Below are 115,343 nucleotides of genomic sequence, written 5' to 3'. Positions count from 1 at the left end.
TGTACGGCCACGCGGCCGGCGATCGGGTGTTGCAGGCGATCTGTCAGCGCATTCGCCAACGCTTGCGGCGCACCGATGTGTTCTGTCGCCTGGGAGGCGAGGAGTTCATGGTGTTGTGTCCGGACACCGACGGGCAGCATGCCCATACGTTGGCCGTCGAGCTATGGCAGAGCTTGCGCAATACGCCTATCGAGGGCCTGGGCACGGTGACTGCCAGCTTTGGTATCGCCAGTTGGCGTTCCGGGGAGGGGGCTGATGCCTTGCTATTGCGCGCTGACTCGGGGGTTTATGCGGCGAAGCAGGCCGGGCGGGATCGGGTTGAGATGGAACTGGTGTAGACCGGTTCAGGTTTGTGTGGCGAGGAAGCTTGCTCCCGCTGGGGCGCGAAGCGGCCCGGAAGGCGATGATCGAGTTGGGTCAGATGTATCTGATTTGTTGATTTTGCGGCTGCTGCGCAACCGAGCCGGGAGCAAGCTCCCTCGCCACAGTTGCGCAGTGTTTAAGTTAAAGCGCCGACTCGGCCGTTGCCAGTTTCGGCTGGCGGTACAGGTCCAGCAGCACCTGATCGAGCACCGTATGCGCACCAAAAGGTGCCGGATCGTTGAGGATCGCAACCACTGCCCAAGTGTTGCCATTGTCGTCGCGGCTGTAACCGGCGATAGCGCGCACGGTGTTCAGGGTGCCGGTCTTGACGTGTGCTTCACCCCGCATCGCGGTGGTCTTGAGGCGTTTGCGCATGGTGCCGTCCATGCCGCTGATCGGCAGCGAGCTGACGAACTCGGCCGAGTACGGGCTTCTCCAGGCAGCCTGCAGCATGCTCGCCATTTCACGGGCGCTGACCCGTTCGGCACGCGACAGGCCCGAGCCGTTCTCCATCACCAGGTGCGGCGCGGTGATGCCTTTCTTCGCCAGCCATTGACGCACTACGCGTTGTGCGGCTTTTGCATCGTCAGCATCGGCGTCGGTGCGGTATTTCGCGCCCAGGCTGAGGAACAGCTGCTGAGCCATGGTGTTGTTACTGTATTTGTTGATATCGCGGATGATTTCCGCCAGGTCCGGCGAGAACGCCCGCGCCAGTACCTTGGCATCCTTTGGTACGGCGGCCAGACGATCCTTGCCCTGGATGCTGCCACCCAGTTCCTGCCAGATTGCCCGTACGGCGCCGGCGGTGTAGGTCGCATGATCGAGCAGCGAAAGGTACGTCTGCGAGCTGCAGCCGTCGGCCAACTGGCCTGCAACGGTCACGCTCACGCTGCCGTCGGCCTGGGTTACCGGGTTGTAGCGCACGCCCCCGGAACACTGTTTGCCGCTAAGCGCTTTGACCTGGTTGTCGATGCGAATACTGGCGATCGGTGGTTCGACCGACACCAGCACCTTGCCCGAGTCGTTGCGAGCTACGAAGCGCAAGGCCTTGAGGTTGACCATCAGCGCGTCGGGCTTGACCAGGAACGGCTTGTTCTCGTCTTTACCATCGTCATTGAATTCGGGAAGTTGCGGCTGGACGAAGAAGCTGCGATCCAGCACCAGGTCACCGGTAACTTGCTGCACGCCATTGGCTCGCAGGTCACGCATCAGCAGCCAGAGTTTTTCCATGTTCAGCTTTGGGTCGCCGCCACCCTTGAGGTACAGGTTGCCGTGCAGGATGCCGCCATTGAGGGTGCCGTCGGTGTAGAACTCGGTTTTCCACTGGTGGTTCGGGCCAAGCATTTCCAGCGCGGCGTAGGTAGTGACCAGTTTCATGGTCGAGGCCGGATTGACTGAAACGTCAGCGTTGAAAACGGTCGGTGTGCCTGGGCCGTTGAGTGGAATCATCACCAGCGATAGGGCGTTGTCCTGCAGCTTGCTGGCTTTGAGTGCTTTTTCAACGCTGGGTGGCAGGGTGGTGTTGACCGGGGCAGCGGAAACAGGGAAGGCCAGCGGTACAAGCAGGCTGGCGAGAAGCAATGGACGCAAAGATTTGATCATCTGAAATAAAACCCTACTGCCGAGGGGGAAAAAGATGAGGGCATGAGAATAAATTCCCTCGGTGGTCGCGAAAGTGTCGGCATTATGCCCCAAGGAGTAGCGGCTTGTGCCGTATCCAAAGGGCCGAATCCGCTATTTTTTTACCGGCGGTAGGCGCAAGCCGCCAGAGAATCGGGCAAACCACGGCTTAAACTGCTAAAGTGCCGCCCGTTATTACTTTTGAGGATTGTTCCAATGGCGACTAACCGTTCCCAGCGTCTGCGCAAAAAACTCTGCGTCGATGAATTTCAAGAGCTGGGTTTCGAACTGAACCTGGATTTCAAAGAAGATCTGGCTGATGAGGCTGTTGACGCTTTCCTCGACGCGTTTCTGAAAGAAGCCATGGAAGCTAACGGCCTCGGCTACGTTGGCGGCGACGACTACGGTCTGGTTTGCCTGCAAAAACGTGGCTCGGTCAGCGCTGAACAACGCGCCGCCGTTGAAGCCTGGCTGAAAGCCCGCACCGAGCTGACCAGCGTAGAAGTCAGCCCGTTGCTGGACGTTTGGTACCCGGAAAAGCCGATCAATCCGGTAGCCTGATGTTCTGAACCAGCGACCCGTTCGGGTCGCTGGTTTGCTGTCCCCGTACAGCGTTTCGTTTTTCCCCTTTATTGAATGATGCCTTGGGGCTGATTCCCGGGATTTTGTGTGCCTGCCAGATCGCTATCGCGGGCAAGCCTTGCTCCTACAGATGTATGCGGATAGTCGGCTCGGCTCTGAACCTGTAGGAGCAAGGCTTGCCCGCGATGCTTTTAAGGGGCATTGCGCCAATTCAGAATCATTAACGTAATCACCCCCGCCACAATTCCCCAAAATGCCGAGCCAATGGAAAACAGCGTCAGCCCCGACGCAGTGACCATAAAGGTGATCAATGCCGCTTCACGTTCCTTCACTTGCGCCATAGCGATGCTTAAGCCGTTGATGATTGAGCCGAATAGCGCCAGCGCGGCAATCGACAGCACCAGCTCTTTTGGCAAGGCGGCGAACAGCGCTGCGAGCGTTGCGCCAAAGACCCCGGCAATCCCGTAGAAAATCCCGCACCAGACGGCCGCGGTGTAACGCTTGTTGCGATCTTCATGGGCATGTGGCCCGGTGCAGATGGCGGCACTGATCGCTGCCAGGTTGATCCCGTGGGAGCCAAATGGCGCCAGCAACAGTGAGGCGATGCCGGTGGTGGTGATCAGCGGCGAGGCCGGCACGTTGTAGCCATCTGCGCGTAACACGGCGATGCCGGGCATGTTCTGCGAGGTCATGGCCACCACGAACAATGGAATGCCGATGCTGATGGTCGCCGCGAGGGAGAAGTGCGGGGTGGTCCAGACCGGGGTGGCCACTTCCAGATGAAAACCGCTGAAATCCAGCAGGCCCATGACGCCGGACAATGCAGTGCCGATCAGCAACGCCGCCAGCACCGCATAACGCGGCGACAGGCGCTTGACCACCAGGTAGGTGAAAAACATCCCCAATACCAGGCCCGTGCGGTGCTGGGCGGCGACGAAAATTTCGCTACCGATCTTGAACAGAATCCCCGCCAGCAACGCCGCCGCCAGTGACGCGGGAATGCGTTTGACCAGACGTTCGAAGCTGCCGGTCATGCCGCAAAGAGTGACGAGCACGGCGCAAGTGATGTAGGCGCCAATCGCCTCGCCGTAGGTCACGCCCGATAAGCTGGTGATCAGCAGCGCCGCGCCGGGCGTCGACCAGGCGATGGTGATCGGTGTGCGATAACGCAAGGACAAACTGATCGAGCACACGGCCATTCCAATCGAAATCGCCCAGATCCACGATGAAATTTGCCCGCTGGTCAGGCCCGCCGCCTGGCCGGCCTGGAACATCAGCACCAGTGAGCTGGTGTAGCCGGTCATCATGGCAATAAAACCGGCGACGATGGCCGAAGGTGAAGTGTCGGCCAATGGGCGAAGTTGCGCGTGAGTGGCGTCGGTCATGGCGCAGTGTTCCTTGTTCTTGATATACGAATAAAGTCCGCTGCCACCCGTGTGGCGAGGGAGCTTGCTCCCGCTCGGCCGCGTAGCGGTCGTAATGTGCTAGCGAGGTCATCTGAATAAACGAGTCGGCAGGTTTCAGGACTGCTGCGCAGTCCAACGGGAGCAAGCTCCCTCGCCACGGGCCAGGTGTTCAAGCCTAAACTTAAACGTGGCAGCTCGTTGCAATACAGCCGGGGGCGTATATGGCCGTACAGTCGTGTTGCCACCAGCGGTTGTGTACAATGTGCTGTGTTTTTTACGCAATACTTGCCAGCGACCCTCTGTGACGTATTACAGTCACAGTCAATTCGCCGCAGTTCTCCCGACTCGAGTGCCCATGAACGAACAGTTGCAGCCCCTCAAGAAACAACCGCGAGCAGGCAAAGCCGGCCGCAGCGGAACCCAGGACGATATCGTCTATGCGCATATCTTCGAGGCCATCCTCGAACAGCGCCTGGCGCCCGGTACAAAGTTGAGCGAAGAGGCGCTGGGAGAAATTTTCGGGGTCAGTCGCACCATCATTCGCCGCGCGCTGTCGCGTCTGGCCCACGAAGGCGTGGTGCTGTTGCGTCCCAACCGGGGTGCCGTGGTTGCCAGCCCGAGTGTCGAAGAGGCCCGTCAGGTATTCATGGCGCGGCGTCTGGTCGAGAAGGCGATCACTGAACTGGCAGTCGTACACGCGACGGCCGAACAGATTGCCGAGCTGCGGCAAATGGTCAACGACGAGCGCGATAGCTTCTCCCGTGGCGACCGCGGTGCCGGTATCCGGCTGTCTGGCGAGTTCCACCTGAAGCTGGCCGAGGCGGCGAAGAACGCCCCGCTGATCAGCTTCCAGCGCAGCCTGGTGTCGCAGACTTCGTTGATCATCGCCCAGTATGAAAGCGGTAACCGCTCGCACTGTTCCTACGATGAACACACTCAGCTGATCGACGCCATCGAGGCCCGCGACGTCGACCTGGCGGTGAACCTGATGATGCATCACATGGACCACATCGACAGCAAGCTCAATCTCGACGAAGAAAGCGCCTCGGACGATTTGCATGCGGTGTTCTCGCACCTGTTGCAGACCAAGAAGCCAGGGCGGCCGACCGCCAAACTCTGATAGATCGCGGCGCTCCCATCGCGAGCAAGCTTTGCTCCTACGGGTATGTGATCGTGAGACTGCAACAATCCTCGTAGGAGCAAAGCTTGCTCGCGATGGCGGTCTGACAGACGTAAAAAAATCCCCCGCAACCTGATGGCTGCGGGGGATTTTTCGTTTCAGAAGGGCTTAACGCTGGTGAACTAGATTCCCTGCCGCGTAAGTTTGCAGAACAGTTCGGTCATCCCCCAATGTCATCAGCACAAACAGCGTCTCGGCGATGCTCTTGGCCTGTTTCAGGCGATAGCCGAGCAGCGGCGTGGCGTTGTAGTCCAGCACCAGGAAGTCGGCGTCGGTGCCCGGTTGCAGGGTGCCGATCTTGTCTTCCAGGCGCAGTGCACGGGCACCGCCGAGGGTTGCCAGGTACAGCGATTTGAACGGGCTCAGGCGTGCGCCTTGCAGCTGCATGACTTTGTAGGCTTCGTTCAGGGTTTGCAGCAGTGAGAAACTGGTGCCGCCACCGATGTCAGTGCCCAGGCCGACGTTCAGATTGTGCTTCTCGGCCATCGGCAGGTTGAACAGACCACTGCCGAGAAAGAAGTTCGAGGTCGGGCAGAAGGCTATCGCCGAACCGGTTTCGGCCAGGCGTGCGCATTCGTCATCGCACAGGTGCACGCCGTGCGCGAATACCGAGCGTTCGCCGAGCAATTTGTAGTGGTCGTAGACGTCCAGGTAGCCCTTGCGATCGGGGAACAGTTCCTTGACCCATTCGACTTCCTGCAGGTTTTCACTGATGTGGGTCTGCATGTACAGGTCGGGGTATTCGCTGAGCAACTGGCCGGCCAGGGTCAGTTGTTCCGGGGTGCTGGTCGGTGCGAAACGTGGCGTCACTGCGTAGTGCAATCGACCCTTGCCGTGCCAGCGCTCGATCAGCGCCTTGCTGTCGACGTAGCTGGATTCGGCGGTGTCGGTCAGGTAGTCCGGCGCATTGCGGTCCATCATCACCTTGCCGGCGATCATCCGCAGGTCGAGCTTTTCGGCAGCTTCAAAGAACGAGTCCACCGATTGTGGGTGCACGCTGCCGAACACCAGCGCGGTGGTGGTGCCGTTGCACAGCAGTTCCTTGATGAAGATACCGGCGACTTCTTCGGCGTGGGCCTTGTCAGCGAATTGGCTTTCGCACGGGAAGGTGTAGGTGTTCAGCCAGTCCAGCAGCTGTTCGCCGTAAGCACCGACCATGCCGGTTTGCGGCAGGTGAATGTGCGTATCGATGAAGCCCGGCGTGATCAGCGCATCCTGGTAATGGCTGACTTGAATGTCGGCGGGCAGGCTGGCGAGCAGTTCGCAGGCAGGGCCGACGGCGCTGATCTGGCCGTTTTCGGTCACCAGCAAGCCATCTTCGAAATACTCGTAGGAGGCTTCGATACCCACCACGGCAGGGTCGGCGATGCTGTGCAGAATAGCGGCGCGGTAGGCTTTGCGAGTCAAAGGCATTGTCGTTCTCGGTTCGTGGCTTTTTTAGTTCGAGGCGTGGCTGCGGCGCGAGGCGGGCAGCAGTTTGGCAATAGGTTCGGCTTTCGCGCCGTGCTGGCCGAAATTCGCGTTATAGGTGGCGATGATCTCGCCGGCGATGGAGATGGCGATTTCCACCGGCAACTTGCCTTTGACCTCGCCGAGGCCCATCGGGCAGCGCATGCGTTGCAGCACGGCGTTGTCGAAACCGCGCTCGCGCAGGCGGTGTTCGAATTTCACCCGTTTGGTCTTCGAGCCGATCAGGCCGAAGTAGGCAAAGTCGTTGCGCTTGAGGATTGCCGCGGTGAGCTCCAGGTCGAGCTGGTGATTGTGGGTCATGACGATGCAGTAACTGCCAACGGGCAGGTCGTCAATTTCGTCCACCGGTTCTTCGGCGACGATTTTACGCACGCCGTGGGGGACCTGTTCGGGGAACTCGGCTTCCCGCGAATCGATCCAGCGCACGCGGCAGGGCAGGCTGGCCAGCAACGGCACCAGCGCCCGACCGACGTGGCCGGCACCAAATACGGCGATCTGTGCCTGTACCTGGCCCATGGGCTCGAACAGCAACACCGTGACGCCGCCGCAGCATTGACCGAGGCTGGCGCCGAGGGTGAAACGCTCCAGATGGGTGTCCTGTTTGCCGCTGGCAAGCATTTCCCGGGCGACCTGCATCGCCTTGTATTCCAGGTGCCCGCCACCGATGGTGTCGAACGCCTGCGTGGCGCTGACGACCATTTTCGAACCGGCATTGCGCGGCGTCGAGCCGAGCTCCTCAATGATGGTCACCAACACACAGGGTTCACCCTGGTTTTGCAGGTCGGCGAGGGCGTCGATCCAGTTGTACATGTTCACCTCAACATTTCTGTTGTCTGTTCGGGCCTCATCGCGAGCAAGCTTTGCTCCTACGGAATGGCGGCGGTTCACGATGATGCGATCGACGCAAAACTTGTAGGAGCAAGGCTTGCCCGCGAAGGCCGCGCCTCGGTTTTAGAGCGAAGCCAGCTCGGTCTCGGCTTTCGCGGCTTTCACCGCCTTCAACTGGCGCATCTGCTCACAGCCCCACAACACCCGCTCCGGTGTGGCCGGTGCGTCGATTTTCGGTTGATGTCGGTAATCGCCCAGGCTCGCCACTGCATCCTTGATTGCGCACCAGACGGAAATCCCCAGCATGAACGGCGGTTCGCCCACGGCTTTGGAATGGAACACCGTGTCTTCCGGGTTCTTGCGGTTTTCCACCAGCTTGACCCGCAAATCCAGCGGCATGTCGGCGACCGCCGGGATCTTGTAGCTGGCCGGGCCGTTGGTCATCAGTTTGCCTTTGGCATTCCAGACCAGCTCTTCCATGGTCAGCCAGCCCATGCCCTGGATGAAACCACCCTCGACCTGGCCCATGTCGATAGCCGGGTTCAACGAGGCGCCGACGTCATGCAGGATGTCGGTGCGGAGCATTTTGTATTCGCCGGTCAGGGTGTCGACGATCACCTCGGCGCAGGCTGCGCCAAACGCGTAGTAGTAGAACGGCCGGCCGCGAGCCTGGCTACGGTCATAGTAGATTTTCGGGGTCTTGTAGAAACCGGTGCTGGACAGCGACACCTGGGCGAAATACGCCTGCTGGATCAGTTCTTCGAAGGTCAGGATCTGATCGCGAACCCGCACATGGCCGTTGTGAAACTCTACGTCTTCTTCGCTGACCGCATACTTGCGCGCGGCAAATTCCACCAGGCGTTGCTTGATGATTTCAGCGGCGTTTTGCGCAGCCTTGCCGTTCAGGTCGGCACCGCTGGACGCGGCGGTCGGCGAGGTGTTCGGCACCTTGTCGGTGTTGGTCGCGGTGATCTGCACACGGTCGATTTCAACCTGGAACACCTCGGCCACGACTTGCGCGACTTTGACGTTCAAGCCCTGGCCCATTTCGGTGCCGCCGTGGTTCAGGTGGATGCTGCCGTCGGTGTAGACGTGAATCAATGCACCGGCCTGGTTGAGGAAGCTGGCGGTGAAGGAAATACCGAATTTCACCGGGGTCAACGCCAGGCCTTTTTTCAGGATCGGGCTGTTAGCGTTGTAGCGGCGGATCGCTTCGCGGCGTTCGGCGTACTGGCTGCTTTCTTCCAGCTCGGCGGTGATTTCCTCGAGCATGTTGTGCTCGACGGTCTGGTAGTAATGGGTGACGTTACGCTCGGTCTTGCCGTAGTAGTTGGCCTTGCGCACGTCCAGCGGATCGAGGCCCAGATGACGGGCGATAGCGTCCATCACTTCTTCGATGGCGACCATTCCTTGCGGGCCGCCAAAGCCGCGATAGGCGGTGTTCGACGCGGTGTTGGTCTTGCAGCGGTGACCGTTGATGGTTGCGTCGCCCAGGTAGTACGAGTTGTCCGAGTGGAACATCGCCCGGTCGACGATCGACGCCGACAGGTCCGGTGAACACCCGCAGTTACCGGCCAGTTCCAGCTGGATGCCGTGCAGGCGTCCGCTGTCGTCGAAGCCGACATCGTATTCAATGTAGAACGGGTGACGTTTGCCGGTCATCAGCATGTCTTCGACTCGTGGCAGACGCATTTTGGTCGGCTGCCCGGTCAGGTGCGCAATTACCGCGCAGAGACAGGCGGGGCTGGCGGCCTGGGTTTCCTTGCCGCCAAAGCCGCCGCCCATGCGGCGCATGTCGACGACGATTTTGTTCATCGAGACGTCGAGCACTTCCGCCACCAGTTTCTGCACTTCGGTGGGGTTCTGGGTCGAGCAGTAGACGATCATGCCGCCGTCTTCGGTCGGCATCACCGAAGAGATCTGGGTTTCCAGATAGAAGTGTTCCTGGCCGCCGATGTGCAGTGTGCCTTGGATGCGGTGCTCGGCAGTCGCCAGCGCAGTGGCTGAGTCGCCGCGTTTGTGAGTGTGGCTATCCAATACGAAGTGGCGTTTGCGCAAGGCTTCGACCACGTCGAGTACCGGCTCCAGATCTTCGTATTCGATGATCGCGGCCATGGCCGCCTTGCGTGCGGTTTCCAGGTCTTTCGCGGCCACCGCGAGCACCGGCTGACCGACGAATTGTACGTCGTCGATGGCCAGCAATGGGTCGCCCGGCAACAATGGACCGATGTCTTTCAGGCCCGGCACGTCCTCGTGGGTAATGGTGATGCGCACGCCTTCAAAGGCGTAGCAGGGCTTAGTGTCGATGCTGATGATTTTCGCGTGGGCACGATCCGAGAGTCGCGCGTAAACGTGCAACTGATTCGGAAATTCCAGCCGGTCGTCGATGTACTGCGCTTCACCGGACACGTGTTTGTCGGCGCTGTCGTGCTTGACGCTGCGGCCGACACCGGTGGTCAGGTCCTTGGCAAACAGTTCGGCCAGTTCGGCTTGGGTTTTCTCGACTTTGTGATGGTTAGACATAAGCGGTCACCCGAGTCTCGATGTGCGGTGTTTGCAGTTCGATGAAGTATTTACGCAGCAGGTTCTGCGCGCTGAGCAGGCGGTATTCCTTGCTCGCACGGAAGTCCGTGAGCGGTGTGAAGTCTTGCGCAAGGGCGGCGCAGGCACGTTCCACCGTTGTGTTGTTCCATGGCGCGCCGAGCAGCGCGGCTTCGCAGCTTTTCGCGCGTTTCGGTGTCGCGGCCATGCCGCCGAATGCGACGCGAGCATCGGCAACCACGCCGTTTTCGATGCGCAGGTTGAACGCCGCGCAGACCGCGGAAATGTCATCGTCCAGACGCTTGGAGACCTTGTAGGCGCGGAACAGTTGTTCCGCGCTGGCACGCGGCACGATGATCTTTTCGATGAACTCGCTTTCCTGGCGCGCAGTGACCCGGTAATCGATGAAATAGTCTTCCAGCGCCAGCGTGCGGCGGGTTTCGCCTTTGCACAAAACAATCTGTGCGCCCAGGGCGATCAGCAGCGGAGGTGAGTCACCAATCGGCGAGGCGTTGCCGATGTTGCCGCCGAGGGTGCCCTGATTGCGGATTTGCAAGGAGGCGAAACGTTGCAGCAATTCGCCGAAGTCCGGGTACTCGGCCTCGAGGGCGTCGTAGCAGTCGGAGAGGGCGGTGGCGGCGCCGATTTCCAGGCGATCGTCAAAGCGCTCGATGCGCTTCATTTCTGCGACATTGCCGACGTAGATCATCACCGGCAGCGTGCGGTGGAACTGGGTCACTTCCAGCGCCAGGTCGGTACCGCCGGCCAACAGTTTGGCTTGCGGATAAGCGTCATAGAGGTCGGCCAGATCGGCGACGGTCAGTGGCACCAGGCAGCGTTTATCGCCGCTGTTCAGTTCACCGGTGTCGGTCGGAGCAATGGCTTTCAGGCGAGCGATGGTTTCGGCTTCGCGAGCATCGAACTGGTCGGGCTGTTTGGCGCTGCACACTTGTTCGGCGGCGGCGAGGATCGGCCGGTAGCCGGTGCAGCGGCAGAGGTTGCCGGCGAGGGCTTCGTGAGCTTTGTGGGAATCGGCGTGATCGCTGTTTTTCTGCAGCGCGAACAATGACATGACAAAGCCCGGTGTGCAGAAGCCGCACTGTGAGCCATGGCACTCGACCATGGCTTTTTGCACGCTGTGCAGCTTGCCTTGGTGTTTGAGGTCTTCGACGCTGATCAGCTGTTTGCCGTGCAGCGACGAAACAAACGTCAGGCACGAGTTGAGGCTGCGATAGCGAATGTGTTCGCGGCCGTTGTCATCGGTCTGCAATTCACCGACCACCACCGTACACGCGCCACAGTCACCGCTGGCGCAACCTTCTTTGGTGCCGGGTTTGCCCAAATGTTCGCGCAGATAGTTGAGCACGGTCAGGTTTGGGTCCAGGGCGTGCTCGCTACGGAGTTCCTGGTTAAGTAAAAACTGGATCACGGAAGGCCTCGCAGACTCATTATTGTTGTTAACCGACGAACCTGAATTTATCAGGTCTGACTTTTCGGTCAATGATTTTCTGACTTAAGGGTCAGGAAATACGCTTTTGCCGATCAACAGTGGCTTATTTCATTATTGACCCTCTCGGGATACCTCGCTTTTTGCTTGAATCGTGCCAAATTCCGCTGGCTTGGCCCTGCGCCATCACCCCGCAAGTGCGCTACACTGCGCCGCTTGTACAGATCGAAGAGTTTGAAGGAAAACCATGACGTTCAAGGCGCCGGACAGCCTCGCCGAGCAAATTGCTCACCACCTCGCCGAACGCATCATTCGCGGCGACCTCAAGCCCGGAGAGCGCATCCAGGAACAGAAGGTCACGTTGGCCCTCAATGTCAGCCGCGGCTCGGTTCGCGAAGCCTTGCTGATTCTCGAGCGCCGGCACCTGATCGCCATCTTGCCGCGTCGTGGTGCTCATGTGACCGAACTCACCGCACACAAGGTGCAGAGCCTGTGCACGCTGATGAGCGAGCTGTACATCCTGCTCGGTAATTCGGTGGCCAGTGGCTGGCAGGTTCAGGCCGACATGGCGCCGTTCCTGCACATCCAGCAGCGCCTGAGCGCCAGTTACGAGCGTCAGGACATCCGCGCCTTTGTCGAAGACAGCTTCAGCGTGATGCGCGCGGCGTACCCATTCGCCAATAACCCGTACTTGCAGGAAACCGTCGAGAACTTGCAACCGGCCATGAGCCGTGCGTATTTTCTCGCCCTGGAACAGCGCAAGGCCGAGATGAGCGAGTTCCTCGAACTGTTCGAACGCTTGCTCGCGGCCGTGCTGGCGCGTGATCTGCCAGAGATTCGCGTCGTGCTCTCGGCTTATGCCCGGCGCAGTTGCGATCTGGTGCTGTCTGCCTTGCCGGTTGCCTGAGCGTGCGGCTCAAGTGCATCAAACTGGCGGGGTTCAAATCCTTCGTCGACCCGACCACGGTGAACTTCCCCAGTAACATGGCGGCGGTGGTCGGGCCCAACGGTTGCGGCAAGTCGAACATCATCGACGCCGTACGCTGGGTGATGGGCGAGAGCTCGGCCAAGAACTTGCGCGGCGAGTCGATGACCGACGTCATCTTCAACGGCTCTACCAGTCGCAAACCGGTGAGCCAGGCAAGCATCGAACTGGTGTTCGACAACTCCGACGGCACGTTGATCGGTGAATACGCGGCTTACGCGGAGATTTCCATTCGTCGCAAAGTCACCCGCGACAGCCAGACCACGTATTACCTCAACGGCACCAAATGCCGTCGCCGCGATATCACCGACATTTTTCTCGGTACCGGCCTGGGCCCGCGCAGCTACTCGATCATCGAACAGGGGATGATCTCCAAGCTGATCGAGTCCAAGCCCGAAGACCTGCGCAACTTCATCGAAGAGGCGGCGGGGATCTCCAAGTACAAGGAGCGCCGGCGCGAGACCGAAAACCGCATCCGTCGCACCCACGAAAACCTCGCGCGCCTGACCGACCTGCGTGATGAGCTGGAACGTCAGCTCGAACGCTTGCATCGTCAGGCCCAGGCGGCCGAGAAGTATCAGGAATACAAAGCCGAAGAGCGTCAGCTCAAGGCACAACTGTCGGCGCTACGCTGGCAGGAATTGAACGAACAGGTTGGTCAGCGCGAAGCAATCATTGGCAACCAGGAAATCAGTTTCGAAGCCCTGGTCGCTGAACAGCGCAATGCCGATGCGAGCATCGAGCGGCTGCGCGACGGTCATCACGACCTGTCTGAGCGCTTCAATCTGGTGCAGGGACGTTTCTATTCGGTCGGCGGCGACATCGCCCGGGTCGAGCAAAGCATCCAGCACGGCCAGCAGCGTTTGCGTCAGTTGCAGGATGACCTCAAGGAAGCCGAGCGTTCGCGCCTGGAAACCGAGTCGCACCTGGGTCATGACCGCACCTTGTTGGCGACTCTCGGCGAAGAGCTGGATATGCTCACGCCTGAGCAGGAAGTCACCAGCGCCGCCGCTGAAGAGGCCGCCGCCGCGCTGGAAGAATCCGAAACCACCATGCACGGCTGGCAGGAGCAGTGGGACAGTTTCAACCTGCGCTCGGCCGAGCCACGGCGTCAGGCCGAAGTCCAGCAGTCGCGCATCCAGCAGCTGGAAACCAGCATGGAACGCCTGGCCGAGCGCCAACGTCGCTTGGCCGAAGAGCGCGACCTGTTGTCGGCAGCCCCGGAAGACGCGGCGATTCTCGATCTGAGTGAACAACTCGCCGCCAGTGAAGCGACCCTCGAAGATTTGCAAGCCAGTGAAGAGGCGCAGGTCGAGCGGCTTGAGCAGTTGCGTCAGGAACTGCAACTGGCCCTGCAAAATCAGCAGCAGGCGCAGGGCGACTTGCAACGGCTCAACGGGCGCCTGGCCTCGCTGGAGGCGTTGCAGCAAGCGGCGCTCGATCCGGGTACCGGCGCCGCCGAGTGGTTGCGTGAACAGCATCTGGCCGAACGTCCGCGTCTGGCTGAAGGCTTGAAGGTTGAAGCGGGTTGGGAGCTGGCGGTGGAAACCGTGCTCGGTGCCGACCTGCAAGCCGTGCTGGTCGATGACTTCGCGGGCTTCGATCTGTCCGGTTTTGCCCAGGGCGATCTGCGCTTGCTCAGCCCGGCCAGCGATGGAGTACGGATCCCCGGCAGCCTGCTCGACAAGGTTGAGGCGCAGATCGATCTGTCGCCGTGGCTGGGGCAGGTCAAACCGGTGGACAGTCTTGAACAGGCGCTGTCGCTGCGTGGTCAATTGTCGGTCGGCGAAAGCCTGATCAGCCGTGATGGCTACTGGGTTGGGCGGCACTTTTTGCGGGTGCGCCGCGCCAGTGAGGCCGAGAGCGGCATGTTGGCGCGCGGGCAGGAAATCCAGCGTCTGGGGCTTGAGCGCGAAGAACGTGAAGCCACCGTCGAGACGCTGGAAACCACTTTGCAAAACCTGCGCGCCCAGCAGCGTCAGCAAGAGAATGGCCGCGAACACCTGCGCCGTTTGCTGCAGGACGAAGCGCGCCAGCAAGGCGAATTGAAAGCTCAACTGTCGGCCGGTAAAGCCAAGGCCGAGCAGCTGACATTACGCCGTACGCGGCTCGACGAAGAGCTCGGTGAATTGGCGGAGCAGCGTGCGCTGGAGCATGAACAGATTGGCGAGTCGCGCCTGCAATTGCAGGAAGCCCTCGACAGCATGGCGATCGACACCGAACAGCGCGAATTGCTGCTGGCTCAGCGCGACAGCTTGCGCGAACGCCTGGATCGGGTGCGGCAGGAGGCCCGTCAGCATAAAGACCATGCGCACCAATTGGCGGTGCGTCTGGGCTCGCTCAAGGCGCAACACGATTCAACCCGTCAGGCGCTGGAACGGCTGGAATTGCAGTCCGAGCGCCTGACTGAAAAGCGCGAGCAGCTCAGCCTTAATCTGGAGGAGGGCGAAGCGCCGCTGGAAGAGTTGCGGCTCAAGCTTGAAGAGTTGCTCGACAAGCGCATGAGCGTCGACGAAGAACTCAGAACCGCACAGATCGCCCTGGAAGATGCCGACCGCGAATTGCGTGATGCCGAGAAACGCCGCAGCCAGGCCGAGCAGCAATCGCAGCTGATCCGTGGTCAACTTGAACAGCAGCGCATGGAATGGCAGGCCCTGACCGTGCGCCGCAAGACCTTGCAGGATCAATTGCTCGAAGACGGCTATGACCTGCAGGGGGTGCTCGCCACCCTGGTGGCTGAAGCGAACGAAAAAGACGCTGAAGAAGAGCTCGAGCGCATTGCTGCGCGAATTCAGCGACTGGGCGCGATCAACCTCGCGGCTATCGACGAGTACCAGCAGCAGTCCGAGCGCAAGCGTTATCTGGATGCTCAGGACGCTGACCTGGTGGAAGCGCTCGACACCCTGGAAAACGTCATTCGCAAGATCGACAAGGAAACCCGCAATCGCTTCAAAGATACCTTTGATCAGATTAACGGTGGATTGCAGGCTCTTTTTCCAAAAGTTTTCGGTGGAGGCAACGCTTATTTGGAACTGACGGGCGAAGATCTACTCGATACAGGGGTGACGATCATGGCGCGTCCGCCCGGGAAGAAGAACAGCACCATCCATTTACTGTCAGGCGGTGAAAAAGCCCTGACGGCATTGGCACTGGTTTTTGCGATCTTCAAGCTGAACCCGGCGCCGTTTTGCATGCTCGACGAAGTTGACGCACCGCTGGATGACGCTAACGTTGGACGCTATGCCCGATTGGTGAAAGAGATGTCACAAACGGTGCAGTTCATCTATATCACCCACAACAAGATCGCCATGGAAATGGCCGACCAATTGATGGGGGTCACGATGCACGAGCCTGGTTGTTCGCGTCTGGTAGCCGTGGATGTCGAGGAGGCGATGGCGATGGTGGACGCCTGAGTCATGGCGCGTAGGCCAGATATTTGCGGGAATCAGGGATTTTTACCCACAGAGAATGCTGGCTAATCGACATAATGGCTGAAGCCATTGTGACTGACGGTGTAAAGTTATCTTTGGTCGTGCTAGTTTAATGTCAATTTTTCGTATGCGTGGGCAAAACGCCATTCAGAACATAGAGTTGGCGCCACGTTTTAAAGCGGTTTACAGCTTGTAAACCCCTTATTTTTCAGCATTTTTTATAGAGGCACGGGATTACATGGAAATCGGTCTGCGCGAGTGGCTGATCGTCATCGGCATTATTGTCATTGCCGGTATTCTTTTTGATGGCTGGCGGCGCATGCGCGGCGGCAAGGGCAAGCTGAAGTTTCGCCTGGACCGAAGCCTGTCCAACCTGCCGGACGAGGACAGTGGTGCCGAACTGCTGGGCCCGCCACGCGTGCTGGATACCCATAAAGAACCGCAACTCGACGAGCATGACTTGCCGTCGGTGAGCATGCCTGCCCGTGAGCCGCGTGAATCGGGCTCCAAGCGCGGCAAGCGGGGTGGCGAGCCATCCCAGGGCGACCTGAATTTGAATCTGGACCTGGATGGCGGCCCGAGCTTCAGCAGCCGTGATGATTTCCCGGACGAAACCAAATCGTCGAGCGCAGCAGTCAATAAAGAACAGCCGCAGGCAGAAGAAGTCCTGGTCATCAGCGTGATCTGCCGTGACCCGGGCGGATTTAAAGGCCCGGCCCTGTTGCAGAACATCCTGGAAAGCGGTCTGCGCTTTGGCGAGATGGATATCTTCCATCGTCACGAAAGCATGGCCGGCAACGGCGAAGTGCTGTTCTCCATGGCCAACGCGGTCAAGCCTGGCGTGTTCGATCTGGACGATATCGATCTGTTCAGCACCCCGGCTGTCAGCTTCTTCCTCGGCTTGCCAGGCCCTCGCCACCCGAAACAGGCCTTCGACGTGATGGTCGCCGCTGCCCGCAAACTGTCTCAGGAGCTCAATGGCGAACTGAAGGACGATCAGCGCAGCGTACTGACCGCTCAGACCATCGAGCACTACCGTCAACGTATCGTCGAGTTCGAGCGTCGCGCCCTGACCCAGAAGCGCTGATATCGAATGGTCAAGCTCTCTATGACTAGAGAGCTTCTTGTGGCGAGGGAGCTTGCTCCCGCTGGGCTGCGAAGCGGCCCCATTCTGGTTTACGACGGCTTCGCCGCCGAGTGGGAGCAAGCTCCCTCGCCACAGAATCTGCGTCTTTACGCTATCGTATTTTGAAGATTGAGCAGCCTCGGCTGCTCTTTTGCTTTATGAGAGAGCACCCATGACCGCCGTTGAAAAACGCATTCAAGAGCTGCGCGCTGAGCTGGATCAGCACAATTACCGTTACTACGTTCTCGACGAGCCGAGCATTCCGGACGCCGAATACGATCGGCTGTTCCATGAACTCAAGGCGTTGGAAACGGCAAATCCCGAGCTGGTCACTGTCGACTCGCCGACCCAGCGGGTTGGCGGTGCGGCGCTTGCAGCATTCACTCAAGTGCGGCACGAAGTGCCGATGCTCAGCCTCGGTAACGCCTTCGAAGAAAACGACATGCGCGAGTTCGATCGCCGGGTCACCGAAGGTCTGGATTTGCCGGCCGGCGATTTGTTTGGCGCTGGCGCCGAGGTGGAGTACAGCTGCGAACCGAAGCTCGATGGCCTGGCAGTCAGCTTGCTGTATCAGGACGGCATGCTGGTGCGTGGTGCTACTCGCGGCGACGGCACCACCGGTGAAGACATCAGCGTCAACGTGCGCACGGTGCGCAACATTCCGCTCAAGCTGCAGGGCAGCGGCTGGCCGTCGACCCTGGAAGTGCGCGGCGAAGTGTATATGTCCAAGGCTGGTTTCGATCGCCTGAACGCCGCGCAACTGGAAGCCGGCGGCAAAACCTTCGCCAACCCGCGCAACGCCGCGGCAGGCAGCTTGCGTCAGCTGGATTCGAAGATTACCGCCAGTCGCCCACTGGAGTTTTGCTGCTACGGTCTCGGCCAGGTCTCGGCCGAGATTGCCGACACGCACATCGGCAATCTGCAACAACTCAAGCTATGGGGCTTGCCGGTCAGTCACGAGTTGAAACTGGCCAAGGGTATTGGTGAATGCCTGGATTACTACCGCGATATCGGCGAGCGCCGTAATGCGCTGCCTTATGAAATCGATGGCGTGGTGTTCAAGGTCAACAGCCTCGCCTCGCAGCGTGAGCTGGGCTTTCGTGCTCGCGAGCCGCGCTGGGCAATTGCCCACAAGTTTCCGGCGATGGAAGAGCTCACCGAGTTGCTCGACGTGGAGTTCCAGGTCGGCCGAACCGGTGCGGTCACTCCGGTTGCACGCTTGAAGCCAGTGAAAGTGGCGGGTGTGACCGTGTCCAACGCGACATTGCACAACATGGACGAAGTCGCGCGTCTGGGCTTGATGATCGGCGATACGGTGATCATTCGCCGCGCCGGTGACGTGATCCCGCAAGTGGTGCAAGTGGTTACCGAGCGTCGCCCGGAAAATGCCCGTCCCGTGCAGATTCCCAAGTGCTGCCCGGTCTGTGGTTCGCATGTCGAGCGCACGCAGTTGGTCAAGCGCAGCAAGGGTCGCGAAACGCTCAGCGAAGGGGCGGTATATCGTTGTGTCGGGCGTCTGGCCTGTGGGGCCCAGCTCAAACAGGCGATCATCCATTTCGTTTCGCGCCGGGCCATGGACATCGAGGGGCTGGGCGAGAAGAGCGTCGAGCAGTTGGTGGATGAAGGTCTGGTCAGTTCGCCGGCGGATTTGTACGCCTTGAGCTTCGAACAGATCGTCGACCTGGAAGGTTTCGCCGAGCTGTCGAGCAAGAACTTGCTCAGCGCGATTGCCGACAGTAAGAAACCGGGGTTGGCGCGCTTCATCTACGCCCTCGGAATTCCGGATGTCGGCGAAGAGACGGCCAAGGTCCTGGCGCGCTCGCTGGCATCGCTTGCGCGGATTCAGCAGGCATTGCCACAAGTGCTGACGTACTTGCCGGATGTCGGGCTGGAAGTCGCCTACGAGATTCACAGCTTCTTCGAAGACGCGCACAACCGGAAGGTGATCGAAGAACTGCTCAAGCATGGCCTGGAGATTCAGGATCAGGGCGAATTGGGCGCCGAGTTTGCCGCCAGTACCACGCTGGGCGGGATGATCGACAAGCTGAACATTCCCTCGGTCGGACCGGGCGGGGCGCAGAAGTTGGCTGACAAGTTCGGTTCGCTGGAAGCGATCATCAGCGCCGACTGGCTGGACATGCGCCAGGCGCTGCCGGAGAAGCAGGCCAACGCCGTTCGGGAATTCTTCGCCATCGAGCAGAACCGTCGGTTGGCGCTGGATGCCGAACAGCAGTTGCGCGACTTTGGCATGCACTGGCAAAGCGAGAAAAAAGTCGTCGAAGGCTTGCCGCTGGCAGGCCAGACCTGGGTGCTCACCGGCTCTCTGGAGCTGATGAGCCGTGACGTCGCCAAGGACAAGCTCGAAAGCCTCGGCGCCAAGGTGGCGGGCTCGGTGTCGGCCAAGACTTACTGTGTAGTGGCGGGGCCTGGCGCCGGCTCCAAATTGGTCAAGGCCAATGAGCTGGGGTTGAAGGTGCTGGACGAAGAAGCGTTCGTGGCGTTTTTGGCCGGGCACGGCATTACTGCCTGAAGTCGGCAAGGTCGCAGCCTTCGGCAGTTCCTGCGGGGCGATGTATGCATGTAGGAGCTGCCGTAGGCCGCGACCTTTTCAAGACCAACGCATGTCCTTGAACCGGTTCATATTTTTTAATCTGCGCGAACGGTTGTAACTTCGTCTCAGATAGGTACAATGGCGCGGCTCGCCGTCAGGTGAGCGTCGTTATGGTGACCCCATCGGTCCCCCCGCAACGATTACCCGTGAACCTGGTCAGATCCGGAAGGAAGCAGCCACAGCGGGAACATTGTGTGCCGGGGTGTGGCTGGTGGGGTCGCCACCTTAACGCCAAGCCTTCATTCGCAAGGTTTGTGATCCTCAAAAAATCCAGAATTTTTATCTCATTGATCTTTCCTGATCGATGTCTCGTTTCGTCTGAAGCAACCTCGCCGTCATTCCGAAAGCGCAAACACCCGCAGCCGATGCCCGTCTGGATCGAGCGCCACGAAGGTGTAGCCGAAATCCAGTTCAATCGGCTCTTGGGCGATGCGCAGCCCTTGTGCGGTCCATGCGGTGTACAGCGTGTCGACCGTCTCTTTGTCGGCCACCGAGAATCCCAGTTCGCCGCCACCACCCGCCGCTTCGGCTGCAGGTTCCACGGTGTGCCTGGACCACAGCCCAAGTTTTACACCCGAATCGAGAATGAACAGTGCAAAGGTCGGTTGTAGTTCAATCGGTGGTTTGTCGAGCAGGCGGCTATAGAAGTTGGCGCTGGTGGCGGGGCTGTCGACGTACAGCAGCAGGTAATGTTGGGCGTTCATGGCGACTCCGATGTCGTTGGCGTTGATGGCTCAAGCCTAAACGGTCGGTCTGTCAGTTTCTGTCAGTAGTCGATAGCAAAAGAGCAGGCAGGTGTATCAATCCAATACACGTGCCTGCTCTTTTTTGTTTCTGGCTCTAAGGCTTGGACAAGGCCTGGTCTACCGCCGCGATCAGCTTTCCCAGATCCTTCGGGGTGGCTTTGTGTATGACACCGAACAAATACGCTCGCTGTTCGTCTTCGTCGCCAAGATCGGCAAAAAACGCTTTGAGCTTCACTCCCAGCACATCGGCAAGCATGAACAGGGCTTCCACGCTGGGGGTATAGGTGCCGGTTTCGAAGCGGCTGATGGTTTTGGGGTCAAAACCGGTTTTTTCACCGAGTTCAGCCTGAGTAAGCCCCGCCACCTTGCGATAGCGCCTTATGGCTGGACCCAAACTTGAAATTTGCATCGCTCAATTCCCATTTAGAATCAAGAACTTAATGATAGATTTTTGCATTAGACAACTGCATGATCCATCACCTTGCTTTGCAAAATGTGATGTATTTCGTAGAATCCCCGTTTCGTACAGGCATTTGGTGACCTGGCTTCATAAGTCCAGGCAATGTGAGACGGCCAGCATTGCGTTACCTCGCAGGGTGTGCAGAGACGCCGCCGACGACGCGAAATGCCGTTTCAATATTACCAGAGTCGGTGTTTTTCGCGTGCCTGTACGAGGCCTCTGAGCCTAGTTGATCTTCGTTTGTTCGGGGGCCATCAAATGCTGTTCATGGAGTTTTAACGTGCATCTGAATTTGCCGGCCCGCTCTTTTACAAGGATGTTGCCCTGGCAGCATCACGCGCTGCGACCCTCTGCGCAGTGCCGCATCCTTCAAAACATCTCTTCCGGGCGTTGTGCGCTGGTCGAGCGGTACAACCGCTAGCCACAGTGAGCCGGACTCATGGATGAGAAGTACCGCAGGGCCGTAGATGCAGCCGCCATTTTTTCCGAGACAGACCTGGCGGGGCGCATTACTTACGTCAACGATTTGTTTTGCGCAGTGTCTGGCTACAGTCGCGAGGAGTTGTTGGGGGCCAATCACCGCATCCTCAATTCAGGTCTGCATCCTGACGATTTCTTCACAACGATGTGGCGCACGGTTGCCCTGGGCAAAGTCTGGAAGGGCGAAATCTGCAATCGGTCCAAAGACGGTAGCCTGAATTGGGTCGACAGCACCATGGTGCCGGTGCTGGATGAGTCGACCGGACGGGTTCATCGGTATCTGTCGATTTGCTTCGATATCAGTGAAAAGCGGCAGTTGCTGCACTCACTGCAATGGCGGGTCGGCCATGATGTCCTGACCGGCCTGCCCAATCGGGCGTATCTCTCCGACTTGCTCGAGCAGGCCCTGGATTATTCCCGCATCGAGAAGGTGCCGTTGGCGGTGTGCATGCTCGACCTCGACGGCTTCAAGGCGGTCAATGACGGCTATGGTCACGCCAGCGGCGACTTGTTGCTGGTCGAGGTGGCCAAGCGTCTGCGCACCATCGTTCGCGGCGAGGATGTGGTGGCGCGGCTGGCCGGGGACGAGTTCGTGCTGATCTTGCGGTTTGTACGCGATATGCCGGAATTGCGCGCGGCGCTGCATCGCGTGCTCGAGGCGATCTCTGCGCCGTACTCGATTCTGGGCAAGGACATCAATGTGTTTGCCAGCATCGGTGTCACGTTGTTCCCGGTCGATAGCGAAGATGCGGAAACCCTGCTGCGCCATGCCGATCAGGCAATGTACGTGGCCAAGCAGAGCGGGCGTAACCGTTTCCACCTGTTTGATGTGGTGCGTGACCAAGAGGTCAAGGCCACTCACCAGACGGTTGCGCGGGTGCGTCAGGCTTTGCTCAACGATGAGCTGCGCCTGCATTTTCAGCCCAAGGTCAATATGCGCTGCGGTGCGGTGGTTGGTTTCGAAGCGTTGCTGCGCTGGGAGCACCCGCAGGATGGCCTGGTGCCGCCCAGGGAGTTTCTGCCGTTTGTCGAGGAGACGGACCTGATCGTCGATATTGGCGAGTGGGTGATGGAGCAGGTTCTGGCGCAGTTGTCGCGATGGCAAAAGAACGGTCAACGCTGGCCGGTCAGCGTCAACATCGCTGCCCGGCATTTTCAGCGGGCGGACTTTTTTGATCGGCTCAAGACCGTGCTTGCACGGCACGCCTGGGTCGCGCCCCAGTTGCTTGACCTGGAGATTGTCGAGTCGGTGGCGATCGAGAATATTCAGCACGTCAGCACCTGTCTGCAGGCCTGTCAGGCGTTGGGCGTGAGGTTTTCACTGGGGGATTTTGGCACGGGTTATTCGTCGCTGAGTTACCTCAAGCGCCTGCACACGCAAACCATCAAGATCGATAAGTCATTTGTGCGCGACATACTGCATGATCGCGATGATCTGGCGTTGACCACCGCAGTCATTGGTCTTGCCCGGGCGTTTGGGCGAGAGGTGATCGCCGAGGGCCTGGAAAGCATCGAGCATGGCGAGTTGCTGTTGCGCCTGGGCTGTGAGGTAGCGCAGGGCTATTTCATTGCGCGGCCGATGCCGGCCAGCGAGGTGCCGGGCTGGGTCGAGGCCTTCGTCGCACCAACCCGGTGGCAGACACTGGACCAGGCGGTCTGAGGCTTACTGGTCGGCCAGGGTCGGTTCGTTGGTTCCGGTGTAGAGCCTGATGATGTCGTCGACTTCCCCAGACATTTTCATCTTGAGCAGCGTTTGCAGAATCAACTGGACCGGCAGTCTTGGGTCGTTACGCACGTAGCAGCCGACGTTTTGCTCCTGCAACACCGCGACTGCCCGCAATGGCCGGTCGGGCAACAGTTGCAGGTTGACCCAGTCCAGGGCCCATTGATTGCTGACGGCGTAGTGATTACGGCCGGCCGCCAGTTTTTTCAGCACGAGTTCCTGGTTGCGTGCGTCGTCGCGCTTGAGTTGGCCGTTATCGAAGAGTGGTTGCAGGGTCGGGTAGCTGTAACCGAGTACGGTGCCGATCGGCTGCACAGGAAGGCTGGCAGGGATGACCGAGGCAGGAGAGCCTTGCGTGCTGACCAGCACGTCGCGTTGAAACCACAACGGAACGCTCCAGAGATAGTCTGCGGACTGATTTGGTAGCCAGGACTGCGCCGCGTAGCAGCGGATGTCGATTTCCCCATGCTCCATGGCGCTCTGCACACGTGCGCGGGCCAGCACGTGAAACTCGGCCGGCAGTCCCAGTTGTGTGGCCAGGCTGAGCATCACGTCGTACAGAATGCCCTGGGTCGGTCGGCCATGATCGATTTGCACCATGGGCATTGCCCAGCTGTCGGTGATCGCAAAGCGCAAGGGGGCAGGCGCACCAGTAGCGCTAACGCTGATCAACAGCAAAGCCCCCAAGGCTGAACGCATAAATTCTCCAGCAAAAAGACCGGCAGGAGCCGATTAAAACGGATCCAAATACCAGCTTAGCCAGATTAGCCGAGCACACCGGATGCAATTTTGGCCTTGCTCCGCTAGCATTACCCGCTTCCGCTTCCCAGATGCGACGGTTTTCGATGAGTTATCAGGTTCTTGCACGTAAATGGCGTCCGCGCTCGTTCCGCGAAATGGTCGGCCAGACCCATGTGCTCAAGGCTCTGATCAATGCCTTGGACAGCCAGCGGCTGCACCACGCCTATCTTTTTACCGGCACCCGCGGTGTGGGCAAGACCACCATCGCGCGGATCATTGCCAAATGTCTGAACTGTGAGACAGGTATCACTTCGACGCCGTGTGGCGAGTGCTCGGTGTGCCGCGAAATCGATGAAGGGCGCTTTGTCGACCTGATCGAGATCGACGCCGCGAGCCGGACCAAGGTCGAGGACACCCGTGAGCTACTCGATAACGTGCAGTACGCGCCGAGCCGTGGGCGCTTCAAGGTCTACCTGATCGACGAAGTGCACATGCTCTCCAGCCATTCCTTCAATGCGCTGTTGAAAACCCTCGAAGAGCCGCCGCCCTACGTCAAGTTCATCCTGGCGACCACCGACCCGCAGAAACTTCCCGCAACGATTCTGTCGCGGTGCCTGCAATTCTCGCTGAAAAACATGACGCCGGAGCGCGTGGTCGAGCATTTGACCCATGTGCTGAGCGTCGAGAATGTGCCGTTCGAAGACGATGCGCTGTGGCTGTTGGGCCGCGCTGCCGACGGTTCGATGCGCGATGCGATGAGCCTCACCGACCAGGCCATCGCCTTCGGTGAAGGCAAGGTCATGGCGGCCGACGTGCGGGCGATGCTCGGTACGCTTGATCATGGTCAGGTCTACGATGTCCTGCACGCGCTGCTCGATGGCGACGCCAAGGCGTTGCTCGAAGCGGTGCGGCATCTGGCAGAGCAGGGCCCGGACTGGAATGGCGTGCTGTCGGAAATTCTTAACGTGCTGCACCGCGTCGCGATTGCCCAGGCCTTGCCTGAAGGCGTCGATAACGGTCATGGCGACCGCGACCGGGTGTTGGCGCTGGCTCAGGCCTTGCCAGCCGAAGACGTGCAGTTCTATTACCAGATGGGCTTGATTGGTCGCCGCGATTTGCCGCTGGCGCCGGACCCGCGCGGCGGATTCGAAATGGTCTTGCTGCGAATGCTCGCGTTCCGCCCGGCAGACACTGCAGACGCGCCGAGGCAGCCGCTAAAGCCAGTGGGGATCAGCCAGGCCACAGTTGATTCCGCAAACTCAGTGGCTGGCGCACCGCGTGTTGCGCCGGTAATCGCGCCCGCACCCGTTACCGCTGCGCCTGCCGCGGCGCCGCTTCAACCGGTTGCCGAGGTGGTTGCACCAGCGCCGGCACCTGAGCCTGTTGCTCCGGTGGTCGTGCCTGCGCCGATGGTCGAAGCGGTGGCTGAACCCGTGGCCATTGTCGAAGAAGTCGTCGACTTGCCCTGGAACGATCCGGTAGAGCCTGAGATCGTCCAGCAACCGGCTGTCGAGCCGGTGCTGGAGACGACTGCCGAGCAGCCTGACCTGACGCCAATGCCGACGCCGACTCCGGACAGCGTTGTACCCGATGCGCCGGAATGGGCCGCCGCGCCGATTCCCGAGCCGTCGGTGGCTGATATCGACGCCGCCACGCCGGGAATGGACCTGGATGACGAGCCGCCGCTGGACGAGGACTACATCGAGCCGGACATGGATTCGGCCTATAGTTACCTCGATGAGCTGGCCAGTGAGCACGCCGCAGAACCCGCGCCGGCCCCCGAACCTGAACCGGCTGCGATGCCGGCCACAGGGTTGGCATTGCAATGGCTGGAGCTGTTCCCGAAATTACCGATTTCCGGCATGACCGGCAGCATCGCCGCCAACTGCACACTGATCGCCGTCGATGGCGACCACTGGTTGCTGCACCTGGACCCGGCCCACAGCGCGCTGTTCAACGCAACACAACAACGCCGGCTGAACGATGCGCTGAACCAATATCACCAGCGCACCCTGACGGTGAGCATCGAGCTGATCAAGCCTGAGCAGGAAACCCCGGCCCAGGCGGCTTCGCGTCGACGTGCCGACCGCCAGCGCGAGGCTGAGGACTCGATCCACGGCGATCCGTTCATCCAGCAAATGATGCAACAGTTCGGCGCGGTGATCCGTAACGATACTATTGAACCTGTCGAGGCTCTGGTCAGCCAGGGCTAATAACTGAAGGTGTTCGGCCCACTGGGCCGGGCGCTGTTTTGATCCAAGTACTTTTGAGGTGATTCCCATGATGAAAGGTGGCATGGCCGGCCTGATGAAGCAGGCGCAGCAGATGCAGGAAAAAATGGCCAAGATGCAGGAAGAGCTGGCCAACGCCGAAGTCACCGGTAAAGCCGGTGGCGATATGGTCACCGTGGTGATGACCGGTCGTCACGACGTCAAGCGCGTGACCATCGATCCAAGCCTGGTCGAAGGTCTGAGCGAGGACGACAAGGAGATGCTGGAGGCCGTGTTCGCCGCCGCCGTCAACGACGCCGTCCGCAAGATCGAAGCCAACAGCCAGGACAAAATGTCCGGCATGACCGCAGGCATGCAACTGCCGCCGGGCATGAAACTGCCATTCTGATTCGCTGACGCGTCGGATGGTCTACAAAAATGCCAGGCATCGCGCCTGGCATTTTTGTTTCTGTGACACAAAGTTCGTTTTTGTGGCGAGGGGGCTTGTCGGAACGCTGCACCGCCCCGTTCGGCTGCGAAGCAGCCGTAATTCAGGCAATCGTGTTCTTTCAGGAGCGTAGCATTGTCTGGATTGCGACCGCTTCGCGCTCGAACGGGGGCAAGCCACCTCGCCACAGTGAAAGCAAAATCATTGCTGCAGATGAGCATTTGACGCTGGCCAGAGGCGCGGGTATAAACCGCGTCTTGTTGATATGTCGGACGTTTCCCCCATGAGCTTCAGCCCTTTGATTCGCCAACTGATCGACGCCTTGCGCACCTTGCCCGGTGTCGGTCAGAAAACCGCCCAGCGTATGGCGTTGCAACTGCTCGAGCGTGATCGCAGCGGCGGCTCGCGGCTGGCGCTGGCCCTGAGCCAGGCCATGGAAGGGGTCGGCCATTGCCGGCTGTGCCGCACACTGACCGAAGACGATCTGTGCCCGCAATGCGCGGACCCTCGCCGCGACGACACCTTACTGTGCGTGGTCGAAGGGCCGATGGATGTTTACGCCGTGGAGCAGACCGGGTTTCGCGGTCGCTACTTCGTGCTCAAGGGGCATTTGTCGCCACTCGACGGCCTGGGGCCGGAAGCCATCGGCATTCCGCAATTGCTGGCGCGGATCGAAGAGGCGGGTACGTTCACTGAAGTCATCCTGGCCACCAACCCGACGGTTGAAGGTGAAGCGACAGCGCACTACATCGCCCAGTTGCTCAGCAATAAAGGCCTGATTGCTTCACGCATCGCCCATGGTGTGCCGTTGGGTGGCGAGCTTGAACTGGTGGATGGCGGGACATTGGCCCACTCCTTCGCGGGGCGTAAGCCAATCGTGTTGTAACTGTGGCGAGGGAGCTTGCTCCCGTTCGGCCGCGAAGCGGTCGTAATCCGGCAATCGCGTTACATCCGAATACTTGCGGTGGCTGAATTTAGGGTCGCTTCGCAACCCAGCGGGAGCAAGCTCCCTCGCCACATGAAAGTTTCGGACATCTTGAAAACCAAGCAAGCGCTTGGTAAGTTCGCTGAACCTTCAGTGGAGCTCGCCGATGCCTGCCTTTCAGGAATACTTCGACCCTGGCCATCAGTTGGTCCGTGACAGCGTACGACGTTTCGTCGAGCGCGAGATTCTTCCGGACATCGATCAGTGGGAGGAGGCCGAGGGCTTTCCTCGTGAGCTTTACCTCAAGGCCGGTGCAGCGGGCATTCTCGGGATTGGCTATCCCGAAGCGCTGGGTGGCAGCCACGAAGGTGATCTGTTCGCCAAGATCGCCGCCACTGAAGAACTGATGCGCTGTGGTTCTGGCGGGCTGGTGGCGGGGCTGGGCTCGCTGGACATCGGCCTGCCACCGATCCTCAAATGGGCCAGGTCCGAGGTGCGCGAGCGAGTGGTGCCGCAAGTCCTTTGCGGTAAAAAAATCAGCGCGCTGGCAGTTACCGAGCCCAGCGGCGGCTCCGATGTGGCCAACCTGCAAACCCGCGCCGTGCGTGACGGGGATTATTACCGGGTCAGTGGCAGCAAAACCTTTATCACCAGCGGTGTTCGCGCGGATTTTTATACCGTCGCGGTGCGCACCGGTGAGCCGGGATTTGGCGGCATCAGCCTGCTGCTGATCGAGAAGGGCATGCCAGGATTCACTGTCGGTCGTCAGCTGAAAAAAATGGGCTGGTGGGCGTCGGATACCGCCGAGCTGTTTTTCGATGATTGCCGTGTGCCGGTGGGCAACCTGATCGGCGTCGAGAACATGGGCTTTGCCTGCATCATGGGTAACTTTCAAAACGAGCGCCTGGCGTTGGCATTGATGGCCAACATGACTGCGCAACTGGCGCTGGAAGAAAGCCTGAAATGGGCCCGGCAGCGCGAAGCGTTCGGCAAGCCGATTGGCAAGTTTCAGGTGCTCAAGCATCGCTTGGCGGAGATGGCCACGGCGCTGGAAGTCTCCCGGGAGTTCACCTATCGCCAGGCAGCGAAAATGGCGGCGGGGCAGAGTGTGATCAAGGAGATTTCCATGGCCAAGAATGTTGCCACCGACACGGCCGATCGCATCACCAGCGACGCGGTGCAGATTCTCGGTGGGTTGGGCTACATGCGTGAAAGCCTGGTGGAGCGGCTGTACCGCGACAGCCGGATCCTGTCCATTGGCGGCGGTACGCGGGAAGTGATGAACGAGATCATCAGCAAGCAGATGGGGCTTTGATCTGGTCTGAGCGGCTCGGTGTGGCGGCGACCCCATCACGGGCAAGCCTTGCCCCTACAGGAGACGGTGCTTTTCGTAGGAGCAAGGCTTGCCCGCGAGGGCGTCGGTGACGACGCCGACTTATCTTTCGTTCAGCGAAAACTGTGTCAGGCAGAACGTCGGGATGCCCATGTCTTCCAGGCGCTGGGAGCCGCCCAGTTCCGGCAGGTCGATAATTGCCGCGGCTTCGAAAACCCGCGCGCCCATGCGCCGAATCAGGTTGGCCGCAGCGATCAGCGTACCGCCAGTGGCGATCAGGTCATCGAAGATCAGCACCGAGTCGCCTTCGCAGAGGCTGTCGGCGTGAACTTCAAGAAAAGCTTCGCCGTACTCGGTCTGATACCCCTCGGACAGTACGTCAGCCGGCAGTTTGCCTTGCTTGCGAAACAGCACCAGTGGCTTGTTCAACTGATAGGCGAGGATCGAGCCGATCAGGAAGCCGCGCGCATCCATGGCGCCGATGTGCGTGAAGTCAGCCTCGACATAGCGGTGCGCAAAGCTGTCCATCACCAGGCGCAGGGCCTTCGGGGACTGGAACAGCGGGGTGATGTCGCGAAAGATCACGCCCGGCTTTGGAAAATCGATCACGGGGCGGATCAGGGATTTGATGTCGAAGGAGTCGATGACCATCGTCGAGGTGTCCTGGCAGGCTACAAACGGCGAAGTATAACTGCGGCCGGGCGGGTTCGCTCAGCCGCAATCGCAACGTCAGCCTTCGACCGAGCCACCGGCCAGTGCACACAGCTGGATCGGGTCGAGGATGTGCACTTCCTTGCCTTCGGCGGCAATCAGCTCGTTCTGCTGGAAGCGCGTGAACACCCGGGACACTGTTTCCACGGCGAGGCCCAGGTAGTTACCGATTTCGTTGCGCGACATGCTCAGGCGGAACTGGTTGGCAGAGAATCCGCGTGCGCGGAAGCGCGCCGACAGGTTGACCAGGAACGTGGCAATGCGCTCGTCAGCGGTTTTCTTCGAGAGCAGCAGCATCATCTGCTGATCGTCACGAATCTCGCGGCTCATCACGCGCATCAATTGGCGGCGCAACTGTGGCAGTTGCAGGGCCAGTTCATCGAGACGTTCGAAAGGAATTTCGCACACCGAGGTGGTTTCCAGTGCCTGGGCTGAAACCGGGTGACTCTCGGTGTCCATGCCCGACAAGCCCACCAGTTCACTCGGCAGGTGGAAGCCGGTGATCTGTTCTTCGCCGCCATCGCTCAGGCTGAAGGTTTTCAACGCGCCGGAGCGTACTGCAAAAACGGAATCGAACTGATCGCTCTGACGGAACAGAAACTCGCCTTTTTTCAGCGGGCGACCACGTTTGACGATATCGTCCAGCGCATCCATGTCTTCCAGATTCAGAGAAAGTGGCAGGCAGAGGGGTGCCAGGCTGCAATCCTTGCAATGTGCCTGGCTGTGAGCGCGCAGTTTAACTGGCTCGGACATTTCTTAGATCCTTGTGGGGAAACACACATAAGACGTAAGGGTAACCCACGCAATGACGTCGAAGCCAGCCTGTGGTGTCTTAAATTACCCGAGAGAAACGTTGGCGATTCTGTTGTTCCAGGTAGGCATCGAAGACCATGCACACCGAACGGACCAGTAACCTTCCGGCCGGCAGGACCACGATTTTTTCGCTGTCGAGTTCGATCAGGCCATCCTCGGCCATGGCCTGCAACTGCGGCCAGAGATCGCTGAAGTAGCCGCGAAAATCAATGTTGAAAGCCTGCTCGATCTGGGCGAATGCCAGACTGAATGTGCAGATCAATTGCTGAATCACTGCCCGCCGCAGACGGTCGTCCTGGTTGCACAGCAAACCACGGCTGGTGCCCGGTTGCGCGCTGGCCAGAGTGTTTTGGTACTGATTCAGGTCGCTGCTGTTCTGGCAGTACAAATCGCCGATCTGGCTGATGGCCGACACGCCAAGACCGATCAGGTCGCAATGACCGTGCGTGGTGTAACCCTGGAAGTTGCGTTGTAGCGTCGACTCTTCCTGAGCGATGGCCAGTTCATCATCCGGCAGGGCGAAATGGTCCATGCCGATGTAGCGATAACCGGCGGCGGTCAGTTGCTCAATGGTGCGCTGAAGCATGTTCAGCTTTTCGGCGGGGGCCGGCAGGTCGCTGCTGTTGATTCGCCGCTGTGGCATGAAACGTTCGGGCAGGTGTGCATAGTTGAATACCGAGAGCCGATCCGGTTGCAGGTTGATGACTTCGTCCACGGTGCGGGCGAAGCTCTCGGCGGTTTGCTTGGGCAGGCCGTAGATCAGGTCGATGTTGATCGAGCGAAACTGCAGGGTCCGCGCCGCCTCGATCACTGCGCGGGTTTCTTCCAGGCTCTGCAGGCGGTTGACCGCACGCTGTACGGCCGGGTCAAGGTCTTGCAGGCCGATGCTGACCCGGTTGAAACCCAACTCGCGCAGCAGGCCCATGGTTGACCAGTCGGCTTCGCGTGGGTCGATCTCGATGCCGTAATCGCCAGAGTCATCGTCCAGCAGGTTGAAGTGCTTGCGCAGTTGCGCCATCAACTGGCGCAGTTCGTCGTGGCTGAGAAAGGTCGGAGTGCCGCCACCGAAATGCAGTTGCTCGACTTTCTGGTTAGGGTCCAGGTGGCAGGCGATCAGCTGGATTTCCTGTTCCAGGCGCTGCAGGTAGGGCAGGGCGCGGCCACGGTCCTTGGTGATGACTTTGTTGCAGGCGCAGTAGTAGCAGATGTTTGCGCAGAACGGCACGTGCACATACAGCGACAGTGGGCGCAGGGCCTTGCGGCTTTCGCGCAGGGCATGGAACAGATCGAAAGTACCGACCTGGCTGTTGAATTGCACCGCGGTCGGATACGAGGTGTAGCGTGGTCCCGCCAGGTCGTAACGGCGGATCAGATCTGTGTCCCAACGAATGGCGTCGAGCATGCGGGCATTCCCCCGGATAGGCTGGCAGTGGTGGCGAGTCTAGGGGGTGCGACGTTGGGGCATCTTGATTTGCATCAAGGGTAACCGGAAGTGGTGCGGCCCTTTGTAGCAGCTGCCGCAGGCGGCGTTCGAGGACGTAGTCCTCGCAAATACGATGCATGCGGTTTCACTGAGACAGCGAGGTGGAGGTTTTACGACGGCTTCGCCGCCGAACGCCGCCTGCGGCAGCTGCTACAGGTATGCGGCGTGCCGCCGATCTAATGCCCCATCAACCAATGCTGATGCGGTCCCGGCAGGGTCCAGATGCCAAACAGGATCACCAACAAACCACCGGTCATGCGCACGCTACGTTTGCGCAGTAACGCCGTGACCCGTTCGGCCGCAAGGCCAGTGGCCAACAAAACCGGCCAGGTGCCAAGGCCAAACGCGAGCATCAACAACGCGCTGTCGATGGCATTGCCCTGGCTGGCAGACCACAACAGCGTGCTGTAGACCAAACCGCACGGCAGCCAGCCCCAGAGTGCGCCGAGCAGCAACGCACGCGGCAGGCTCGACACCGGCAACAAACGGTTGGCAACGGGTTGTATGTAGCGCCACAGGCCACGTCCCAGGCTTTCGATGCGGGTCAGGCCGCTCCACCAGCCGGCCAGGTACAGGCCCATGGCGATCAGCAGCAAGCCGGCGAGGATGCGCATGAACATCGCCGCCGGGCTGTTGGCCACCGCCCATCCCGCCAGGCCGATCAGCAGGCCGGCAGTGGCGTAACTGAGAATCCGCCCGAGGTTGTACGCCAGCAACAGGCGAAAGCGCCGGCTGCGCTGTTCCTTGGGAATCGCCAGGGTCAGCGCGCCCATCAACCCGCCACACATGCCCAGGCAATGCCCGCCGCCGAGCAGGCCAAGGATCACCGCAGAAACCAGCAGTGGCGCCAACTCAATCATGAGGCGGGGCCTTGTCGTTCGGCTTGGCCGGATCGGTCGGCGAGTGACCGCTGGCTTCGTCGACTGCCGCCTGATGGCTCGGGTCCTGGTCGTCGAACAGGATGCTGTGGGCCGGACCGTCGAGGTCGTCGTACTGACCGCTGTCGACCGCCCAGAAGAAAATGTAAATGGCGATGGCGACGATCAGCAGCGCTGCCGGGATCATCACATAAAGAGCTGGCATCTGGACTCCATGCCTGACCGGATCAAACCGGTAGCGGGCGGGTGACTGGCGTGGCGCTGGCGCTTGGCTGGCTCGGCATGCGAGTCAGGCGAAGTGCATTGAGTACCACGGTCAGCGAACTGATCGACATGCCGACTGCGGCCCATACCGGAGTGATCCAGCCGAGGGCGGCGAACGGCAACATGAAGCCATTGTACAGCCCGGCCCACAGCAGGTTCTCGATGATTACCCGACGTGTACGCCCGGCCAGGCTGAAGGCTTGCACCAAGGCGTCGAGACGATTGGACAGGAGCACCGCATCGGCGCTGGTTTTCGCCAGGTCGGTGGCCGAGCCCATGGCCACGCTGATGTCGGCGGCGGCCAGCACCGGCACGTCGTTGACCCCGTCGCCGAGCATCAACACCTTGCGGCCCTGCTGGTGCAACTGCTTGAGCACCTGCAGCTTGTCATCCGGGCGCAAGCCGCCGCGGAACTCGTCGATACCCAACTCGGCGGCGACACTGGCAACCATCGGCGAGCTGTCGCCGGACAGCAGCAACGTGCGCCAGCCGCGTGCTTTACATGCTGCGAGCAGCGCCGGTGCGTCGTTGCGCAGGCGGTCGTCGAGCACGAACCAGGCCAGCGCACCATGGCTGTCGCCAAGCAACAGCCATTGACCGGCTTCATCCGGGATTGCCGGCACAGCGCAGCCGCTGAGTTCGCAGACAAACGCCGGCTGACCGATGCGCAGGCGTTGTTCGCCAACCAGGCCCTCCAGGCCCAATCCCGGGGTGCTGAGGACTTCTTCGGCGGCCAGCGGCGCTCGGCCAAAGGCGCGGGCGATCGGGTGTTCAGAGCGGTTTTCGAGGGCGGCGGCGAGGCCCAGGCACTGATCGCTGTCAAGCGCGCCCAGTGCTCGAATGGAACGCAAGGCCAGGCGACCTTCGGTGAGCGTGCCGGTTTTGTCGAAAATCACCGTATCGATTTGATTCAGGCCTTCCAGCACGTGGCCGCGGGTCAGCAGCAGGCCGAGTTTGTGCAAGGTGCCGGTGGCGGCGGTGAGTGCGGTCGGCGTGGCCAGTGACAAGGCGCAGGGGCAGGTCGCGACCAGCATCGCCAGCACGATCCAGAAGGCACGGGATGCATCCAGCTCCCACCAGAGCAAACCGATGGCAGCAGCGGCAATCAGCGACAACAGCAAGAACCACTGCGCAGCGCGGTCGGCAATTTCTGCCAGTCGCGGCTTCTCGGCCTGGGCGCGATCGAGCAGGCGGACAATGGCCGAGAGGCGAGTGTCCTGGCCCAGCGCGAGCACTTCGACGGTCAGTGCGCCCTCGACATTCAGGGTGCCGGCCGTCACCGCATCGCCGAGCGTCCGGGGTTGCGGCAGGTACTCACCGGTCAGCAGCGACTCATCGATGCTCGACTGGCCATCGAGGATTTTTCCGTCGGCCGGGAGGATGGCGCCGGGGTGCACCAAAACATGGTCACCGAGACGCAACTCGCTGAGCAGGATGCGCTCGCTCTGGCCGTCCGCACTCAGGCGCAGGCACGATGCGGGCAGCAGGTTCACCAATTGCGCGGTGGCGGCGGCGGTGCGTTCACGGGCGCGGCGCTCCAGATAGCGGCCCGCCAATAGAAACAGCGCAAACATCCCGACCGCGTCGAAATACAGCTCGCCGACGCCAGTGATTGAGGTCCAGATCCCGGCGAGGTAGGCGCCGCCGATGGCCAGCGACACGGAAACGTCCATGGTCAGGTGGCGGGTGCGCAGGTCGCGCATCGCACCTTTGAAAAACGGCGCGCAGCTGTAGAACACAATCGGCGTGGTCAGGAACAGAGCGACCCAGCGCAGGATGGTGTGCAGCTCGGGGCTGAGGTCGATATTGAATTCCGGCCAGGTGGCCATGGTCGCCATCATTGCCTGGAACCACAGCAAGCCGGCGACGCCCAGTTGGCGCAGGGCCAGGCGGTTTTCGCTGGCCAGTTGTTCGCTGGCGCGGTCGGCCTGGTAGGGGTGGGCGGCATAACCGATGTGACGCAGTTCGCTAAGCAGCTGGCTTAACGGCAACTGGCTGTCGGCCCAGCGCACGTGCAGGCGATGGTTGGACAGGTTCAGGCGCGCCTCGGCCACGGCCGGCAGGCTGCGCAGATGTTTCTCGATCAGCCAGCCGCAGGCCGCGCAGCTGATGCCTTCCATCAGCAAGGTGGTTTCAGCGAGCTCGCCGTCGTGGCGAACAAACGGTTGTTGCACGTCGGCGCGGTCATACAGCGCCAGTTCGTCCACCAGTTGCACCGGCAAGGCTTCAGGGTTGGCCGAAGCCTCGCTGCGATGGCTGTAATAGTGCTCCAGCCCGCCCGCGACAATCGCCTCGGCCACGGCCTGGCAACCCGGACAGCAGAGTTCGCGGGTTTCGCCGAGGATGACGGCGGTAAACCGGCTGCCGGAGGGAACGGGCAGGGCGCAGTGGTAGCAGGGGAGCGGAGTGGTCATGTTTGTTGCCATGAGAACTATTGTGGCGAGGGAGCTTGCTCCCGTCGGTCGGTCCGCGTTCGGGTGAAGCAGTCGTCAAACTGCGCCCGCGATAGGCCTGAACGAACCGGTCTGCAGGGTTCGGGGGCGCTTCGCGCCCCAGCGGGAGCAAGCTCCCTCGCCACAGAGCACAGGTGTTACTGCTTCAGATCTTCCGCGCCTTGCAGCGGTTCGTCACCGAGCAGCAAATGCTTGTCGTGGCCGATCTGTTCTTCTTCGAACAGGCGCCACACGTGATCGTCCTGGCTGCCCAGCAGCTCGACGAAGCGCCGGCCTTCGATCTTGTCGGTCAACTGGCCGATATAACGACCCGGTTCGGCCGCGCTGCGGGTCAGGGTGATCTTGCGATCTTTATCCGGCTGGGTCGGCGAGATCAGGTTCAGTTCGAGGGTCGCTGGCGTGCTGTTGCCGGTCAGGCGTACGTCGACTTCACCGGTCACCTCATCCAGATGCACGTTGGCGCGCAACAGCAGGGTCTGGGCCAGCAACTCGCGGTCCAGCGAACGGTTGATGCCTTTGCCCGCCTCGTAGTAATTGTCGTTGACCAGGTTATCCGGGTTTTTCACGGCAATGGTCACCATGGACAAGGTCAGGGTCACCGAACAGGTCAGAATCCCGATGATGATCCATGGCCAGAGGTGCTTGTACCAAGGGCTGGTGGCAGTTGCTGCGGGCATGATGACTTCTCTCAACGAATTTGTGGGCCGATGAATCGGCTCTTGGCTTCAACGTGGACGCTGTTGTCGTCGGCATCCTTGAGGGTGAATTTCACCTCGTTGGTGCTGGACGGCAGTTGTTCCGGTGCACTCGACAGCTCGACCGGCATGCTGAAGATTTCGCCAGCAGCCACCTTGATCTCGCGCTTGCCTTGCAACTTGAGATCCGGCAGTCCTGAGGCTTCCAGCACGTAAGTGTGGTCGCGCTGGTCCTTGTTCATGACTTTGAGGCTATAGACGTTCTCGATCCGGCCTTCGGCGTTTTCGCGGTACAGCACACGGTCCTTGCTGACATCGAAGCCGACCAGCGAGCGCATGAAGAACGCGGTGATCAGCAAGCTGATCATGGCCAGCAACACCAGCGCGTAGCCGATCAGGCGCGGACGCAGTTTATGGGTTTTTTGCCCGGACAGGTTGTGCTCGGTGGTGTAGCTGATCAGCCCGCGCGGGTAGTCCATTTTGTCCATGATGCTGTCGCAGGCATCGATGCAGGCGGCACAGCCAATGCACTCGATCTGCAAGCCGTCACGGATGTCGATGCCGGTCGGGCACACCTGAACGCACATGGTGCAGTCGATGCAGTCGCCCAGGCCCTGAGCCTTGTAGTCGATGCCTTTTTTGCGCGGACCACGGGCTTCGCCGCGGCGCGGGTCGTAGGAGACGATCAGCGTGTCCTTGTCGAACATCACGCTCTGGAAGCGCGCGTAAGGGCACATGTAGATGCACACCTGTTCGCGCAACCAGCCGGCGTTGCCGTAAGTGGCGAGGGTGAAGAAGCCGACCCAGAAATACGACCAGCCATCAGCCTGGCCGGTGAAGAAGTCGATCGTCAGTTCACGAATCGGTGAGAAGTAGCCGACAAAGGTCATGCCGGTGACGAAACCGATCAACAACCACATCGTGTGTTTGCTGAGTTTGCGCAAGAACTTGTTGGCGCTCATTGGCGCCTTGTCGAGCTTGATGCGCTGGTTGCGGTCGCCTTCGGTGACCTTCTCGCACCACATGAAAATCCAGGTCCAGACACTTTGCGGGCAGGTATAGCCGCACCAGATGCGTCCGGCATACACGGTAATGAAGAACAGGCCGAAGGCGCTGATGATCAACAGGCCGGACAGCAGGATGAAATCCTGCGGCCAGAAGGTCGCACCGAAGATGAAGAATTTGCGCTCCGGCAAGTTCCACCAGACCGCCTGGTGACCGCCCCAATTGAGCCAGACCGTGCCGAAATATAGCAGGAACAACGCGGTGCCGCCCGCCATCCGCAAATTGCGGAACAGGCCGGTGAAGGCGCGGGTGTAGATTTTTTCCCGAGAGGCGTAGAGATCGACGCTGTTATTTGCGTTCTTGGCAGGCGGGGTGACGTCGTGTACCGGAATCTGGTTGCTCATCATTGCATCCCACGGCAGTGGAAAAATGCCTCGGTCAGTACGTGCCGACCGCGGTCAAAAAGGGTGTTGCAGTGGCGTAATGATACGCCTGTCGCTCTAGCTCAAGGGTGCGACCTTTGGTCGCGTTGGTGGAAATTCGTAGATGGTGTAGCAAATGTAACAAATCGTGATGCAGATCAATTGACTTGTTGAGTATAGCTATCCGTCCGCCCAGGGTTACTACCGCGCGCCTGCAAGGGGCGTACCGAGTCCGATTCCCTCATCCTCCTCCTTCCACTGTCTGACATTCATTTGCGCTGGACTATATAGAACATTTTTTAGTGAGTGTTTTGAAGTGTGCGAGTGTCTGTGGATGTTGGAAATATCTGCTGTTGATCTGTAGAGGTCGGTAGTTTGTTAATTATCAAGGGGCGATATATTTTGCAGTTGCCGCTATGGAGTGGCTGTTAACTATCGATGGAAATGGACTTCTATGACTTTATATAAAGAGCGTGTGTGGCTGGTGTGCCTTGCACTGGCGTTGGTTATCCCTGTGGTCTATGGCGCCTCGGCGGCAGAGACGCCGCGCCATATGGTGTTTGTATCGGATTCGCAATACCCCTGGACTGATCTCACGGATGATAATCTTCCGGATCCCAACAAGGAGGCGCGCTCAAAAGAGCTGATAGAGTTGCAGTACTCCGATATTTCAAGTTTCAGGAAGTTGAATGGCGGCGCATCCCGCATACCGGTGATGATTAACGGTGATATCACAGCCTTTGGTCATGGTGGCGAACGTTCATACATGAAGTCGGTTTTCGAGAATAAACTGGAGGGGCTATATGATTTCGGGCTGGGTAATCATGACTATGCCAATAACGTGGACGACTGTTTCCTGAATAGCTGTGCGGCTGGCAGTGTCAACGACCTCAAGGATCGCTACTGGGGAAAAGTCGAATCCATGGATCTGGCGGCAAGAAGTTCGGGCGTGGGGACGATCTTTTATGGCAGCCTCGCTTACTCGAAAAATATCGGTGATGTGCACATGGTTCAATTGAATAATGAACCGACCTATACCGTCAGTTTTACCTCCGGCAATCCACTTGCTCCGACAACGTTTGAAATTACCCCTGCGCTTGACTGGCTGGAGCGGGATTTAAAGAGGGCGAGAGAGGAGGGCAAAATCATTATTCTGAATATGCACAAGGTTTATCAGTGGGACGGCAACGACGAGCAGATTTCGAGATTCAAACATATCGTCGAGAAATACAAGGTAACGGTGGTCTTTGGTGGGCATGATCACTGGGGCGCAGGGACTTACTTTGATTGGGGCAAGTCACAGTACTTTGGTGATGTACCGGTCTTTCTAAGCGGCTCTGCCTCCCAACAAACTTATCTGATTGCCAGTTTTACCGCTGATCGGCAGTCGCTGGCGGTCAGCGTTGTTCGCAACAGTAACTGGCCAAGCCGAAAGCTCGATCAGGTCATCCCGGTCTTGAAGTAGGCAAATGAATGACGGAAATGAAAACGGCCCCGCCAGATCACTGGCGGGGCCGTTTTTAGTGCGATCACGCGTTTGCCTTACTCGGCGTCAGCAGCTTTCTCACCGTGAGACAGGCTGTAGACGTAAGCGGCCAGCAGGTGAACCTTGTCGTTGCCTTGTAGCTGTTCTTGCGCAGGCATCTGGCCCTGACGGCCGTAACGGATGGTCTGCTGCAGTTGAGCAAAGCTCGAACCGTAGATGAACGCGGCCGGGTGGGTCAGGTTAGGTGCGCCCATGGCTGGGGTGCCTTTACCTTCCGGACCGTGGCAAGCCACGCAGTTGGCAGCGAAAATCTTCTGGCCGGCAACCGGATCGGCCTTGGCACCTTCCGGCAGCTTGCGGCCATCGAGGTTGGTCAGCACGAACGCGGCAACGTCGCTGACGCCTTGCTCGCCGATCACTTCACCCCAAGCCGGCATCATCGCGTGACGGCCGCCCATGATGGTGGTCTTGATGGTTTGTGGCTCGCCGCCCCAACGCCAGTCTTCGTCGGTCAGGTTAGGAAAGCCGTAAGCGCCTTTGGCGTCGGAGCCGTGGCAAACCGAGCAGTTGGAGGCGAACAGGCGGCCACCCATCTTCAGGGCTTGTGGGTCCTTGGCAACTTCTTCAATGGGCATGGCTGCGAATTTGGCGAAGATCGGACCGAACTTGGCATCCGACTTGGCCATTTCCTTTTCCCACTCGTGAACGCCGGTCCAGCCGGACTGGCCGTTGGCGAACGCGGTCTGCTTCTCGTTGTCGAGGTAGCCGTAACCCGGCAGCAGGCCTTTCCAGTTGCCCAGGCCCGGGTACAGCACCAGGTAGCCGAGGGCGAAGATGATGGTGCCGACAAACAGCATGAACCACCATTTCGGCAGCGGGTTGTCGTACTCCTCGATCCCGTCGAAGGCGTGGCCAACCGTCTCATCCGTCTGCTCGGCGCGCTGGCCCTTGCGGGTCGACAGCAGCAGCCAGGTCAGGGCGAAAATGGTACCCAGACTGAGGACTGTGACGTACAGACTCCAGAACGTAGTCATTCTTTGTTACTCCTAGAAGCTTGCTCGACGTGCTTGATGGCTTCGGGATCATCCGCGAAAGGCAGCAAGGTCGCGTCTTCAAACTCCGATTTGCGCTTGGGGCTGAACACCCACAGCGCCAGACCGATAAAGGCAACCATCACGACAACGGTGCCCAGGCCACGAATCATCCCGATATCCATCTAAATCACCGTTTGCTTTTGATGATGGTGCCCAGGCCTTGCAGATAGGCCACCAGCGCGTCCATTTCGGTTTTGCCCTTCACGGCATCTTTTGCACCGGCGATGTCTTCGTCGGTGTAAGGAACGCCGAGGGTGCGCAAGACTTCCATTTTCTTCGCGGTGTCCTTGCCGTCGAGCTTGTTTTCCACGAGGAACGGGTAAGCCGGCATTTTCGACTCTGGCACCACGTTGCGCGGGTTGTACAAGTGCGCACGCTGCCAGTCATCGGAGTAACGACCGCCAACGCGGGCCAGGTCCGGACCGGTACGCTTGGAGCCCCACAGGAACGGGTGGTCCCAGACGCTTTCACCGGCTACCGAGTAGTGGCCATAACGTTCGGTTTCAGCACGGAACGGACGGATCATCTGCGAGTGGCAGCCGACACAACCGTTGGCGATGAAAATGTCACGGCCTTCAAGTTCCAGCGCCGGGCGTGGCTTCATGCCTTCAACCGGCTTGTTGGTCACGTCCTGAAAAAACAACGGGACGATCTGGGTCAGGCCGCCGATGCTGACGGCGATGACCATGAAGAAGGCCAGCAGGCCAATATTCTTCTCGACTGCTTCATGCTTCATCAGTGAGCTCCAACGACAGCGATCTGAGCGGCGGCTTCAGCATCTTCCGGATTCGAGGCGCGTACGGTGCGGAACACGTTGTACGCCATGAACAGCATGCCGCTGGCAAAGAACGCACCGCCAAGGGCGCGAACGATGAAACCAGGGTGGCTGGCTTGCAGGGCTTCAACGAAGGAGTAGGTGAGGGTGCCGTCATCGTTGATTGCACGCCACATCAGGCCCTGGGTGATACCGTTGACCCACATCGAAGCGATGTAGAGCACGGTGCCGATGGTCGCGAGCCAGAAGTGCGTGTTGATCAGGCCGATGCTGTGCATCTGCGCACGACCGAAGATTTTCGGGATCATGTGGTACAGCGCACCGATCGAAATCATCGCTACCCAGCCCAAGGCACCGGCGTGTACGTGGCCGATGGTCCAGTCAGTGTAGTGAGACAGCGAGTTGACAGTCTTGATGGCCATCATCGGGCCTTCGAAGGTCGACATGCCGTAGAACGCCAGGGACACGACCAAAAAGCGCAGGATCGGGTCGGTGCGCAGCTTATGCCAGGCGCCCGACAGGGTCATCATGCCGTTGATCATGCCGCCCCAGCTTGGCGCCAGCAGGATGATCGACATCGCCATGCCCAGCGACTGAGCCCAGTCCGGCAGTGCGGTGTAGTGCAGGTGGTGCGGGCCAGCCCAGATGTACAGGGTGATCAGTGCCCAGAAGTGCACGATCGACAGGCGATACGAGTAGATCGGACGCTCGGCCTGTTTCGGCACGAAGTAGTACATCATCCCCAGGAAGCCGGTGGTCAGGAAGAAACCTACCGCGTTGTGGCCGTACCACCACTGGATCATGGCATCAGTCGCACCGGCGTACGCCGAGTAGGACTTGAAGAAGCTGACCGGCAAGGACGCGTGGTTGACGATGTGCAGCATCGCCGTCACGACGATGAAGGCACCGTAGAACCAGTTGCCGACGTAGATGTGCTTGGTCTTGCGCTTGACGATGGTACCGAAGAACACCAGGCCGTAGGTGACCCAGACGATAGCCAGCAGGATAGCCAGGGGCCATTCCAGTTCCGCGTATTCCTTGGTGGTGGTGTAACCCAGCGGCAAGGTAACGATCGCGCCGACGATCACCGCTTGCCAACCCCAGAAGTGGAAGGCGGCGAGGCTGTCGGAAATCAGTCGCGTTTGGCAGGTTCGCTGCACGACGTAATAGGAAGTGGCAAACAGTGCACAACCACCGAAGGCGAAAATCACCAGGTTGGTGTGCAACGGGCGTAGGCGTCCAAACGTCGTCCACGGCAGGCCGAAATTCAACTCCGGCCAGACCAGTTGTGAGGCGATGAAGACACCGAGCCCCATGCCAAGGATCCCCCAGACCACCGTCATGATGGCGAACTGGCGGACTACCTTATAGTTATAAGCAGTCGGACTGATTGCTGTGCTCATTCTAAGGTTCCACGGTTTAGGTGTTTTATTAGGGATAAAAATCGGTCGCAAGTATGGAGAAAGCGGGGGGTCATTGCAACGCGCCATGACCTGCGTCAATGCTTTCAAAAGCTGATTCTGCGGCCTTTCCATGCTCCGCGTAGGGACAAAATTGCCCATGGACAAAATGTCTCGGCGGACCAAAAAGGCGAGGGGGTCGGGTCAGGTGTAACTGGGTGTGTTCAAACGAGGCGGGCAGGTGACAGACGGCAATTTGCGCGACAGCCGGTATCTACCAGCCTTTGCGGCCTGTCATCGAACAGATTCGTCGAACGCATCGTGTACGGTTGACCTTTGACCGGCTGTTGCCAGTCCGCTTCGAAGCAAGCGTAGACGCGAATCCACCGAACCGAAAGGCAGACCAATTGAGGGGTGCGACAATGCGTCGCAAAGGAGCAGGGAACTGCCGCATTCGGGTGAATGCAGCAGTTGGGCAGTGAAGATTTATTCGGTTTTGCTTTCAGCCTGCAAACGCTCGGCGTTCGGGCTGTGAGACAAGCTGTACACATACGCGGCCAGCAGTTGCACCTTGTCGTTGCCGAGCAGTTCGTGCTGCGCCGGCATCTGACCCTGGCGACCATGGCGAATGGTCTGTTGCAGTTGCGTCAGGCTGGTGCCGTAGATGAAACCTGCCGGTTGCGTCAGGTTTGGCGCCCCCATCAGTTCCGTGCCCTGGCCGTTTGCACCGTGACAGGCTACGCAAGTGGTGCTGAACGTTTGCTGTCCGGCTTGCAGGTCAGCACCGCTGTCGGCTGGCAACGGCAGGCCGGCGAGTTCGTGACGCACATACGCCGCGACATTTTTCACCCCGGTCTCACCCAGTACGTCACCCCAGGCCGGCATGGCCGCCATGCGTCCGCCCATGATCGTGGTCTTGATGGTTTCGGCACTGCCGCCCCAACGCCAGATGTTGTCGGCGAGGTTGGGGAAACCAAACGCGCCCTTGGCATCCGAGCCGTGGCAGACCGCGCAGTTGGAGGCAAACAGGCGTCCGCCCATTTTCAGCGCTTGCGGATCCTTGGCGACTTCTTCCACGGGCATGGCCGAGAATTTGGCGTAGATCGGCCCGAACTTGGCGTCGGCCTTGGCCATCTCCCGGTCCCATTCCTTGGTCTGGGTCCAGCCGTCCTGATAGCCGGGCAGTACGCCTTTCCAGTTGCCCAGGCCCGGATAAAGGATCAGGTAGCCGACGGCAAACACCAGGGTCCCGGCGAACAGCATGAACCACCACTGCGGCAGCGGATTGTCATACTCCTCGATGCCGTCGAAGCTGTGGCCCATGGTCTGGTCGACGCTGCCCTTGGTTTCACCCTTGCGGGTGCCGATCAGCAGCCACGTCAGGCCGATCAGGCTGCCAATGGTCAGTACGCAGATCCACGTACTCCAGAAGGTGGTCATGGCCGGGTACTCCTTGTTGTTGCTGTTTCTTGGCTGGTGGTGTCGTCGGGTTGCGGTTCATCGGCAAAGGGCAGCAGGCGCGCTTCGGCGAAATCCGGGCTGCGTTTGCCGTTGAACACCCACAGTGTCAGGCCGACGAAGGCTATGAAGACGACGACGGTGCCCAGGCCGCGGATCATTCCGCTACTTATTTCAAAGAACATGGCCATGGCTCACCTCTTGCTCTTGATCGCAGTGCCGAGCACTTGCAGGTAGGCGACGAGCGCATCCATTTCGGTCTTGCCCTTGAGCGTTTCGACGCTGCCTGCAATGTCTTCGTCGGTGTACGGAACGCCGAGGGTGCGCATGACCTGCAACTTGGTTTTGGTGTGGCTGCTGTCCAGCGCGTTGGCCACCAGCCATGGGTAGGCGGGCATCTTCGACTCCGGCACGACGTTGCGCGGGTTGTACAAGTGCGCCCGGTGCCAGTCTTCCGAGTAGCGACCGCCGACCCGGGCCAGGTCCGGACCGGTGCGCTTGGAGCCCCACAGGAACGGGTGATCCCAGACGCTTTCACCGGCTACCGAGTAGTGGCCGTAGCGCTCGGTCTCGGCGCGGAACGGGCGAATCATCTGCGAGTGGCATTGCACGCAACCTTCGCGGATGTAGATGTCGCGACCTTCAAGCTGCAGCGCGGTGTAAGGCTTCATGCCTTCGACCGGCTTGTTGGTGACGTCCTGGAAGAACAGCGGGACGATCTGGGTCAGACCGCCGATGCTCACCGCGAAGACCATCAGCAGCAACAGCAGGCCGACGTTTTTCTCAATCGTTTCGTGTTTCATGGCGGACTCCTCAGGCCATCTGCGCCGCGGCGGCGACTTCGGCTGGCTGTGCGGCACGCACGGTGCGCCAGGTGTTGTAAGCCATCAGCAGCATGCCGCTGAAGAAGATCGCGCCGCCCACCAGTCGCACGACGTAGCCTGGGTGGCTGGCCACCAGGGTTTCGACGAAGGAGTAGGTCAGCGTGCCGTCTTCGTTGACCGCGCGCCACATCAGGCCCTGGGCGATGCCGTTGACCCACATCGAGGCGATGTAGAGCACGGTGCCGATGGTGGCGAGCCAGAAGTGCGCGTTGATCAGGCCGAGGCTGTGCATCTGCGTGCGGCCGAAGACTTTCGGGATCATGTGGTACAGCGCGCCGATCGAAATCATTGCCACCCAGCCGAGTGCGCCGGCATGTACGTGGCCGATGGTCCAGTCGGTGTAGTGGGAGAGGGCGTTGACCGTCTTGATCGCCATCATCGGCCCTTCGAAGGTCGACATGCCGTAGAACGCCAGGGACACCACGAGGAAACGCAGGATCGGGTCGCTGCGTAACTTATGCCAGGCGCCCGAGAGGGTCATCATGCCGTTGATCATCCCGCCCCAGCTCGGTGCCAGCAGGATCAGCGACATCACCATGCCCAGCGACTGCGCCCAGTCCGGCAGCGCGGTGTAGTGCAAGTGGTGCGGGCCGGCCCAGATGTACAGGGTGATCAGTGCCCAGAAGTGCACGATCGACAGGCGATACGAGTACACCGGGCGTTCGGCCTGTTTCGGCACGAAGTAATACATCATCCCGAGGAAACCGGCGGTGAGGAAAAACCCTACCGCGTTGTGCCCGTACCACCACTGCACCATGGCATCCGTCGCACCGCCGTAGGCCGAGTAGGACTTGGTCCAGCTCACCGGCAGGGAGGCGTGGTTGACGATATGCAGGATGGCCACGGTGATGATGAACGCACCGAAGAACCAGTTGCCGACGTAGATGTGCTTGGTCTTGCGCTTCATCAGTGTGCCGAAGAACACGACGCCGTAGGCGACCCAGACGATGGCGATCAAAATGGCGATCGGCCATTCCAGCTCGGCGTATTCCTTGGAAGTGGTGTAGCCCAGCGGCAGGCTGATGGCGGCCAGGACAATGACCAACTGCCAGCCCCAGAAGCAGAATGCGGCGATTTTCGGCGCGAACAGCTGCGTCTGGCAGGTGCGTTGCACCGAATAGAAGGAGGCTGCGAACAGGGCGCAGCCGCCGAACGCGAAGATCACCGCGTTGGTGTGCAGCGGGCGCAAACGGCCGAAGCTGGTCCAGGGCAAATTGAAGTTGAGTTCAGGCCAGACCAATTGAGCCGCGAGAAAAACCCCGAGCCCCATGCCGACGATGCCCCACACCACCGTCATAATGGCGAATTGGCGGACCACCTTGTAGTTATAGGCGGTACTTAAAGAAGTGTTCATGGTTCCCCATCCACGGTTCAGCCGAAGTGAAAGCGTCCGCGCGAGGCGATGACGCTCCCTTCGCCTGGAGTTATAGGCAGATTAAAAGCGAGGCAAGCATGGACAAACAGCACAAGGCCAGTATTGACGGGGATCAATGGGCGCAGTGCGTGCAGGATCGCGGATGGCTGTGGGACGCCGCCTCGGTGCCGGCATCGGCGACGCTGATTCTCGCCCATGGCGCCGGCGCACCGATGGACAGTGACTGGATGAGCGACATCGCCGCGCGCCTTGCCGGGCTTGGCGTCAACGTGTTGCGTTTCGAGTTTCCGTACATGGCGCAACGGCGCATCGACGGTGGCAAGCGTCCACCGAATCCGACGCCCAAATTGCTCGAATGCTGGCGTGATGTGTATGCCGTGGTGCGACGCCATGTCGCTGGGCGTCTGGCCATTGGCGGCAAGTCCATGGGCGGGCGCATGGCCAGTTTGCTGGCCGATGAGCTGGGCGCGGATGCGCTGGTGTGTCTGGGATATCCGTTTTACGCGGTGGGCAAACCGGAGAAGCCGCGAGTCGAGCATCTGGCCGGGCTCAAAGCCCCGACGCTGATTGTGCAAGGTGAGCGGGATGCGTTGGGGAATCGTGAGGCGGTCGAGGGTTATACGTTAGCGTCGAGTATCGAGGTGTTCTGGCTGGTGGCTGGCGATCATGATTTGAAGCCGTTGAAGGCTTCGGGCTTTACTCATGAACAGCATTTGGCGGCTGCGGCCAGCAAGGTTGCAGCATTTCTCCTGTGAGTTTTTGTGGTGGCAGTCAGGGCCTCATCGCGGGTAAGCCTTGCTCCTGCAGGTTTTAGGGTTGCCTGATGATTTGGGCACGATACATACCTGTAGGAGCAAGGCTTGCCCGCGATGGCTGCGCCATAGTCGACATCGTCTTTGCATTGGCAATAAAAAACCCGGAAGCATCACCTCCCGGGTTTTTGTATTTGCCAGCAACGATCAGCGGTTAAACCGCTCTACCAACGAATACTGGGTATTCGCGGTTTTGGTCAGCTCTTCACTCAGTAACGCCGAGTTCTGTGCCTGTTCCGAGGTCTGGTCGGCCAGTTGCGCAATGGTGCTGATGTTGCGGCTGATCTCTTCGGCTACTGCACTTTGCTCTTCGGTCGCGGCAGCGATTTGGGTGGTCATGTCGGTGATGTTGGCCACCGCTTCGCTGATACCCACCAGAGCCTGATCGGCTTCCAGAACCCGCGCCACGCCTTCCTCAGCCTGACGGTGACCGGCTTCCATGGTTTGCACCGCGGTGCTGGCGGTCTGCTGGAGCTTGGCGATCAGGGTGTGAATCTGCCCGGTCGATTCACTGGTGCGTTGCGCCAGTTGCCTTACTTCGTCGGCAACCACCGCAAAACCACGGCCCATCTCACCGGCACGAGCCGCTTCGATGGCGGCGTTCAAGGCCAGCAGGTTGGTCTGGTCGGCAATGCCTTTGATCACGTCGACCACGCCGCCGATTTCGTCGCTGTCCTTGGCCAGTTGGGTCACGGTCAGGCCGGTTTCGCCGACCACCACCGACAGGCGCTGGATCGCGTCACGGGTTTCACCAGCGATGTCACGGCCACGACCGGTCAGGCGATTGGCTTCCTGGGTCGCGTCAGCGGTGCGTTGCACGTGGCTGGCGACTTCCTGGGTGGTGGCGGCCATCTGGTTGACGGCGGTCGCCACTTGCTCGGTCTCGACGCGCTGACGTTCCAGGCCGGTCGAGCTTTTGTGCGCCAGGGTGTCGGACTGTCGAGCTTGCTCGTTCAGGTGCTCGGCGGTGTCTTGCAGGCGAGTCAGGCAGGTTTTCAGACGCGCTTCCTGACTGAGGATCGACATTTCCAGGCGCGCTTGAGCGCCGCGGCTGTCGGTGTACATCTGCGCAATCAGCGGGTCGGATGTGGTCTGCTCGGCCAGGCGCAGCAAGCGCTTGAGGCCTCGCTGTTGCCAGCTCAAGCCCAGCAGGCCAAGCGGCACGGACAGGCCGGCGGCCAGCGCAAAACCCCACTGCGAGTTGAGTGTGGCGCCGATCATGAAGCTCAGCTGGCTGACCAGAATGAACGGCAACCAGTCCTGTAGCACCGGCAGCCACTTGTCTGTTTGAGGAATCGCCGACTTGCCCTGATTGATGCGTTGGTAGAGTGCTTCGGCGCGGCGGATCTGCTCGGCGCTGGGCTTGACCCGCACCGACTCGTAACCGACCACCTGATTGCCGTCGAATACCGGTGTGACATAGGCGTTAACCCAGTAGTGGTCACCGGTCTTGCAGCGATTCTTGACAATGCCCATCCATGGCAAGCCTTGTTTCAGTGTGCCCCACATGTGCGCGAAGACCGCAGGTGGAACGTCGGGGTGACGGACCAGGTTGTGCGGTGCACGGATCAGCTCTTCACGAGAAAACCCGCTGATTTCGACGAAAGCATCGTTGCAGTAGGTGATCACGCCTTTGGCATCGGTCGTGGAAATCAACCGTTGCTGAGCCGGAAAGGTCCGTTCGCGTTGTGTAATGGGCTGGTTATTACGCATGGCTTTTTCAATCCGCAAGGCTTTGACAGGGTGTCGGCAGTACCAGGAATAAATTGAAATTATTTTTTCAATATTCAGCGCTGGCGCACATTCCTAGATCTTCAACCCGCCAGCATCGGGTAGGTAAAGAGGCCAAAGTGCAGCAGATTCAAGCCAAAGTGCGTGGCGATGGCGGCCCCCAGCCCACCGAAACGGTACGCCAGCCCATAACCGAACCCGGCAAGGCTCGCCAGCAGTACCCATTGCCAGCCAGCGCCGAGGTGCGCCAGACCGAACAACACTGTGGCGCCAAGCAGGGCGAGGTGTTCGCCGTAGCGCAGGTTCTTCAGACAGCGACTCAAACCGCCCTGGATGTAACCGCGAAACAGCGCCTCCTCGACCAGCGTCACCAGCAGCAGGTTGTTCAGCACCCAGAGCCAGGCTTTATCGGGCCACTTCGGTGCCCAACTGATCATACCCAGCAGCAGCGCACCACCAAGAGCGGCCAGCGCGCTCAAGGTCAGTGCCGCGGCGGTGGCATACAGTGAAAGACGCAGGGAGCGGCGACCGACAATCCACGGGCACACCAGCAACAGCCAGAAACCAATCAGTGGTTTGTCCAGATTCAGGTACATGGAAAACGGCACGGCATCCGCGCTGAAGCGTTCCGGGCCGATACCGCGACCGTTGTAGAAACCGGGAAGCCAGTGCATGGCCAGCGCTACCGCCAGGAAAACGAACAGGCCGTGACCCAGGACGCGGCCGACCTGGATCTGTGGTTGGCGAACGGCAAAGCCGGCAAACGCTAACAACCCGACGGAAATGGCCGCCAGCCAGCCGAGGTGACTGTAGATCAGGGCCAGTGCGTAGCCGATGGAGAGGAGTGCCAGATAGAGCCATGGCAGAGCAATCATGTGAAATCCTTGTGTCTGAGATTCTGCGAGTCACCTCGCTCCCACAGGAAGCGGTGCGATTAAAGGGACGTTCGCGACTCAAACAAAAACACCGTCCGAAGACGGTGTTTTTGTCAGTGCGACATTATGAAGCAATCAACTGCCGCAACACGTAATGCAGAATCCCTCCCGCCTTGAAGTATTCCACTTCGTTCAACGTGTCGATCCGGCACAACACCTCCACCTTCTCGCTGCTGCCATCCTCGCGGGTGATCACCAGCGTCAGGTTCATTCGCGGCGTCAGCTCGACGCCCGTCAACCCTTGAATGTCGAGTGTCTCCTTGCCGGTCAGGTTCAGGCTCTTGCGGTTCTGGTCGAGCTTGAATTGCAGCGGTAGTACGCCCATGCCCACCAGGTTGGAACGGTGAATCCGTTCGAAGCTCTCGGCAATCACCGCTTTGACGCCCAACAGGTTGGTACCCTTGGCCGCCCAGTCACGGCTAGAACCGGTGCCGTATTCCTGACCCGCAATCACCACCAGCGGGGTGCCCGCCGCTTGATAACGCATGGCGGCATCGTAGATCGCCAGTTTCTCCCCGGTTGGAATGTAGAGCGTATTGCCGCCTTCTTCGCCGCCAAGCATTTCGTTGCGAATGCGGATGTTGGCAAACGTGCCGCGCATCATCACTTCATGGTTGCCGCGACGTGAGCCATAAGAGTTGAAGTCTCGCGGTTCCACACCTTGTTCACGCAGGTAACGTCCGGCCGGGCTGTCGGCCTTGATGTTGCCGGCGGGGGAGATGTGGTCGGTGGTCACTGAATCGCCGAGCAGCGCCAGTATGCGTGCACCGCTGATGTCCTGAATCACCGGCAGCGGGCCGGAAATGTCATCGAAGAACGGCGGATGCTGGATGTAGGTGGAATCCTTCTGCCAGACGTAGGTCGCCGCTTGCGGGACTTCGATGGCTTGCCACTGCGCGTCTCCGGCAAACACCTCGGCGTATTCCTTATGGAACATCGCGGTGTCGACCTGCGCCACGGCGTCGGCGATTTCCTTGCTGCTCGGCCAGATGTCCCGCAGGTACACCGGTTTGCCATCCTTGCCTTCACCTAGCGGCTCGCTGCTGATGTCCATGCGCACGCTGCCGGCCAAGGCATACGCGACGACCAGCGGCGGGGAGGCCAGCCAGTTGGTTTTCACCAGAGGGTGCACGCGACCTTCGAAGTTGCGGTTGCCGGACAGTACCGAGGCGACGGCCAGGTCGGAGCTCTGGATGGCTTTTTCAATCGGTTCCAGCAACGGCCCGGAGTTACCGATACAGGTGGTGCAGCCGTAGCCGACCAGTGAAAAGCCCAATTCATCGAGGTATTGGGTCAGGCCGGCGGCCTTGTAGTAGTCGGTAACCACTTTGGAGCCCGGCGCCAGAGAACTCTTCACCCACGGTTTGCGCTTGAGGCCTTTCTCCACGGCTTTCTTGGCCACCAGCCCGGCCGCCATCATCACACTCGGGTTGGAGGTGTTGGTGCACGAGGTGATGGCGGCAATCACCACGGCACCGTTTTTCAGCCGATACGTCTGGCCCTCGTACTCGTAGTCCGCTTCGCTCACAAGATCGGCATTGCCGACCGCAACGCCACCGCCACCTTCGCTTTCGAGGCGGCCTTCTTCCTTGCTGGTGGGGCGGGCAGGCTTGACTTGGAGGCCGAGGAAGTCAGTGAACGCCTGGGCGACATTTGGCAGCGACACCCGGTCCTGCGGACGTTTGGGGCCGGCGAGGCTGGCTTCGACGCTGCTCATGTCCAGCGCCAGGCTGTCTGTGAACACCGGCTCCTGGCCGGGCAGACGCCACAGGCCCTGGGTTTTGCAGTAGGCCTCGACCAGTTTGACCACGGCGCTGGGCCGACCGGACAGGCGCAGGTACTCCAGCGTCACCTCGTCCACCGGGAAAAAGCCGCAGGTGGCGCCGTATTCCGGGGCCATGTTGGCGATGGTTGCGCGATCCGCCAGCGGCAACTCGGCGAGGCCATCACCGTAAAATTCGACGAATTTGCCGACCACGCCTTTCTTGCGCAGCATCTGGGTGACGGTCAGCACCAGGTCGGTGGCGGTGATGCCTTCCTTGAGCTTGCCGGTGAGTTTGAAACCGATCACTTCCGGGATCAGCATCGACACCGGTTGGCCGAGCATCGCCGCTTCCGCTTCGATGCCGCCAACGCCCCAGCCGAGTACGCCGAGGCCGTTGATCATGGTGGTGTGGGAATCGGTGCCCACCAGCGTATCGGGGAAGGCATAGGTGCGGTCGTCTTCATCCTTGGTCCACACCGTGCGGCCAAGGTATTCCAGGTTGACCTGGTGACAGATGCCGGTGCCCGGCGGCACCACGCTGAAGTTGTCGAAGGCGCTCTGGCCCCAGCGCAGAAAGGCGTAACGCTCGCCATTACGCTGCATTTCGATATCAACGTTCTGGGTGAAGGCCGTGCTGCTGGCGAATTTGTCGACCATCACCGAGTGGTCGATCACCAGGTCCACCGGCGACAGCGGATTGATTCGCTGCGGATCGCCACCGGCCTTGGCCATGGCGGCGCGCATGGCCGCGAGGTCGACCACCGCCGGTACACCGGTGAAATCCTGCATCAACACGCGTGCGGGGCGGTACTGGATTTCCCGGTCGCTGCGCCGCTCTTTGAGCCAGGCGGCGAGGGCCTTGAGGTCGGCGCCGGTGACGGTTTTTTCGTCCTCCCAGCGCAGCAGGTTTTCCAGAAGCACTTTGAGCGACATCGGCAGCTTGTCGAGATCGCCCAAGGACTTTGCGGCCTCCGGCAAGCTGAAATAATGGTAGGTCTTGTCGTCTATTTTCAGCGTTTTAAGGGTCTTCAGACTATCGAGGGACGGCATTGAAATGACTCCTTTGGGTCCGCACGGCTACGGACTGGCGGGACAGACAGAGTTCTTAACCTAGCCCTGTTTGGACATTAAGGCTAATAACCGGACGCTATGGACAAGTCCGGCGTTGCGAACTCGGCTATCATGCGCCGGTTTTCGTGACAGGCTTTGCTTCAACGCAGGTCTGGGCATCGCGCAGTGGTTGAATGTCTCGCCATCTGCCCAGGAGTAAGAATGAACACCCTCTTTATGCATTGCCGGCCGGGCTTCGAAGGCGAAGTCTGTTCCGAGATTTCCGAACATGCCGCGCGGCTGAACGTGGCCGGTTATGCCAAGGCCAAAGCCGCCAGCGCCTGCGCCGAGTTTGTCTGCACCGAAGAAGATGGCGCCGAGCGCCTGATGCGCGGCCAGCGTTTCGCCGAGCTGATTTTTCCGCGCCAATGGGCGCGCGGGATCTTCATCGATCTGCCGGAAACCGACCGCATCAGCGTGATCCTCGCCCATCTGGCGAGCTTCCCGACGTGCGGCAGCCTATGGCTGGAAGTGGTCGATACCAACGACGGCAAAGAGCTGTCGAACTTCTGCAAGAAATTCGAAGGTCCGCTGCGCAAGGCGCTGACCGGCGCCGGCAAGCTGGTGGAAGACGCCAACAAGCCGCGTTTGCTGCTGACCTTCAAAAGCGGTCGTGAAGTGTTCGTCGGCCTGGCAGAGGCGAATAACTCGGCGATGTGGCCGATGGGTATTCCGCGCCTGAAGTTCCCGCGTGAAGCGCCGAGCCGTTCGACCTTGAAGCTGGAAGAGGCGTGGCACCACTTTATCCCGCGTGATCAGTGGGACGAGCGTCTGCACAGCGACATGACCGGTGTCGACCTTGGCGCCGCGCCGGGCGGCTGGACCTGGCAACTGGTCAATCGCGGCATGCTGGTGACGGCGATCGATAACGGTCCGATGGCTGAAAGCCTGATGGACACCGGGCTGGTTCAGCACTTGATGGCGGACGGTTTTACTTTCAAGCCCAAGCACCCGGTGGACTGGATGGTCTGCGACATCGTCGAGAAGCCGGCGCGCAACGCGGCGATGCTGGAAGAGTGGATCGGCGAGGGGCATTGCCGCGAGGCGGTGGTTAACCTGAAGCTGCCGATGAAGCAACGTTATGCCGAAGTGAAGCGCTTGCTTGAGCGCATTGCAGAAGGCTTCAAGGCGCGTGGCATTCGGGTCGATATCGGCTGCAAACAGCTGTACCACGACCGCGAAGAAGTGACCTGCCATTTGCGCCGGCATGACGTAAAGAAACCGAAAACCCGCTGATTCATGGTGTGTGCGTCGGCATTTGTGGTGAGGGGGCTTGCCCCCGCTCGGCTGCGAAGCAGTCGTAAATCGGCTGACGCGGTGCATTTGAATAAGTGTGGTTGCAGGTTTCTGGGCCGCTTCGCGACCCAACGGGGGCAAGCCCCCTCGCCACACACCCGACATTGCGCGACAATGCCGGCCAGTTTCAGGAGTGAATCATGAGTGAAATGATTGATACGCCGGTAGACGGCACCCTCGACGCCACCGGCCTCAATTGCCCGGAGCCGGTGATGATGCTGCACCAGCACGTGCGCGACCTGCCAGCTGGCGGCCTGCTGAAGGTGATCGCCACCGACCCGTCGACCCGTCGCGATATCCCGAAGTTCTGCGTGTTTCTTGGCCATGAGCTGGTCGAGCAACAGGAAGATGCCGGGACCTATCTGTACTGGATTCGCAAGAAGTCCGATTAACGGACCCGAAAAAAGGCCTGCGTTTGCAGGCCTTCTTTTTACCGTCGCTTAACTCGCTGCGCGACTGATGCGGATTCGCTTGCGCGCACTGCGCGTCAGGCGGATCGAGAGCATCAGCGCCGCACAACTCAGGCCTGCAATCAGACCTTCCCACAGCCCACTCGGGCCGCTGGCCGGGCCGAACCAGTCGGTCAACCCCAACACGTATCCCACCGGCAGGCCGATCCCCCAATAGGCGAACAACGTCAGGATCATGGTCGCCCGGGTGTCCTGATAACCGCGCAGGGCGCCGGCGCAGATCACTTGGATAGCATCGGAAAACTGGTACAGCGCGGCATAGACGATCAGCATCGAGGCGATCTGGATGACAGTCTTGTCGGCGGTGTAAATCGAGGCGATGGGTTCGCGCAGAAGCAGAATCAGGCTCGCCGAGAATGCGGCAAACACCAGCGCCGCGCCGAGGCCGACCTTCGCCGCGAAGCTCGCCTGATACGGGTTCCCGGCCCCTAGTGCCTGACCCACCCGTACGGTGACTGCCATCCCCAGGGAATAAGGAATCATGAACAGCAGCGAGCTGATGTTCAGGGCGATCTGGTGCCCGGCCACGACGGTCGATCCGAGGCTGCCGATCAGCAGGGCGATGACTGCAAAGATGCTGGACTCGGCAAATACCGCGATACCGATCGGCAGGCCGATACCGACCAAGCGTTTGATCACCGCCCACTGCGGACGATCGAAACGCACCAACACACGCGTGGGGGCATAGAAGGGCGCCCAGCGGGTCCAGCCGGCCATGCTCAGCGCCATGAACCACATGACGATGCCGCTGGCCCAGCCGCAACCGACGCCGCCGAGGGCCGGCAGGCCGAAATGGCCATAGATCAGCGCGTAGTTCACTGGAATGTTCAGCAATAAACCACCCACGCCAATGACCATGCTTGGACGGGTGCGACCCATGGCATCGCTGTAGCAGCGCAGTACGTAGTAGAAGGCAATGCCGGGAAAGCCGAAGGCGATACCGTGCAAGTAGCCCATGCTCGGCTCAATCAACTGCGGGTCGACTTTCATCCAGTGCAGGATCGGCTCGGCGCTAAGCAGCAGGCCACTGCCTGTCAGTCCGACACAGAGTGCCAGCCACAAGGCCTGGCGTGCCAGAGGCGCAATCTCGTCGTGCTGCTTTGCGCCGAAGCGTTGGGCGATCTTGGGAGTGGTGGCCAGCAGAACCCCGGTCATCAGCAGGTAGATCGGAATCCAGATCGAATTACCCAGTGCGACCGCAGCCAAGTCCCGTGGGCTGACCCGGCCGGCCATCACTGCATCGACGAAACCCATGGCGGTGGTTGCCAGTTGCGCGATCATGATCGGCAGCGCCAGGCCAAGCAGGTTTTTAAGCTCCAAGCGAACCCGGGCCGGGCGGTTGAGGGAAGTAGCGGCGAGGCTGTCAGTTACGGAATTCACAGGCGAAGCGTCCAGAGAGGATTGATGCGCGGGGCGGCGCATTCTACGCGTTGACGCCGCAGTCAGGAAAAATCCTGTGTTAGGGATTTGTAATCGGTTGCCGGACGTTTCGACATCCCTGTGGCGAGGGGGCTTGCTCCCGCTGGGGCGCGAAGCGGCCCTAAAAATGGGACTGCTACGCAGTCCAGCGGGAGCAAGCTCCCTCGCCACAAGTAGTGCATTGCCTGCTGGCTCATCACCTTCATCTACGCCTACACTGCCGATCCGCCAAAGGAGCCTGCCATGCTGATTGTTGCCGACGAAAATATCCCGCTGCTCGATGCGTTCTTTGAAGGTTTCGGTGAAATACGCCGCGTACCGGGACGCTCCATCGACCGTGCCACTGTCGAACAGGCCGATGTGCTACTGGTGCGCTCGGTGACCAACGTCGACCGCGATTTGCTCGAAGGCAGCAACGTGCGGTTTGTCGGCACCTGCACTATTGGTACGGATCACCTCGATCTGGATTACTTCCAGCAAGCCGGCATCACCTGGTCCAGCGCGCCGGGTTGCAATGCCCGAGGCGTGGTCGACTACGTATTGGGCAGCCTGCTGACCCTGGCCGAAATCGAAGGTGTCGAGCTGGCCGAGCGCACTTACGGGGTGGTCGGTGCCGGTGAAGTCGGTGGTCGGCTGGTCAAGGTCCTGCAAGGTCTGGGCTGGAAGGTGCTGGTCTGCGATCCGCCGCGTCAGGCGGCCGAAGGCGGCGAATTCGTTAGCCTGGAGCAGATCATCGGACAATGCGACGTTATCAGTTTGCACACTCCGTTGAGCAACAACGCCGAGCATTCGACCTGGCACCTGTTTGACCAAAGCCGCTTGAACCAGCTCAAGCCTGGCGCCTGGCTGATCAATGCCAGCCGAGGTCCGGTGGTGGACAACACTGCGCTGCGTGAAGTGTTGCTCGCGCGCGAAGACCTGCAAGCGGTGCTGGACGTGTGGGAAGGCGAGCCGAGCGTCGATATCGGCTTGGCCGAGTTGTGTGTGATCGCCACCCCGCATATCGCCGGTTACAGCCTCGACGGCAAGCAGCGCGGGACTGCGCAGATCTATCAGGCGTTTTGCCAGTTCCTCGGGCAGCCGGCCCAGGTCTCCCTTGATGAATTGTTGCCGGCACCGTGGCTGGCGCAAGTCCACTTGAACGCCAGTTGTGATCCGGCCTGGGCCTTGGCGATGGTCTGCCGTGGCGTGTACGACCCGCGTCGTGATGACGCGGATTTCCGTCGTAGCCTGGTGGTCAGCGGTGCCGAACAGCGCACGGCGTTTGACTTGCTGCGCAAGCATTACCCTGAACGGCGTGAGATTGACGGGCTGAAGGTACGCATTGAGGGCGAGTCGCCGGCGTTGCGGCAAATGGTGGCGGCGCTGGGGGCCGTGGCTGTCTAGGGATCGAGTCGACCTCATCGCGGGCAAGCCTTGCTCCTACAGATCACTGCGAACTGTAGGAGCAAGGCTTGCCCCCCAAAAATAAGCAATAAAAAACCCGGCTTTCAGAGCCGGGTCGGAAGACGTAAGGCTACGTATCAATCTTGCTTGGCAGGCTTGACCAACCGTTGTTCCAGTTCGCGACACGCACTCTGGATCATATCTTCAGTGATCGGTACTTCGCGCCCTTGAGCGTCAATGATGGAGCATCCCAGAGACTGGTCTGGCCGGGTGCGGATCACTTGAATCTTGTCATCGCTGCTGTTTTGCAAGGACATGGCCTGTCTCCTCATCAGGTTGTGCATTTACTGTAGAGCCACCAAATGACCAAGCTGTGACAACTCCCTACAGGGGACAAGGCGGCAATACCAGTCCATCAGAAATAACCCGGGACTTCTAGCCGGACTTTAGACCGATAACATCTAGGCTCTATTGTCAGCGGTCATATTTAACCTGACTCATTGTGATTTACAGCGTTGCGGCGGATCGACCGGTGTAGGCTTGGCCAGGTTGATTCTTTCAGTTAGCGCTTTCGGATGATCCTGATGCTGTCTGCCCGTCACCGCCGCGCGATTCGCCTGGCCAGTCGTTTTGTTGCACCTTACCGTTGGCAGGCGCTCGGTGCCTTGCTGGCGCTGATCGTCACTGCCGGCATTACCTTGTCCATGGGGCAGGGCATTCGCCTGCTGGTGGACCAGGGCTTCATGACCCAGTCACCGCAGTTGCTCAACCAGTCCATCGGCGTGTTCATGTTGCTGGTGTTGGGCCTTGCGATCGGCACTTTCATGCGTTTTTACCTGGTGTCGTGGATCGGTGAGCGTTGCGTGGCCGATATCCGTCAACAGGTGTTCAATCATTTGATTTACCTGCACCCGGGGTTCTACGAGAACAACCGCAGCTCGGAGATCCAGTCGCGTCTGACGGCCGATACCACGCTGCTGCAATCGGTGATCGGCTCGTCGCTGTCGCTGTTCCTGCGCAATTTGCTGATGGTCATCGGCGGAGTCGTGCTGCTGTTTATCACCAACCCGAAACTCACCAGCATTGTGGTGGTGACGCTGCCATTGGTGATCGCACCGATTCTGATCTTCGGTCGCCGGGTTCGCCGCCTGTCGCGCTTGAGTCAGGATCGCATTGCCGACATCGGCAGCTATGTGTCGGAATCGCTCGGCCAGATCAAGACCGTGCAGGCCTATAACCATCAGGTGCAGGACGAGCAGCGCTTCGCCGTCACCGTGGAAGAGGCTTTCGATACCGCACGCAAACGTATCGTCCAGCGCGCCTGGCTGATTACCCTGGTGATCATGCTGGTGCTGGGGGCGGTCGCGGTGATGCTCTGGGTCGGCGGCATGGACGTGATCGCCGGGCGCATTTCCGCGGGTGAGCTGGCGGCCTTCGTGTTCTACAGCCTGATCGTCGGCAGTGCCTTTGGCACCTTGAGCGAAGTGATTGGCGAGCTGCAGCGGGCGGCCGGTGCGGCTGAACGAATTGCCGAGTTGCTGCGCTCGGAAAACATCATCCAGCCACCGGTCTCGGGGCAAGTGACATTGCCTGATCGAGTGCGTGGCGATTTGCTGCTCCAAGATCTACGTTTTTCCTACCCGTCACGGCCCGAAAGCTACGCTATCGATGGTTTGAGTCTGGCCATCAAGGCCGGCGAAACCCTCGCGCTGGTCGGACCTTCGGGGGCCGGCAAGTCGACGGTTTATGACCTGCTGCTGCGCTTTTACGATCCGATCGCGGGCCGCATCCTGCTTGATGGCGTGCCGCTGACCCAACTTGATCCTATGGATTTGCGCCGTTGTTTCGCGCTGGTGTCGCAAAACCCGGCGCTGTTCTTCGGCAGCATCGAAGAGAACATCCGCTATGGCAAACCCTCGGCGACCCTGGCTCAGGTCCAGGAAGCGGCGAAGATTGCCTACGCCCACGACTTCATCGAAAAAATGCCGGATGGCTACCAGACGCACCTGGGCGATGGCGGTCTCGGACTTTCCGGCGGTCAGCGTCAGCGCTTGGCCATCGCCCGGGCGTTATTGGTGGATGCACCGATCCTGCTGCTGGACGAAGCCACCAGTGCCCTCGATGCGCAAAGTGAACACCTGATCCAGCAAGCACTGCCCAGCCTGATGAAAAACCGCACCACGCTGGTCATCGCCCATCGCCTGGCCACGGTAAAGAACGCCGACCGGATCGCGGTGATGGACCAGGGAAAACTGATAGCAGTGGGTACACACCAGGAACTGCTCGCCAGCAATGCGCTGTATGCGCGGCTGGCGGCGTTGCAGTTTGTAGGCGCCGCCGAAGAAGGCGATCTTTTCGACGGAGCGACCAAGTAACCGACCAAGTAGGCCTTCACAAAAAATGCCCGCATCTTTCAATGCGGGCATTTTTGTCAGCGCCTCATGCTAAAGCTTTCCGAAGTCCGGATCAAAAGATCGCAGGCTGCGCCAGCTCCTACTGATCGTCGAAGTACCGCTCATGCCAATCCACCAGCGGTTGCGGTGAATTGAGCTTCTGGCCGTAGATCACCGAGTAAGACAGCACGTTCTGTACGTACTGGCGGGTTTCATCGAACGGGATGCTTTCCACCCAGACATCGAAGCTCAGGTGGTTGGCACCGCTCAGCCACTGGCGAACACGACCTGGGCCTGCGTTGTAGGCGGCGGTGGCGAGGACCCGGTTGCCGTTGAACTGGCTGTGGACCTGGCTCAGGTAGGCAGCGCCGAGCTGGATGTTTTTGTCCGGGTCCAGCACTTGCTGTGGCGAGGCCAGCGGAATGCTGAACTTGCGCGCGGTTTCCTTGGCGGTGCCGGGCATCAACTGCATCAGGCCGCTGGCGCCCACGCCGGAGCGGGCGTCGTCCATGAAGGCACTTTCCTGGCGGGTAATGGCAAACACCCAGCTCGAATGCAGGCCTCGGACCTTGGCTTCACGTACCAGGGTATCGCGGTGGGCCATCGGGAAACGAATGTCCAGATCGTCCCAGTACTGCGCCTGGCTGATGGTGCGGATCGCCGGGAAATACCATTTCAGGTCGTACGCCAGTTTTGCCTGGGCAACCATTTCGTCACGGCTAAAGTGACGGCTGACGTGATACCACTCGCGGCGCCCGTCGACGATCTGCCCCCGGGCAAGGAATTCCAGCGCCCGACGTATACCCGGTGTATTGCGAACCTTATTGATCAGCGCCGGGCTCAACATCAGTGGCTTGTTGATCAGCGAGTAAGGCGATTGCGAACGGTCAGCGGCAAGGAACCCATAGAAGTCGCGCTCACGGGCCAGACTCTTGTACAGGGTTTGCGCTTCCGGGTTTTGTGGTTGGGCCAGCTCCAGGCTGCGGGCCTTCCAGTAGCGCCAGCGATTGGTAAGGGCCAGATCCTGTGGCAGGCGGCTGGTCAACTGATAGGCTTCGTCCCAGCGCGCCAGGCGCAACAGCAAGCGCAAGCGCCATTCGGATACGGTGTTGTCACGCAGCTCCGGGTCGTACTTGGTCATGACATCAAGGGCGCGGCTGTCGAAACGACGGGCCAGGGTCAGGCCGATTTCACGGGCGATGGCGACCTTTTCGTCGCGAGAGAAATGCATGCTGACGGCATAGCTGTCGAGCAGGGCCATCGCCCGGTCCGGATCCTGGCGCGCGAAGCGGCGCAGGCCAAGACTGACAATGTCAGACATGGCTTCATCGGCCGGGGTGAAGCGCGAAGGCTGGTCGAGCATTTCGGGTCTTTGCGCGACATCAACCAATAAACGCCCACGCGATGCCAGGGTGGTCATGTTGTTGATCAAACTGTTGGCCAGCGCATAGTTGCGTGCGTGAGCCGCGAGTTTGAGGCGTTCCCAGCGTTTCTGTTCGGTCAGTTGGCCCTCGGCGGCCCATTGCGCAAACAACGAGTCGCAGGTTTCAGGCTGGGATTTGCCGGTCAGCCAGAGTTTGTCAGCGTTGGCGTAACCTTCGGATTTGAGGTTGTGACCGATCTGGTATTGCGCATTGAGGCAGTCCAGTTCAGTGAAATTGAGCTTGGGGTCGTAGTATTTGACGAAGGTCGCCCAGTCGCCCCGCTCAGCCAGCCAGCGCAACCAGCGCAATTTCATCCAGTTGGCTTGCGGCAGGTCGCCGTGCTCGGCGAGGAACCTTTCGATTTCATCGTTGCTCGCGGTTTTCAGGCGCGCCGTCAACTCGTCATAGGCCAGATACGGCTCCAGCGGGTAATCGCTCAGCTCCTGGCTGTAGCGAAAATACGGACCTGTATCGCCTTTGGCCAAGGCGCGCTTGGCTTCGTCGTAATACTGGCGTTGGGTAGACAAGTCCACCGCCTGGGCGGATTGAACGGCAGCGGCAGAAAGAAGCAAACAGGATAAAAAACTGAAAAGGCGACTGCGCATGAGACATCCGGGCAGAAAAAACACGACAAGTGCCTGCAAATGCGAGCACTGATTATTTATAGCTTAGCCTTTTGCCAGCAACCGGCGAAAGCTTTGCCGGCTCGTCGGTACAAGATCGCAACAAATGTTGTGCAGAGTGCTTCGACATTGAAAATGCCGGCCTTCTGACGTCGCAAGTCAGGTAGAATGCGCGCCCGGTTTTTGGAGAAGCTCATGACCCTGCTCAAATTCAGCGATGTGTCCCTTGCTTTCGGCGCTATGCCGTTGTTGGACAAGGTGTCCTGGCAGATCGCCCGTGGTGAGCGGGTGTGCATCATCGGTCGCAACGGCACTGGCAAATCCAGCATGATGAAGCTGGTCAAGGGCGATCAGAAGCCTGATGACGGCTCCGTCTGGCGCGCACCAGGCCTCAAGATCGGCGAATTACCGCAAGAACTGCCGGTGGCCGACGAGCGGACAGTGTTCGACGTGGTTGCCGAAGGCCTGGACGGTGTGGGCGAGCTGCTCGCGCAGTATCACCACCTGAGCCAGAACATCGTCACCGACGCTGATCTGGACAAACTGATGCACGTCCAGCACGACCTCGAAGCTCGCGATGGCTGGCGTTTGCAGCAATTGGTCGACAGCACCCTGAGCCGGCTGCAATTGCCGGCTGACAAAACCCTCGCCGAATTGTCCGGCGGCTGGCGTCGTCGCGTCCTGCTGGCGCAGGCCCTGGTTTCCGAACCGGATCTGCTGCTGCTCGACGAGCCGACCAACCACCTGGACATCGGTGCCATCGCCTGGCTCGAAGAGGCGTTGAAGGATTTCCAGGGCGCCGTGCTGTTCATTACGCACGACCGTTCTTTCCTGCAAAACCTGGCAACTCGCATCCTGGAACTGGATCGCGGCGGCCTGATCGACTGGAACGGCGACTACGCCAGCTTCCTCGTGCACAAGGAAGCCACGCTGGCCGCTGAAGAGACTGCCAACGCGTTGTTCGACAAGAAGCTGGCCCAGGAAGAAGTCTGGATCCGCCAGGGCATCAAGGCTCGTCGCACCCGTAACGAAGGTCGAGTGCGCGCCCTCAAGGCGCTGCGCGTCGAGCGTAGCGAGCGTCGTGAGCGGACCGGCAAGGCCAATATTCAGCTGGATACCGCTGACAAGTCCGGGAAGCAGGTGATGGTCCTCGAGAACGTCAGCTTTGCCCACCCGGATGGCCCGTTCCTGATCAAGGATTTCTCCATGGTCCTGCAGCGCGGCGACCGTATCGGTCTGCTGGGCGCCAACGGTACCGGCAAAACCACTTTGTTGAAGTTGATGCTCAGCGGTTTGCAGCCGACCAGCGGTACGGTTGAAGAGGGCACTCGCATCGATGTGGCCTATTTCGACCAACTGCGCCATCAGCTGGATCTGGAAAAGACCGTGATCGACAACGTCGCCGAAGGTCGCGACTTTATCGATATCGATGGTCAGAGCCGTCACGTACTGAGTTACCTCGGCGACTTCCTGTTCAGCCCGCAGCGTGCCCGCACGCCGGTCAAGGCGTTGTCGGGTGGTGAGCGTGCGCGTCTGTTGCTGGCCAAGTTGTTCAGCAAACCGGCTAACCTCCTGGTACTCGACGAACCGACCAACGACCTCGACGTGGAAACCCTTGAGCTGCTCGAAGAGGTCTTGCTGACCTTCAACGGCACCGTGCTGATGGTCAGTCACGACCGGGCATTCCTCGACAACGTGGTCACCAGTACCCTGGTCTTCGAAGGTGAAGGCAAGGTTCGTGAATACGTCGGTGGTTATCAGGACTGGCTGCGTCAGGGTGGCTCGCCGCGCCTGCTGGGCGTGACCGAGAGCAAGTCCGGCAAGGCCGACCTGAACTCTGCGGTCGTCACCGCAGCGCCTGCACCCGTGGTGGCTCAAGAAGCGCCAGTGGCCAAGAAAAAGCTCAGCTACAAGCTGCAACGCGAGCTGGAAGCGTTGCCGGGCGATATCGATGCCAAGGAACAGCAGATCGCCAAGGTGCAAGCCGAAATGGCCGATGCGGGTTTCTATCAGCGTCCTGCTGCCGAAACCGCCAAGGTCATCGCGCAGCTTGAGCAACTGCAAGCGGAACTCGACGTATTGGTCGAGCGCTGGGCCGAGCTGGATGCCTGATTGATCCTGTTATGAAAAAGCCCGGCGTTCAGTAATGAACGCCGGGCTTTTCATATGGAATGCGATTTTATGTGGGAGCTGGCTTGCCTGCGATGGCGTCACCTCGGTCTTTGCATTGCCTGTAATGGTCCCATCGCGGGCAAGCCCGGCTCCTACACTGGGTCTCCATTTGGACGTATTCAGCTTTTGATCAGGCGCACCGCCAGCACATCGCAAGGTGCACCGTGCAGCACGTCATTGGCGGTGGAACCCAGCAGCAGTGCGAGGCCGTGGCGGCCATGACTGCCGACGACGATCAGATCGCATTCCTGTTCCTTGGCCATATGATGGATTTCCTGGCGTGGCTGGCCATAGGTCAAGTGGCTGTATTCTTTGGAAAGTTCAGGATATTTGTTGATCAGGCGCTCGAGGCGCTCCTTGGCCTGGTCGAATTGCTGTTGCTGCAATTGCGACAGGTCCATCGGCACGTCACCACCAAAGGCCATGGCCATCGGTTCGACAATATGAACCAGGGACAATTTGGCACCGTTGCTGACCGATAACTCGCGAGCACGGTGAATCACAGGATCGCACTCTTCGGTTAGATCTACGGCGACCAGAATATGGTGGTAGGGCATGAGGTGCTCCTCCTGAGGATTGCGATAACGGTAAGTATGGCTGGTTTCAAGCGGATTGGTTCTGACAGGGGTCAATCCGCCCATCAAGAATCGGGAGTACAGATATGACGGTCTGGATAGTGGTGTCAATCCTCGCAGTGGTGCTGAGCCCGCTGGCATGGCTGCGGCCTTCGCGTAAACAGGGGGGGCAGATGGCCTTGCGCATGGAGGCGCGGCGTATTGGCCTGGCCATGCAGCTGGCACCGCAGGAGTGGCCGCATTGGCTAGAGCCAGCGCCGCCCAGCCCGTGTGCGCAATATCATCGTCCGCGGCGGGGCAATAAACCGGCGTGCTGGATTTATTGGCAAAGTGCGCCAGGCGTGTGGGTCAATCAATGGCGAGAGGTTTGTCAGGATGAGTCGTTGCTGATCCATTTCCGGAAGTTGCCGGCCAACGTCTACAAGGTTGAGGCCGACAAGCAAATGATCACCTTGTATTGGGGGGAGCGGGGCGAGGCCAGTGTATTGAATGAGATCGATGCCGTGCTGAAGGCATTAGCCTGAAACGCAGCGCCTACACACAGGCAATAAAAAGCCCGACATCGTCATCGGGCTGGAGTGGCCAGGCAGGCCGGTAATTCGCTGAATCGTCACGCTGCCCAAGGCGTGGCGTTGATCTTGCGCTTGGCGTTCGCCATAAGCGCCTCTGTTTTTTCGTTTATCGTCCCCGGCCAGCGTAGCTTGTATTTCGAGTTGCGCAGCTAATTAGGGCGACGTTTCTAAATATTGATTCTATGAATAGTTGAACATGCATCCGCGTGTTGCAGGTCTTCGTGGTACGGATATGACCGCAAAGTCGAGTGATAACCCGTCTTTTGGGCGATTGACAATTGTCGGAAATTCCGTGAAGGTGGCGTACCCAAATCAAACGGGCGTATGAATTGAGCGTTTGTATTACAGACGGCTCCTACAGAATCCCGACTATCGCGTTGGCGGGTGTGCCTGGTGGGATGGCGTTAGCATCGACGGTAACGTCCATGCCGAGCCAGAACGTCAGCGTCCGACGTGTACTGTTCAGCTTCCATATCGTGGAGATCAGTTGATGATTTACGAAGGTAAAGCCATCACGGTTAAGGCTCTTGAAAGTGGCATCGTCGAATTGAAATTCGACCTCAAGGGTGAGTCCGTCAACAAGTTCAACCGTCTAACCCTGAACGAACTACGTTCGGCCGTAGACGCCATCAAGGCAGATGCGTCGGTCAAGGGTGTGATCGTCAGCAGTGGCAAGGACGTATTCATCGTCGGTGCCGACATCACCGAATTCGTCGACAACTTCAAGCTGCCGGATGCAGAGCTGGTTGCTGGCAACCTCGAAGCCAACAAGATTTTCAGCGATTTCGAAGACCTCAATGTTCCAACCGTGGCCGCGATCAACGGCATCGCTTTGGGCGGCGGTCTGGAAATGTGCCTGGCGGCGGACTACCGCGTCATGTCCACCACGGCCAAGATCGGTCTGCCGGAAGTCAAACTGGGCATCTACCCAGGCTTCGGCGGTACCGTTCGCCTGCCGCGCATCATCGGTGCCGACAACGCCATCGAGTGGATTGCCGCTGGTAAGGAAAACCGTCCGGAAGATGCGCTGAAAGTCGGCGCAGTCGATGCGGTGGTCGCTCCAGAGCAGCTGCAGGAAGCGGCCCTGGAACTGCTCAAGCGCGCCATTTCCGGCGAGTTCGATTACAAGGCCAAGCGTCAGCCGAAGCTGGAAAAGCTCAAGCTGAACGCCATCGAGCAAATGATGGCTTTCGAAACCGCCAAAGGTTTTGTGGCCGGTCAGGCTGGCCCGAATTATCCGGCGCCGGTTGAAGCGATCAAGACGATCCAGAAAGCCGCGAACTTCGGTCGCGACAAGGCTCTGGAAGTTGAAGCCAACGGTTTCGTCAAACTGGCCAAGACCTCTGCTGCGCAGAGCTTGATCGGTCTGTTCCTGAATGATCAGGAACTGAAGAAAAAAGCCAAGGCCTACGACGAAATCGCCAAAGACGTGAAACAGGCTGCCGTACTCGGCGCCGGTATCATGGGCGGTGGTATCGCTTATCAGTCGGCGTCCAAAGGCACGCCGATCCTGATGAAGGACATCAACGAGCACGGTATCGAGCAGGGTCTGGCCGAAGCCGCGAAACTGCTGGTTGGCCGCGTTGATAAAGGCCGCATGACCGCAGCCAAAATGGCCGAAGTGCTCAACGGCATTCGTCCAACCCTGTCCTACGGTGATTTCGGCCACGTCGACCTGGTGGTCGAAGCGGTTGTCGAGAACCCTAACGTCAAGCAAGCGGTATTGGCCGAAGTCGAAGACAAGGTCAAAGAGGGCACCATCCTCGCGTCGAACACCTCGACCATTTCCATCAGCCTGTTGGCCAAGGCCCTCAAGCGTCCGGAAAACTTCGTCGGCATGCACTTCTTCAACCCGGTGCACATGATGCCTCTGGTTGAAGTCATTCGTGGCGAGAAGTCCAGCGAGCAGGCCATTGCCACCACCGTTGCCTACGCCAAGAAAATGGGCAAGAACCCGATCGTCGTCAACGACTGCCCGGGCTTCCTGGTCAACCGCGTTCTGTTCCCGTACTTCGGCGGTTTCGCCAAGTTGGTCAGCGCCGGTGTGGACTTTGTCCGTATCGACAAGGTCATGGAAAAATTCGGCTGGCCAATGGGCCCGGCGTACCTGATGGACGTGGTCGGTATCGACACTGGTCACCACGGTCGTGACGTGATGGCTGAAGGCTTCCCGGACCGCATGAAAGACGACCGTCGTTCGGCCGTTGACGTGCTCTATGAAGCCAAGCGCCTGGGCCAGAAGAACGGCAAGGGCTTCTACGCCTACGAGACCGACAAGCGCGGCAAGCAGAAGAAAGTAGCCGATCCGTCGGTACTCGAAGTGCTCAAGCCAATCGTCTTCGAACAGCGTGAAGTGACCGACGAAGACATCATCAACTGGATGATGATCCCGCTGTGCCTGGAAACCGTGCGTTGCCTGGAAGACGGCATCGTCGAAACCGCTGCCGAAGCCGACATGGGTCTGGTCTACGGTATTGGTTTCCCTCCATTCCGTGGCGGTGCACTGCGCTACATCGACGCAATCGGTGTTGCAGAGTTCGTTGCCCTGGCTGACCAGTACGCTGATTTGGGCGCGCTGTACCACCCGACCGCGAAGCTGCGCGAGATGGCCAAAAACGGCCAGAGCTTCTTCGGTTAAGCGCCCACACTAGAGCGAGAGTGAAATTATATGAGCTTGAATCCTAGAGACGTCGTGATTGTCGACTTCGGTCGTACTCCGATGGGCCGCTCCAAGGGCGGCATGCACCGCAACACCCGCGCCGAAGACATGTCGGCGCACCTGATCAGCAAATTGCTGGAACGCAACGTCAAGGTCGACCCGAGCGAAGTCGAAGACGTGATCTGGGGCTGCGTGAACCAGACCCTGGAGCAGGGCTGGAACATCGCCCGCATGGCGTCCTTGATGACTCAGATCCCGCACACGGCTGCCGGCCAGACCGTCAGCCGCCTGTGTGGCTCGTCGATGAGTGCATTGCACACCGCAGCGCAAGCGATCATGACCGGTAATGGTGACGTGTTCGTGGTTGGCGGCGTCGAGCATATGGGTCACGTGAGCATGATGCACGGTGTCGATCCGAACCCGCACATGTCGCTGTACGCGGCGAAAGCCTCGGGCATGATGGGCCTGACCGCAGAAATGCTCGGTAAAATGCACGGCATTACCCGTGAGCAGCAAGATGCCTTCGGCGTGCGCTCCCACCAACTCGCTCATAAAGCGACGGTGGAAGGCAAGTTCAAAGACGAAATCATCCCGATGCAGGGTTACGACGAGAACGGTTTCCTGAAACTGTTCGACTACGACGAAACCATCCGTCCGGAAACTACCCTGGAAAGCCTGGCGGCGTTGAAGCCGGCGTTCAATCCAAAGGGTGGCACCGTGACAGCCGGTACTTCGTCGCAGATCACCGATGGTGCTTCGTGCATGATCGTGATGTCGGCGCAGCGTGCACAGGACCTGGGCATCCAGCCGATGGCGGTGATCCGCTCGATGGCAGTGGCAGGTGTGGATCCGGCGATCATGGGCTATGGTCCAGTACCGGCGACACAGAAAGCACTGAAGCGTGCAGGTCTGGGTATTGCCGATATCGACTTCTTCGAACTCAACGAAGCTTTCGCTGCACAGGCCCTGCCAGTGCTGAAAGATTTGAAAGTGCTCGACAAGATGAACGAGAAGGTTAACCTGCACGGCGGCGCGATCGCCCTGGGCCACCCATTCGGTTGCTCCGGTGCACGTATCTCCGGCACGCTGCTCAATGTAATGAAGCAGAATGGCGGCACCTTCGGTGTATCGACCATGTGCATTGGCCTCGGCCAGGGCATTGCCACCGTTTTCGAACGCGTTTAAGCGATTCGTCGACGGAAGCCGGGGCCAAGTGCCCCGGTTTTTGTTTTTCTGAAGATTTTTTTTGTTTTTTATTTCAAGTGATTTGAGTGAGGGCCAGACCATGCCGATACAACCAGGGCTCTACCAGCATTACAAAGGTCCGCAGTACCGCGTATTCAGTGTTGCGCGGCATTCCGAGACCGAAGAAGAAGTGGTCTTCTACCAAGCCCTGTATGGCGATTACGGCTTTTGGGTGCGTCCCTTGAGCATGTTCCTGGAGTCGGTCGAAGTTGACGGCGAACAGGTCCCACGCTTTGCTTTGGTGCAGGCCGAACCAAGCCTTTTTTCAAGGCCATAAGCTGAGAGCGCGCAGAACCCTGCGCTTGACCTCACCTTGTTGCCACTATATATAGCGGTGCCGCGTCAGGCGCCAACCGCCTTTCACTTCTAGAATTCAGGAATTTTCTGATCCATGGGCAAATCGCTGGTCATTGTGGAATCCCCGGCTAAGGCCAAGACCATCAACAAGTATCTGGGTAACCAATACGTGGTGAAGTCGAGTATCGGCCATATCCGAGACCTGCCCACCAGCGGTTCGGCTAGCGCCAGCAAAGAGCCTGCTGCCAAGCGCGGCAAAGCTGCTGCTGGTGAAGTGCCGGCGCTGTCGCCTAAAGAAAAGGCGCGCAAGCAGCTGGTCTCGCGCATGGGTGTCGATCCCGATCATGGTTGGAAAGCCAAGTACGAGATCCTCCCGGGCAAGGAAAAGGTCATCGAAGAGCTGCGCCGGCTCGCCAAAGATGCTGACACCATCTATCTCGCAACCGACTTGGATCGCGAGGGGGAAGCCATTGCCTGGCACCTGCGCGAAGCCATCGGTGGTGATGACAGCCGCTACAAGCGCGTGGTGTTCAACGAAATCACCAAGAAGGCGATTCAGGAAGCTTTCTCCCAGCCGGGCGAGCTGGACATCGATCGGGTCAATGCCCAGCAGGCGCGTCGCTTCCTCGACCGCGTGGTGGGTTACATGGTTTCGCCGCTGCTGTGGGCCAAGATCGCTCGCGGTCTGTCTGCCGGCCGTGTGCAATCGGTAGCCGTGAAGCTGGTGGTGGAGCGTGAGCGCGAGATTCGCGCGTTCAACCCGGAAGAGTATTGGGAAGTTCACGCTGACCTCGGCACTGCCAAGGGCGCCAATGTGCGTTTTGAAGTGGCCCGTGAAAACGGCGAAGCCTTCAAGCCGCTCAACGAAGCCCAGGCCATGGCTGCGCTGGAGAAGCTCAAGGCTTCCAGCTACACCATCGCCAAGCGCGAAGACAAACCGACCAGCAGCAAGCCGTCGGCACCGTTCATCACGTCCACCTTGCAACAGGCTGCCAGTAACCGCCTGGGCTTCGGTGTGAAGAAAACCATGATGATGGCCCAGCGTCTGTACGAAGCTGGCTACATCACTTACATGCGTACCGACTCGACCAACCTCTCGGTTGATGCCGTGGCGATGGCGCGTACTTATATTGAGGGTGAGTTCGGTAGCAAGTACCTGCCGGAAACACCGAACGTCTACAGCAGCAAGGAAGGCGCGCAAGAAGCTCACGAAGCGATTCGTCCTTCTGACGTGAATACCGATCCAAGCAAGCTGTCGGGCATGGAGCGTGACGCTGAGCGTCTCTACGAGCTGATCTGGCGCCAATTCGTCGCGTGCCAGATGCTGCCGGCGAAATACCTGTCGACCACCGTCAGCGTCGCAGCTAGCGGCTTCGAGCTGCGTGCCAAGGGCCGCATCCTGAAGTTCGACGGTTACACCCGCGTCATGCCGCAAATGGCCAAGCCTGGCGACGACGATGTGCTGCCGGACATGGCGCAAGGCGATGTGCTGAAGCTGATCAAGCTTGATCCAAGCCAGCACTTCACCAAGCCGCCGGCACGTTACTCGGAAGCGAGCCTGGTTAAAGAAATGGAAAAACGCGGTATCGGTCGTCCTTCGACCTACGCGGCGATCATTTCGACTATCCAGGACCGCGGTTACGTCGCGCTGCACAACCGTCGTTTCTACTCGGAAAAGATGGGTGACATCGTCACCGAGCGTCTGTCCGAAAGCTTCTCGAACCTGATGGACTACGGCTTCACCGCGGGCATGGAAGAGAACCTCGATGACGTCGCCCAGGGCGAGCGCGACTGGAAAAACGTGCTGGACGAGTTCTACGGCGACTTCAAGAAGAAACTCGAAGTAGCCGAGAGCGCGGAAAACGGCATGCGTGCCAATCAGCCGGTCATGACCGACATTCCGTGCCTCACCTGCGGTCGTCCGATGCAGATTCGTACAGCATCGACCGGTGTGTTCCTTGGTTGCTCGGGCTACAGCCTGCCACCAAAAGAGCGCTGCAAAGCCACTGTCAACCTGGTACCGGGCGATGAAATCGCTGCGGACGACGAGGGTGAGTCGGAGTCTTTGGTGCTGCGTGGCAAGCATCGCTGCCCGATCTGCAGTACCGCGATGGATGCTTACCTGCTGGATGAGAAGCGCAAGCTGCACATCTGCGGTAACAACCCGGATTGTGCAGGTTACGAGATCGAAGAAGGCAGCTATCGCATCAAGGGCTACGAAGGTCCGAGCCTGGAGTGCGATAAGTGCGGCAGCGAAATGCAGTTGAAGACTGGTCGTTTCGGCAAGTTCTTCGGTTGCACCAACGCGACCTGCAAGAACACCCGCAAACTGCTGAAGAGCGGTGACGCGGCACCGCCGAAGATGGATCCGGTGAAGATGCCCGAGCTCAAGTGCGAGAAGGTCAACGACACCTACATTCTGCGTGACGGTGCTTCCGGCCTGTTCCTGGCGGCGAGCCAGTTCCCGAAAAACCGCGAGACCCGTGCTCCGCTGGTGATCGAGATCGTGCCGCACAAGGATGAGATCGATCCGAAGTACCACTTCCTCTGCGCGGCGCCGAAGAAGGACCCGGATGGTCTCCCGGCAGTGATCCGTTACAGCCGCAAGACCAAGGAGCAGTACGTGCAGACCGAAGTCGAAGGCAAGCCTACCGGTTGGAAGGCATTCTACGACGGTGGCAAGTGGGTGGTTGAAGACAAGCGCGTAGCCAAATAATCGGGCAATGCGACGCCAAAGGCCGCATGCGAACCCTCGGGTTTTCATGCGGCCTTTTGTTTTGTGCTTGCAGTCGGCTTGTCTGATCCATGACACTGTCAGACCTGCATTACGCGTCTTATTTCGTTGTGGAGACTGCCGTCATGGCCTTTGAGCTCTATACCCGTACCAATCAGAAAATTTACTTTGCCGGTCTGTCGCTTGAGGCGCTGGCCCGGGCGGAAGAGGGGCGGGCAATGAATTCCCTGGCGCTGATCCAGGCCGGGCGTGAGTCAGCGTTGTTTCACTTGTACGGCGCACTGCTGGGCTTGTGTCATGAGATTGCCGGTTTTTACCGTTTGCCTCAGGCCAATGCACCGCGAGCAGAATTGCTGCTGACTCGTGAAGTGCTCGAGACCATCGCTATTCCGGAAATGGCGGAGATGGTCGAATTGGCGAATAACCCTGAAACCTGGCTGGCAAAGCTTTTGGCTGCCCATGCCGCGCTGTTTCAACCGCCACGCGTGCCGCACAAGCCCAAGGGCGACGTGACCCAGCCGCTGATCATGGCGGTTAACCTCGATGAAGAAGAGGCGCCTCAAGAGTTGAGTCGAGAAGAGCTGGAAAGCTGGCGTCAGAACCTCAAGGATTTGGCGATTCGGTTTCGCGAAGGGTTGAATGAGTGCTAGGTACATAACCGGACCGGACGGTGCCGTTGGTTTTTTCAGGGATGAAGCATGTCTTCCGTATTGCATAACAAAAAGCTGCGACAGCTCTTCGAGCAATCGAGTGCGCGTGTCGACGCCGCCACCAGTACCTCGGATCTGCTTGATGTTATCAGGCAGATCGAAGCATTCGGTGGGCCATTAGAGTTTAATAACGCCACTCCGAAGTTGTTTCGCTACATTGGCTTGGTCCTGATCGCCGCCACCGTGTTTTTTCTACCTTTGCTATTGTTCGGGCTTGGTTTTTTGTTTGGCAGCTGGTTGGTGATGGATAACCGATCGGGTTTGGTTGACGTGCTTTCCAAGAAAATCGCTCATAAATCTTCCTTGTTCACCTATGACCTGAAAGAGCAGTTCAACCCTGATGCGAGTGTTCTAGAGAATCTGCTTGGGGAGTTCAAGGAGTTTCATCGAGGCTCCTTCAGTCGACAAATTCTGAAAACGATTCATGGCACGCACTTTGGTGCGACTCATGAACTGTCCTTCACTTACCAGCACGTTCAGTATGTAGATCGCGAAAGTTACGAAACCAGGGTGTCAGATGGCGCCGGCGGCACAAAGGTTGAAACCAAAATAATTGATAGCAAGTTTGCACGGCATAGCCTGGTGTTGGACTTTCCGTGGGTGGAAAACGTGCGTGTGCGCGGCGACAGGTTCCGGGCGCTGGACCTTGAGGAGGCTCTGGATACAACATCCAGTGAATTCAATAATGCGTTTCGTCTGACGGGTAAAACGCAGATGGCTTGTGCCATCTTTGCCAGGCCGGCCACGGTACTGCACTTGCTGCAGCTCACCGAGCAGTTGGGCGATATCAACCTGGAGTTCTCGGGGCAAGGGCGATTGTGTCTGAGTTTCGGCAACGCTGGGGTACTTGAGGCGAAAGCATCGGACACCCTCAGCAATTTACAGGCTTTTAATCGGCTTATCGAGACAGGCATTCGTTTGCCTCGTCTGGAGTTGCTGCTGTCGTGGATTCATCGCTTGGCCGAATTGCATGACGACAATTTCGCGCCTTCCACGAAAACCGTAAAAAACATGGAGTATTAGACGATGGCGTTGTTGTTGATTTTTGCGGTCTTGATCGGGATTACCTTCTGGATCTGTTACAACCGAATTATTGGTCGGCATAACCGTGCGCAGCGCGCTTGGGCCGATGTTCTGGTTTATGAGCGGCAGAAAACCAGGGTGCTGGATCAGCTTGAGCTGCAGGTCGCGGGTTTCAAGACCTACGAAGGGGCTCTGCTGGAAAAGATCACGGGGCTGCGTTCGGCCATCGGCAAGTTGCCGCAAGAAGCCAATGGAGACGCTCTACAGTCGGTGCAAAAAGGAACACGGGAATTGCTGGCTGGATTGAGCGTGGCATTTGAGGCGTATCCAGAGCTCAAAGCCAATGAGTTGGTGGGTAACTTTATGCGGGAGATCACTGAACAGCAAGAAAACGTCGGAGCGGCCATTACGCTTTTTAATGGTGCGGTAGAGATTTTCAATAATTCGATTCAAATGTTCCCTAGCTCTCTTGTTAATGGCTGCCTCAACAAAAAAAACGCGATCATTCCATTTTCTGATTCCGAGGCTAGCGCAGTCTTTGAGTACAAACCGAATTTTTGAGAGGGGCGTGCCCGCGGGCTCATCTCCCGCAAGGGTAGCCATTGTGCTCAAGTGGCAACCGCGGGGAGGAGGTTTGTCGTAAAGGTTGGGTGATGACCGTTCCTCAAGATCCCGAGCGAAGCCGCGCTGATGGCTATATAATCCCCGCCTTTCGTGGAGAACAGACTTTTATGCCAACGTCCTTTCTAGAAATTGTCGAACTGCCAGACGGCCGTATTGAGCTGCGCAGAGCTGAGGACGAGGGTTCTCTGGTGACTTTGAACTTCTCTGAAGACGCCAAAGCGTTCCTGCAGGGCCAGCACGTTGAAGTCGCCAAGGCGATGTTGAGCGTGGGTGTGCAGATGGCTGGACGCTTGGTTGAAGGCGAATTCGACAAAGAAGAAGGGCCGCGGATTCTTCATTGATTCCGTTCGTCGGCTTTTCGTAGGGCATCATTTCACGTCGATGTTACAGATTGGCTTCTCTGTCCTGGAGAAGCCCTGCGCCTTTCAAGTGCACAGTGAGTGTCACTTAGCCCAGCCGAATATTCAGACTTTGAGCATCCCCGGTACGGGCGGCGCTGATCAGCTGTTGGCGCGCGCTGGAACTCAACGGGTTCAGCCAGCTTACAACGGTGTGACTGCGGCCCAGGCGCAAGGCTTCGCACGCCAGTTGCTGGGCGCTTTGTGTTCCCCGAGGTTGTAGCAACAGAATGCGTTCGCGGTTCAGGCCGGCATCTCGCAGCCAGGCTTGAGTCAGGCTGGCGGGTGGCGCGATCAGTGTCAGCCAGCGAGCGCCCTTGTCCTGGCTCAACTCTCTGAGGATGGGGGCCAGAAGGTTCAGGCAGCTCCCAGCCGCACCACGCAATGACAGCTCACTGAACACTTCGGGTTCGGCGCTCCAGGGTGACTCGACCACGTCTTTGAGAGTCGGCGCCAACGGCTGCGCCATGAACGCTTCGAACAGCGGAAGTTGGGTGTGCTGTGGTGTGTGAGGGAACTGCATAACGCCTCCTTTAGCGGCGAATGACGCCGACACTCAAGCCTTCGATCACCAGGTCCTGATCTTTCAGGTTCACTTCGATCGGGGCAAACTCGGGGTTTTCGGCAATCAGCCAGACTTTGCTGCCGTCGCGCTTGAAACGCTTGACGGTCACCTCGTCGCCGATCCGCGCAACCACGATCTGGCCGTTACGGGCCTCGCGCGTGGTGTGCACGGCGAGCAGGTCGCCGTCGAAAATCCCCACGTCCTTCATGCTCATGCCGTGAACGCGCAACAAATAGTCGGCGCGTGGATGGAAGAAGGAAGGATTGATGTTGCAGGATTCTTCGATGTGTTGTTGAGCGAGAATCGGGGCGCCGGCAGCAACTCGGCCAATGATCGGCAAGGTGGACTCGTCGGCCTTGGCTTCGAAGCCCGGGATGCGAATGCCGCGTGAGGCGCCGGGCGTCATTTCGATTGCACCCTTGCGCGCCAGAGCCTTGAGGTGTTCTTCCGCAGCATTGGGCGACTTGAAGCCAAGCTCCAGGGCGATTTCTGCACGGGTCGGCGGATAGCCGTTGTCTTCGAGGCAGCGTTTGATAAAAGCCAGAATCTCAGCTTGGCGTGGCGTCAGTTTTATCATGTCGATCGCTCTGTCTTTTTATACAGTGACTGGGATTATATACAGTGGAGTGGTCTTGGCAATCCTCCTTTTTTATCTGACCGCTGGACGGTCGGTTTACAGATCGTCAGCTTGCTGCTTGTAGGACTGGCTACAGCTCCCGACTTGTATGGTTAAATAGCTGACCGACCGTTCGCAAAACGAACAGGCAGGCTTGACAATGCCCAGGCTGAAACGTATGTTTCAAACAAGTGTTTGTCAGGCGGAGTAGCCATGGCCCAGTCGGAAACCGTTGAACGCATTCTCGATGCAGCCGAGCAGTTGTTCGCGGAAAAAGGTTTTGCCGAAACTTCATTGCGGCTGATCACCAGCAAGGCTGGGGTCAATCTGGCGGCAGTGAATTATCATTTCGGCTCGAAGAAGGCCTTGATTCAGGCAGTCTTCTCGCGTTTTCTCGGGCCTTTCTGCATCAGCCTCGATCGTGAGCTGGAGCGCCGTCAGGCCAAGCCGGACAGCAAGCCGAGCCTTGAAGAGCTGCTGGAAATTCTCGTCGAACAAGCCCTTGTGGTGCAGCCACGCAGCGGCAACGATTTGTCTATCTTCATGCGCCTGTTGGGGCTGGCATTCAGTCAGAGCCAGGGGCATTTGCGGCGTTACCTGGAAGACATGTACGGCAAGGTATTCCGTCGTTACATGCTGCTGGTCAATGAAGCCGCGCCGCGTATTCCGCCTATCGAGCTGTTCTGGCGCGTGCACTTCATGCTCGGCGCAGCGGCGTTCAGCATGTCGGGGATCAAGGCCTTGCGCGCTATTGCCGAGACCGATTTCGGGGTGAACACCTCGATCGAGCAGGTGATGCGTCTGATGGTGCCGTTCCTGGCTGCTGGCATGCGCGCAGAAACCGGCGTCACCGACGAGGCCATGGCGTCGGCCCAGTTGCGTCCTCGCAGCAAATCGGCACCCGTCGCGGCCAAGGTTTAACAGTTCACGGGTGGGCGCGGCAGCTTACATCCGCTAAGCTAGCCGCCCATGCCGACTCTCGTTTCAGACCCGCTCGATTTCTCTTTTACCGACCACGTTCCGCCGGGTATTACCCTTGGCGGCGAAGTCGTGTGTCTGCTTCGGGCCGGGCTCTTCAAAGATGCGCCGCGCGCGCTTTTCGTTATCAAGGAATTTTTATGACTGCTGGCCTGCAAGGCTCGTTGATGGTGGACGTCGCCGGTACCTGGCTGACGGCCGAAGATCGCCAACTGTTGCGTCAGCCCGAAGTGGGTGGACTGATCATTTTTGCGCGCAATATCGAGCATCCACGCCAGGTCCGAGAGTTGAGTGCGTCGATTCGTGCGGTGCGTCCTGACCTGCTGTTGGCGGTGGACCAGGAGGGTGGTCGGGTGCAGCGCCTGCGTCAGGGTTTCGTGCGTCTGCCTGCCATGCGGGCGATTGCTGACAACCCGAACGCCGAATACCTGGCCGAGCAGTGTGGCTGGATCATGGCGACCGAAGTGCTGGCTGTCGGCCTCGACTTGAGCTTTGCCCCGGTGCTGGACCTCGACTACCAGCGCAGTGCCGTGGTCGGCACCCGTTCGTTCGAAGGTGATCCGGAACGTGCGGCCTTGCTGGCGGGGGCGTTCATTCGCGGCATGAACAGCGCCGGCATGGCGGCGACCGGCAAGCACTTCCCTGGCCATGGCTGGGCGGAGGCCGATTCGCACGTCGCGATTCCGAATGACGAGCGCAGTCTGGAGGAAATCCGCGCCAAGGACCTCGTGCCGTTCGCACGCTTGAGCAAGCAGCTGGCGGCGGTGATGCCTGCTCACGTGATCTACCCACAGGTCGACTCGCAGCCCGCCGGCTTCTCGCGCCGCTGGCTGCAGGACATCCTGCGCGGAGAATTACAGTTTGACGGGGTGATCTTCAGTGACGATCTGTCGATGGCCGGTGCTCATGTTGTCGGCGACGCTGCCAGCCGGATCGAAGCGGCGCTGTCTGCAGGTTGCGACATGGGCCTGGTGTGCAATGACCGTGCGGCCGCCGAACTGGCGCTGAGCGCAGCTCAGCGCCTGAAGGTCAAGCCGTCTGCACGCATCGCGCGGATGCGCAGCCAGTCGTTCGCCAGCACCGATTACCGGCAGGATCCGCGCTGGCTTACCGCTCTTGGCGCGCTCAAAGATGCCCAACTGATTGATTAAGGACTTTTTGCAATGACGGTTTACGCGATTATCGGTGGCACCGGCCTGACCCAGCTCGAAGGCTTGAGCATTCGCCAGTCATTGGCTCTGGACACGCCGTACGGCGCACCATCGGCCGAGATCCAGGTCGGTGAATACGCTGGGCGTGAAGTGCTATTTCTCGCTCGTCACGGCCATCCGCACCGTTTTCCGCCGCATCAGGTGAATTATCGGGCCAACCTGTGGGCATTGAAGCAGGCGGGCGCGCAGGCGATTCTGGCGGTCAATGCGGTCGGTGGGATTCATGCCGCCATGGGCACCGGACATTTCTGCGTGCCTCATCAATTGATCGATTACACCAGTGGTCGCCAGCACACCTATTTTGCCGATGACCTGGAGCAGGTCACCCACATTGATTTCAGCTATCCCTACAGCGAACCATTGCGCGAGCAGTTGATTGCCGCGTTGGCGGCTGAAGGCTGTGCCTATAGCAGTCACGGTGTATATGCCTGCACCCAGGGCCCGCGGCTGGAAACCGTTGCCGAGATCGCCCGCCTGGAGCGTGATGGCTGCGATATCGTCGGCATGACCGGTATGCCGGAAGCGGCATTGGCTCGCGAGCTGGAGCTGGATTACGCGTGTCTGGCGCTGGTGGTGAACCCGGCGGCGGGCAAATCGACGGCGGTGATTACCATGGCCGAGATCGAGCAAGCGCTGCATGAGGGGATGGGCAAAGTGAAGTCGACGTTGGCGCGGGTGCTTAAAGGTTAAGCATTCGTTACACCGAGTTGACCCCATCGCGGGCAAGCCTTGCTCCTACAGATCCATGTTGACCGCAAATATCGCGATCGACTCAAAAACCGTAGGAGCAAGGCTTGCCCGCGATGGCGATCTTGCAGTCACCGCTAAATCTTCGATTTGTCCGGCAACGGCGCAAACAACGCTTCAATATCGTCGCTCTGCAGCTTCCAGTCCCCGGTCGAACGCCCATCCAGTACGCCGGCCGCGAGGTCGGACTTTTCCTTTTGCAGGTGCTGGATTTTTTCTTCGACGGTGCCGCGGGCAATCATCTTGTAGACGAACACCGGCTTCTCCTGGCCGATCCGGTAAGCGCGGTCGGTGGCCTGGTTTTCCGTTGCCGGGTTCCACCATGGATCATAGTGAATCACCGTGTCGGCTTCTGTCAGGTTCAGGCCAACGCCGCCTGCTTTCAGGCTGATCAGGAAAATCTGACGCTTGCCGCTCTGGAAGTCTTTCACCGGAGTACGTCGATCGCGGGTTTGCCCGGTCAGCAGCGCGTAAGCGATGCCGCGTTTATCCAGTTCGTCTTCGATCAGCGAGAGCATCGAGGTGAACTGTGAAAACAGCAGGATCTTGCGGCCTTCTTCGAACAGTTCCTCAAGCATCTCCATCAGGCTGTCGAGCTTGCCCGAGGTGCTGCCGCGCGTGGGCAGGGCGGCCTCATTGACCAGTCGCAGGTCGCAGCACACCTGCCGCAGCTTGAGCAGCGCTTCAAGAATGATGATCTGACTGCGCGCCACGCCTTTGCGGGTGATCTCGTCGCGGACTTTCTTGTCCATGGCCAGGCGCATGGTTTCGTAAACGTCGCGCTGCGCCTCGTTGAGCTCGACCCAATGGACGATCTCGGTCTTCGGCGGGAGTTCGGTGGCGACCTGTTCCTTGGTTCGACGCAACAGGAACGGCTTGATCCGACCGTTCAGGTGTTGCAGTCGTACATCGCTGGCGCGTTTTTCGATGGGTACGCGGTAATCGCGATTGAAGCTTTTCACGTCGCCCAACCAGCCGGGCAGCAGGAAGTGAAACAGCGACCACAGCTCGCCCAGGTGATTTTCCAGTGGTGTGCCGCTCAGGCATAGGCGCTGGCGGGCATTGAGCTCTCGCGCCGCATGAGCGGCCTTGCTGTTGGGGTTCTTGATGTATTGCGCTTCGTCGAGCACCAGCACATGTAATGGCTGCGTTGCCAAGCGTTCGACATCCTTGGGCAGCAGCGCATACGTGGTGAGGATCAGGTCGTATTCGGCCAAATGCTCAAAATGCTTTTTACGTCCAGTGCCATACAGTGCCAGCACTTTGAGTTGTGGAGCAAAGTGCGCCGCTTCGTCGAGCCAGTTGGGAATCAGGCTGGTGGGCATCACCACCATGCACGGCCGGTCCAGGCGGCCGGCGTTTTTCTCGGTCAGCACGTGCGCCAGGGTCTGTAGGGTTTTGCCCAGGCCCATGTCGTCTGCAAGGATGCCGCCGACTTCCAGTTGCCGCAGCGACTGCATCCAGCTCAAGCCCTCAAGCTGATAAGGCCGTAATGTGGCGTTCAGCCCTTCGGGTGCCTCGGTCGTGTAATCCTTGATGTCACGCAGGCGCTGGGCGAAGGTGCGGATGTGCTCGCCACCTTCCCAAAGCAGAGGCATGTCTTCCAGCGGATTCAGGCGGGTGGCATCGGCGCTGCTCAGGCGCAACCGGGTTTCGCCGGGCTCTTGCAGGTAAAACTCGCCGAGGGTCGCCAGTACCGGCTTTAAACGGCCGAGCGGCAGCGCGACCTGCAACGGGCCGTATTCGGCGTTCGGACGGTGCGGGATGTTCACCAGAATCAGTTCATCGTCGCGGCGTCTGGCCAGGCGTTCCGGGTTGAGAATCTCGGTGTGCGAGCGCATCAGGTTCAGCAGGATCGGCAGCAGGCTCAGGCGCTCGCCATTGACGATAATCCCCAGCTCCAGATCAAACCAGTCGCGCTCCGGCGCCTCTTCGACCGTGGCGTACCAGTCATCGACCGCCGTCAGGTCAAAGCCGAAGTCTTCGTCAATCTGCAGCTCCCAGCCCTGGGTGCGTAACTTGGGCAGCTCATTGAGAGTGAACGTCAGCCAGGCGCTGTCGTTGACCATCTCATACAGTTCGCCGGCGCTTTCCGGCAAGGCTTTGCTTTGGCGGGTCGCCACTCTGAATCCGAGGATTCGCAGCTGTTCCCGGTAGGCTTTTTCGACGTCCGGCTGGCGTTTGATTCGTAGCGTTTGCTGTTCCTGCCGGATCAGGATGTCGGCATTTTTCTGCCCGCTGACGTATTCATCCAGATAATTGAAAGACAGCGCGGCACGGTGCTGGATGTAGCGCTGCATTTTGCCGTTGCGCGGTTCGAAGGCGCTGAACTCGATGCTCGCCAGCCACAGACGCGGCACCGGTTGCACGTTGTCCACCAGCAGTTGTGGTAAAGGTGCGGGCGTACGGTTTTCGAGGACCGCCTGCAGTTTTTCCAGCAGCTCGGCATCTTTGGCGGCGGCCGGGTACTCAAGGGTTTCCTGGACTTTGAGCAACACTGCAGCGCAATGCTTGCAGTTGACGCGCACCGGGCAACTGCACGTTGCATCGACCAGTAACAGAGTGCCTTTGGTGGATTCGCGCAGCGTAATGGTCTGGCGGTAAACATTGCCGCCAGAGCCTTCGCAACTGGCAGTGATGGTGCTGTCGCCGGCTTCGACGATCCTGACGCGATTTTCCAGTGCGTAGCGGCGGCCACGCTCCAGGCTTTGTTCCTTGAATCGGCTGACCCATGAGGGGGCCAAGGGTTTGCTCAGGTTCGGGGGCATGGGGACTTCAATCAGTCCGGGAGAACGTCAGGGACTGGCGGACGCGCAGGTGCAGTGAGCGAAGTGATTTTGATCAGCAGCGCCAGGTGGCCGTTGTCGAGGTAGTTGAGCTGACCGTTTTTGGTGTGGCTTTGCTGCTTCAGGCGTTCGCTGGCGGTAACCCGGCCATAGGCATCGAACTGGTTGACCCAGAAGTTCGCGTCGACATCGGTGAAGCGCCCGAGCTTCAGGTTCAGCGAGCCTTCGATCGGAAACTGGCCGAATTGCTCCTTGCCGTCGCTGATCGAGATTTTTCTCGCGTCCTCGCCAAGACTCTGTTGCCAGGCCTTGTGTAGCAACACCGTGTAATCGCCGCTGGCGCGCAGTTTTTCAGCCTCGGCATTCAGGCTTGGGGTGCGCAGGCTGTCGGCACTGATCGGCCGTGCGCCGGCAGCCCAGTCTTCCGGTGCGGTGCGGCTGGTAATGGCCGGCACGGCGTTCTGGCGGAACAGGATCATTTCAACCTGATACAAACTGTCGGCAAACGCCGTCGGGGCAACGAGGGTCAACAACAGGGTCAATGAACGAAACAGGCGCATGCGGCGTCCTTCAAGCAGATTTTGGAGTGAGGTGCTCAAACAGCGCCTCCACTGTATTAAAGCGCTCTTCCGGGCGCTCCATTGGCACCATGAATTTGAACATCGTGGCGCCTTCGAATTTGTAGCGTTTGGGTTGACCCTGGATCAGCTTGATCAGCACCAGCGGATCGACCGGCGTTTGTGCGCCGAACTCGATACGACCGCCTTGCGGGCCGCCGTCGACTTTCTTGATCCCCAGTTGCTCGGCCTGCAGTTTCAGCAAGGTCATGCGCACCAGGTTCTTGGTCGGCTCCGGCAGCAGGCCGAAGCGGTCGATCATCTCCACTTGCAGGTCCTTGAGGCCATCCTCGTCGGTTGCCGACGCGATGCGTTTGTAGAGGATCAGTCGTGCGTGGACGTCCGGCAGGTAGTCTTCCGGGATCAACGCTGGCAAGCGCAGGTTGATTTCCGGACCGCCACCCAGCGGTTGATCAAGGTTTGGCTGCTCGCCCTTGCGGATGGATTTAACCGCGCGTTCGAGCATTTCCATGTACAGGGTGAACCCGACGGCCTGGATCTGCCCGCTCTGACCGTCGCCCAGCAGTTCGCCGGCGCCACGGATTTCCAGGTCGTTGGTGGCCAGCACGAAGCCCGCGCCGAGGTCCTGGGTATTGGCGATCGCTTCCAGGCGTTTTTCCGCGTCTGGCGTGATCTGTTGGCGCGGCGGTGTCAGCAGGTAGGCGTAAGCCTGGTGGTGGCTGCGACCGACGCGACCACGCAATTGGTGCAACTGGGCCAGGCCGAACTTGTCGGCACGCTCGATGATGATGGTGTTGGCGCTCGGCACGTCAATGCCGGTCTCGATGATGGTCGAGGCGATCAGCACATTGAAGCGCTTGTGATAGAAGTCGCTCATCACCTGTTCGAGTTCGCGCTCGCGCATCTGCCCATGACCGATGCCGATCCGTGCTTCCGGCACCAGCTCGGCGAGATCGGCGGCACATTTCTCGATGGTTTTCACATCGTTGTGCAGGTAATAGACCTGGCCGCCACGCAGCAACTCACGGAGCAGGGCCTCTTTGACCGTGCTCTTGTTCTGTTCCATGACGAAGGTGCGCACCGACAAACGTCGCGCTGGTGGCGTGGCGATGATCGACAGATCACGCATGCCCGACACTGCCATGTTCAGCGTGCGCGGAATCGGCGTGGCGGTCAGGGTCAGGATGTCGACTTCGCTGCGCAGGGCCTTGAGCTGTTCCTTCTGACGCACACCAAAGCGGTGTTCTTCGTCGATGATCACCAGCCCGAGGTTTTTGATCTTTACGTCGTCTTGCAGCAGCTTGTGCGTGCCGATGACGATGTCGATCTTGCCTTCGGCGAGGTCGGCAACGGCGGCATTCACTTCCTTGGTCGACTTGAAGCGGCTCATCACTTCCACGGTCACTGGCCAGTCGGCGAAGCGGTCGCGGAAGCTGTTGTAGTGTTGCTGGGCGAGCAGGGTGGTCGGCACCAGAATCGCGACCTGACGGCCGCCGTGCACGGCAATGAATGCCGCACGCATCGCCACTTCGGTCTTGCCGAAACCGACGTCGCCGCAGACCAGTCGGTCCATTGGTCTCGGCGCGAGCATGTCTTCACGCACCGCGTCGATGGTGGTTTGCTGGTCCGGGGTTTCTTCGAACGGGAAGCCGGCGCTGAAGGTTGCGTAATCGGCTTTCGGATCGGCAAAGGCATAACCTTCGCGAGCCGCGCGGCGAGCATAGATGTCGAGCAGTTCAGCGGCGACGTCACGCACCTGTTCAGCGGCTTTGCGTTTGGCTTTTTGCCAGGTCTCGGAGCCGAGGCGATGCAGCGGCGCCAGTGCATCGTCGCTGCCGGTGTAGCGAGCGATCAAATGCAGGTTGGCCACCGGCACATAAAGCTTGGCGCCCTCGGCGTATTCGAGGGTCAGGAACTCGGCGGCCTGGTTTTCGATTTCCAGGGTCGCGAGGCCCAGATAACGGCCAACGCCATGATCGATATGCACCACCGGCGCGCCTTCGCGCAGCTCGGTGAGGTTTTTGATCACTGCATCGTTATTGGCATCGGCGCGTTTCTCGCGACGACGGCGCTGCATCACTCGCTGACCGAACAACGGACTTTCAGCAATCAATGCCAGGGCTGGATTGTCCAGCACCAGGCCTTCGTCCAGCGGTGCGATGGTGATCGCCAGGCGCTCTTTGCTAGCGACGAAATCCGGCCAGCTGTCGACGGTTTTCGGCCGCAGCTTCAGGCGTTCCAGCAGTTCCAGCAGTACTTCGCGGCGACCGGCCGACTCGGCGGTAAACAGCACGCGCCCGGAAAACCCATCAAGGAAATTCGACAGCGCTTGCAGCGGCTGGTTGGCCTTGGCTTCGATGGCCAGGTTCGGCAGCGGTGTAGCGGGAAAACGTTCGCGGCCGACACCGGTTTCGACGTCTTGCTGGCTGGCGACCACGCGTGGCCAGTTCTTGAGACGTGCGAAGCAGTCTTCCACCGGAAGGAACAACTCGGCCGGCGGCAACAATGGCCGGGATGGATCGACGCGGCGCTCTTCGTAGCGGTTGCGCACGTCGTTCCAGAAATTCTCCGCCGCCTGTTCGATGCCCGGCAGGGAGAACACCTGGGTGTCCTGCGGCAGGTAGTCGAACAGCGTCGAGGTTTCATCGAAGAACAGCGGCAGGTAGTACTCGATACCGGCCGGTGTAATCCCGCTGCTCAGGTCCTGGAAGATCGGGCAGCGGCGGAAATCGACATCGAAGCGCTCGCGAAAGCGTGCCTTGAAGCGGGTCACGGCTTCTTTTTGCAGCGGAAATTCTTTGGCGGGCAGCAGTCGGACCGATTCGACCTTGTCGATGGAGCGCTGGTTTTCTGGGTCGAAGGTACGCAGGGTCTCGATTTCGTCATCGAACAGGTCGATGCGGTAGGGCAGTTTGCTGCCCATCGGGAACAGGTCGATCAGCGCGCCACGTACCGCGAATTCGCCGTGTTCATAAACCGTGTCGACACAGCGATAGCCGCTGGCTTCCAGTCGCGTGCGCATTTGCTCGACGTCGAGCTTCTGACCGATGTCCAGCACCAGGCTGCTGCCGAGCAGGAACTTGGTGGGGGCCAGGCGATGTAGGGCGGTGGTGATCGGCACTACCAAAACGCCATGGCTCAGCTCGGGCAGCCGATACAGGCTGGCGATGCGCTGGGATATAATGTCCTGGTGCGGCGAGAACAGGTCGTAAGGCAGGGTTTCCCAGTCCGGGAAATGCAGCACCGGCAAATCGGGGGCGAAGAAACTCAGCTCCTGTTCCAGCCGTTCGGCACTTTGGCTGTCGGCGGTCAGTAGCAGGGTAAAGCGCTTGGCAGCGCTGGCGGCCTCGGCAATGGCCAGGCTCAGGGCGGCACCGGGCAGGTTGCCCCAGTGCTGTTTACCTGCCGCGGCAGGGAGAAGCGGTAGACGCAGGACGGGCACGGAAGGTTGAGCTCCAGCGTTGCGACAAAGTCGGTAATTGTAGCGGGCGAAGGTGCCGGCTGTCAGTTGCAGACTACCGCCGACGAAAGGAAAAGCATGTTGCGATAGGCGTGCATTGCTCCGCAGACGACTCGGCGGCATAATGTAGCCCCTTTTTTCAGCCCCTACATGTGGAAGGTTCCCGTGACTCAGAAGCCCGACCAGTGTCTTGGTGAATGGATCGACCGTGAAGCACTCGCAGAAGCGATGATTCCGCTTATCGGTCAGCTTTACCGCAATAACAACGTGGTGAGCTCGATCTATGGCCGCAGCCTGATCAACCAGTCTGTCATCGCGATTCTCAAAGCTCACCGCTTTGCTCGCCATCGTCAGTCCGATGACGCCGAACTGTCCGTTCACGAAACATTCCCACTGCTCAAAGCGATGAGCGAGCTCAAGCTCGGCGCCGCTTCGGTAGACCTGGGCAAGCTGGCGGTCAAGTTCAAGGCCGAAGGCAAAGGCCGCACTGCCGAGCAGTTCGTCCGTGAAGAACTGGCCGACGTTGTAGGCCAGCAGAACGCTTCCGCACGCAAAGGCACTGACGTTGTACTGTACGGCTTCGGTCGTATCGGCCGTCTGCTGGCGCGCATCCTGATTGAAAAAACCGGCGGTGGCGACGGCCTGCGTCTGCGTGCCATCGTTGTGCGCAAAGGCGCTGAAAACGACCTGATCAAACGCGCCAGCCTGCTGCGTCGCGATTCGGTTCATGGTCCGTTCAACGGCACCATCACCATCGACGAAGCCAACAACACCATCACCGCCAACGGTAACCTGATCCAGGTTATCTACGCGAAGAACCCGACTGAAGTGGACTACACCCAGTACGGCATCAAAGACGCTCTGTTGGTGGACAACACCGGTGTATGGCGTGACGCCGAGGGCCTGGGCCAGCACCTGGCTTGCCCGGGCATCGACCGCGTTGTTCTGACCGCGCCTGGCAAAGGCAAGCTGAAGAACATCGTTCACGGCATCAACCACGGTGAAATCACCGCTGACGACAAGATCGTTTCCGCCGCCTCCTGCACCACCAACGCCATCGTGCCGGTGCTCAAGGCTGTGAACGACAAGTTCGGCATCATCAACGGTCACGTTGAAACGGTTCACTCGTACACCAACGACCAGAACCTGATCGACAACTTCCACAAAGGCGATCGCCGTGGTCGTAGCGCCGCGCTGAACATGGTAATCACCGAGACCGGTGCTGCCACTGCTGCTGCCAAGGCCCTGCCTGAGCTGGCCGGCAAGCTGACCGGTAACGCGATCCGTGTTCCAACGCCGAACGTGTCGATGGCAATCCTCAACCTGAACCTTGAGAAAGCCGCCACCCGTGAAGAGATGAACGAGTACCTGCGCTACATGGCGCTGCACTCCGATCTGCATAAGCAAATCGACTTCGTCAACTCGCAGGAAGTGGTTTCGACCGACTTCGTTGGCTCGCGCCACGCAGGTGTTGTGGACGCTGAAGCAACCATCAGCCAAGACAACCGCGTTGTTCTGTACGTTTGGTACGACAACGAATTCGGTTACAGCTGCCAGGTGGTTCGCGTGATGGAAGACATGGCCGGTGTAAACCCGCCAGCATTCCCGCGCTAAGCCTTAGCCGCACCTGAAAACGCCCCGACTTGTCGGGGCGTTTTTGTTTGTGTGGCTTGCCTGGCTGGCCTACGGAGTCGGCGAAATATTTTGTGATAAATCGCTTCCGGAGCCGTCGTATCAAAGTGATAGGTTTGCCCGCGATCAAAAAGACCTGAGGACCACTTGTATGCGTTTTATCGCAAAGCCTTGCGCAGCATTGCTATTGCTGGCCAGCACCGTCTCTTTCGGCAACCTCGCCATGGCGAATGCCCAGCGCTCGGATATCGACAGCATCGTGCAAGATGCCGCCCAAGCGGTCATGCAGCAGTACAACATTCCCGGCCTGGCCATTGCGGTGACTGCTAATGGCAAGCAGCAGTTCTACAACTTCGGCGTGGCCTCAAAGGAAACACAACAGAAGGTCACGAGCGATACGCTGTTTGAAATCGGCTCCATCAGCAAAACCTTCACAGTCACCCTGGCGACCTACGCCGAGGTCAACGGTCAGCTTTCTCTTACTGACCACCCCGGCAAGTACCTGCCTGAGCTTGCGGGTAGCCCGTTCGATAAAGCGACGCTGATCAACCTGGCGACCCATACCGCAGGCGGCTTCCCCTTGCAGGTGCCTGATCAGGTACAGAACAACCAACAGCTGATGGACTACTTCAAGGCGTGGCAGCCGACGTATGCGCCGGGTGCTCAACGAACCTATGCCAACCCCAGCATCGGGGCGCTAGGCATGATTACCGCAATCAGCATGAAGATGCCGTTCGCGGTGGCGCTGGAACAGCGACTCTTCCCGGCACTCGGAATGCCCAACAGCTTCATCAACATCCCGGCGAGCAAGCTGTCGCTCTATGCTCAGGGTTACAACAAGCAGGATGTCCCGGTCCGGTTGAATCCGGGTGTGCTGGGTGACGAGGCCTACTCGGTAAAAACCAGCTCCACGGACCTGATTCGCTTTGTCGAGGCCAATCTGGGCGTTGCGAAGGTCGAAGCAAAACTCGGTCGCGCACTGATGGAGACGCACAAGGGCTATTTCCAGCTAGGTCCAATGACTCAAGACCTGATTTGGGAGCAGTACGACTACCCGGTGCAACTGAGTGCACTGGTTGAAGGCAACGCCGACAAGATGATTTACGACAGTCATGTCGTTACGGCATTAAACCCGCCCCTGGCACCACGGGAGGCAGTCTGGATCAACAAGACGGGGGCGACCGGTGGGTTCTCTGCTTATGTGGCCTTCGTCCCCGAGAAGAAGTTTGGCATTGTGGTGCTGGCCAACAAGAGCTACCCCAACGAACCCCGGGTGCGCCTGGCGCATCGGATCCTGAGTGAACTGGATTAATCTTCGCTGACGGAGGATTGAGTGGCGGCCGATGTGAACTCTCCAGCGTTGCCGCGCTAAGCCCTGGCTGCACATGAAAACGCCCCGACTTGTCGGGGCGTTTTCATGTGCAGCGGTTCATTATAAGGAGCCATTAGACATCATCTATTAAATTAGACGTGTTCATGCGTCATCCGCTATGTCCGGTCAGTGCGTTGTAGTTATATCGTTTTATTCTTGATATGTGCCAGATCAGAACGCTGTAAATCTCGACAGGTTATCGCTATAAAAATTCAATAATAAAAAAATCCTCAAATAAAATAAGCAGTTGCAGTGGGGGAGTGTTGTTACTTGCTTTATGTGGATCCAATACAGGGTGTGTTCAATAATTGACGCCATTTTATTGAATGGCTCGATGCTTGACAGCGATGGGTGCTGAAATTAGTGTCTCCCCCTGGCAGCTCCGGCACCGGCCGGGGTTGGGTGGCAGCAAATTGCCTGTATTGTCGGGCAAGTACTCACGGTAACTTTCAAAACTTTGGCACAACTTTGGCGGTGCTGTTTTAAAGATGGTGGCGTTTTAATGTGCGTCATGATGGCAACTAATACTCCAAAAAGACAGGGAACTTATTCCTGCTCACATCACACTGAATCTAAATAAACCGTGCTGGCTTTATTGCTGTCCGGGGAGTTGATGATCCGCTTTCGTTGATCCTGCTTAATGTGTTTTGCGGTTACGTTCTAATCGGGCATGACGGCTGCGCAGTGCTGACATATAGCCGTGTATTCATGGCTTATTGGGAGAATTAAACATGGCAGAAGAACGCTCAAGGTTTTTTTCATGGTCCCTGTTGCCGCGTCTGGTGGGCTTGGGTGTCCTGGTATTTATCATCTGGCTGTTGCTCTCGACGTTGCTGATGCCGCTGGTGTCGACATCGGCGACACGGGCAATTTTGAATGCACCGGTCATTCTGCTGACGACACCCATCGAGGGGGTGGTGAATTCGCTTGAGGTCAAGCCCGGCTCGACTTTTACCCAGGGCCAGAAGATTGCGGTGGTTGAAAACCCGCGGGCTAACCAGGAGACGTTGTTGACCCTGCAAACCCGGCGTTTGACTCTGGAGCAGGAGCTATCGTCATCGGCTAGCCAGGCCGAGCACGACCAGCAGTATTACGACGAGTTGGAGAAAACCAGTCAGCGCTATCAATCGGCGTTTCATACTCGTCAGCTCTATGCACAACGTGCGCTGAAGGCCGAGAGCACTGCCGCCAGCGCCCGCTTGACGGACGCACAGGAAACCCTCGATCGCAACCTCGAGTTGTTCACTCAAGGGGCGGTCAGTGGCGCGGTCGTCGCCGCCTCGAAAGCCAAGTTGGCCTCGTTGGAGGGGGCGGCAGAATCCGTCCGTTCACAGCTGCGAATCAATGACGGTGATGTCAATGCTGCCAATAAGCAGGTCTACCTTGACCCTGATCAGTTGCGCATGTTCGACCTCAGCGCGCAGATGACCACCCTGAAACTGAGCCTGGAAAATCAGGCCCGCAATCGCGAGACCTATCAACGCGAACTCGACAATCTCAACCACCTGATCGAAACCGAACAGAACCGGGTCAAGTTGACGGCTGGCTATGAGGTCACGGCGTATTCGTCCGGCACGGTTCAAGAGCTGTTGGCGCCCCAAGGGACGGTGGTGCAAGCCGGGTCGACTTTGCTGCGCGCCACCAACTGCAAAGAAAGCTATGTCGTCGCGGTGTTTCCGGAACGCGTGGCCAGCAAGATTGATCACGACAGTGTCCTGACGGTGAGAATCCATGGCCTGGACGAACCGCTCAAGGCCAATGTCGTGCAGTTGTTATCCAGCACTAAGGATATTCGCCCTAACAGCTACAGCGTTCCTTTCCCGTATGCCGAGCAGAACTCGGTGTACGTCGTCGGTACTTTTGCCGATGACCTCACCGACAGCCAGCGCGCCATGACCTGCAATCCAGGGCTGTGGGCCAGCGCCGAGGTATCTCACTGATGAGTCCGCGCAACGTTGTGCAATGGCCGTGGCTGCCGGGCCTGATCGGGGTGATGCTGATGAGCAGCGGCGGATCTGCGCTGGCAGCGCAAGCCAGGCCGCAACTGGCGGCGATGACGTGTGCAGCGCTGGATCACGCGGTGCAATCGCAAGCGGCGGGGCCGGTGTTGCTGGCCAGTTACCCGCCGCTGGACGGTCAGCCGGCGCCAATCCAGGCGTTGCGTGGGGTTGCGTTCACCTACGACAACGCCTTGGCCAGCATCGCCTTGTTTGCCTGTGGTAAAGCCGAGTCGGCGCGACGGATTGCCGATGCGCTGGCCTTCGCCACGACCCACGACCCGGAATATCAGGATGGACGCTTGCGCAACGCCTACGCGGCAGGCCCGGTGGGTTCGTCGTCGATGCGCCTGCCGGGTTATTGGAGCGTAGAGCGCAATGCCTGGAATCAGGACGCCTATCAGGTCAGCAGTGCCACCGGCAATCAGGCCTGGGCCGCGTTGGCGTTGTTGGAGGCGTTGCGCCAGAGCGGTGATTCCTCTTACCTGGAGGCCGCTCGCAAAGTGTTGCAGTGGTCCGGGAAAAACACTTATGACGGACAGGCCCCCGAGGGTTTCAGCGGCGGTTACTACGGGTATTTCCCCAAGCAGATCCAGCAGACCTGGAAGTCCACCGAACATAACGTCGACCTGGCGGCAGCCTGGTCGGCACTCAACACGGCTGCGCCCGACCCGGGCTCGGCGCACCAGGCGCAGATTGCCCGGCAATTCGTGTCGAGTCAGTGGGACGCCGGGGAAGGGCGCTTTCTGATTGGTACCGGGAAGGATGGTCGAACCTCGGATCGCCAGCGTTCAGGACTGGACGCGCAGATCTGGCCCTTGATCGCCTTGAGTGATCCTCCTGCGGACTGGCGGCGTGTCTTCACGTTTATCGATCAGGCGCACCGCTCGGGTGCCGGGTATGGCTTCAACCGCGACCCGGACGGTTTATGGACCGAAGGCACCGCGCAAACCGCCGCCGTGGCGAGCTTGAGCGGTATGAAGGAAAAGGCGCAGCCGTTGTGGAATGTGTTGCTGGCCCAACAGGCCGGCAATGGCTGGCTGTTTGCAACACCCGCACCGCGTATCAGTACCGGGTTGGCGATCGGCCCGGACTCAACAACCAACGACTTTTTCTATTACCACCTGCCTCACTTGGGCGCTACAGCATGGGCCGCGATCGCTGCTACCGGCATCAACCCCTTTACCGGTTTTCAAGAGGCTGACTGACATGCAGGCACTGGACACGCTGCAACTTGTGCAAATCAATTTCTGGACCGTGGTCGCGGTGATTCTGTTCACCTGCCTGACGCACCGTGATCAATGGATGGCACGTGCCGGTTTCGGAGCCTTGACCGCGCTGTTGTTGATCAATTACGTGGCCTGGCGGATTCGCGACACCTTGCCCGATGGACACGCAGGATTTGCCTCGGTCTGGGCTTACGCGTTCCTGTTTTTCGAAATGCTGGCGATCGGTTACACGCTGTTTTCGATCATCGTCCTGCTCTGTCGCTCGGATCACCACGCCAGTGCCGATGCCGGGGAGCAACGCTTGCGTGCCCAGGGCCGCTCGGTGCCGGCGGTGGATGTGTTTATCGCCACCTACAACGAAGGCCTGGATATCCTGGAAAAAACCATCATCGCCGCCCAGGCGATCGACTACCCCAACGTGACCATCTGGGTGCTCGACGATACCCGCCGCGACTGGTTGCGCGACTATTGCGCCGAGGTCGGTGTGCAATACGCCCGACGTCCCGACAATTCCCACGCCAAGGCCGGTAACCTGAACAACGGCCTGCGTCTGTCGGCGGCCAGCAGCAATGCGCCGTACATACTGGTGCTCGACGCCGACTTCGCCCCGCAGCAGCCGATCCTGATGCGCACCCTGGGATTGTTCGACGATCCCAAGGTCGGCCTGGTGCAGACGCCGCAGTTCTACTACAACCCCGATCCGATTCAGCACAACCTCGGTTCATCCAGCTGCTGGGTCGATGAGCAGCGAGTGTTCTTCGACGTCTACCAGCCGGCCAAGGATGGTTGGGATACCGCGTTTTGCGTGGGCACTTCGTTTGTTGTGCGGCGTGATCTGATCACTGAAATGGGTGGCTTTCCGACGGGTTCGGTCTGCGAAGACATCTACACCAGCTGCCGTCTGCAGCAAAAAGGCTACGTCACCCGCTGGTTGAATGAACGACTGTCGATCGGTTTGTCCGCCGAGGGGTTGACCGAGTACATCAATCAGCGTGGGCGCTGGTGCCTGGGGACGATCCAGGTCGCGCTGCTCAAAGAGGGCCCCTTGCGCGGTCGTGGCTACTCACTCAATGAACGGTTGCACTTCGTGCATGGCTTGATGCACTGGTTCTCCAAGCCATTCATTCTGATGATGCTGGTGTCGCCGGTGTTGTATTGGTATTTCGGTATTGCCGGGTTCTACGCCCATCCGGCGGATTTCATGGCCTTCGGCATGCCGGCGTTGATTGCATTCTGGGGCTACGGGACGTGGGTCACTGACCGGCGTACCTTGCCGATTTTTACCGAGGTCACCCAAATCGTCGCCTCACTGGCGGTGACAGCGACGATCATCAGCGCCATGGTCCGGCCGTTCGGGCGACCCTTCAAGGTCACGGCAAAGGGCCTGGATCGTTCACGCACAACGGTCCACTGGAAGTTGTTCGGGTTCTTTTTTGCGCTGACACTGTTCTCGCAAATAGGCGCTTACATCACCATCAGCAACGCGGCTGCGTTCGACGGCAATATGCTGTTCAACCTGTGCTGGACGGTGGTCGCGCTGATCTACAACCTGGCCACCCTGGTGGCGTGTGTTGACCGGCCGCGCTTGCACGGCGAAGAGCGCTTTCCTTTCGATAAACCCAGTGGGTTGCGCTTCGCCGGCAAAACCCTGGCGGGCCAACTGGTGGATATTTCGCTGAGTGGCGCCTCCATTTCCTGTGCCGTTGCGTCATTGATCAAGCCCGGGCTGCGGGGGCAGGTGTGGATCAATAAGCTCGGCTGGCTGGATATCGAGGTCATGCGTCATCACGGCGAGGACCGTTTGGGCTTGAAGTTCATCGACCTTGACGAAACGCTTCGGCGCCGGCTGATCGCGCGGCTGTTCAGTGAGGCGCCGATCAACGTGGTCGGCAAGGCTGAGCCAGGCCTGGCTTTCGGCACCTTGTTGCGGCGTTCGTTGCTCGGCGAAAAGCGCACGGCGCCGCGTTCGCGGCGGCCGGTCAAGGCGCCGTCCTACAGCTCACTGCCTGGTTTACGCCCGATCAGCTTCCGTTCGCGTCAGCAACCACTGCCGCAAATCAGCACCACCCGCTCAGGTCTTTGGGCTTTCCTTCTCACTCCGTTACGAGCCTTGCTCGGCCAACGTTTGTAGGTGCGCCTCATGAACAGACGCTTATCCACCTCATGTTTCATGTCGCTGTTATTGCTCGGCGGTTGTTCTCTGGAACCCAAATACGAGAAACCGGAGGCACCGATCGATCAGCAATGGCCAGCCAGTTCGGCCAGTGACTGTTGCAGCGCCAAGCAGGCGTTCGACAAGGATTGGCACGGCTTCGTGCTCGATGACCGACTGCGCCAGCTGATCGACCTGTCCTTGAAGAACAATCGCAGCCTGCGTCAGTTCGAGGCGGGCGTCGAGGAGGCGAGGGCAGGGTACGCCGGTGCCGAATCCGGGCTGTTTCCCTCCATCGGACTCAACACCTACGCCGGCCGCAGCAAGTTTCCGTCACAGGTCAGGACGCAGGGAGGCGGCGTCAGTTCAGGCAGCACGTCCAACACCTTTCAGGCCAGCGGTGGCTTCACGTCTTACGAGTTGGACCTGTTCGGGCGCATCCGCAGTCAGCGAAACGCCGCAGGCGCACGCTTCGAGGCGACCGAGGCGGACTATCAGACGGCTCGCCTGGCGTTGATCGGTGAAGTGGCCAGCACCTGGCTTAGCCTCAAGGCCAATCAGAATCTGCTCGACCTCGCACAAAACACCTACAAGTCCCAGGACCACTACGGTGAGTTGTTGCGCAAGAGCTACAACCTGGGCTCCAGTGCTCAAATCGATGTTCACCAGGCGGATGCGCAAACCAACACGGCGGCGGTTCAGATCAACACGTACCGCATGCAGGTGGCGCAGAACATGAATGCGCTGCAGGTGTTGGTCGGGCAGCCGGTGCCGGTTGGGTTGTTGCCCACTGGCGTGCTGGGTGAGCAGTTGGCAACCGCCGATGTGCCCGCCGGGTTGCCGTCGTCACTGGTTGCGCGGCGGCCCGACATCATGGCCGCCGAAGCCTTGTTGCGAGCTACCAATGCGGACATCGGCGCAGCCCGCAGCGCTTATTTCCCGACCTTTTCGCTGACCTCGGCAGTAGGCGGCCTGACCGGTGACTTTTCGCGATTGTTGAGTGCGCCGGCCGAGTTCTGGTCGGTGGCTCTGGCGGGGTCGTTGACCCTGATCGACGGCGGTGCGCGAAAGGCGCAGGTGGACGCCAGCCATGCGCGGTTCAATGGGCAGACGGCGGCGTATGAAGCCACGGTGCAGAACGCTTTCCGCGAAGCCGCCAATGCCCTCAACGCCCGCCAGGAGATGCTTACCCAGGTCGACTATCAGAAGCGTCTGGTGGCGGATTATCAAGCAGCCTACCGACAATCCCGATTGCGTTTCGAGGCGGGGATGGACAGCTACTTTTCGACGATGGACGCGCAGCGTTCGTTATTCGACGCGCAGCAGAAGCTGACGCAAATGGAGCTGGCGCGGGAGATCAATCAGGTGGACTTGTATAAGGCGCTGGGCGGGGGCTGGAGTCAGTCGGTGAAAATGGCGAACCGATAATCTGTGGCGTTCTGGCGCGGCTCTTCGCGGGCAAGCCTTGCCCCTACAGGTCTTGTGTCGGTCACAGATTCAGAATCTGACCGAAATCCTGTAGGAGCATGGCTTGCCAGCGATGCGATTTAGCGGGTGCCGCCGACCACAGCAGCCTGCGCGGTGCGCAGTTCATGCCGGTTGCCACGGAACAGCACCAGCGTTGCGATCAAGCCAAGTACCGCTGCGCCGCTCAACCAGATACCCGGTGCGGCCTTGTTGTCCAGCACGTGGATCAGGTAAGTACAGGCCGCCGGGGTGAAGCCGCCAAAGGTTGCAGTCGCCAGGCTGTAAGCCAGGGAGAAACCGGTGGTGCGGACTTCAATCGGCATGATTTCGGTCAGGGCCACCACCATGGCGCCGTTGTACGAGCCATAGAGGAACGACAACCACAACTCGACGATCAGCAGATGGCTGAAGCTCGGGTTGGCGACCAGCCAGGACAGCGCCGGGTAAGCCGTCAGGATCGCCAGAATGGTCGCCGCCAGCAGCAGCGGTTTACGGCCGATCTTGTCGGACAGCGCACCCATCACCGGCAGCCAGAAGAAGTTCGACAGGCCGATGCACACGGTGACCAGCAACGCGTCGAAGTCCGACAGGTGCAGCTCGGCTTTACCGAACGTCGGGGTGTAGGCGGTGATCAGGTAGAACGACACGGTGGTCATCACCACCAGCGCCATGCCGGCCAGCACGATGCCGAAGTTCTGACTGATCGAGCGGACGATGTCTCTCAGACTTGGGCGATGTTTACGCGCCTGGAATTCAGGGGTTTCTTCCAGCGAACGACGAATGATGAAAATCGCCGGAACGATCATGCAGCCGACCAGGAACGGCACGCGCCAGCCCCAATCACCCATTTGCTCGGGGCTCAGCCAGTGGTTGAGGCCCACACCCAGCAAACCGGCAAACACCACCGCTGCTTGTTGGCTGGCGGACTGCCAACTGACGAAAAAGCCCTTACGGCCAGGTGTCGAGATTTCTGCCAGGTAAACCGACACACCGCCCAGTTCCACGCCGGCCGAGAAGCCTTGCAGCAAACGGCCGAACAGCACGATCAGCGGTGCAGCGACACCAAGGGTCGCATAACCCGGCACACAGGCAATCAACACGGTGCCGGCAGCCATCAGCGCGAGGGTGATGATCAAACCTTTGCGACGGCCGTGACGGTCGATGTAGGCGCCGAGAAAAATTGCACCGAGTGGGCGCATGAGGAAGCCGGCACCGAAGGTGGCCAGTGACAACATCAGGGAAGCGAAAGCACTGTCGGCAGGGAAGAAGGTTTTGGCGATGGCCGTGGCATAGAAGCCGTAGACCATGAAGTCGAACATCTCTAGGAAGTTGCCGCTGACAACGCGAAATATCGCTTTGCCCTTGCCCGTAGTCGAGGCCATTTGATCTTACTCACTTTGGCTGTCTTATTAGAAATCCCTGGTCTTGAAACATCCTTACTGACGGGTCTGGTCTGTGCCGGTGCCTCGAACAGTTTTGTAACGATATGTGTAAGAGGAACGGTAGGCAACCAATAGTTAGCGTGCTGCTTAAACGTTATAGCCATGAGCCAGCCCTCTCCCGCAGTTCTATCGCATAATGGCGGGCCTTGGCGTTCTGTCGGGGGGAACTCTTTGGGGAGGAGTGCGCGTTGTTGAACTGGCGATCGGGTGTTTTCTTGGTGCTTGTTGGCGCCTTGTCAGGCTGCGGTAACAGCGACACCCTGGAAAGCTTTGGCGGCCCGACCATGGGCAGCACGTATTCGGTCAAATACATCCGCCATCCGGGGACTCCCGGGCCGGTCGAGGTGCAGAAACAGGTCGAGTCGATTCTGGCCGAGATCGACCGGCAGCTGTCGACCTACCGCAGTGATTCCGACATCGAGCGATTCAATGGTTTACCGGCCAATAGCTGTCAGCCAATGCCGGCGCCGGTCTTGCAGTTGGTCAAGGTGGGCGAACAACTCTCAGAGACGAGCGCCGGTTCCTACGACCTGACGGTGGAGCCGCTGCTGAACCTTTGGGGGTTCGGCCCACAATCGCGCGATGAAAAAATCCCAAGCGCCGAAGCCTTGGCTTTGGCCCGACAACGCGTCGGTTATACGCATCTGCGGATTGAAGGCGATCAGCTATGCAAGGACGCGCCGGTCGAGGTTGACTTCGGCAGCATTGGCGCCGGGTACGCCGTCGACAGGATCGCTGCGAAGTTGCAGGAAATGGGTATCGACAGCTTCATCGCCGATGCCACCGGCGAACTCAAGGCCGTTGGCAAGAAACTCGACGGGTCGCCCTGGAAGATTGCACTGGAGGAACCGCGCGATGACCAGCAGGTTGTCGAGCGGGTGATCGCGCTGGACGGCAACGGTGTTTCGACCTCAGGCGACTACCGCAATTACTTCATGCAGGATGGCCGGCGCTATTCCCACACGTTCGATGCCCGAACCGGCGCGCCGATCACTCATACCCTGGCGTCCGTCACGGTGATTAATCCTTCGACGCTGATGGCCGATGGCTTATCGACGCTGTTGCTGATTCTTGGCCCCGAGCGCGGTTGGGACTACGCCGAAAAACATGACATCGGTGCATTTTTTGTGATTCGAGCCGATACAGGCTTTGTCACGCGAACCAGTCAGGCTTTTGACCGCCTGAGTGCCGAAAAAGCCAAGTAAATACGGTGTGATGGACACTCACGGTTGGCGTTGTAGTGCAGGCAAAACTAGCCTACGACGCGACCAAGGGTTAATGTGCGCGGCGTTGACGCTTCTATAGACTGTGTCCGGGTTCTCGACTGACCCCAAATTGTTCCTTCATGCCGCAAGACCGGCATGATTTAGCCGCAGGTGCCAACGGGGTGCCGCGGCCTGTTCTGAGGAGTACGCATGGCTGTCTACAACTACGACGTGGTGGTGTTGGGTTCCGGCCCGGCGGGAGAAGGCGCGGCAATGAACGCCGCCAAAGCAGGGCGCAAAGTGGCGATGGTCGATAGTCGTCGCCAGGTCGGCGGCAACTGCACCCACCTTGGCACTATCCCGTCCAAGGCCTTGCGTCACTCGGTCCGGCAGATCATGCAGTTCAACACCAACCCGATGTTCCGGGCCATTGGTGAGCCGCGCTGGTTCTCGTTTCCGGACGTACTGAAAAGCGCCGAAAAAGTCATTGCCAAACAAGTCGCCTCGCGCACCGGTTACTACGCGCGCAATAGGGTCGACCTGTTCTTCGGCACCGGCAGCTTCGCTGACGAGCAAACCATCGAAGTGGTCTGCGCCAACGGCGTGGTCGAAAAACTGGTGGCCAAGCACATCATCATCGCCACCGGTTCGCGTCCGTATCGCCCGGCCGACATCGATTTTCACCACCCGCGTATCTACGATAGCGACACCATCCTCAGCCTCGGCCACACCCCGCGTAAACTCATCGTTTACGGCGCCGGCGTGATTGGTTGCGAATACGCGTCGATCTTCAGTGGTCTGGGCGTGCTGGTCGAACTGGTGGACAACCGCGGTCAGCTGCTGAGCTTCCTCGACTCGGAAATCTCCCAGGCACTGAGCTACCACTTCAGCAACAACAACATCACCGTGCGTCACAACGAAGATTACGATCGCGTTGAAGGCGTGGACAACGGGGTGATCCTGCACCTCAAGTCCGGCAAGAAGATCAAGGCCGACGCCTTGCTCTGGTGCAACGGCCGTACCGGTAATACCGATGCGTTGGGTCTGGAAAACATCGGCGTGAAGGTCAACAGCCGTGGCCAGATCGAAGTTGACCAGAACTATCGCACCTGCATCCAGAACATCTACGGCGCAGGCGACGTAATTGGCTGGCCGAGCCTGGCCAGTGCCGCCCACGACCAAGGGCGTTCGGCTGCTGGCAGCATTGTCGATAACAACAGCTGGCGTTTCGTCAACGACGTACCGACCGGGATCTACACCATTCCGGAGATCAGCTCGATCGGCAAGAACGAGCAAGAGCTGACCCAGGCCAAAGTGCCGTACGAAGTCGGCAAGGCGTTCTTCAAGGGCATGGCGCGTGCGCAGATTGCCGGCGAGCCGCAAGGCATGCTGAAGATCCTGTTCCACCGCGAGACACTGGAAGTGCTCGGAGTGCATTGCTTCGGTTACCAGGCATCGGAGATCGTCCACATCGGTCAGGCGATCATGAACCAGCCGGGTGAACAGAACACGTTGAAGTACTTCGTCAACACCACGTTCAACTACCCGACCATGGCCGAAGCCTATCGGGTAGCGGCCTACGACGGCCTCAACCGGCTTTTTTGAGCGGCTCCGGCCGGTGGCCTGAGCCGGCCGGGGAGACCGATTTCAGCAATTCTCGAGCGTGGCGCTGGCCAAACCGGGAAAGTCTGTAATCAGGCTGTCAACGCCGAAATCAGCGAGCCTGCGCATCAGCGCAGGTTCGTTGACTGTCCATACCGACACATGCAGGCCTTGTCGCTGCGCCTTCTGCAGGCGTTCCGGCGTACACAGGGTCCAGTTCAGCGCCAGAATCTCACAGCCATAACTTTGCGCGACCTTCAGCGGATCGAGCCAGGCATATTCGGCGACCAGCCCACGCGACACATCCGGCACCAGATCGACTGCGGCCTTCAGCACTTCGCGCGAACTCGAGGTGATGGTGACCTTGTCCAGCAAGCCAAAGCGTTGCGCCATTTCGCGGATCGCCAACACCGTCGTCGCCGCGCGCATACGCGACGCGCTCTTGACCTCTAACTGCCAGTGCTCGAAATCGCACTTTTCGAACAGCTCTTCCAGCCGTGGAATCGGGCAGGGCTTGATCCAGCCCGGACCACCCTTGCGCGCATCGTAGGTCACCAGTTCTGCCGCCGTATGCTCGACCACCTTGCCGCGACGCTCGGTGGTGCGCTTGAGCGTCGGGTCGTGGATGACCATCAACTCGCCGTCCATGGACAGGTGCAGGTCCAGTTCGCAACGGCGTACGCCGTGCTTGAGGCATTCCTGGAAACTGCTCAGGGTGTTTTCCGGTGCTTCGCCTTTGGCGCCGCGGTGGCCGTAGATTAGGGTCACGGGTCTTCCTTAATTAATTGCCTGATTCGTTTTGCTCGCGTGCCAGGCGTCGCTCATGCGCCTGTTTCTGCAAGATATAGCGGGCCAGCAGCTGTCGTTGCGCATCGGTCAGGGCTTCGAATTCGGTGCCAATCTCGAAGGTGCCGAAGCTTTCCGGTTCACAGTGAGTAACCTTGGCCCGCAACAGCAGGCCCAGTGCTTGCGGCATCAACAACAGCTTGATCGCCAGATGGCTGCCGGTCGGGTAGGCGAGGTGGTGCTCGAACTCGATGCCTCCTTCCGACAGCACCACGTGCTGCGGCTCACCGAACTTGCCGAGCACGGTGTGTGCCACGACCTGGCTCAGCAGGTCGATGCGCTTGTTCATGACCTTCAGATAGTTGGCGGTGTTTCGATCCCGCTCACTGATCTGGCGCAGCAAGTGCTGCGACTCGAATTCGCTCAGGTGCAGTTCGCTGAGCAGGTTGAACAGCGGGGAAGCATCCTGCAACACTTCCTGACCTGCCGCTTCGAGGGCAGACAGGGGCCGAATTTCCAGTGCGATCGTGTCCTCGATACGGTAGTATTCGCGGCGATCTTCTTCATCTAATGTCGACATGGCGAACCCATGGTAGCGGCGGTGGTCTGAGTGTAAAGCTGGTTATCGACCCCCGCCACAAGGACGTTCCTTTTCCCTCCGAACAAGCCCCGACATGTTCAGACCTCTCTTCGTATTTATCGGCACGCGTTATACCCGTGCAAAGCGTCGCAATCATTTTGTGTCGTTCATTTCCCTGACTTCGATGATCGGACTCGCCCTCGGCGTGGTCGTGATGATCGTGGTGCTGTCGGTGATGAACGGCTTCGATCATGAGATGCGCACCCGCGTGCTGGGCATGGTGCCCCACGCGACCATCGAGTCCGGTGAGCCCATCAGCGACTGGCAAAGCCTGGCCGCCAAGGTCCAGCAGAACCCGCAGGTGGTGGCGGTTGCGCCGTTCACCCAGATGCAGGGTTTGCTGACCAACAACGGCCAGGTGCAGAAAGTCCTGCTCAATGCCGTCGACCCGGATCAGGAGCGCAAAGTCTCGATCATCGACAACTTCATGACGCAGGGCAAACTCGACGACCTGTCGCCGGGCAGCTTCGGCATCGTGATCGGTGACAAGGCCGCGACCAAGCTCGGCGTGGGTCTCGGCGACAAGCTGACCTTCGTCGCCCCGGAGGTCACCGTGACCCCGGCCGGGATGTTCCCGCGGATGAAGCGCTTCACCGTGGTCGGCATTTTCCATGTCGGCGCCGGTGAGCTGGACGGCTACCTGGGGCTGACCAATCTGGATGACCTGGCGCGCCTGCATCGCTGGAAGCCGGATCAGGTCCAGGGCTTGCGACTGAAGTTCGACGATTTGTTCCAGGCGCCTCGCACCGCTTGGAACATTGCGCAAAACCTGGACGGAGACCATTACTACGCCCGTGACTGGACCCGCACCCACGGCAACCTGTATCAGGCGATCCGCATGGAAAAAGCCATGATCGGCCTGTTGTTGCTGCTGATCGTTGCGGTGGCCGCGTTCAACATCATTTCGACGCTGGTGATGGTGGTGAACGACAAGAAGGGCGATATCGCGATCCTGCGGACCCTTGGTTCCACGCCGGGCCAGATCATGGCGATCTTCATGGTCCAGGGCACGGTGATCGGTGTGGTCGGCACGGCGATCGGCGCCGTGGTCGGCATGTTCGCCGCACTGAATGTCAGCGCCGCGATTTCCGCCCTCGAAGGCCTGATCGGGCACAAATTCCTTAACGCCGACGTGTACTTCATCGACTACCTGCCGTCGCAACTGATGGCTGAAGACGTGTTGATGGTCTGCGGCGCGGCGTTGGTCCTGAGTTTCCTCGCCACCCTTTATCCAGCCTGGCGTGCTGCGCGCACCCAGCCTGCGGAGGCGCTACGTTATGAGTGATTTGGGTATGAGTACGAAAGCAGTCTTGAGTTGCCGCGACCTGGGTAAAGCCTACGAGGAAGGCCCGGAATCGGTGGTGGTGTTGTCCGGTTTGCAGCTGGAGCTGCATCCGGGTGAGCGCGTGGCGATTGTCGGCACCTCCGGTTCCGGTAAAAGTACCTTGCTCAACCTGCTTGGCGGCCTTGATACGCCGACCAAAGGCAGTGTCTGGCTGGCCGGTGAAGAGTTGTCGGCGCTCAACGAAAAGGCCCGCGGCCTGTTGCGTAACCGCTCGCTGGGCTTCGTTTACCAGTTTCACCACTTGCTGCCCGAGTTCACCGCGCTGGAAAACGTCTGCATGCCGCTGTTGATCGGCCGCACCGCGATCCCGGAAGCCCGTCAGCGCGCCACGGCCTTGCTGGAGCGAGTAGGGCTGGGCCATCGTCTGGAGCACAAACCGGCCGAACTGTCTGGTGGCGAGCGTCAGCGCGTGGCCATCGCCCGCGCGTTGGTGAACAAGCCAGGGCTGGTGATGCTCGATGAGCCGACCGGTAACCTCGACTCCCATACCGCCCAGGGCATTCAGGACTTGATGCTGGAACTCAGCACGTCGATGCGCACCGCGTTTCTGGTGGTGACCCACGACATGAACCTGGCTCGCCAGATGGATCGCGTCCTGCACCTGCAGGAAGGTCGTCTCACTCCCATCTGATTGGCCGAAACCCGGCACGACTGAAAAGCGTGTCGGGTCTTTTATTTTTATACGGTGCCCCAGCGAATGTTCAGACCGTTATCGATCTTTATCGGCACGCGCTATACCCGCGCCAAGCGCCGCAATCGCTTTGTTTCGTTTATCTCGATGACCTCGATGATCGGCCTCGCCCTGGGCGTGCTGGCGATGATTGTGGTGTTGTCGGTGATGAACGGCTTCCAGCGCGAAATGAGCTCGCGCATCCTCGGCATGGTGCCCCACGCGACCATCGTTGGCGTCAAGCCGATCGATGATTGGCAGCCTGTCGCGGCCGCTGCCATGAAAAATCCTGAAGTGACGGCCGCCGTGCCGTTCACCGAGATGGAAGGCATGCTGTCGTACAAGGGCTCGATGCAGCCGATCCAGATCAGCGGCGTTGATCCGGCACAGGAAGGCAAAGTCTCCATCGTCGCCCAGCACATCGTGCAGGGACGTCTGGACGACTTGAAACCGGGCGAGTTCGGGGTGGTGGTCGGTGAAATCACCGCACGTCGCTTCCGCTTGAACGTGGGTGACAAAATTACCCTGATCGTGCCGGAAGTCAGCACCGCACCGGGTGGTATCACCCCGCGCATGCAGCGGCTGAACGTGGTTGGCGTGTTCAAGGTCGGTGCCGAACTCGACGGCTCGATGGCGCTGATCCACGTTGCCGATGCGGCGCAAATGCAGCATTGGCAACCGAATCAGGTGCAAAGCGTGCGCCTGGCGGTGAAAGACCTGTACGCCGCCCCCAAGGTCTCGTCAGACATTGCAGGCGGGCTGGGCGCCGACTTCAAGGCCGATGACTGGACCCACACCCAAGGCAGTCTGTTCAGCGCCATGAAGATGGAAAAAACCATGATCGGCCTGTTGCTGCTGATGATCGTGGCGGTCGCTGCGTTCAACATTATCGCCACCTTGATCATGGTGGTGAACGACAAAGGCGCGGACATCGCGATCCTGCGGACCATCGGCGCCACACCTCGGCAGATCATGGCGATCTTCATGGTTCAGGGCACGGTGATCGGTGTCGTCGGCACGCTGATTGGCGGCGTCCTCGGGGTGATCGCGGCGTTGAACGTGAGTGAGATGGTCGGTTGGCTGGAGCGCGTGACTGGCCAGCATATCTTCAGCTCCGACGTGTACTTCGTCAGCAACTTGCCATCGGAACTGCAGGGCGGTGACGTGCTGCTGATCTGCTCGGCGGGCTTCATCATGAGCTTCCTGGCCACGGTATACCCGGCCTGGCGCGCCGCGAAGATCGAACCGGCGACTGCGTTGCGCTATTCGTAAGTCCAGGCACCGCAACTGATCGTTCCCCCGCGTGGGAACGATCAGGTTCCGGCTGGCCTCAAACCCCCTTCGGCAACTGCATCAAAAACCGTGTCCATCCCTGGCCTGATTCGCAACGAATCGTTCCGCCATGAGCGCGGATGATCGACTGAGTGATCGCCAGCCCCAACCCTGCATGCTCGCTACTGCCTTCATGGCGCGCCGGGTCTGCGCGGTAGAACCGGTCAAACAATCGCGGCAACAGCTCTTCAGAAATCCCCTCGCCGCTGTTTTCAACACTCAGGCTCAAGCCCTTTGGTTCATCGACAATCCGCACTTGAACCTCACCGTTTGGTGGGGTGAAGCGCAGCGCGTTGTCCAGCAGATTGGAGAGGGCGCGGCGCAACATGCTGCGGTCGCCATTGAGCCTGGCGTCGCCGAGACGGGTCAGCTTGACTCGTGCGTCTTCGGCCAATGGTGCGTAAAACTCCAGCAACAGATCCACCTCCTCGGCCAGTTGCAGCGGTTCGCGTTTTGGCGTCAGCAAGCCGTGATCGGCCTTGGCCAGATACAGCATGTCGTTGACCAGCTGCGCCATCCATTGCAGCTCTTCGAGGTTGCTGTGCAGCGCCTCGCGGTAATCTTCCAGGTCGCGTGGGCGGGTGAGGGTGACCTGAGTGTGGGTCAGCAGGTTCGACAACGGTGTGCGCAGTTCGTGGGCGATGTCGGCGGAGAAGGCTGACAGACGCTGGAACGAGTCGTCGAGACGGCCGAGCATGGCGTTAAACGTGTGAGCCAGATTGGCGAGCTCGGCGGGCATTTGATCTTCGGGCAGGCGCTGGGTCAGCGAGCTGGCGGACACCCCGGCGGCCACTTCACTCATGCGCCGCAACGGTCGCAAGCCACTGCGTGCCGCCCACGCACCGAGCAGCGCGGTGGCTAGCGCCGACAGGCCGACGGTCAGCCAGATCAAATGCTGCATGCGCTGCAAAAAGTGCTGATGGTGAGTGATGTCGAGCATCAGAATCAGCTGCGCGGAATCGGTCTTGCTCGGCTCCAGCGCGGCGCTGTAGACCCGATACGCCGTGTCGGCGCTGTGCAAGCTGTGAAGACCGGAGCGGGTTGGCAAGTCGTCGGGGAGGTTCGCGGCACTGTCGAACCACACGTGACCATCGGCGCCGCGCACCCGCAATGCCAGGTCCGGCTGATGACTCATTTCATCCTGCAGTCCGGCTTTTCGTTCGGCGAACAACCGCGGGTCGTCGGCGCCGGCCAAGACACTGCGCAGGGCGATCAGCTTGCCGTCGAGCAATTGCTGGTCGAGTTCAATGAAGTGCGTCTCGCTGGCGCGGCTGAACAGCACACCAGCGAACAATGAAACCACCGCCGTACAGGCGGCAAACAGCAAGGCCAGACGGCCGCTCAGGGACAGGCGGCGCATCAGGCGGGACGCTCTTCAAGCACGTAGCCCATGCCGCGTACGGTATGAATCAACTTGTTCGGGAAGTCGTCGTCGATCTTCAGGCGCAGGCGGCGGATCGCCACTTCAATGACATTGGTGTCACTGTCGAAATTCATGTCCCAGACCTGCGAAGCGATCAGCGATTTGGGCAGCACTTCGCCCTGGCGGCGCAAGAGCAGTTCCAGCAGGGCGAATTCCTTGGCTGTCAGGTCGACGCGCTGGCCGCTGCGCTCGACCCGGCGGCGTATCAGGTCCAGCCGCAAGTCGGCCAGTTGCAGGCTGGTTTCTTGCGGTGCCGCGCTGCCACGACGTAACAGGCTACGCACGCGGGCCAGCAGTTCGGAAAAGGCGAAAGGCTTGACCAGATAATCGTCGGCGCCCAGTTCCAGGCCATGAACCCGATCTTCCACGGCATCGCGGGCGGTGAGAAACAGCACCGGGATGTCCAGGCCGGCGTTACGTACCGCTTGCAGAATCTGCCAGCCGTCACGGCCGGGGAGCATCACGTCGAGAATCAGCAAGGCGTAATCTCCGGTCAGCGCGAGGTGCTGGCCGGTGTTGCCGTCGGCCACCAGTTCGACGTTGAAGCCGGCCTCGGTCAGGCCTTGGCGCAAGTAGTGGCCGGTTTTCGGTTGGTCTTCGACGATCAGCAATTTCATGGGTAGCTCGAGGTCAATGGAACAGGTGCGTTATACCGTGGCAGGCTGTCATGCAGTGCAACCTTACAAAGTTGTAATCTGGCCGTCAGCTGGTTGGCAGTGGCGCAGTAGTAGAGTTTCCCACAGGCTGAACCTTCTCTTGTTGGAGTGTGATCATGTTTTTGCGTCATCGATTGGTACTTGCCGGCTGCTTGTTGGCGTTGAGCTTTCCCGTGTGGGCGTCACCGGCACAGACCTACGACTTCGGCACGCCGGCCCCGGCGGCGAAGGCTGCGCGCAGCGTCGAAATCGTCATGAGCGATATGTCGTTCACGCCCAAGACGCTGGACATCAAAGCCGGTGAGACGGTGCGTTTTGTGCTGATCAATAAAGGCCAGTTACTGCACGAGTTCAACCTGGGCGATGCGGCGATGCATGCTGCGCATCAACAGGAAATGCTGAAAATGCAACAGGGCGGCATGCTCACCCCGACCATGATGAAAAGCGCTCCCATGGACCACGGCTCGATGGCGGGCATGGATCACAACTCGATGCCAGGCATGGATCACGGCGCAAGCATGAAGCACGATGATCCGAACAGCGTGCTGATTGAACCGGGCAAAACCGCCGAATTGACCTGGACCTTCAAGAAAGCCAGCAATCTGGAGTTCGCCTGCAATATTCCCGGCCACTATCAGGCAGGTATGGTCGGCAAATTGACTGTCAGTCAGTAAGCACTCAAAGGCGGGAGCAAAGGCTGGTAGAATCCGCTGATTCTTTAGTCAGGTTTCCGCCATGCATCCCGCAGCCGAACATTCGCCGCTGGGCAAATCCAGCGAATACATCGCCACGTACACGCCGTCCTTGCTGTTCCCGATCCCGCGCACCGCGAAATGGGCCGAGCTGGGCCTGACGGCTGAAACCCTGCCGTACAAGGGCGTGGATTTCTGGAACTGCTTCGAACTGTCCTGGCTGCTGCCATCGGGCAAACCAGTGGTGGCCATTGGCGAATTCAGTATCCCGGCGGACTCGCCGAACATCATCGAATCCAAATCGTTCAAGTTGTACCTGAACTCGCTGAACCAGACACCGTTCGCCGATACCCAAAGCCTTGAAGCCACGCTGGTGAATGACCTGTCGGCCGCCGCGGGCAAGCCGGTGGGCGTGCGTATTCGCAGCTTGAACGAGGTCGAGGCTGAAGGCGTTGTAGCGCTGCCAGGCGTGTGCATCGATGATCTGGATATCAGCGTCAGCAACTACGAGCATCCGCGCCCGGAACTGCTGCGTTGCGACGATTCGCGCATCGTTGAAGAAAGCGTGCACAGCCATCTGCTCAAATCCAATTGCCCGGTCACCAGCCAGCCGGACTGGGGCAGTGTCGCGGTCGAGTACCGTGGCGCGGCGCTGGATCACGCCAGTCTGCTGGCTTATCTGGTGAGCTTCCGTCAGCACTCGGACTTCCACGAGCAGTGCGTAGAACGGATCTTCCTCGACCTGCAACGCTTGCTGAAACCGGAAAAACTGACCGTGTATGCGCGTTACGTGCGTCGCGGCGGGCTGGATATCAACCCGTATCGCAGCACTGAAGAAGTGCAACTGCCGAACCATCGCCTGGTGCGTCAGTAACAATATTTGGCTTCGACACGGACTGTAGCAGCTGGCGAAGCCTGCGTTCGGCTGCGAAGCAGTCGTGAAATTGAACACCGTAATCTTTCAAAAATACCGAGTACGCTGGATTTACGGCCGCTGCGCAGCCGAACGCAGGCTTCGCCAGCTGCTACAAGGAATGTGAGTAGTTTTAAGTTCGGTGTTTTGTCCGCACAAATGAAAAAGCCCTGCTATCGCTAGCGGGGCTTTTTTGCATTCGCAGGGTCAGATTCCGATGTTGCCCAGGGTCTGCACGATGTTGCGCAACACGGTGGCCAGCGCCGGGTGGTCCACTTCAAAACGCTCCACGGCAAGGTTGACGCCGTCCGCCAGGCTGCTGTCCTGCGTCGCGGTTTCGAGTTTGATCTGCGCCTCAATCTTCTGCATCAGTTCTTGCAGGTGTTCACGTTCTTCCAGCGTGAGCGGCGGGTTCTGCTCCAGTTGCTCGCGCAGGGCGTTGAGCTGTTCTTGCAGTTCGCGGGCAGGCATGGCGTTCTTCCTTTTATCGATAGGCACTGGCATAGACCGCAGCGATGGGCCAAAGGTCTGCATCTGGCCTTTAGATTAATCCACTGGCGAGCGAAGTGCATGATCTTGATCAAGAACGGCCGATCAGGGCTTTTCACCCTTGTGTCGGCGCAGGCCGATGTCTGACAGGCAGGTGTCGAGTTCACCCAGGTGATCGATCACCGAGTGCACGCCAAGGCCGAACAGTTGCACGGTCGCCTTGCCGCGCTTGAACTCGCGTTCCTGCTGACTCAAGGCTTGCCACTCACTGGGTGTCATCCCGCAAAGCGAGCCGCAGGACGCGAGGCCGATGGTCCAGAGCCCGGCGTTGAGACCTGATTGCAGCAAGCGCGGTTCGCCGCTGACCAACACGCAACCGTCCAGGCGATCAATGTTCAGCGCCATCAAGGCTTGCCAGCACGCGTCGGGGGACGGCCATTGCCCCACGTTCAGCGTGCGCGGGCTGGCGGTGAGCCAGTCCGGCAGAGAAGTGGCCAGCGCGAGACTTTGCGCGTGCGGCAACTCGTCGAGCCAGGCACACGGAATGCCTTGAAGTTGCAGACGGTTCAGCGCTTCCAGGGCGCCCGGTGTCAGGTGCGCTCGTTCAGCGGTGTCGTTGTTGTTCTGACGGCTGCGGGCGCCGAAATCCACCAGACAGCCGCTGAGACCGAAGAGCACGGCGGTCGGGTTGGGAATGCTCTGGGGGAGGGATTGGGCGTGGGGCATTTCTACGTCCCTGAAATAATCTCGGAGATTAGGGATGCCCCGTGACAGTTGAGTGACATCGGGATGAAGCGGCCACACCAAGACCGGTTCACGAGTGACTGCCTAAAAATACTTATCCACCTTATACTAGCGCGCTTATCGCCCGGGTATTGAGGCCCGCGCCAGTACGGTCCAAGGAGTTTTTTGCTATGCGCTGGAGCAATCGTCTAGCTCGACTATGTATGTGTGCCAGTGTGTTGCTGGTTCCGTTCGCTGCCCAGGCGGCGTCGGAAGATGACCCTTGGGAAAGCATTAACCGTCCGATCTACAAGTTCAACGATGTACTGGACACCTACGCTTTGAAGCCGATTGCTCAGGGCTATCAGTTCATTACGCCGACGTTTCTCTCGGACGGCATTCACAACATGTTCCGCAACATCGGTGACGTCGGCAACCTGGCCAACGACATCCTGCAGGCCAAGCCGCGCGCCGCTGGCGTCGATACGGCTCGCGTGCTGATGAACACCACCATCGGCCTGGCCGGGTTCTTCGATGTGGGCACCAAAATGGGCCTGCAACGCAATGACGAAGACTTTGGCCAGACCCTTGGCCACTGGGGCGTGCCTAGCGGTCCTTACGTGATGCTGCCGTTCTTCGGGCCGAGCACGGTGCGTGATGCACCGTCCATATACGTCGATACCTACGCCAAACCCTACCGCTACATGAACGACATTCCGGCGCGCAATATGGCGCTTGGCATGAGCGTGATCGACACCCGTGCCAGCCTGTTGTCGAGCGAGAAGCTGATCACCGGCGACAAATACATCTTCATTCGCAACGCTTACCTGCAGAACCGCGAATTCAAGGTCAAAGACGGCAAGGTGGAAGACGATTTTTAAATCGTCACCCACGCAACAACAAGAAGGCGGCCATTTGGCCGCCTTCTTTGTTTGAGTTCGTGCTCAATTCATTTTCAGGATTGTAAGCCCAAGTTTCTGACCGCCAGCGTCCTGTTGAACCACCCAGACCACTTCGGTCTCGGCTTCCAGGCCCTTGAGCGCGGCATGCTCGGAATCGATGCGTACGTTCAGCGTGTCGCCCACCTGGAACGAACGGGCAGCCTGAACCTGCATACCGCTGCTGGAAAGGTCGATACAGACGGCTGGAATCAAATCGCCAGCGTGAATCAATGTGACATCCGCATCGACCCGCATGCGGATGTAGTCGCGCTTTTCACTGTAGTCACGATCGCTTTGGCTCATGGGCTCGATCCTTCCTTTGTGTTGCGGTTTTGGCTGTTCTTATAACTCCCGGTGATTTGCGATGTAAAGACGCCTGATGACCATCGGCGTGAGCTTGAAACGCCTCGCGGATGGGAGTACCGTCTGCGCCTTAGAAGGGCACCTCTGATGAACACGCTTGTAGGGCAAATGCTCGAAAGCGGTGCGACAGAGAGGCTAGAAAGCGAATCCAGTAGTGTGTGCCGGGCCGAATGCCCTGCCAGCTACGCCAACCTAATTCTGGCGCCGTTTGCCCACATGCAAAAAACCAGTGCCACGCTGCTGATAATCGATGACGACGAAGTAGTACGCGCGAGTCTCGCGGCCTATTTGGAAGACAGTGGGTTCAGCGTCCTTCAGGCCAGCAATGGCCAGCAGGGGCTTCAGGTCTTCAAGAAAAACCAACCCGATCTGGTGATCTGCGATCTGCGCATGCCGCAGATGGGCGGGCTTGAACTCATTCGTCAGGTCACCGACCTTTCGCCGCAAACGCCGGTGATCGTGGTGTCGGGTGCCGGTGTGATGAACGACGCCGTCGAGGCCTTGCGCCTGGGCGCCGCGGACTACCTGATCAAGCCGCTGGAAGATCTGGCCGTACTCGAGCACTCCGTGCGCCGGGCCCTGGATCGTGCGCGCCTGTTGCTGGAAAACCAGCGTTATCGGGTAAAGCTCGAAACCGCCAACCGCGAGCTCGAAGCCAGCCTGAACCTGTTGCAGGAAGACCAGAACGCCGGACGTCAGGTGCAGATGAACATGCTACCGGTCAGTCCCTGGACGATCGACGAGTTCAAGTTCGCGCACCAGATTATCCCGTCTCTGTACCTGTCGGGCGACTTCGTTGACTACTTTCGGGTCGACGAGCGCCGGGTAGCCTTCTATCTGGCGGACGTTTCAGGCCATGGCGCTTCATCGGCATTCGTGACCGTGCTGCTGAAATTCATGACCACGCGCTTGCTGTTCGAATCCAAGCGCAACGGCACCTTGCCGGAATTCACCCCTTCAGAGGTCCTTGGTCATATCAACCGAGGGCTGATCAGCTGTAAGCTGGGCAAACATGTCACGATGGTCGGTGGAGTCATCGACGAGGAGACGGGTTTGTTGACCTATAGCATCGGCGGACACCTGCCGTTGCCAGTGTTGTACACGCCAGACAGTGTGAGTTATCTCGAAGGGCGCGGCCTGCCGGTGGGCTTGTTCAATGAAGCCACCTACGAAGACCACGTTATCGAGTTGCCACCGACGTTCAGCCTGACGCTGATGTCTGATGGCATTCTGGACCTTTTGCCAGAACCTACACTCAAAGAGAAAGAGGCTGCCTTACCTGAACGGGTAAGAACGGCGGGCGGCAGCCTGGATGGCTTGCGGCAGGTTTTTGGATTGGCCACGCTAGGGGAGATGCCGGATGATATCGCCCTGTTGGTGTTGAGCAGGAATCTTTAATGAGTACCGGTAGAATCCAGTTCGCCGAGCAGGACGGCACCTTCGTCCTGAAGTTCGTCGGTGAAGTTCGCCTGACCCTGTGTTCGGCGTTGGATGCGACTATTGAGCGGATCTTCAGCGCGTTGAATTTCAACGCAATCGTGATCGATCTGACCGAAACCCGCAGTATCGACAGCACCACCCTGGGCCTGCTGGCCAAGCTGTCGATCATGTCGCGGCAAAAGGTCGGCCTGCTGCCGACCGTCGTCACCACCCACGAAGACATCACGCGGCTGCTGGAGTCCATGGGCTTCGAGCAGGTGTTCAACATCGTTGACCGGCCGATTCCGTGCCCGGAATGCCTGACCGACCTGCCTGACCAGGATCAGTCCGAAGAAGTGGTGCGGATCAAGGTGCTGGAAGCGCACAAGATCCTCATGGGCCTGAACGACTCCAACCGCGAAGCATTCCATGACTTGGTGAACGCCCTGGAGCGTCACTGAGGCAAGGCTGGACCTGTGGCGAGGGAGCTTGCTCCCGTTGGGTTGCGAAGCAGCCCTAAAATCAGCGCACAAAAAAGGGCGAACCTGTGAGGGTTCGCCCTTTTTGCGCTTGCCTGGATCAGATCACAGCTTGGCTTGCAGCAGCGCCTCAAGTTTTTCCTGGTCACGAGCGAACTGACGAATACCTTCAGCCAGTTTCTCGGTCGCCATGGCGTCCTCATTCGACGCCCAGCGGAACTGCGCTTCCGTCAGGCTCTGACGCGCTTCGCCGGAGTGGCCTGGCGCCAGCTTGCGTTCCAGTTTGCCGCTGTCGGCCGCCAGTTTCTCGATCAGGTCCGGGCTGATGGTCAGGCGATCACAGCCGGCCAGTTGCTCGATCTGATTCAGATTGCGGAAGCTCGCACCCATGACCACAGTCTTGTAGTCATTGGCCTTGTAGTAGTTGTAGATGCGCGTCACCGACTGCACGCCCGGATCATCGGCGCCGGTGTAGTCGTTGCCGTTGGCCTTCTTGTACCAGTCGTAGATGCGGCCCACGAACGGCGAAATCAGGAACACCCCGGCCTCGGCACAGGCAACCGCCTGGGCGAAGGAGAACAGCAGCGTCAGGTTGGTCTGAATACCTTCGCGTTCCAGCTTCTCGGCGGCGCGGATGCCTTCCCAGGTGGACGCGATCTTGATCAGCACGCGGTCGCGGCCAATGCCGGCCTTTTCGTACAGCTCGATCAGACGGTGCGCGCGTTTCAATACGGCGTCAGTGTCGAACGACAGGCGCGCATCCACTTCAGTGGAAATACGCCCCGGAATCACTTTCAGAATCTCTTGACCGACCGCGACCCCAAAGCGGTCGCTGGCCAGGCCCACGTCGCCTTTGCAGTCGCTGACACAGGCGTTCAGCAAATTGGCGTATGCAGGAATGGCCGCCGCTTTCAGCAGCAGGGAAGGGTTGGTGGTGGCATCCACCGGTTTAACGCGAGCGATTGCCTCGAAGTCGCCGGTATCGGCCACTACGGTGGTGAATTGTTTGAGTTGTTCCAGCTTGGAAGTCATGAGCGTGCTCTATCCTGTGGGTCTGTTGACATTACCCGAGCGCTGACAGCCACTCAAGGGCGCAAATGCGTAACAACGGCCTGGGCAGCAACAACCTGAGAACAGGCGTTTGAAAGGCCCGGCGCTATCCGTTAAATACGATGCTGAAATGGCTTACAGGTTCAAACAACCTGACGGCCAGCGTAAGTCATTCGCCGCTGGCAACCACGAATAGCTGCGCAATGCGCGTCGGTAAAGGGGTCGATGAGATCAGAACCAACCGTTGCCCGGCACGCGTCATGGCCATATAAAGTTTGCGTGCGTTCTGCTCAAGGTCGTCGACGGAAACCGACTCAGTTTGCACGGTATCTCTGAGCAGCCTCTCAAACCCCAACAGAAACACCACGCTGGCTTCCAGCCCAGTTGCAGTGTCAACGCTGGAAACACGCAAATTGTCGAGAAGATCCTGCGCAGCGTCTTTACCGTTCAAATCCCAGACTTTGGCTGAGCCAAACCGCTCCTGCAACGCACCCATCAGCAGCTTCTTGTCGATGCTTTGACCGTGAATGACGAGCATGTTGGATAACGCAATCGCGTGAGAGTCCAAATGCGCGGCTATTTCATTGCAAGCTTGTTCGATCGAGTCTTGCGGTGATGGGGAGGGCACCAGTAACGGGGCGATACCCGCTTCCATCCCTTCGAAGTCCGGTTGCAGGAAATCATCGGGGTCTGTCTGTGTGAATTCAGCCAATACCTGATTGGCTGCCCTCAAAATAGCCTGTGTGGTTCGATATGACTTACGTAGTTTCTTGGTTTTACCAGCTACGTCCAGACCCACGCGTTTCCAGCTCAATCGACTCTTCAAAAATCCCTGGTTGGGGTCTGCGCATAGAAACAGGCTCCCTTCGGATTTCTCGAGTGTGCGCTTGACCAATTGGAACCAGGTGGGGGCGAAGAATTGGGCTTCATCCACCAGGATATGATGATATGTGTCGAGTTTGTCCCATTGGTTTTTCAGGCACAGATCGCGAGACAGCGAACTCCACAAACGAAGCTGCTCTTTTCCAAGTCCGCTGATAACACGATTAAATAAGGACCACACCTGAACCCGTTCTTCTTTGCGTAAAGCAAAACCCTGACCCGCACGCTCGACCGCGAGGTAGCTGTCCTCGGTTTCAATCAGGTTTTCATTAATAAAGTCGAACTCGTCCAACATTTGATCATCGCTGGGCTTGAGCTCTGGGTAATCCTTGCGGTAATGCTTAATGAGCCCTGGTACCTTGTTTTTGCTCTTTGGCATCAGAGGGGTGCGCTCGAATACATTCACCCACTGCTGGCGTATCCATGCCAGTGCAGTAACTATTGTCAGGTTGTCGGGGAGCTTTCCATGGGCTCGTTCCAGGCGATGTTTGAGGTCTTTAACCACGGGCACATTGTGAATCAGCATCAGCACCTGTTGTCCTGGAAACCGCTTCGCCAGAATCAGTGCACGATTCGCCGCAATCAGCGTCTTGCCACTGCCAGCGACACCGTTTACCAGACGCACCGAAAAGTCGCTGGTCGTTTCCGTTTGTTCTTCAGGTAATTCCAAATCAAGTTTACTGGCCCACTCTTGCTGCGTATCCAGAAAAAAGCGTGGGGTTTTTGCTGAGTTGTCTCGAGCAAAATGCCGGCGAGTGGTGCAGATGCCTGGTATTTCAGCTTCCGGGAAGTAATACCCCAGCACGTTCTGGCTCGCGTCGTGGCTAAGCGGGGTGAGCAGTTTTGGCAGTACCTCGAGGCCATTTTCCAAAAAGGTTTTTTTCGACATCAGGCGTATCCCGCGTTGAGCGCCATAATGCGCCCACAGCGATTTTGACTGATCGGAATCGCAATTCCACATCACCACCAGTTTGCCGATGCTCTGCTCGCCGAGATGCTCTGAGTCGTCAATAGCGTTCAGGGACAAGAGCAGGTTTATGAAATTCTGTTGTTGGCTGGCCCCAAACAGCTGGCTCGGGTCCAGTGCCTCAAAAGGCATTTCACACAACACCAAGGCCAGCCATCGATGCTCGGCCTGTTGCAGGAAAAAATCAGGAGCCTCGGGCTGGTCAGTGATGCATTTGCGTACTACATAATCATCATCGAGTTTCCTGAATAGGCGCTTGATCTGTACGTGGGCGCCAGTACTGCGGTTCCACTCCGGGATAAATATCGT

At 59.3% G+C, this 115,343-nt stretch carries 96 protein-coding genes and 1 other RNA gene (3 of these 97 only partly in view); 49 read left to right on the top strand and 48 right to left on the bottom strand.

The genetic code is table 11. The features are described from left to right. Positions 1 to 338, top strand: the 3' end of a protein-coding gene (locus tag AO353_RS00770; RefSeq protein ID WP_054593239.1) for a GGDEF domain-containing protein. Its footprint begins 2,062 nt before the window's first position; the window shows 338 of its 2,400 coding nt (coding positions 2,063-2,400); its start codon lies beyond the left edge, outside the window; the stop codon is at positions 336 to 338. Positions 339 to 504: 166 nt separating this feature from the next. On the opposite strand, the gene dacB is transcribed toward AO353_RS00770, so the two are convergent. Then, the gene (gene dacB, locus AO353_RS00765; protein WP_054593238.1) at positions 505 to 1,965 is read right to left on the bottom strand and encodes a D-alanyl-D-alanine carboxypeptidase/D-alanyl-D-alanine-endopeptidase; all 1,461 of its coding nucleotides are present in this window, start codon (positions 1,963 to 1,965) and stop codon (positions 505 to 507) included. A 234-nt stretch (positions 1,966 to 2,199) separates the two neighbouring features. Between dacB and AO353_RS00760 the strand changes: the two genes are divergently transcribed. Then, the gene (locus tag AO353_RS00760; protein WP_054593237.1) at positions 2,200 to 2,544 is read left to right on the top strand and encodes a YggL family protein; all 345 of its coding nucleotides are present in this window, start codon (positions 2,200 to 2,202) and stop codon (positions 2,542 to 2,544) included. Positions 2,545 to 2,756: 212 nt separating this feature from the next. Here the strand turns inward: AO353_RS00760 and AO353_RS00755 are convergent, their stop codons facing one another. Further along, positions 2,757 to 3,950 carry a benzoate/H(+) symporter BenE family transporter gene (locus tag AO353_RS00755; protein WP_054593236.1) on the bottom strand — a complete coding sequence of 398 codons (1,194 nt, stop codon included), beginning with the start codon at positions 3,948 to 3,950 and terminating at the stop codon, positions 2,757 to 2,759. A gap of 376 nt (positions 3,951 to 4,326) precedes the next feature. On the opposite strand from AO353_RS00755, the gene AO353_RS00750 reads away from it, so the two are divergent. Beyond that, positions 4,327 to 5,091 carry a GntR family transcriptional regulator gene (locus AO353_RS00750; protein ID WP_054593235.1) on the top strand — a complete coding sequence of 255 codons (765 nt, stop codon included), beginning with the start codon at positions 4,327 to 4,329 and terminating at the stop codon, positions 5,089 to 5,091. Positions 5,092 to 5,259: 168 nt separating this feature from the next. On the opposite strand, the gene guaD is transcribed toward AO353_RS00750, so the two are convergent. The 4 genes from guaD to xdhA form a co-directional block, all read right to left on the bottom strand. Then, entirely contained in the window at positions 5,260 to 6,564 is a 1,305-nt protein-coding gene (gene guaD, locus AO353_RS00745) for a guanine deaminase (RefSeq protein WP_054593234.1), read from the bottom strand. 24 nt (positions 6,565 to 6,588) lie between these two features. Beyond that, the gene (xdhC, locus tag AO353_RS00740; protein WP_054593233.1) at positions 6,589 to 7,431 is read right to left on the bottom strand and encodes a xanthine dehydrogenase accessory protein XdhC; all 843 of its coding nucleotides are present in this window, start codon (positions 7,429 to 7,431) and stop codon (positions 6,589 to 6,591) included. A gap of 141 nt (positions 7,432 to 7,572) precedes the next feature. Continuing rightward, positions 7,573 to 9,972, bottom strand: coding sequence for a xanthine dehydrogenase molybdopterin binding subunit (gene xdhB / locus AO353_RS00735; RefSeq protein WP_054593232.1), 2,400 nt, complete (start codon positions 9,970 to 9,972; stop codon positions 7,573 to 7,575). Beyond that, on the bottom strand, positions 9,965 to 11,419 hold the full coding sequence (xdhA, locus tag AO353_RS00730) for a xanthine dehydrogenase small subunit (RefSeq protein WP_054593231.1): 1,455 nt from the start codon (positions 11,417 to 11,419) through the stop codon (positions 9,965 to 9,967). Before xdhA ends, xdhB begins: the two co-directional genes overlap by 8 nt. A gap of 265 nt (positions 11,420 to 11,684) precedes the next feature. Between xdhA and AO353_RS00725 the strand changes: the two genes are divergently transcribed. The 5 genes from AO353_RS00725 (at position 11,685) to ffs (ending at position 19,807) form a co-directional block, all read left to right on the top strand. Further along, positions 11,685 to 12,344: a GntR family transcriptional regulator gene (locus tag AO353_RS00725; RefSeq protein ID WP_054593230.1), complete on the top strand. Its 660-nt coding sequence runs from the start codon at positions 11,685 to 11,687 to the stop codon at positions 12,342 to 12,344. Positions 12,345 to 12,346: 2 nt separating this feature from the next. Continuing rightward, complete coding sequence (gene smc / locus AO353_RS00720) at positions 12,347 to 15,835, top strand: chromosome segregation protein SMC (RefSeq protein WP_054593229.1); 3,489 nt, start codon at positions 12,347 to 12,349, stop codon at positions 15,833 to 15,835. A 256-nt stretch (positions 15,836 to 16,091) separates the two neighbouring features. Continuing rightward, positions 16,092 to 16,940, top strand: coding sequence for a cell division protein ZipA (gene zipA, locus AO353_RS00715; protein WP_054593228.1), 849 nt, complete (start codon positions 16,092 to 16,094; stop codon positions 16,938 to 16,940). Between the two features lie 211 nt (positions 16,941 to 17,151). Beyond that, a complete protein-coding gene (gene ligA / locus AO353_RS00710; RefSeq protein ID WP_054593227.1) occupies positions 17,152 to 19,509 on the top strand; it encodes an NAD-dependent DNA ligase LigA in 2,358 nt (785 codons plus the stop codon). A 201-nt stretch (positions 19,510 to 19,710) separates the two neighbouring features. Further along, an RNA gene (gene ffs, locus AO353_RS29450) (signal recognition particle sRNA small type) lies at positions 19,711 to 19,807 on the top strand. 118 nt (positions 19,808 to 19,925) lie between these two features. Here the strand turns inward: ffs and AO353_RS00705 are convergent. Both AO353_RS00705 and AO353_RS00700 read right to left on the bottom strand, forming a co-directional pair. Further along, positions 19,926 to 20,294 carry a VOC family protein gene (locus AO353_RS00705; protein ID WP_054593226.1) on the bottom strand — a complete coding sequence of 123 codons (369 nt, stop codon included), beginning with the start codon at positions 20,292 to 20,294 and terminating at the stop codon, positions 19,926 to 19,928. A gap of 136 nt (positions 20,295 to 20,430) precedes the next feature. Further along, on the bottom strand, positions 20,431 to 20,745 hold the full coding sequence (locus AO353_RS00700; RefSeq protein ID WP_054593225.1) for a helix-turn-helix domain-containing protein: 315 nt from the start codon (positions 20,743 to 20,745) through the stop codon (positions 20,431 to 20,433). A gap of 490 nt (positions 20,746 to 21,235) precedes the next feature. Here AO353_RS00700 and AO353_RS00695 point away from each other — a divergent pair, with 490 nt between their 5' ends. Beyond that, a complete protein-coding gene (locus tag AO353_RS00695) occupies positions 21,236 to 22,936 on the top strand; it encodes a putative bifunctional diguanylate cyclase/phosphodiesterase (RefSeq protein ID WP_054593224.1) in 1,701 nt (566 codons plus the stop codon). A gap of 3 nt (positions 22,937 to 22,939) precedes the next feature. Here the strand turns inward: AO353_RS00695 and AO353_RS00690 are convergent, their stop codons facing one another. Further along, complete coding sequence (locus AO353_RS00690; protein ID WP_054593223.1) at positions 22,940 to 23,698, bottom strand: substrate-binding periplasmic protein; 759 nt, start codon at positions 23,696 to 23,698, stop codon at positions 22,940 to 22,942. 146 nt (positions 23,699 to 23,844) lie between these two features. Here AO353_RS00690 and dnaX point away from each other — a divergent pair, with 146 nt between their 5' ends. The 4 genes from dnaX to AO353_RS00670 all read left to right on the top strand — a co-directional run bounded on the left by dnaX (position 23,845) and on the right by AO353_RS00670 (position 28,638). After that, a complete protein-coding gene (dnaX, locus tag AO353_RS00685) occupies positions 23,845 to 25,953 on the top strand; it encodes a DNA polymerase III subunit gamma/tau (RefSeq protein WP_054593222.1) in 2,109 nt (702 codons plus the stop codon). A 67-nt stretch (positions 25,954 to 26,020) separates the two neighbouring features. Continuing rightward, positions 26,021 to 26,359, top strand: a complete 339-nt coding sequence (locus AO353_RS00680; RefSeq protein ID WP_008028561.1) for a YbaB/EbfC family nucleoid-associated protein — start codon at positions 26,021 to 26,023, stop codon at positions 26,357 to 26,359. A gap of 322 nt (positions 26,360 to 26,681) precedes the next feature. After that, positions 26,682 to 27,284, top strand: a complete 603-nt coding sequence (gene recR, locus AO353_RS00675; RefSeq protein WP_054593221.1) for a recombination mediator RecR — start codon at positions 26,682 to 26,684, stop codon at positions 27,282 to 27,284. A 205-nt stretch (positions 27,285 to 27,489) separates the two neighbouring features. Further along, positions 27,490 to 28,638 (top strand): acyl-CoA dehydrogenase family protein, encoded by a 1,149-nt coding sequence (locus AO353_RS00670; RefSeq protein ID WP_054593220.1) that lies wholly within the window; start codon positions 27,490 to 27,492, stop codon positions 28,636 to 28,638. A gap of 120 nt (positions 28,639 to 28,758) precedes the next feature. Here the strand turns inward: AO353_RS00670 and AO353_RS00665 are convergent, their stop codons facing one another. The 8 genes from AO353_RS00665 to ccoG form a co-directional block, all read right to left on the bottom strand. After that, positions 28,759 to 29,307, bottom strand: a complete 549-nt coding sequence (locus AO353_RS00665) for an adenine phosphoribosyltransferase (RefSeq protein ID WP_054593219.1) — start codon at positions 29,305 to 29,307, stop codon at positions 28,759 to 28,761. A gap of 78 nt (positions 29,308 to 29,385) precedes the next feature. Next, positions 29,386 to 30,120, bottom strand: a complete 735-nt coding sequence (gene fnr, locus AO353_RS00660) for a fumarate/nitrate reduction transcriptional regulator Fnr (RefSeq protein WP_054593218.1) — start codon at positions 30,118 to 30,120, stop codon at positions 29,386 to 29,388. A gap of 79 nt (positions 30,121 to 30,199) precedes the next feature. Then, the gene (hemN, locus tag AO353_RS00655; RefSeq protein WP_054593217.1) at positions 30,200 to 31,582 is read right to left on the bottom strand and encodes an oxygen-independent coproporphyrinogen III oxidase; all 1,383 of its coding nucleotides are present in this window, start codon (positions 31,580 to 31,582) and stop codon (positions 30,200 to 30,202) included. A gap of 257 nt (positions 31,583 to 31,839) precedes the next feature. Further along, entirely contained in the window at positions 31,840 to 32,523 is a 684-nt protein-coding gene (locus tag AO353_RS00650) for a sulfite exporter TauE/SafE family protein (RefSeq protein ID WP_054593216.1), read from the bottom strand. Continuing rightward, positions 32,516 to 32,746 (bottom strand): cbb3-type cytochrome oxidase assembly protein CcoS, encoded by a 231-nt coding sequence (ccoS, locus tag AO353_RS00645; protein ID WP_054593215.1) that lies wholly within the window; start codon positions 32,744 to 32,746, stop codon positions 32,516 to 32,518. Before ccoS ends, AO353_RS00650 begins: the two co-directional genes overlap by 8 nt. 22 nt (positions 32,747 to 32,768) lie before the next feature. After that, positions 32,769 to 35,219, bottom strand: a complete 2,451-nt coding sequence (locus AO353_RS00640; RefSeq protein ID WP_054593214.1) for a heavy metal translocating P-type ATPase — start codon at positions 35,217 to 35,219, stop codon at positions 32,769 to 32,771. Positions 35,220 to 35,395: 176 nt separating this feature from the next. Continuing rightward, positions 35,396 to 35,935, bottom strand: coding sequence for a FixH family protein (locus AO353_RS00635; protein ID WP_054593213.1), 540 nt, complete (start codon positions 35,933 to 35,935; stop codon positions 35,396 to 35,398). Positions 35,936 to 35,946: 11 nt separating this feature from the next. Continuing rightward, positions 35,947 to 37,362 (bottom strand): cytochrome c oxidase accessory protein CcoG, encoded by a 1,416-nt coding sequence (gene ccoG / locus AO353_RS00630; protein ID WP_054593212.1) that lies wholly within the window; start codon positions 37,360 to 37,362, stop codon positions 35,947 to 35,949. A gap of 472 nt (positions 37,363 to 37,834) precedes the next feature. Here ccoG and AO353_RS00625 point away from each other — a divergent pair, with 472 nt between their 5' ends. After that, a complete protein-coding gene (locus AO353_RS00625) occupies positions 37,835 to 38,845 on the top strand; it encodes a metallophosphoesterase family protein (RefSeq protein WP_054593211.1) in 1,011 nt (336 codons plus the stop codon). 77 nt (positions 38,846 to 38,922) lie between these two features. Here AO353_RS00625 and ccoP (AO353_RS00620) read toward each other — a convergent pair whose 3' ends face one another. From ccoP (AO353_RS00620) to ccoN (AO353_RS00585), 8 genes are all read right to left on the bottom strand, one after another. Then, positions 38,923 to 39,900 (bottom strand): cytochrome-c oxidase, cbb3-type subunit III, encoded by a 978-nt coding sequence (gene ccoP, locus AO353_RS00620; protein ID WP_054593210.1) that lies wholly within the window; start codon positions 39,898 to 39,900, stop codon positions 38,923 to 38,925. Then, positions 39,897 to 40,082 (bottom strand): CcoQ/FixQ family Cbb3-type cytochrome c oxidase assembly chaperone, encoded by a 186-nt coding sequence (locus tag AO353_RS00615; RefSeq protein WP_003175465.1) that lies wholly within the window; start codon positions 40,080 to 40,082, stop codon positions 39,897 to 39,899. Before AO353_RS00615 ends, ccoP (AO353_RS00620) begins: the two co-directional genes overlap by 4 nt. A gap of 5 nt (positions 40,083 to 40,087) precedes the next feature. Next, complete coding sequence (ccoO, locus tag AO353_RS00610) at positions 40,088 to 40,696, bottom strand: cytochrome-c oxidase, cbb3-type subunit II (RefSeq protein WP_054593209.1); 609 nt, start codon at positions 40,694 to 40,696, stop codon at positions 40,088 to 40,090. Next, positions 40,696 to 42,138: a cytochrome-c oxidase, cbb3-type subunit I gene (gene ccoN, locus AO353_RS00605; RefSeq protein WP_054593208.1), complete on the bottom strand. Its 1,443-nt coding sequence runs from the start codon at positions 42,136 to 42,138 to the stop codon at positions 40,696 to 40,698. Before ccoN (AO353_RS00605) ends, ccoO (AO353_RS00610) begins: the two co-directional genes overlap by 1 nt. A 483-nt stretch (positions 42,139 to 42,621) precedes the next feature. Then, positions 42,622 to 43,575, bottom strand: a complete 954-nt coding sequence (ccoP, locus tag AO353_RS00600; RefSeq protein WP_054593207.1) for a cytochrome-c oxidase, cbb3-type subunit III — start codon at positions 43,573 to 43,575, stop codon at positions 42,622 to 42,624. Beyond that, on the bottom strand, positions 43,572 to 43,778 hold the full coding sequence (locus tag AO353_RS00595; protein ID WP_054598145.1) for a cbb3-type cytochrome oxidase subunit 3: 207 nt from the start codon (positions 43,776 to 43,778) through the stop codon (positions 43,572 to 43,574). Before AO353_RS00595 ends, ccoP (AO353_RS00600) begins: the two co-directional genes overlap by 4 nt. A 9-nt stretch (positions 43,779 to 43,787) precedes the next feature. Beyond that, on the bottom strand, positions 43,788 to 44,396 hold the full coding sequence (gene ccoO, locus AO353_RS00590; RefSeq protein ID WP_054593206.1) for a cytochrome-c oxidase, cbb3-type subunit II: 609 nt from the start codon (positions 44,394 to 44,396) through the stop codon (positions 43,788 to 43,790). Between the two features lie 10 nt (positions 44,397 to 44,406). Further along, positions 44,407 to 45,831, bottom strand: a complete 1,425-nt coding sequence (gene ccoN, locus AO353_RS00585; protein ID WP_054593205.1) for a cytochrome-c oxidase, cbb3-type subunit I — start codon at positions 45,829 to 45,831, stop codon at positions 44,407 to 44,409. A gap of 98 nt (positions 45,832 to 45,929) precedes the next feature. Here ccoN (AO353_RS00585) and AO353_RS00580 point away from each other — a divergent pair, with 98 nt between their 5' ends. Further along, on the top strand, positions 45,930 to 46,607 hold the full coding sequence (locus tag AO353_RS00580; RefSeq protein ID WP_054593204.1) for an alpha/beta family hydrolase: 678 nt from the start codon (positions 45,930 to 45,932) through the stop codon (positions 46,605 to 46,607). Between the two features lie 204 nt (positions 46,608 to 46,811). Here AO353_RS00580 and AO353_RS00575 read toward each other — a convergent pair whose 3' ends face one another. The 3 genes from AO353_RS00575 to acnA form a co-directional block, all read right to left on the bottom strand. Continuing rightward, positions 46,812 to 48,377 (bottom strand): methyl-accepting chemotaxis protein, encoded by a 1,566-nt coding sequence (locus AO353_RS00575; RefSeq protein WP_054593203.1) that lies wholly within the window; start codon positions 48,375 to 48,377, stop codon positions 46,812 to 46,814. A gap of 101 nt (positions 48,378 to 48,478) precedes the next feature. Next, complete coding sequence (locus AO353_RS00570; RefSeq protein WP_054593202.1) at positions 48,479 to 49,270, bottom strand: CPBP family intramembrane glutamic endopeptidase; 792 nt, start codon at positions 49,268 to 49,270, stop codon at positions 48,479 to 48,481. A gap of 124 nt (positions 49,271 to 49,394) precedes the next feature. Further along, on the bottom strand, positions 49,395 to 52,145 hold the full coding sequence (gene acnA / locus AO353_RS00565) for an aconitate hydratase AcnA (RefSeq protein ID WP_054593201.1): 2,751 nt from the start codon (positions 52,143 to 52,145) through the stop codon (positions 49,395 to 49,397). Positions 52,146 to 52,367: 222 nt separating this feature from the next. Here acnA and rlmM point away from each other — a divergent pair, with 222 nt between their 5' ends. Both rlmM and tusA read left to right on the top strand, forming a co-directional pair. Further along, a complete protein-coding gene (gene rlmM / locus AO353_RS00560) occupies positions 52,368 to 53,441 on the top strand; it encodes a 23S rRNA (cytidine(2498)-2'-O)-methyltransferase RlmM (RefSeq protein ID WP_054593200.1) in 1,074 nt (357 codons plus the stop codon). A gap of 200 nt (positions 53,442 to 53,641) precedes the next feature. Further along, on the top strand, positions 53,642 to 53,893 hold the full coding sequence (gene tusA, locus AO353_RS00555) for a sulfurtransferase TusA (protein WP_054593199.1): 252 nt from the start codon (positions 53,642 to 53,644) through the stop codon (positions 53,891 to 53,893). 48 nt (positions 53,894 to 53,941) lie between these two features. Here the strand turns inward: tusA and AO353_RS00550 are convergent, their stop codons facing one another. Further along, on the bottom strand, positions 53,942 to 55,351 hold the full coding sequence (locus AO353_RS00550) for an MATE family efflux transporter (RefSeq protein ID WP_054593198.1): 1,410 nt from the start codon (positions 55,349 to 55,351) through the stop codon (positions 53,942 to 53,944). Positions 55,352 to 55,633: 282 nt separating this feature from the next. Between AO353_RS00550 and pdxB the strand changes: the two genes are divergently transcribed. Next, entirely contained in the window at positions 55,634 to 56,776 is a 1,143-nt protein-coding gene (gene pdxB, locus AO353_RS00545) for a 4-phosphoerythronate dehydrogenase PdxB (protein ID WP_054593197.1), read from the top strand. A gap of 137 nt (positions 56,777 to 56,913) precedes the next feature. Here the strand turns inward: pdxB and AO353_RS00540 are convergent, their stop codons facing one another. Then, positions 56,914 to 57,093, bottom strand: a complete 180-nt coding sequence (locus AO353_RS00540) for a PA1571 family protein (protein ID WP_019689567.1) — start codon at positions 57,091 to 57,093, stop codon at positions 56,914 to 56,916. A gap of 258 nt (positions 57,094 to 57,351) precedes the next feature. Here AO353_RS00540 and AO353_RS00535 point away from each other — a divergent pair, with 258 nt between their 5' ends. Beyond that, positions 57,352 to 59,151, top strand: coding sequence for an ABC transporter transmembrane domain-containing protein (locus tag AO353_RS00535; RefSeq protein WP_162491266.1), 1,800 nt, complete (start codon positions 57,352 to 57,354; stop codon positions 59,149 to 59,151). A gap of 118 nt (positions 59,152 to 59,269) precedes the next feature. On the opposite strand, the gene AO353_RS00530 is transcribed toward AO353_RS00535, so the two are convergent. Then, complete coding sequence (locus tag AO353_RS00530) at positions 59,270 to 61,198, bottom strand: transglycosylase SLT domain-containing protein (protein ID WP_054593196.1); 1,929 nt, start codon at positions 61,196 to 61,198, stop codon at positions 59,270 to 59,272. Between the two features lie 213 nt (positions 61,199 to 61,411). Between AO353_RS00530 and AO353_RS00525 the strand changes: the two genes are divergently transcribed. Then, the gene (locus AO353_RS00525; RefSeq protein WP_054593195.1) at positions 61,412 to 63,328 is read left to right on the top strand and encodes an ATP-binding cassette domain-containing protein; all 1,917 of its coding nucleotides are present in this window, start codon (positions 61,412 to 61,414) and stop codon (positions 63,326 to 63,328) included. A gap of 179 nt (positions 63,329 to 63,507) precedes the next feature. On the opposite strand, the gene AO353_RS00520 is transcribed toward AO353_RS00525, so the two are convergent. Beyond that, a complete protein-coding gene (locus AO353_RS00520) occupies positions 63,508 to 63,945 on the bottom strand; it encodes a universal stress protein (RefSeq protein WP_019689573.1) in 438 nt (145 codons plus the stop codon). 104 nt (positions 63,946 to 64,049) lie between these two features. Here AO353_RS00520 and AO353_RS00515 point away from each other — a divergent pair, with 104 nt between their 5' ends. The 9 genes from AO353_RS00515 to AO353_RS00475 all read left to right on the top strand — a co-directional run bounded on the left by AO353_RS00515 (position 64,050) and on the right by AO353_RS00475 (position 74,168). Beyond that, positions 64,050 to 64,487 (top strand): hypothetical protein, encoded by a 438-nt coding sequence (locus AO353_RS00515; RefSeq protein WP_054593194.1) that lies wholly within the window; start codon positions 64,050 to 64,052, stop codon positions 64,485 to 64,487. A 538-nt stretch (positions 64,488 to 65,025) separates the two neighbouring features. Further along, a complete protein-coding gene (fadB, locus tag AO353_RS00510) occupies positions 65,026 to 67,173 on the top strand; it encodes a fatty acid oxidation complex subunit alpha FadB (protein ID WP_054593193.1) in 2,148 nt (715 codons plus the stop codon). 30 nt (positions 67,174 to 67,203) lie between these two features. Further along, positions 67,204 to 68,379, top strand: coding sequence for an acetyl-CoA C-acyltransferase FadA (gene fadA / locus AO353_RS00505; protein ID WP_019692749.1), 1,176 nt, complete (start codon positions 67,204 to 67,206; stop codon positions 68,377 to 68,379). 100 nt (positions 68,380 to 68,479) lie between these two features. After that, positions 68,480 to 68,716 carry a DUF1653 domain-containing protein gene (locus AO353_RS00500; RefSeq protein ID WP_019692748.1) on the top strand — a complete coding sequence of 79 codons (237 nt, stop codon included), beginning with the start codon at positions 68,480 to 68,482 and terminating at the stop codon, positions 68,714 to 68,716. A 114-nt stretch (positions 68,717 to 68,830) separates the two neighbouring features. Continuing rightward, a complete protein-coding gene (gene topA / locus AO353_RS00495) occupies positions 68,831 to 71,452 on the top strand; it encodes a type I DNA topoisomerase (protein ID WP_054593192.1) in 2,622 nt (873 codons plus the stop codon). A 143-nt stretch (positions 71,453 to 71,595) separates the two neighbouring features. Beyond that, positions 71,596 to 72,120: a DUF6586 family protein gene (locus tag AO353_RS00490; protein ID WP_054593191.1), complete on the top strand. Its 525-nt coding sequence runs from the start codon at positions 71,596 to 71,598 to the stop codon at positions 72,118 to 72,120. A 48-nt stretch (positions 72,121 to 72,168) separates the two neighbouring features. After that, complete coding sequence (locus AO353_RS00485; protein ID WP_054593190.1) at positions 72,169 to 73,203, top strand: hypothetical protein; 1,035 nt, start codon at positions 72,169 to 72,171, stop codon at positions 73,201 to 73,203. Positions 73,204 to 73,206: 3 nt separating this feature from the next. After that, positions 73,207 to 73,764: a LemA family protein gene (locus tag AO353_RS00480; protein WP_054593189.1), complete on the top strand. Its 558-nt coding sequence runs from the start codon at positions 73,207 to 73,209 to the stop codon at positions 73,762 to 73,764. 170 nt (positions 73,765 to 73,934) lie between these two features. Further along, positions 73,935 to 74,168: a hypothetical protein gene (locus AO353_RS00475; RefSeq protein WP_019692745.1), complete on the top strand. Its 234-nt coding sequence runs from the start codon at positions 73,935 to 73,937 to the stop codon at positions 74,166 to 74,168. A gap of 106 nt (positions 74,169 to 74,274) precedes the next feature. Here AO353_RS00475 and sulA read toward each other — a convergent pair whose 3' ends face one another. Both sulA and lexA read right to left on the bottom strand, forming a co-directional pair. Further along, on the bottom strand, positions 74,275 to 74,748 hold the full coding sequence (gene sulA, locus AO353_RS00470; RefSeq protein ID WP_054593188.1) for an SOS-induced cell division inhibitor SulA: 474 nt from the start codon (positions 74,746 to 74,748) through the stop codon (positions 74,275 to 74,277). 10 nt (positions 74,749 to 74,758) lie between these two features. Continuing rightward, positions 74,759 to 75,367 (bottom strand): transcriptional repressor LexA, encoded by a 609-nt coding sequence (gene lexA / locus AO353_RS00465; RefSeq protein WP_054593187.1) that lies wholly within the window; start codon positions 75,365 to 75,367, stop codon positions 74,759 to 74,761. 252 nt (positions 75,368 to 75,619) lie between these two features. Here lexA and AO353_RS00460 point away from each other — a divergent pair, with 252 nt between their 5' ends. Genes AO353_RS00460 through AO353_RS00450 form a run of 4 tightly spaced genes read left to right on the top strand, consistent with a single transcriptional unit; the run spans position 75,620 to position 78,285 of the window. Continuing rightward, a complete protein-coding gene (locus tag AO353_RS00460; RefSeq protein ID WP_054593186.1) occupies positions 75,620 to 76,327 on the top strand; it encodes a TetR/AcrR family transcriptional regulator in 708 nt (235 codons plus the stop codon). Positions 76,328 to 76,375: 48 nt separating this feature from the next. After that, positions 76,376 to 76,528, top strand: a complete 153-nt coding sequence (locus AO353_RS31175) for a hypothetical protein (RefSeq protein WP_158246518.1) — start codon at positions 76,376 to 76,378, stop codon at positions 76,526 to 76,528. An 8-nt stretch (positions 76,529 to 76,536) separates the two neighbouring features. Further along, positions 76,537 to 77,535, top strand: a complete 999-nt coding sequence (gene nagZ / locus AO353_RS00455; protein ID WP_173859960.1) for a beta-N-acetylhexosaminidase — start codon at positions 76,537 to 76,539, stop codon at positions 77,533 to 77,535. Between the two features lie 12 nt (positions 77,536 to 77,547). Further along, entirely contained in the window at positions 77,548 to 78,285 is a 738-nt protein-coding gene (locus AO353_RS00450; protein ID WP_054593184.1) for an S-methyl-5'-thioinosine phosphorylase, read from the top strand. Positions 78,286 to 78,419: 134 nt separating this feature from the next. Here AO353_RS00450 and AO353_RS00445 read toward each other — a convergent pair whose 3' ends face one another. The 3 genes from AO353_RS00445 to mfd are packed head-to-tail and all read right to left on the bottom strand — an operon-like array spanning position 78,420 to position 85,148. After that, the gene (locus AO353_RS00445) at positions 78,420 to 81,110 is read right to left on the bottom strand and encodes a DEAD/DEAH box helicase (RefSeq protein WP_054593183.1); all 2,691 of its coding nucleotides are present in this window, start codon (positions 81,108 to 81,110) and stop codon (positions 78,420 to 78,422) included. Positions 81,111 to 81,121: 11 nt separating this feature from the next. Further along, the gene (locus tag AO353_RS00440) at positions 81,122 to 81,688 is read right to left on the bottom strand and encodes a CsiV family protein (RefSeq protein WP_054593182.1); all 567 of its coding nucleotides are present in this window, start codon (positions 81,686 to 81,688) and stop codon (positions 81,122 to 81,124) included. A gap of 10 nt (positions 81,689 to 81,698) precedes the next feature. Continuing rightward, entirely contained in the window at positions 81,699 to 85,148 is a 3,450-nt protein-coding gene (mfd, locus tag AO353_RS00435; RefSeq protein WP_054593181.1) for a transcription-repair coupling factor, read from the bottom strand. A gap of 168 nt (positions 85,149 to 85,316) precedes the next feature. Here mfd and AO353_RS00430 point away from each other — a divergent pair, with 168 nt between their 5' ends. From AO353_RS00430 to AO353_RS00405, 6 genes are all read left to right on the top strand, one after another. Next, the gene (locus tag AO353_RS00430; RefSeq protein WP_054593180.1) at positions 85,317 to 86,780 is read left to right on the top strand and encodes a glyceraldehyde-3-phosphate dehydrogenase; all 1,464 of its coding nucleotides are present in this window, start codon (positions 85,317 to 85,319) and stop codon (positions 86,778 to 86,780) included. 169 nt (positions 86,781 to 86,949) lie between these two features. Then, a complete protein-coding gene (ampC, locus tag AO353_RS00425; protein ID WP_054593179.1) occupies positions 86,950 to 88,110 on the top strand; it encodes a class C beta-lactamase in 1,161 nt (386 codons plus the stop codon). A 791-nt stretch (positions 88,111 to 88,901) separates the two neighbouring features. Then, entirely contained in the window at positions 88,902 to 90,110 is a 1,209-nt protein-coding gene (locus tag AO353_RS00420; protein ID WP_054593178.1) for an HlyD family secretion protein, read from the top strand. After that, the gene (locus AO353_RS00415; RefSeq protein WP_054593177.1) at positions 90,110 to 91,375 is read left to right on the top strand and encodes a hypothetical protein; all 1,266 of its coding nucleotides are present in this window, start codon (positions 90,110 to 90,112) and stop codon (positions 91,373 to 91,375) included. The genes AO353_RS00420 and AO353_RS00415 overlap by 1 nt, the downstream gene beginning before the upstream one ends. 1 nt (position 91,376) lies before the next feature. After that, positions 91,377 to 93,527, top strand: coding sequence for a glycosyltransferase family 2 protein (locus tag AO353_RS00410; protein WP_054593176.1), 2,151 nt, complete (start codon positions 91,377 to 91,379; stop codon positions 93,525 to 93,527). Between the two features lie 9 nt (positions 93,528 to 93,536). Further along, positions 93,537 to 94,976, top strand: a complete 1,440-nt coding sequence (locus AO353_RS00405) for an efflux transporter outer membrane subunit (protein ID WP_054593175.1) — start codon at positions 93,537 to 93,539, stop codon at positions 94,974 to 94,976. A gap of 119 nt (positions 94,977 to 95,095) precedes the next feature. On the opposite strand, the gene AO353_RS00400 is transcribed toward AO353_RS00405, so the two are convergent. Continuing rightward, positions 95,096 to 96,397, bottom strand: a complete 1,302-nt coding sequence (locus AO353_RS00400) for an MFS transporter (protein ID WP_054593174.1) — start codon at positions 96,395 to 96,397, stop codon at positions 95,096 to 95,098. 278 nt (positions 96,398 to 96,675) lie between these two features. Between AO353_RS00400 and AO353_RS00395 the strand changes: the two genes are divergently transcribed. Beyond that, on the top strand, positions 96,676 to 97,662 hold the full coding sequence (locus AO353_RS00395) for an FAD:protein FMN transferase (protein ID WP_054598143.1): 987 nt from the start codon (positions 96,676 to 96,678) through the stop codon (positions 97,660 to 97,662). A gap of 210 nt (positions 97,663 to 97,872) precedes the next feature. Next, positions 97,873 to 99,267, top strand: coding sequence for a Si-specific NAD(P)(+) transhydrogenase (sthA, locus tag AO353_RS00390; protein WP_054593173.1), 1,395 nt, complete (start codon positions 97,873 to 97,875; stop codon positions 99,265 to 99,267). Between the two features lie 42 nt (positions 99,268 to 99,309). Here sthA and AO353_RS00385 read toward each other — a convergent pair whose 3' ends face one another. Then, positions 99,310 to 100,032, bottom strand: a complete 723-nt coding sequence (locus AO353_RS00385) for a glycerophosphodiester phosphodiesterase (protein WP_054593172.1) — start codon at positions 100,030 to 100,032, stop codon at positions 99,310 to 99,312. 13 nt (positions 100,033 to 100,045) lie between these two features. Beyond that, complete coding sequence (locus AO353_RS00380) at positions 100,046 to 100,630, bottom strand: PilZ domain-containing protein (protein ID WP_054593171.1); 585 nt, start codon at positions 100,628 to 100,630, stop codon at positions 100,046 to 100,048. A 94-nt stretch (positions 100,631 to 100,724) separates the two neighbouring features. On the opposite strand from AO353_RS00380, the gene AO353_RS00375 reads away from it, so the two are divergent. The 3 genes from AO353_RS00375 to AO353_RS00365 all read left to right on the top strand — a co-directional run bounded on the left by AO353_RS00375 (position 100,725) and on the right by AO353_RS00365 (position 103,977). Continuing rightward, positions 100,725 to 101,975: a lipoprotein-releasing ABC transporter permease subunit gene (locus AO353_RS00375; RefSeq protein ID WP_054593170.1), complete on the top strand. Its 1,251-nt coding sequence runs from the start codon at positions 100,725 to 100,727 to the stop codon at positions 101,973 to 101,975. Between the two features lie 7 nt (positions 101,976 to 101,982). Further along, positions 101,983 to 102,666, top strand: coding sequence for a lipoprotein-releasing ABC transporter ATP-binding protein LolD (gene lolD / locus AO353_RS00370; protein ID WP_173859959.1), 684 nt, complete (start codon positions 101,983 to 101,985; stop codon positions 102,664 to 102,666). Between the two features lie 66 nt (positions 102,667 to 102,732). Next, positions 102,733 to 103,977 carry a lipoprotein-releasing ABC transporter permease subunit gene (locus tag AO353_RS00365; protein WP_054593168.1) on the top strand — a complete coding sequence of 415 codons (1,245 nt, stop codon included), beginning with the start codon at positions 102,733 to 102,735 and terminating at the stop codon, positions 103,975 to 103,977. 58 nt (positions 103,978 to 104,035) lie between these two features. Here AO353_RS00365 and AO353_RS00360 read toward each other — a convergent pair whose 3' ends face one another. Then, positions 104,036 to 105,397, bottom strand: a complete 1,362-nt coding sequence (locus AO353_RS00360; protein WP_054593167.1) for a heavy metal sensor histidine kinase — start codon at positions 105,395 to 105,397, stop codon at positions 104,036 to 104,038. After that, positions 105,397 to 106,077 (bottom strand): heavy metal response regulator transcription factor, encoded by a 681-nt coding sequence (locus AO353_RS00355; RefSeq protein ID WP_054593166.1) that lies wholly within the window; start codon positions 106,075 to 106,077, stop codon positions 105,397 to 105,399. Before AO353_RS00355 ends, AO353_RS00360 begins: the two co-directional genes overlap by 1 nt. 155 nt (positions 106,078 to 106,232) lie before the next feature. Here AO353_RS00355 and AO353_RS00350 point away from each other — a divergent pair, with 155 nt between their 5' ends. Together AO353_RS00350 and queF are read left to right on the top strand one after the other, a co-directional pair. After that, entirely contained in the window at positions 106,233 to 106,790 is a 558-nt protein-coding gene (locus AO353_RS00350) for a cupredoxin domain-containing protein (RefSeq protein ID WP_054593165.1), read from the top strand. A 61-nt stretch (positions 106,791 to 106,851) separates the two neighbouring features. Beyond that, a complete protein-coding gene (queF, locus tag AO353_RS00345; RefSeq protein ID WP_054593164.1) occupies positions 106,852 to 107,682 on the top strand; it encodes an NADPH-dependent 7-cyano-7-deazaguanine reductase QueF in 831 nt (276 codons plus the stop codon). Positions 107,683 to 107,928: 246 nt separating this feature from the next. Here queF and AO353_RS00340 read toward each other — a convergent pair whose 3' ends face one another. Together AO353_RS00340 and AO353_RS00335 are read right to left on the bottom strand one after the other, a co-directional pair. After that, a complete protein-coding gene (locus AO353_RS00340; RefSeq protein WP_054593163.1) occupies positions 107,929 to 108,192 on the bottom strand; it encodes a DUF4404 family protein in 264 nt (87 codons plus the stop codon). A gap of 123 nt (positions 108,193 to 108,315) precedes the next feature. Further along, positions 108,316 to 108,936 (bottom strand): phosphatase, encoded by a 621-nt coding sequence (locus AO353_RS00335; protein ID WP_054593162.1) that lies wholly within the window; start codon positions 108,934 to 108,936, stop codon positions 108,316 to 108,318. 188 nt (positions 108,937 to 109,124) lie between these two features. Between AO353_RS00335 and AO353_RS00330 the strand changes: the two genes are divergently transcribed. After that, positions 109,125 to 109,814: a VacJ family lipoprotein gene (locus tag AO353_RS00330; RefSeq protein WP_054593161.1), complete on the top strand. Its 690-nt coding sequence runs from the start codon at positions 109,125 to 109,127 to the stop codon at positions 109,812 to 109,814. A 63-nt stretch (positions 109,815 to 109,877) separates the two neighbouring features. Here AO353_RS00330 and AO353_RS00325 read toward each other — a convergent pair whose 3' ends face one another. After that, a complete protein-coding gene (locus AO353_RS00325; RefSeq protein ID WP_054593160.1) occupies positions 109,878 to 110,177 on the bottom strand; it encodes a PilZ domain-containing protein in 300 nt (99 codons plus the stop codon). 276 nt (positions 110,178 to 110,453) lie between these two features. On the opposite strand from AO353_RS00325, the gene rssB reads away from it, so the two are divergent. After that, positions 110,454 to 111,635 carry a two-component system response regulator RssB gene (rssB, locus tag AO353_RS00320; RefSeq protein WP_054593159.1) on the top strand — a complete coding sequence of 394 codons (1,182 nt, stop codon included), beginning with the start codon at positions 110,454 to 110,456 and terminating at the stop codon, positions 111,633 to 111,635. Beyond that, on the top strand, positions 111,635 to 112,117 hold the full coding sequence (gene rssC, locus AO353_RS00315) for an anti-sigma factor antagonist RssC (protein ID WP_054593158.1): 483 nt from the start codon (positions 111,635 to 111,637) through the stop codon (positions 112,115 to 112,117). Before rssB ends, rssC begins: the two co-directional genes overlap by 1 nt. Positions 112,118 to 112,240: 123 nt before the next feature. On the opposite strand, the gene tal is transcribed toward rssC, so the two are convergent. Then, entirely contained in the window at positions 112,241 to 113,167 is a 927-nt protein-coding gene (gene tal / locus AO353_RS00310) for a transaldolase (protein WP_054593157.1), read from the bottom strand. 187 nt (positions 113,168 to 113,354) lie between these two features. Next, positions 113,355 to 115,343, bottom strand: the 3' portion of a protein-coding gene (locus AO353_RS00305) for a UvrD-helicase domain-containing protein (protein ID WP_054593156.1). It continues 3 nt past the right edge of the window; the window shows 1,989 of its 1,992 coding nt (coding positions 4-1,992); the start codon falls outside the window, past its right edge; its stop codon occupies positions 113,355 to 113,357. Beyond that, position 115,343 carries a 1-nt sliver of a DEAD/DEAH box helicase gene (locus AO353_RS00300; protein ID WP_054593155.1) on the bottom strand. 1,736 nt of this gene lie beyond the right edge of the window, so a 1-nt sliver of its 1,737-nt coding sequence is all that appears in the window; its start codon lies beyond the right edge, outside the window; the stop codon is cut by the window's right edge — 1 of its three bases falls inside, at position 115,343. The genes AO353_RS00305 and AO353_RS00300 overlap by 4 nt, the downstream gene beginning before the upstream one ends.

The organism is Pseudomonas fluorescens (assembly GCF_001307155.1).
GTDB lineage: Bacteria > Pseudomonadota > Gammaproteobacteria > Pseudomonadales > Pseudomonadaceae > Aquipseudomonas > Aquipseudomonas helvetica.
This window is presented reverse-complemented; position numbering and strand designations above follow the sequence as displayed.

Excerpts from the sequence above, each read along its gene's own strand:
- dacB (WP_054593238.1), bottom strand. The coding sequence starts at position 1,965 with ATGATCAAATCTTTGCGTCCATTGCTTCTCGCCAGCCTGCTTGTACCG.
- AO353_RS00760 (WP_054593237.1), top strand. The coding sequence starts at position 2,200 with ATGGCGACTAACCGTTCCCAGCGTCTGCGCAAAAAACTCTGCGTCGAT.
- AO353_RS00755 (WP_054593236.1), bottom strand. The coding sequence starts at position 3,950 with ATGACCGACGCCACTCACGCGCAACTTCGCCCATTGGCCGACACTTCA.
- AO353_RS00750 (WP_054593235.1), top strand. The coding sequence starts at position 4,327 with ATGAACGAACAGTTGCAGCCCCTCAAGAAACAACCGCGAGCAGGCAAA.
- guaD (WP_054593234.1), bottom strand. The coding sequence starts at position 6,564 with ATGCCTTTGACTCGCAAAGCCTACCGCGCCGCTATTCTGCACAGCATC.
- xdhC (WP_054593233.1), bottom strand. The coding sequence starts at position 7,431 with ATGTACAACTGGATCGACGCCCTCGCCGACCTGCAAAACCAGGGTGAA.
- xdhB (WP_054593232.1), bottom strand. The coding sequence starts at position 9,972 with ATGTCTAACCATCACAAAGTCGAGAAAACCCAAGCCGAACTGGCCGAA.
- AO353_RS00725 (WP_054593230.1), top strand. The coding sequence starts at position 11,685 with ATGACGTTCAAGGCGCCGGACAGCCTCGCCGAGCAAATTGCTCACCAC.
- zipA (WP_054593228.1), top strand. The coding sequence starts at position 16,092 with ATGGAAATCGGTCTGCGCGAGTGGCTGATCGTCATCGGCATTATTGTC.
- ligA (WP_054593227.1), top strand. The coding sequence starts at position 17,152 with ATGACCGCCGTTGAAAAACGCATTCAAGAGCTGCGCGCTGAGCTGGAT.
- AO353_RS00705 (WP_054593226.1), bottom strand. The coding sequence starts at position 20,294 with ATGAACGCCCAACATTACCTGCTGCTGTACGTCGACAGCCCCGCCACC.
- AO353_RS00700 (WP_054593225.1), bottom strand. The coding sequence starts at position 20,745 with ATGCAAATTTCAAGTTTGGGTCCAGCCATAAGGCGCTATCGCAAGGTG.
- AO353_RS00695 (WP_054593224.1), top strand. The coding sequence starts at position 21,236 with ATGGATGAGAAGTACCGCAGGGCCGTAGATGCAGCCGCCATTTTTTCC.
- AO353_RS00690 (WP_054593223.1), bottom strand. The coding sequence starts at position 23,698 with ATGCGTTCAGCCTTGGGGGCTTTGCTGTTGATCAGCGTTAGCGCTACT.
- dnaX (WP_054593222.1), top strand. The coding sequence starts at position 23,845 with ATGAGTTATCAGGTTCTTGCACGTAAATGGCGTCCGCGCTCGTTCCGC.
- AO353_RS00680 (WP_008028561.1), top strand. The coding sequence starts at position 26,021 with ATGATGAAAGGTGGCATGGCCGGCCTGATGAAGCAGGCGCAGCAGATG.
- recR (WP_054593221.1), top strand. The coding sequence starts at position 26,682 with ATGAGCTTCAGCCCTTTGATTCGCCAACTGATCGACGCCTTGCGCACC.
- AO353_RS00670 (WP_054593220.1), top strand. The coding sequence starts at position 27,490 with ATGCCTGCCTTTCAGGAATACTTCGACCCTGGCCATCAGTTGGTCCGT.
- AO353_RS00665 (WP_054593219.1), bottom strand. The coding sequence starts at position 29,307 with ATGGTCATCGACTCCTTCGACATCAAATCCCTGATCCGCCCCGTGATC.
- fnr (WP_054593218.1), bottom strand. The coding sequence starts at position 30,120 with ATGTCCGAGCCAGTTAAACTGCGCGCTCACAGCCAGGCACATTGCAAG.
- hemN (WP_054593217.1), bottom strand. The coding sequence starts at position 31,582 with ATGCTCGACGCCATTCGTTGGGACACAGATCTGATCCGCCGTTACGAC.
- AO353_RS00650 (WP_054593216.1), bottom strand. The coding sequence starts at position 32,523 with ATGATTGAGTTGGCGCCACTGCTGGTTTCTGCGGTGATCCTTGGCCTG.
- ccoS (WP_054593215.1), bottom strand. The coding sequence starts at position 32,746 with ATGCCAGCTCTTTATGTGATGATCCCGGCAGCGCTGCTGATCGTCGCC.
- AO353_RS00640 (WP_054593214.1), bottom strand. The coding sequence starts at position 35,219 with ATGACCACTCCGCTCCCCTGCTACCACTGCGCCCTGCCCGTTCCCTCC.
- AO353_RS00635 (WP_054593213.1), bottom strand. The coding sequence starts at position 35,935 with ATGCCCGCAGCAACTGCCACCAGCCCTTGGTACAAGCACCTCTGGCCA.
- ccoG (WP_054593212.1), bottom strand. The coding sequence starts at position 37,362 with ATGAGCAACCAGATTCCGGTACACGACGTCACCCCGCCTGCCAAGAAC.
- AO353_RS00625 (WP_054593211.1), top strand. The coding sequence starts at position 37,835 with ATGACTTTATATAAAGAGCGTGTGTGGCTGGTGTGCCTTGCACTGGCG.
- ccoP (WP_054593210.1), bottom strand. The coding sequence starts at position 39,900 with ATGACTACGTTCTGGAGTCTGTACGTCACAGTCCTCAGTCTGGGTACC.
- AO353_RS00615 (WP_003175465.1), bottom strand. The coding sequence starts at position 40,082 with ATGGATATCGGGATGATTCGTGGCCTGGGCACCGTTGTCGTGATGGTT.
- ccoO (WP_054593209.1), bottom strand. The coding sequence starts at position 40,696 with ATGAAGCATGAAGCAGTCGAGAAGAATATTGGCCTGCTGGCCTTCTTC.
- ccoN (WP_054593208.1), bottom strand. The coding sequence starts at position 42,138 with ATGAGCACAGCAATCAGTCCGACTGCTTATAACTATAAGGTAGTCCGC.
- ccoP (WP_054593207.1), bottom strand. The coding sequence starts at position 43,575 with ATGACCACCTTCTGGAGTACGTGGATCTGCGTACTGACCATTGGCAGC.
- AO353_RS00595 (WP_054598145.1), bottom strand. The coding sequence starts at position 43,778 with ATGTTCTTTGAAATAAGTAGCGGAATGATCCGCGGCCTGGGCACCGTC.
- ccoO (WP_054593206.1), bottom strand. The coding sequence starts at position 44,396 with ATGAAACACGAAACGATTGAGAAAAACGTCGGCCTGCTGTTGCTGCTG.
- ccoN (WP_054593205.1), bottom strand. The coding sequence starts at position 45,831 with ATGAACACTTCTTTAAGTACCGCCTATAACTACAAGGTGGTCCGCCAA.
- AO353_RS00580 (WP_054593204.1), top strand. The coding sequence starts at position 45,930 with ATGGACAAACAGCACAAGGCCAGTATTGACGGGGATCAATGGGCGCAG.
- AO353_RS00575 (WP_054593203.1), bottom strand. The coding sequence starts at position 48,377 with ATGCGTAATAACCAGCCCATTACACAACGCGAACGGACCTTTCCGGCT.
- AO353_RS00570 (WP_054593202.1), bottom strand. The coding sequence starts at position 49,270 with ATGATTGCTCTGCCATGGCTCTATCTGGCACTCCTCTCCATCGGCTAC.
- acnA (WP_054593201.1), bottom strand. The coding sequence starts at position 52,145 with ATGCCGTCCCTCGATAGTCTGAAGACCCTTAAAACGCTGAAAATAGAC.
- rlmM (WP_054593200.1), top strand. The coding sequence starts at position 52,368 with ATGAACACCCTCTTTATGCATTGCCGGCCGGGCTTCGAAGGCGAAGTC.
- tusA (WP_054593199.1), top strand. The coding sequence starts at position 53,642 with ATGAGTGAAATGATTGATACGCCGGTAGACGGCACCCTCGACGCCACC.
- pdxB (WP_054593197.1), top strand. The coding sequence starts at position 55,634 with ATGCTGATTGTTGCCGACGAAAATATCCCGCTGCTCGATGCGTTCTTT.
- AO353_RS00540 (WP_019689567.1), bottom strand. The coding sequence starts at position 57,093 with ATGTCCTTGCAAAACAGCAGCGATGACAAGATTCAAGTGATCCGCACC.
- AO353_RS00535 (WP_162491266.1), top strand. The coding sequence starts at position 57,352 with ATGATCCTGATGCTGTCTGCCCGTCACCGCCGCGCGATTCGCCTGGCC.
- AO353_RS00530 (WP_054593196.1), bottom strand. The coding sequence starts at position 61,198 with ATGCGCAGTCGCCTTTTCAGTTTTTTATCCTGTTTGCTTCTTTCTGCC.
- AO353_RS00525 (WP_054593195.1), top strand. The coding sequence starts at position 61,412 with ATGACCCTGCTCAAATTCAGCGATGTGTCCCTTGCTTTCGGCGCTATG.
- AO353_RS00520 (WP_019689573.1), bottom strand. The coding sequence starts at position 63,945 with ATGCCCTACCACCATATTCTGGTCGCCGTAGATCTAACCGAAGAGTGC.
- AO353_RS00515 (WP_054593194.1), top strand. The coding sequence starts at position 64,050 with ATGACGGTCTGGATAGTGGTGTCAATCCTCGCAGTGGTGCTGAGCCCG.
- fadB (WP_054593193.1), top strand. The coding sequence starts at position 65,026 with ATGATTTACGAAGGTAAAGCCATCACGGTTAAGGCTCTTGAAAGTGGC.
- fadA (WP_019692749.1), top strand. The coding sequence starts at position 67,204 with ATGAGCTTGAATCCTAGAGACGTCGTGATTGTCGACTTCGGTCGTACT.
- AO353_RS00500 (WP_019692748.1), top strand. The coding sequence starts at position 68,480 with ATGCCGATACAACCAGGGCTCTACCAGCATTACAAAGGTCCGCAGTAC.
- topA (WP_054593192.1), top strand. The coding sequence starts at position 68,831 with ATGGGCAAATCGCTGGTCATTGTGGAATCCCCGGCTAAGGCCAAGACC.
- AO353_RS00490 (WP_054593191.1), top strand. The coding sequence starts at position 71,596 with ATGGCCTTTGAGCTCTATACCCGTACCAATCAGAAAATTTACTTTGCC.
- AO353_RS00485 (WP_054593190.1), top strand. The coding sequence starts at position 72,169 with ATGTCTTCCGTATTGCATAACAAAAAGCTGCGACAGCTCTTCGAGCAA.
- AO353_RS00480 (WP_054593189.1), top strand. The coding sequence starts at position 73,207 with ATGGCGTTGTTGTTGATTTTTGCGGTCTTGATCGGGATTACCTTCTGG.
- AO353_RS00475 (WP_019692745.1), top strand. The coding sequence starts at position 73,935 with ATGCCAACGTCCTTTCTAGAAATTGTCGAACTGCCAGACGGCCGTATT.
- sulA (WP_054593188.1), bottom strand. The coding sequence starts at position 74,748 with ATGCAGTTCCCTCACACACCACAGCACACCCAACTTCCGCTGTTCGAA.
- lexA (WP_054593187.1), bottom strand. The coding sequence starts at position 75,367 with ATGATAAAACTGACGCCACGCCAAGCTGAGATTCTGGCTTTTATCAAA.
- AO353_RS00460 (WP_054593186.1), top strand. The coding sequence starts at position 75,620 with ATGGCCCAGTCGGAAACCGTTGAACGCATTCTCGATGCAGCCGAGCAG.
- AO353_RS31175 (WP_158246518.1), top strand. The coding sequence starts at position 76,376 with ATGCCGACTCTCGTTTCAGACCCGCTCGATTTCTCTTTTACCGACCAC.
- AO353_RS00450 (WP_054593184.1), top strand. The coding sequence starts at position 77,548 with ATGACGGTTTACGCGATTATCGGTGGCACCGGCCTGACCCAGCTCGAA.
- AO353_RS00445 (WP_054593183.1), bottom strand. The coding sequence starts at position 81,110 with ATGCCCCCGAACCTGAGCAAACCCTTGGCCCCCTCATGGGTCAGCCGA.
- AO353_RS00440 (WP_054593182.1), bottom strand. The coding sequence starts at position 81,688 with ATGCGCCTGTTTCGTTCATTGACCCTGTTGTTGACCCTCGTTGCCCCG.
- AO353_RS00430 (WP_054593180.1), top strand. The coding sequence starts at position 85,317 with ATGTGGAAGGTTCCCGTGACTCAGAAGCCCGACCAGTGTCTTGGTGAA.
- ampC (WP_054593179.1), top strand. The coding sequence starts at position 86,950 with ATGCGTTTTATCGCAAAGCCTTGCGCAGCATTGCTATTGCTGGCCAGC.
- AO353_RS00420 (WP_054593178.1), top strand. The coding sequence starts at position 88,902 with ATGGCAGAAGAACGCTCAAGGTTTTTTTCATGGTCCCTGTTGCCGCGT.
- AO353_RS00415 (WP_054593177.1), top strand. The coding sequence starts at position 90,110 with ATGAGTCCGCGCAACGTTGTGCAATGGCCGTGGCTGCCGGGCCTGATC.
- AO353_RS00410 (WP_054593176.1), top strand. The coding sequence starts at position 91,377 with ATGCAGGCACTGGACACGCTGCAACTTGTGCAAATCAATTTCTGGACC.
- AO353_RS00405 (WP_054593175.1), top strand. The coding sequence starts at position 93,537 with ATGAACAGACGCTTATCCACCTCATGTTTCATGTCGCTGTTATTGCTC.
- AO353_RS00400 (WP_054593174.1), bottom strand. The coding sequence starts at position 96,397 with ATGGCCTCGACTACGGGCAAGGGCAAAGCGATATTTCGCGTTGTCAGC.
- sthA (WP_054593173.1), top strand. The coding sequence starts at position 97,873 with ATGGCTGTCTACAACTACGACGTGGTGGTGTTGGGTTCCGGCCCGGCG.
- AO353_RS00380 (WP_054593171.1), bottom strand. The coding sequence starts at position 100,630 with ATGTCGACATTAGATGAAGAAGATCGCCGCGAATACTACCGTATCGAG.
- AO353_RS00375 (WP_054593170.1), top strand. The coding sequence starts at position 100,725 with ATGTTCAGACCTCTCTTCGTATTTATCGGCACGCGTTATACCCGTGCA.
- lolD (WP_173859959.1), top strand. The coding sequence starts at position 101,983 with ATGAGTACGAAAGCAGTCTTGAGTTGCCGCGACCTGGGTAAAGCCTAC.
- AO353_RS00365 (WP_054593168.1), top strand. The coding sequence starts at position 102,733 with ATGTTCAGACCGTTATCGATCTTTATCGGCACGCGCTATACCCGCGCC.
- AO353_RS00360 (WP_054593167.1), bottom strand. The coding sequence starts at position 105,397 with ATGCGCCGCCTGTCCCTGAGCGGCCGTCTGGCCTTGCTGTTTGCCGCC.
- AO353_RS00355 (WP_054593166.1), bottom strand. The coding sequence starts at position 106,077 with ATGAAATTGCTGATCGTCGAAGACCAACCGAAAACCGGCCACTACTTG.
- AO353_RS00350 (WP_054593165.1), top strand. The coding sequence starts at position 106,233 with ATGTTTTTGCGTCATCGATTGGTACTTGCCGGCTGCTTGTTGGCGTTG.
- queF (WP_054593164.1), top strand. The coding sequence starts at position 106,852 with ATGCATCCCGCAGCCGAACATTCGCCGCTGGGCAAATCCAGCGAATAC.
- AO353_RS00340 (WP_054593163.1), bottom strand. The coding sequence starts at position 108,192 with ATGCCTGCCCGCGAACTGCAAGAACAGCTCAACGCCCTGCGCGAGCAA.
- AO353_RS00335 (WP_054593162.1), bottom strand. The coding sequence starts at position 108,936 with ATGCCCCACGCCCAATCCCTCCCCCAGAGCATTCCCAACCCGACCGCC.
- AO353_RS00330 (WP_054593161.1), top strand. The coding sequence starts at position 109,125 with ATGCGCTGGAGCAATCGTCTAGCTCGACTATGTATGTGTGCCAGTGTG.
- AO353_RS00325 (WP_054593160.1), bottom strand. The coding sequence starts at position 110,177 with ATGAGCCAAAGCGATCGTGACTACAGTGAAAAGCGCGACTACATCCGC.
- rssB (WP_054593159.1), top strand. The coding sequence starts at position 110,454 with ATGCAAAAAACCAGTGCCACGCTGCTGATAATCGATGACGACGAAGTA.
- rssC (WP_054593158.1), top strand. The coding sequence starts at position 111,635 with ATGAGTACCGGTAGAATCCAGTTCGCCGAGCAGGACGGCACCTTCGTC.
- tal (WP_054593157.1), bottom strand. The coding sequence starts at position 113,167 with ATGACTTCCAAGCTGGAACAACTCAAACAATTCACCACCGTAGTGGCC.